Origin of the sequence: Polyangium sp. y55x31 (assembly GCF_029946505.1) — a bacterium.
GTDB lineage: Bacteria > Myxococcota_A > Polyangia > Polyangiales > Polyangiaceae > Polyangium.
This window is the reverse complement of sequence record NZ_JARZHG010000037.1, coordinates 1-114,344: the sequence shown is the minus strand read 5'-3', so window position 1 is coordinate 114,344 and position 114,344 is coordinate 1. Positions and strand designations below refer to the sequence as shown.

The following is a 114,344-nucleotide window of genomic DNA, read 5'->3' as shown; positions in this document are numbered from 1 at the left end:
GAGTGTGCCGAGATCGAGCCCGCGCGTCGTGAGCTTCCCCGTCACGACCTTGTGCTTCTGCCGCGTGATGCGCACGTCCTCGAGCGAGAGCTGCCCGCCCGCGACGAGACCGTCGACGCGGAACGTGCCCGCGGACGCGTCCCTGTCGAACTCGGCCCGATCGAAGGGCGCCGAGCGCGGGTTGCCGCAGCGCGTCCAGCCGATCGTCTTCACCTGCGTGTTCTCGGATCCCATGAGCACGCGGAGCTGCGACGAGGGCAGCGACGAGGGCCCGATCCGGATCGGCGAGATCTGCACGTCGGCCTGCGCTTCGAGCTGGCTCACCGTGCCCGAGATGTTCGCGATGGCCGAGACCGAGCCGTCGAGCGGCTTGCCCATGCGGCCGAGCGCGTCGAGGTGATCGATCGGGATCCCCGTGGCGATCGCCTGCCCCGAGATGCGACCGCCCGGGCGAACCGACACGGTCGCGAGCAGCGAGCCCGAGCCCTTGCGCAGGCTCGCCGCGTGCACGTCGAGGTTCATCCCCGCGGCGCCCGCGTCGCGATCTTCCCAGTCGAGATCGACGTCGACGTCGCCGTCGGAGTACTTCTCGCCGAAGAGCGACACCTCTTCGAGGTGCATCTTCGTCTTCACGCGCAGGCGGCCCGCGCCGCAGCGATCCTCGGGCCCGCCGATCACGAAGTGCACCCGCGCCGTCCCGCTCGCGTTGCCGTCGATCTCGGCGAAGCGCGGATCGTCGTCGAGGTGCACGATCCGGTAGAAGTCGTGGATCCAGAGGTGCGGCGCGCCCTGCGTGTCGATCTCCGCGTCGACCACCACGTTCGGCCCCGCGTCGAAGTCCACGTGCACCTCGGGCGCGCGGATCTTGCTGTCGCCTTTGCGCAGGTGCACGTCGGCGAGGCGTAGATCGAACGGCTCGAAGAACACGCGCGCGCTCTCCACGTCGCCGAACGAGAACGCCGCGAACTCGAAGCCCTTGATCGACACGTCGGCCTCGACCTTCGGCCGCGTGAACGGCCCGCGCGCCGCGGCCGTGATCTCCGCGATCCCCGCGATCGGGATGTTGCGGAGCGGCGAGAGCTCCGAGAGATCGACGTGCGAACCCTTCGCGATCTCGATGTCGAGGAAGCTCTTGAAGAACAGTTTTACGGTGGTGTGGAGCTCCGACTTCGGCGTCTCGATCGCCACGTCGTCGAGCACGATCCCCGTCGGCCGCACCCGGAACGTGCCGCGCAGCGTGCCCTCGGCCACGCCCATCATGTGCCCGCGCGCGGGATCCGTCGTGGGTTTGTCGAAGACCTCGAAGTTCCGCGTCGAGAACTCCATGGGCCCATCGAGCGAGAGCGGGGAGAGCGTACCGCTGAACCGCTCGAAGTGGCCTCGCTCGAGGTTCCACGCCACGTGCGCCTGCGGGTGCACACCGAGATCCCGGAGCAGACCCGGGAACTGGATGTCGCGCAGCTCGATCGGACCCGCGGTGAGCGGCGCGCCCTGCGCGAACGGCTCGATCTTCACGTCCGCGATCGTCGCCGTGCCGTCGGCCCACCCGACCTCGATCTTCGACACGCGCACCACGTCCTCGGCGATCGACAGCTCGCCCTCGAACGTCGTCGCGAAGACCTTGCCGGACAGCCCCGGCCGATCCGCCTCGATGCGCCCAGCCACGCGCGGCAGCGTGGACTTGCCGTCGTGCTCGACCTCCACGTCGAGCTCCACCGCGCCCGTGAGCCACGGCGTGTCCACGAAGCGATGCGCGATCGGGATCGGCAGCCGCGTCCGCACGCGGCCACGAAACGCGGGCATCACGAGCGGCGCGCCTCCCTTCGGGAGCTCCACGCGCAGCGCGCCGAGCGCGAGCTCCAGCGAGCGCCAATCCTCACGCGGCAGCTCGCACCCCGGGCTCGTCCCCTCGTCCGGATCGAGATCCGCCGCGCCGAGCAGCCGCAGCCGCCGGACGAGCAGCCCCTCTCCGTCGACGCGAACCCGCGTGTCGAGCCGGCAGATCACGTCCTCGTCGACCATGTCCTCGTCGGGCCGACCGGGCATGGGGTGCGTCCGGACGATCGTGCTTTTCCCGGCGCGGAGCGCGATCTCGAAGGCTCCGTCGTCCTCCGCGGACACGTCCACGTCGACCTCGTTCGTCACGACGTGCACGCCCTCGACGAGCGCGTCGATGCGCGCGTCCGTCACGGCGAGCGACGAGAACGGAGCCCGCGTCTTCTCGGTCGACGGCTGCGAGGCGGGCAGCTTGTACGTCAGGTTCTTGAGCGCGCCGCCTTCGACGACGGCGCGGATCCGCGGCCCGAGCACCTCGACCTCGCCCACGTCGAGCTCCCCGTCGAGCAGCGAAAACACCCGCGGACGAACGCTGATCCGCTCCACCGAGAGCACGGGCGCGCCGCCGTCGGTCGCGTCGACGACGAGCTCTTCGAGATCGATCGCCATCGGCCAGGCTTGCACGGCGACGCGGTAACGCGCGACGACGCCGAGCTCCCGTTCGATGAGCGTCGCCGTCTCGCGCGCGGCCCACGCGCGCACGGGGCCCGTTCGCACGAGCGCGCCGAGGACGAGTGGGATCGCCCCCACCAGGGCAAACAGCGCGCAGAGCGCGATGGCGAAGGCGCGGCCGACGTCTCTACGCCCGCGTTTTCGCGTGCGTTTGTTCGTCGGGGTGCTGCCGGAAGCCATGACGCCGAGCTTACCTCAGGCCTGTCCCACGTGCCGGGATCACCTTTCGCGAAGCCGTTCGGCGCTTTACGCCGCGCGAGAATCCTGGAAACATCCGGCTGTCTTGCGTGCGAGGTCCGGGTGCGCGTGTGCTCGGCCTCGTGTTGTTCGGAGGGCCGATGCGATCGACGATCCCCGCCACGCTGGTGGCGCTTGGCTGCTTGGCAATTCATGCGTTCGGCTGCGCGGGCGGCACGGACGAAACGACGGGGGGGGGCACCGCCGGGGCGGGCACCGGCGGCACAGGCGGTATGGGAGGCACCGGCGGCCAAGGTGGCGCCGGCGGCGCGACGTGCATGCCGACCGACGAGGTGTGCGACGGCTTGGACAATGACTGCGACCAGGACGTCGACGAGGACTGCCCTTGCGTCGAGGGACAAACGCAGTCCTGCTACTCGGGTGTCGCCGGCACGCAGGGGATTGGCGCTTGCACCGCGGGCCAGCAAAAGTGTGATCTGAATGGCAAGTGGAGCAAGTGCGTCGGCGAAGTCGTGCCGAAGACGCAGGAGAGCTGCAACGGTATCGACGACGACTGCAACGGGTCCGTCGACGACATGGCGCCGACGACCTGCGGCTTCGGCGCCTGCCAGGTCACGGTCGTCACCTGCGAGAACGGCCAGCTCAACCAGTGCACCCCGCTCCCGCCCTCGCTCGAGGTTTGCGACGGCCTCGACAACGACTGCGATCAGATCCCCGACGACTCCTTCCCCGAGAAAGGCAAGGCCTGCACCTCGGACAAGCTCGGCGCCTGCGCCAAGGGCAAATACTCCTGCACGAACGGCGCGCTCGTCTGCGTGCCCGACGTCACGCCCATCCCCGAGACTTGCAACGGCATCGACGACGATTGCGACGGCACGGTGGACGACAGCATTCCGGGCACGGGCGGCGAGTGCGGCACGGGCCTGCTCGGCGTCTGCGCGAACGGCGCGATCTCGTGCAATGGCACCTCCATCGACTGCTTCCCGGTCACCCCGCAATCGCCCGAGAAGTGCAATGGGCTCGACGACGACTGCGACGGCGTGATCGACGAGAACAACCCGGAGGGCGGCACCGCCTGCCAGACGGGTCAATCGGCCGGCTGCTCCGCGGGCACGCGCAAGTGCACGAACGGCGCGATCGTCTGCGAGCCGAACGCGTCGTCGACCCCCGAGCAATGCAACGGAATCGACGACAACTGCAATGGCGTCGTCGACGAGGGCAACCCGGGCGGGGGCGTCGCGTGCGCCTGCGCCGGCACGACGGCCTGTTCGGGCGGCCAGCTCATCTGCACGTCCGCCACGCCGATATACCTCTACGAGGATTTCGCCAACGCCCCGGGCTGGACCCTCGGGCCCGAGTGGGAAATCAATACGGCCATCGGCGGGAGCTGCACGAACTTGAGCGGCACCCACAACGATCCCACGAACGACACCTCGAGCTCGTCCGACAACAAGATCGCGGGCGTCGTCATCGGCGGCTGCTCGACGAGCTCGCAGAGCGCGACGACGCACGGCTATTACTACCTGACGAGCCCGGCCTTCAACACGTCGGAGGCGCCCGGCGTCATCCTCCAGTTCCAGCGCTGGCTGAACAGCGACGTGTCGCCGTACATGAACAACGTCATCGAGGTGTTCAACGGCACGGCGTGGGTCCAGGTCTGGCAGAGCGGCAGCACCGCCTCGACGGCGTCCTCGTGGACGAAGGTCTCCTACGACCTTTCCGCGTACAAGAACGCCAACATGCGTATCCGCTGGGGCTTCAACATCGCCTCCTCGGGGATCTACCCGTATGCCTCGTGGAACATCGACGACGTCGTCGTCGCGTCCACGCTCTGTCCCTGAGATTCGTCTCCCCTGTCGAGCCCGGGCGATTCTCCGCGCCGCCGCGGAGAATCACCGGGGCCCCTCCTCTCGGATTCCCGCTACTTCACGCCATAGGTCGCCACGACGGGCGCGTGGTCCGTCGCCGCGTCCACGTCATTGCCGTGGCGAATGGTCACGGACGCCTGGTCGAGCATCGCGGAGAGCAGCGGATTCGACATTTGGTGATCCACGAGCTCCAGCGCGCCCTGATAATCGTACGTCCACCGAACGTTCGCCGGGACGAAGTCCGGCGCATTCGTGTACAGCCCGTCCCCTTCGCCCATGACGGCGAGATACGGCGGCGAGCCGGGCGTGTCATTGAAATCGCCGAGCACGAGCACCGCCCGCGACGGGTCCTCCTTCACGAGCGCATTCGCGATCGCGCGCGTGCGTTGCGCCTCCGCGAGGCGCTTGTTCGGATTGTCGTCCTCCTTCGCCTTGAAATGCACGCCGAGGAGCACGAGCTTCCGCCCGTTGTAGGTCAGGTGATATTCGGGGCAATCGCGCGAGAATCGATACGTCGGCCCCACCGTCCCGTTCAGCGGGAATTGCTCGTCCTTGTGCGAGACGACCTTGTCGATCGGCAACTTCGACACGATCGCGATGTCGATGCCGCGCGGATCGTTGCCGTCCACGAGCCCGATGCTCGTGTATTTCCCCCCGAGCTCGCTCTGCACGAGGTCCGACAGCGACGCCTCGTTCTCCACCTCCTGGAGCACCACCACGTCCGCGTCGATCGCAGACAGCACCACGCCGATCGCTTTCCGATGGGTCACGTATTGCGCCGTGGTCCTCACCACCTCGTCCACCGCCGCGCTGTCGTTCTTGTCGTTCAGGTAATTGCGCACGTTCCAGTTGGCCACGCGCAGTGGCATCGGGTCTTTCGGCGCCCCTCCGCCGCTCCCGCCCGCTCCGCCGCCTCCACCGCTCCCGCCGCCCCCGCCGGCGTCGCCGCTCGAATTCTCGCGGACGCGGCCATCCTGCCCGCATCCGCCGCTCGAAAGCACGAGCAGCGCGGCGGCGAGCGCGCCGCTCGCCGTGAGCCTCGCCGCGCGGGCGAGGCCTGACCATCCACCAAAAAGAGAGCCCTGGGACCGAGAAGAAGCATGCAACATGCGCTCAGTGTCCCGTCGCCATTCCGGCGGGGCAAGCCCCGCGTCGTTCCGGGCTTCCACGACGCGTCACGCGGGTCGCCGCCACGACACCGGGCCTCGGCGAATGCAAGGCGTCATGGTCGCGTGCATTGCGACGGACAGACCGACGAGACGCCCTGAAGGAAAAACCCCCGCGGATCGGGCAGATCCAGCGGGGGTTTTTCTTTGGCGTTCGAACGAACGAAGCGTCAGCCCACGTCCGTCATGCGCCGGTACCGGATCCGGTGCGGCTCGTTCGCGTCGGCGCCCTTCCGCCGCTTCAGATCCGCCTCGTAATCCTCGTAGTTCCCCTCGAACCACACGACCTTGCTGTCGCCCTCGAAGGCGAGGATGTGCGTCGCGATGCGGTCGAGGAACCAGCGATCGTGGCTGATGATCACCGCGCAGCCGGCGAAATCGAGCAGCGCCTCCTCCAGCGAGCGGAGCGTGTCGACGTCGAGGTCGTTCGTCGGCTCGTCGAGCAGGAGCACGTTGCCCCCGCGGCGGAGCAGTTTGGCCAGGTGCACGCGGTTGCGCTCGCCGCCCGAGAGATCACCGACCTTCTTCTGCTGATCGGCGCCCTGGAAGTTGAACGACGCCACGTACGCGCGCGAGTTCACCTCGCGCTTGCCCACGAGCAGCGTCGGCTCGCCGCCCGAGATCTCCTGCCAGACGCTCTTGTTCGGATCGAGCGCGTCGCGCGACTGATCCACGTACGCGAGCTCCACGCTCTCGCCGATCCGCATCGCGCCCTTGTCGGGCTTCTCGAGGCCCATGATCATCTTGAACAGCGTCGTCTTGCCCGCGCCGTTCGGCCCGATCACGCCGACGATGCCGCCGCGCGGCAGCGAGAACGAGAGATCGTCGATGAGCAGCTTGTCGCCGAACGCCTTCGACAGGTGATCGGCCTCCACGACCACGCTCCCGAGGCGCGCGCCGGCCGGGATGTGGATCTGGCTCGGCGAGTACTCCTTCGCCTTCTGATCCTCGGCGAGCAGCGTCTCGTACGCCGCGAGGCGCGCCTTGCTCTTGGCTTGCCGCGCGCGCGGGTTCATCCGCACCCATTCGAGCTCGCGCTCCAGGGTCTTCTGCCGCGACGACTCCTGCTTCTGCTCGAGCTCGAGGCGCTTCTTCTTCTGCTCGAGCCAGCCCGAGTAGTTGCCCTCGTACGGGTAGCCCATGCCGCGATCGAGCTCGAGGATCCAGCCCGCCACGTTGTCGAGGAAGTACCGATCGTGCGTGACGGCCACGACGGTGCCCGTGTACTCCGCGAGGAACCGCTCGAGCCACGCCACGCTCTCGGCGTCGAGGTGGTTCGTCGGCTCGTCGAGGAGCAAGAGATCCGGCTTTTCGAGGAGCAGTCGGCAGAGCGCCACGCGGCGACGCTCGCCGCCCGAGAGGTTCGCGACCTCGGCGTCCGGGGGCGGCAGGCGCAGCGCGTCCATGGCGCGTTCGAGCACGCGATCGAGCTCCCAGCCGCCCGACGCGTCGATCTTGTCCTGCAGGACCCCGTACTCTTCGAGCAGCTCCTCCATGTTGTCCGGCGACTCGCCGAACAGCACGCCGATCTCCTCGAAGCGCTTCATCAGCTTGCGCGTGTCGGCTACGGCTGCTTCGACGTTTTCGAGCACCGTGCGGCCCGCGTCGAGCTTCGGCTCCTGCTGGAGGAAGCCCACGCGCGTGCCGTCGGCGGGCTTCGCTTCGCCGAGGAACTCCTTGTCGACGCCCGCCATGATCCGGAGCAGCGTGCTCTTGCCTGCGCCGTTGTGCCCGAGGACGCCGATCTTCGCGCCCGGGAAGAACGAGAGCCAAAGGCCCTTCAGCACCTCCTTGTTCGGGGGGTGCACCTTCCGGACGTCCTGCATCGTGAAAATGAACTGATGCGCCACGTTTGTCTTACCGCTCTCGCGAGTTGATGGATGGGTGAAGTGAGGACGGGGGTTCGGGGGCGCAGCTCGGCTCGTCCGAGCGGAGCCCCCGAGCGTCGAACTGGGGGCGGCGAAGGATACTGAAAGCCAACGATTCGTCACGCCCGACGTGCGGGGTCTCCCGAACGTTCAGGCCTTCCCGAGGACCTTCCGGACGAGCGCCAGATCCTTCTTTCCGAGCTCGCCCGTCACGACGAGCACCGAGAGATACAGCGCGCCCGTCACGAGGCCCTCCACGAGCACGGCCGGTTTGCCGAGCCAAGGCAGCCGCATGCCCACGGCCACCGTCACCGCCGCGGCCACGAGCACCCGCACGAGCGAGAGCGGCGCGACGAACGCCCCCGCCTCGCGCCGCAGCGCGGTGGCCGCGACGACGGCCACGAGGCCAAGCGCGATCGACGTCGAGATCGCGGTCCCGAGCAGCATCGGCGGGCCAAACGGGAAGCGCGGCGTCACCACCACGCACCCGAGCGCCACGAGGCAAACCGCGAGCGCGTTGAAGGTCGCGCTCATCCGCTCACGCCCGAGCCCCGTCAGCGCGGCCGAGCTGATCCCGAGGATCGCGAACGACCCCATCCCGAGCGCGAGCACCCGGAGCACCGGCCCGCCGTGCTCCCAGATCGCATTGGATTTGTAGGCAAAACGCAGCACGTGTGGCGCGAGCGCCGCGATCGTCCCCGAGACCGCGCCCGTCACCACGAGCGCGATGCGCACGCCCGCGCGCGTGTACTCGGCGACGAGCGGCTCGCTCTTCTCGGCGCGGGCCTTCGCGAGCATCGGGAAGAGCACGAAGCTCACGGACATGAGGAGCTGGTAGGGCAAAAACGAGAAGAGCTGCACGCCGCGGTAGATCCCGATGAGATCGTCGGACGCGGTCGCGGCGAGCCCGAGCCGGACAGCCTCGCGCCCGACGAAGCGGCTGAGCAGGAGAAGATCGGTCTGGAGCAGGAGGTTCAGCGCGAGCTGGCCGAGCGCGAGCGGGCCGAGGAAGCCGAGGTACTCGCGCGCGCTCGGCCCCGCGGCGCCGCTCTTGCCCACGCCCGAACGCGTGATCGCGATGGGCACGATGAGCGCGGCCGCGGAGACGAACCCCAGCGTCGCGCCGAGCGTCCCGCTCCCGCCGAGACGGAGCAGCGCGAAGGCCCCGACGCCCATGCCGATCGTGCGAAGCAGCCCGTAACCCACGTCGAGCCCGGCCTGATCGAGGAAGCGCCTGCGTCCGTTGAGCGAGCCGACGAGCGGCGCGTAAACGCCGTAGAGCAGCACCACGGCGGCGACGATGCGCAGCGGCGTCGCCACGTGCGGGGCGCCGACCTCGGCGGCGATCGTGCCCGCGGCGAGCGCGAAGCCGAGCGAGAGCACGACCGCGAGCACCACGTGGACGCGCAGCGTGCGCGCGAAGGCCGCGTCCACGTGCTCTTCCGTGGCCGTCGAGACCACGCGGGACACGCCCTGGATCGCGGTCGCGACCACGACGTTGTTCAGCACGCCGACGATCGCCAGCACGCGGGAGATCTGCCCGTAGCCGGCCTGCCCGAGCAGCCGTTCGAGGAGGAGCTGCTGGGCGAAGCCGAAGACGATGAACGAGACCTTCGCGAAGGCGATGGCGAGCCCGCCGCGGCCGGCCGTGCGGGCGGCGCTCGGTGCCGCGGGGACGGGGGCGGGGGCGGCGCCGCTTCCGGCAGGCGCGGAGGCGTTCGTCGCGGGGGCGGGCGCGGCGTCTTGCACGGCCGCTTCTTCGCAGAACGCGCGGGGGAGAGCAACCGCTCGTTACCGGGCCGGAAGGCGATCTTCGCGTGTGCTCGAAAAAAGTTCTTGACGGGCGAAGCTCCGCGGGTATCCTCGCGGTCCGTTTCGACGACGCCATTCCAGCTTAGCTCAGTCGGTAGAGCAGGCGGCTGTTAACCGCCGGGTCGCTGGTTCGAGTCCAGCAGCTGGAGCCAATTCCCCTCTTTGCGAACTCCGCAGCGAGGCGCAGGTCGCAAGTAACGAAGCCCCCACGGCGTATGCCCTGGGGGCTTTGCCTTTTCGCGGGCTGTTTTCCCAGGGCGCGGCTGTGAAGCACGACGTGATCGCCCGGTCGTACGCGGCGACCGGTCTTCCCGTGCGCGTCGGGTTCTTCCGCCACCGCTGCGAACACCTCCAGCGCCGACCGTTGCACGGCTAGCCAGCGCTCCCCGTCGACACGGAAGCGCGGCGTTTTGCGCGACGATCTCCGCGAGGAGCCCCCATGCGGTCGTGCTGTATCGGGCGCCTCGAAGCGCGCCGCCCCGAGGCCGAGGTGATGCTCGTTCGTCGACCCGAACCGGCGACCCGAGCCACGCGCTTGACAAACCGATAAGTCTAGGCTTATGTGTTGTCCATGCAGAGCGCAGCCGCGGCCGAGAACAAGATCTTCCAGGCGCTGGCGGACCCCAGCCGCCGGGCGATCTTCGAGTCGCTCACGCGCGGCGAAGCGGCCGTGAAGGACCTCACGGCGCGCTTCGACATCTCGCAGCCGGCGGTCTCGCAGCACCTCGCCGCTTTGAAAGACGCCGGCCTCGTGAACGGCCGGCGCGAGGGGCGCTGCGTCTACTACCGGGTGGAGCCGCGCGGGCTGAAGCCGCTCGTCGACTGGATCGCGCACTACCGCGCCTTCTGGACGGAGCACGTCGATCGCCTCGAACGACTGCTGGAGAAAATGGACGAATGAATCTCATCGACAAGACCGCCCCGTCGCAAACCGATTCCATTTCATTCGAGTTCGAGTTGAATCATTTGCCGGAGAAGGTGTGGCGCGCGCTCACCGACCCCGTGCTGCTCACCGAGTGGCTCTTGCCCGTCACCGGATTCGCGCCCGCGCCGGGGACCGCGTTCACGTTGAAGACGCAGCCGTACCCCGGGTGGGACGGCACCGTGAATTGCCGGATCCTCGAAATCGAAACGCACAAAAAGCTCAGCTACACGTGGGTCGTCGGCGACATGGAGATCGACACCGTCGTGACCTTCACGCTCACGCCCACGGCGTCGGGCACTCGCCTCTCGCTCGTGCAATCGGGCTTCAAGCCGGCGCAGAAGCAGAACTTCGGCGGCGCGCGTTATGGCTGGAAGATGATGGGCGGCAAGCTCGTCGACCTGCTCGCGAGGCTTCCATGAGCCGGTCGAGACTCGTGGCCTACTGGGTGACGACCTGCTGGGTCGCGCTGGGCATGGTCTCGGGCGGCGTGGCCCACGTCCTCCACGTGCCAGCGAGCGTCGACGGCTTCGTGCGCCTCGGCTACCCGCTGCACTTCGTCACGCTCCTCGGCATCTGGAAGATCCTCGGCGCGCTCGCGCTCTTGGCGCCGAAATTCCCACGCTTGAAGGAGTGGGCCTACGCGGGCATCGTCATCGACCTGACCGGCGCCGCCTTCGCCTGGGCCGTCGTAGGCGCCAGCGATTCCGTCAGCAACGCTGGTCACATCATCGCGCCGCTCGCGGGCCTCGTATTGACGTTGACGTCGTGGGCGCTGCGGCCGGACTCGCGCAAGCTGCCGGGTTCTCTTCACAAACCGTTGGTGTTGGCGACATGAGCGCGAACATTGCCTCCTCGAATCCGCATCCCGCGGACAGCCACGATCTGATCCGCGTCCGGGGTGCCCGCGAAAACAACTTGAAGGACGTGAGCGTCGAGATCCCGAAGCGGCGGCTGACCGTGTTCACCGGCGTCTCGGGATCGGGCAAATCGTCGCTCGTGTTCGGTACCATCGCGGCGGAATCGCAGCGGCTGATCAACGAGACCTACAGCGCGTTCGTCCAGGGATTCATGCCGACGCTCGACCGGCCCGAGGTCGACGTGCTCGACGGGCTGACGACCGCGATCATCGTCGATCAGGAGCGGATGGGCGCCGACCCCCGCTCGACGGTCGGTACGGCGACCGACGTCAATGCCATGCTGCGCATCCTCTTCAGCCGCCTCGGAAAGCCGCACGTCGGCCCGCCGAGCGCGTTCGCCTTCAACGTCCCCTCGGTCCGCGCGAGTGGTGCGATCACGGTCGAGCGCGGCGCCACCAAGGCCGAGAAGGTGACCTTCACCCGCGTCGGCGGCATGTGTCCGCGCTGCGAGGGCCGGGGCTCGGTCAACGACATCGACCTGACTCAGCTCTACGACGACAGCAAGTCGCTGAACGATGGTGCGCTCACGATACCCGGCTACAGCATGGATGGCTGGTACGGCCGCATCTTCCGCGGCTGCGGCTTCTTCGACCCCGACAAACCGATTCGCAAGTTCACCAAGAAAGAGCTGCACGACCTGCTCCACAAGGAGCCGACCAAGATCAAGGTCGACGGGATCAACCTGACGTACGCGGGGCTGATCCCGCAGATCCAGAAGTCGTTCCTCTCGAAGGACGTCGATTCGATGCAGCCGCACATCCGCGCCTTCGTGGAGCGCGCGGTCACGTTCACCACGTGTCCCGAGTGCAATGGCACCCGGCTCAGCGAGGCGGCTCGGTCGTCCAAGATCAAGGGCAAGAACATCGCCGACGTGTGCGCGATGCAGATCAGCGACCTGGCCGCGTGGGTGCGCGATCTGGAGCAGCCGTCCGTCGCGCCGCTCTTGGCGGCGCTGCGGCACACGCTCGATTCGTTCGTGCAGATCGGGCTCGGCTACCTCTCGCTCGACCGGCCGTCAGGCACGCTCTCGGGCGGCGAGGCGCAGCGCACCAAGATGATCCGCCACCTCGGCTCATCCCTCACCGACGTCACCTATGTCTTCGACGAGCCGTCGATCGGGCTGCATCCGCACGACATCCAGCGAATGAACGACCTCTTGTTGCGGCTTCGCGACAAGGGCAACACCGTCCTCGTCGTCGAGCACAAGCCGGAGATGATCGCGATTGCCGACCACGTCGTCGACCTCGGCCCCCGCGCCGGCACGGCGGGCGGCGAGGTGGTCTTCAAAGGCACCGTCGACGGGTTGCGGGCGAGCGGCACGCTCACCGGGCGTCACCTGAGCGACCGGGCTTCCCTCAAGCCGTCGGTGCGCAAGCGGTCCGGTGTGATGAAGGTGCGCGGCGCCAGCGCGCACAACCTGAAGAACGTCGACGTCGACATCCCGCTCGGCGTGCTGGTGGTGGTGACCGGCGTGGCGGGGTCGGGCAAGAGCTCCCTGATCCACGGCTCGGTGAGCGGCCGAGAAGGGGTGGTATCGATCGACCAGAGCGCGATCCACGGCTCGCGGCGGAGCAACCCGGCGACGTACACCGATCTGCTGGAGCCGATCCGCAAGGCGTTCGCGAAGGCCAACGGCGTCAAGCCCGCCCTGTTCAGCGCCAATTCCGAGGGCGCGTGTCCGACCTGCAATGGCGCCGGGGTGATCTACACCGACCTCGGGATGATGGCCGGTGTCAGCACGGTCTGCGAGGACTGCGAGGGCCGGAGGTTCCAGGCGTCGGTGCTCGAGTACCGGCTCGGCGGGCTCCACATCGCCGAGGTGCTCGACCTGTCGGTCGAAGAGGCGGTCCGCTTCTTCGGCAAAGGCGAGGCGCGCACGCCGGCCGCGCACGCGATCCTGCAGCGCATGGCCGACGTGGGGCTCGGCTACCTGCGGCTCGGCCAACCGCTCCCCACGCTGTCGGGTGGTGAGCGACAGCGGCTCAAGCTCGCGACGCACATGGGGGAAGACGGCGGCGTCTACGTGCTCGACGAGCCGACCACCGGATTGCACCTCGCCGACCTCAAGCAATTGCTCGGGCTCCTGGACCGATTGGTCGACGCCGGCAAGTCGGTCATCGTGATCGAGCACCACCAGGCGGTGATGGCGCACGCCGACTGGATCATCGACCTCGGCCCGGGCGCGGGCCACGACGGCGGCCGGATCGTGTTCGAAGGCACCCCGGCCGACCTGGTCGCGGCGCGGTCGACGCTGACCGGCAAACACCTCGCGGCGTACGTCGGCTGACCGGTCGTCACATCGTCCGCTCGTTTCACCTCGACTGCGCGAGCGCCACCGCGTCGGGACCCGCGGGGAAATGGAGCTTCCCCGTCGTGTCGTTCGCGGCGCGCCATACCACCTCGGCCACGTCGGACTCGCGCGTGACGACCGTCGTCTTCCTGAAAGAAGCGAAGATGCGCTCTGCAAAAGGCGCGTACGCCTCGGGGACCAGCCCTTCCATGCGGGCCCCCCCGTTGCTCGCGAAGCTCGTGCTCGGGCCATAGCCGGGCTCGACCAGTTTCACGCGCACATTGAATGCCTCGAGCTCGAACGCGAGCGACGCGGTGAACCCCTCGATGGCCGTCTTGCTTGCCGTGTAAACGGCCACCAGCGGCATCGGCGCCAGCGTCACGCTCGACGTCACGTTCACGATCACGCCCGACTTGCGCGCGCGGAACTGGGGCAACACGGCCTGCGTCATCGCCATTACGCCGAAGGTGTTGGTCTCGAACACGTCACGCACCGTGGCCATCGGCGTGACCTCGAAGGCGCCCAGGAGCCCGATGCCCGCGTTGTTGACGAGCACGTCGATGGGCCCACTCTCCTCCAGCGCAGCCGCGATACGCTCGGGCTTCGTCACATCGAGCGCAATCACGCGCAGCCGGTCCGATCGCGGTAAAACGTCCTCGCGCGGCGTTCGCATGGTGGCGATTACGTTCCACCCCTGTGCGTGGAAGTGACGCGCGGTCTCGAGGCCATAACCGGAAGAGCAACCCGTGATGAGCACCGTTTTCATGTCGGCTCCTTTGCCGCGATGCGCGCGGCGTTCATGGGTGTGAATGTAATGGCATCGAGCCGGACGATCTACCATGGAGAGTCCGAATTACATTTGCTAGAGTCCGGACATGAACGACCCTCTCTCGGAAGTCATCGCGCTGCTTCAGCCGCGCGCCGTGTTTTCGAAGCGCATCAGCGGCGCCGGCCGCTGGGGTGTTCGCTACTCGGACTTTGGCCAGCCGAGCTTCTGTGCCGTGCTCGAGGGCAGCTGCCGCCTCGCGGTGGACGGCCAGCGTGCCCTCACGCTCGAGGCAGGGGACTTCGTACTCCTGCCGGCGACGCCGGGTTTCACCATGTCGGGCTTCGAGCCGGTGACGCCGGAGCGCATCGACCCCAAGGTCACGCCTGCGCCGACGGATGAAGTCCGTCATGGCACGCGTGGGGGACGCCCCGACGTACGGCTCCTCGGCGGGTATTTCGTCTTCGACTCGCCGGACGCGGCTCTCTTCGTGTCGCTGCTGCCGGCGGTTTTGCACGTGCGCGGCGTCGAACGGCTCTCGGTCCTGGTGCGGCTCGTCGGCGAGGAATCGAACGAGCAGAGAGCGGGTCGCGACCTCGTGCTCACGCGGCTCGTGGAGGTGCTGCTCATCGAAGCGTTGCGGTCGACGTCGGGCGACGACGCGCCGCCGGGGCTCCTGCGCGGATTGGCGGATGCGCGGCTCGCGCCGGCGATACGGCAAATGCACGGTCAGCTCGCGCGTTCGTGGACGGTGACTCAGCTCGCGAAGACTGCGGCGCTCTCACGCTCGGCGTTTTTTGATCGTTTTACCCGCACCGTGGGCCTGTCGCCGATGGAATACCTGCTCGCCTGGCGAATGGCCGTCGCGAGGGATCTGCTGCGCCGCCACGATCTCGGAATCGCCGAGGTCGCCGAGCGCGTCGGTTATGGCTCGGCGAGCACCTTCAGCACGGCGTTCAGCAGGCACGTGGGCCAGCCTCCGAGTCGATATGCGCGTGCGGGGGTAGAACTTCGTGTTGATTGAAAGTTCGCTCGCCTCGACCTATCTGGGCGCGTGAGGTGCTCGTCCCGGCCGTGCGGGCCGAATGATACATGCGCCGCGCGTCGTCGCGGCGTCAGACGCGCTGCCGCACGTGGAGCCTGAACCCGCTTCCGCCGACCTCTTCGAGGCCTGGCTTCAGCGTGAGCGCGGGGATCTCGTAATCTCCGCCGTTTTGCTTGCGGTAGGCGATTGGCTCCTCGGTCCACAGGCCATCGAGCCGCTTGCCGAGCTCCTCCCGGATACGTGCGAAGCGCGCTTCATCCATCTTCTTCGCCCTGTAGACGACGAATGACGGCAGCACTTCGAACCCTGGATAGTGCAGGATGCCGCGTGTGATGGGGAAGAGCAGATCCTCCATCGGCCCGTTCACGCCGCGCTCGCCGTAGTGCGAATCCCAGCCACCGGCGGTCACGACGAGCAGGGCGCGTTTGCCCTGGAAGATGCCTTCGCCGAAGCGATCCCCCCAGTGCCGATCGGAATGCTCGCCGACGCCGTACGCGAAGCCGTAAGCGTAGACGCGCTCCACCCATCCCTTCAGGATCGCGGGCATCGAGTACCACCACAGGGGAAACTGGAAGATCACGGCGTCGGCCCAGCGAAGGTCGGCCTGCTGCGCGGCGACATCGGGCGGCTGCGTGCCCGTGGCGTAGGCCTGTTGCGAGTCGGCTTCGAGGTCGAGCGGACCGTCGGGCGCGCGCGCCGGGAAATCGTCCGCGTCGATCGTGGGCTTCCAGCGCATGGCGTAGAGATCGGCGACACGGACGTCGTGCCCGCGCTGCGTGAGCCGGTCGACGGTGAAGGTCTTGAGCGAGCCGTTGAGGGATCGCGGTTCGGGGTGCGCGTAGACGATGAGCACGTTCATGGTTCTGTTCTCCGGCCCTCGTGGAGTCAGGCCGGAGGTGAACATCGACGTTCGGTGTCGATCTCGCAAGTACGCACAAGTTTGGTATGTAGTATCAGAAAGAGAACCAAAGGAACGCACGGCCGCGATCGCGGCCCGACGCGGAGCAGGGAGTCATGGCGACGAGTTCGTTGGCGAGGCAGCGGAGCCAAGGGAAGAGTGGATGCGCCGTGGAATCGGCGCTGGCGGTGATTGGCGGACGCTGGAAGGGCGTCGTCTTGTATTGGCTGTCGAAGGGGACGCTGCGGTTCGGCGAGCTGCGGCGGCTGCTCCCCAATTGCACGCAGCGCATGCTGACGCTTCAACTGCGCGAGCTCGAGCAGGACGGCCTGGTCAAGCGCACGGTGTTCGCCGAAGTCCCGCCGCGCGTCGAGTACGAGCTCACGCCCTTCGGCAAGAGCCTCGAGCCCATCCTCGTCGCCCTGCGCGACTGGGGCGAGCGTTATCACCGCCGCCTGCCCTGACGCGCGCGTCGTGACATCGCGCTTGCGGCGAACCGAGCGGAGTGGCATCCTCCGCCCCGGATGACGATGCGTTTCGCAGTTTTCTTGCTCGGCTGAGCGTGGCCCCAGGCCCGCACGAATCGCTGTGCGCGCTTGCCCGCGTGTGGGCAGGCGTGCGCCACGTCTCGGTCCGTTTGCAGGAGAATCGTCATGCCCCATCACCAGGACGCGCTTTCCGAAGCGCAGATCGATCAATTCGTTCACGAAGGCTACGTCCGTATCGACGACGCCTTCCCGCGCGACCTCGCCGACGCGTGTCGCGCCATCTTGTGGCTCGCAACCGGCTATACGCCCGATGATCCGTCCACCTGGACGAAGCCGGTCGTTCGCATCGGCGAGCTGGCCCATCCGTCCTTTCGAGCGGCGGCGAACACCCCGAAGCTCGTCGCCGCCTTCGATTCGCTGGTCGGCGTCGATCGCTGGCTCCCGCGCGCGAGCCTCGGGACGTTCCCCATCCGCTTCCCATCGCCCGATGATCCAGGGGATTGCGGATGGCACATCGATCCCAGCTTCGGCTGGGAGAACGAGCCGAACTTCCTCGCGTGGCGCGCCAATGTCGCATCCAAAGGCCGCGCGCTCTTGATGCTCTTTCTCTTCTCCGACGTCGGCGAGGACGATGCACCGACGCGCCTTCGCATCGGCTCGCACGTCGAGATCGCGCGCCGCCTCGCGCCGCATGGAGAGCGTGGCCTCACGCTCGGCGAGCTCGCGAGCACGGGTTTTCGCGAATCCGCGCACCTACCCGAGGCGCTCGCCACGGGCCCCGCGGGGACGGTTTACCTCTGCCACCCGTTCCTGGTGCACGCGGGGCAGCCCCATCGCGGCCGCGTTCCACGTTTCCTCGCCCAGCCCCCCTTGTTGCCGCGTGTGCCCTTCGAGCCCACACGCACGGACGGCAATGACTCGGCGGTCGAGCGGGCCATCCGCCTCGCGCTCGCGCCCGCCGGGGAGAAAGAAGCTGAGAATCGTTCAGAGCGGGGGCCTTCGGGCTGAACGAGGCCGCTGCGGGTGATTGGGCCACCGCTTCCTTCGGCGTCGCGGTGGCCCGTCGCCCACGTGAAAATCGGCGCCTGTGGCTCCGATGGGGCCCGCGCTGGGCTTCGCCTAAAGCGCCTCCGCGAGAGGGGCGAGTCGCACGCGCGTGGAGAGCGCGTGGAGGGCGAGCAGATGGAGAATCTCGCTGACCGTCGTGCAACCGTCGGCGACGACCGTGACATCGTATTTCTCGGCCGACTTCGAGAGCGCCGTGTGGGTGACGCAGTTATGGGTCATCATCCCGCAAAGGAGGAGCTCCGTCGCGCCAAGCGAGGCGAGCGTGGCCTCGAGCGTCGTGTTCACGAAGCTGTCTGCATGCGCCTTCACGACGACCGGCGCGCCCGGGGCCGCCGTCGTGATCCGCGTGTGGATCTCGGCGCCCGTGGTCCCGCGGTTGAAAAAGGGGGCAGGGCCCCGCGAAGTATCCGCGAAGTGCTGCACGAGGACGACGGGCACGTCCTTCGCGCGCGCGACGGCGACGGCGCGCTCGATGACCTCCAGCGTCGCCTCGGCATGCCAGAGCGGAAATGCCCCGTCCGAGAAATAGTCGTTCTGCACGTCGATCACGATCAGCACCTTGCCCATGGATTCGCCTCCTGCCGCGGCGGTCTCTCCGCCCGCGCTCCACACCTTACGGTCGCGGGTGCTCTTCGGGCAGTGGCGAAACCGACAATCTACAGGCTACATTTGCCACGTGCAGCCTTCGGCCCCGTCCATCGAAATTGGCATCCTCGAGTACCCCGGCGTGCAGGCCGCCGCGGCGCTCGGGCTGCTCGATCTGCTCGCGTCCGCGTCGCGGCTCGCCGCCGAGAGCGGAGCGCGGGCGAAGAGCCTCTCGCCGCAGCTCGTGCGCGTCGATCCGAAGCGTGGGAGGCCGCCGACGCCGAGCGTGCCTTTCTCCGCGCTGATCCTGCCGCCGAGCCTCGGAGACGCCGCGGCGCTGACCCGGCTCGATCCTCTCGCGTCGTGGCTCGCCGACCGTCACCGTGACGGAACGATCCTCGTGTCGGTGTGCGCCGGCGCCTTCCTCCTGGGCTCGACGGGTCTGCTCGCGGGGCGGCCCGCGACGACGCATTGGGCGCTCGGCCCACGCTTCAGCGAGCTTTTCCCGGACGTACACCTCGACACCTCGCGGCTCGTCATCGAGGACGGCGACATCATCACGGCGGGCGGGGTGATGGCGTGGATCGACGTTGGGCTCATGATCGTGGCGCGCCACCTCGGGCCGTCCGTGGTATCGGCGGTCGCGCGTTTTTGGTTGGTCGATCCCGGCGGCCGCGAACAACGCCATTACGGCAGCTTCACCCCGATGTTCACGCACGGCGACGACGCCGTGCTCCGGTCCCAGCGCTTCCTCCACGCGAGGCGGGATCAGAAGGTCGAGGTCGCCGCAATGGCGAAGGCGGCGCGGCTCACCGAGCGCACGTTCCTCCGCCGCTTCACGCGCGCGACGGGACACACGCCGGTCGAGTATCTCCAGCTATTGCGGGTGGAGCGCGCGAGGGAATGGCTGGAACAGTCCGCGCAGAGCTTCGACGAGATCGCGTGGAAGCTCGGTTATGCGGACGCAGGCGCGTTCCGACGCGTGTTCCAGCGCGCCGTCGGGCTCTCGCCGAGCGAATACCGAAGCCGATTCCGTGTCGCCGTGCCGCCGAGGCGCCGGGCGCGGTGAGGAGATGTCGCGCGGGGCTGTCGAATTTTCTTGCGGTTAGTGAGCGACTAACTAAGTATCTTGGACCGTGCCGCTCTCCGCAGAGTCCGAAGCGACGTTCACCCGCATCCTCGACGAAGCCGAGGCGCTGTTCGCGACGCGCGGTTATCGGCGTACGCGGCTCTCGGAGGTCGCCGCGGCCGTCGGGGTCAGCGAACCGGCGCTCTACCGCTACTTCCGCGGCAAGGACGCGTTGTTCGAGCAGGTGCTGCGGCGCGCCGCCGCCTCGCCTGGTCCTTACGAGCCCCCCCAGAACCTCCCGGTGCCGAACCCCGAGCCCGGCCAGATCGAGTCCTTCCTGCGCGCCTTCTTCGAGGAGAGCCGCCGCGTGGCAGCCCTCGAACGCGCGCTCCTCGGGCCCGCTCCCCGCACCACGGAGGAAGCACGAACGGAGCTCGCGGGCGTCGTCGGCGAGCTGTTCGACCTGGCGACGAGGTATCGGGCGGGGGCGCGCATCATGAACGCGAGCGCGCTCGAATCACCCGAGCTCGGGCGCATCTGGGACGAGAACGTCCGCGGGTATTTGACGCGCGCCGTGGAGCGCTACCTCGGCCAGAGGTCGGACGAGGGAAAACTCGCCTTGCCCACGGATCCCATCGACGCGGCCGTCGTCGTCGCGAGCCTCGTGACGAGCCACGCGGTGCACGCGGTCGAGCTCGGGCTGCCCGGCTCCGTCGAGCATCGGCGCGGGGTCGTCGTCGCGTCCGTCGTCGCCATGCTCGAACCCAGAAAGGTCATCCGATGAAGCTGCCCATCCCCCTGCGCACGCGCCGCTGGGACGACGAGATCGCCCGGCTCGATCCCGAACGCGATTACGAGGCCATCGTCTTCGCGCTCTCGAACCACGTCTTCCCGTTCGAGATCCTCCTCGCGATGGAGATCGCGCAGCTTCGGACCTTCACGATCCCGACCATCAGCAAGCTGCTCCACGCGACCGGGCAGTACGAGCGCGAGGGGCCGAAGCGGCTCGACGACACGAAGGCCATCCTGAGCGAGATCCACCGGCCGGGCCTCGAATCACGCGCGAGCCGCGAGATGGTCGAGCACCTGAACCGCATTCACGGGCTGTACCGGATCTCGAACGACGATTTCCTCTACACGCTGAGCACCTTCGTCTTCGATCCCATCCTCTTCATCGACAGATGGGGCCACCGCGCCATGACGGAGAAGGAAAAGGACGCCTTCTATTTCCTCTACCGCCGGCTCGGCGAGCTCATGCACATCCGCGACATCCCGGGGAGTCGCGCGGCGTTTTTCGCGTGGCGGCAGGACTACGAGCGCCGCGCGCAACGCTACACGAGCGAAAACGAGGCCGTCGCTCGGGGCCTGCTCGTCGCCGTTCAGGGCCTGCTGCCGCCCGCTCTCGCCCCGTACATCGAGCCCGCGGTCGTCCTTCTCACGGCGGACGCCGGGTTCCGCGCCGCTCTTGGTCTTCGCGAGCCCGATCCTGGCCTCGCTCGCGCTCTTCGCGCGTTCCTCGCCGTCTATCGCCGCGCCGCGCGCCACGTCTCGCTCTACGAGCACCGTAAATTCGAGGACAGCGATATCTACCGCTACTACCCGACTTACCCCTCGGGCTACGACCGGCTCCGCCTCGGCCCCACCAAAGTGCTCGAGATTCTCGCAAAAAAGGGGGCCGAGCGAGCCGTCGCCGAAGAGTAGCACCCTCTTGCAGCGCGTGGTCGGCAATCTGGAGGCGTAATGGCGTTTTGCCCGCCGAGCCTCGTCAGAGGCTCTTGCCGTCGAACTCCTTCACCTTGAACGCGCCGAGATCCACGTCGTCGAGCGTGCGCACGTTGATCGCGTACATCTCGGTGCCGTCGGGCATCGAGCCGCGGGCGAACGAGCGCACCCCACAGATCGGGCAGAACAGGTGATGGATGTGTTTCTTGCCGAACTGATAATCCGTGACCACGTCCCCGCCCGAGAGGACCGTGACCGCCGCGGCCGGCACGAAGGCCAGATACGAGCCCGTCTTCATGCAAATGGAGCAATTGCACGACACCACGTCCTGGATGCCGGCCTTCACCTCGTAACGAACCTTGCCGCAGTGACACCCGCCCGTGTACGTCTTCGCCTCGGTCATGTGCTCGACTCTCCTCGTGCGTCGTCCTGACGCCCGGCGCAGTTTGTCCGAGCGCTCGTCCCAGGTCCACGGCAAAGTGCATCGTACGCGGCTCGCCGTCTTCCCGGCATTTCCAGCGGAAACGAGGCGATACCGTTCGCTCACCTACGAGGAGGCGAGCCCGGTCACGCCGCGAGCGGCATCGAAAACGAGAACGCGCTCCCCCGACCGACCTCACTCTCCACCCAGATGCGGCCGTGGTGCTGCTCGACGATCGCCTTGGACAGGTAGAGGCCGAGCCCCAGGCCGAGGTAGGAGCCCGCGCGCACGCTCACGCCGGGGACGCGATAGAACCTATCGAAGACGTGCGGGAGCGATTCTCTCGGGATGCCCGGCCCCCGGTCCCTCACCGTGACGATCGCCTCCGCGCCAGATTCCTCGAGCGAGAGCTCCACGGGCTCCTCCGGCGCAGAGTATTTGTACGCGTTGGCGAGCAGGTTGGCGATCACCTCGCCCGTCCTGTCCTCGTCCGCGAGGATGTGGACGGGCTGTTCAGGCAGGTGGAGCGAGAGCGGGCGCCGCGCCACCAGCGACTGCTCGGCCCCGGCGCTCGTGCAGATGGCGCGTAGATCGCAGTACGTCTCCTTGAGCGCGAGCTTGCCCGCGGCGATCGCCGACACGCTCAGCATCTCGTTCACGAGCCGCGTCATGCGATCGATCGAGCGGGAGAGCCGCTCGAGCCGCTCGGCGAGGCGTGGTTCGAGCGAAAGGAGCTCGCGGTGGACGAGCTGCACGTTGAGCTTCATGCAGGTGAGCGGTGTGCGCAGCTCGTGGGAGGCGATCCCGAGGAACATATCCTTGAGCCTCGACTCGGCCACGGCCGCCGCGTGGAGCTCCGCCGCTCGCCGGCTCTGGATGTCGGCGAGCGCGACGGAGAGCTCGCGCGCGACGCGGAGAACGAAGGCGCCGTAATCGTCGTCGAGGGCGCGCGCCGAGCGGAGGCCCACGACCAGCATGGCCGCGCGGCCCGACGGCGAGCCGCCCGCCACCGGAATGACCGCCGCGCGCTTCGGCGTGCCCGCGAGCGCATTCATCACGCAGAGCCCGAGGCCCGACGTCGAGACGAGCCGCATCTCGTTCTCGCGCGCCACGCACGCCATCTCCCAGGGACACCCGGGCGCGAGCGCGATCTCGCGGAGCGCCTCGGGCACCTCGGCCGCGAGCCCCGCGGAGGCGCGCAGCGTGGCCCTCGTGCCGGCCGGATCGAGTTCGTAGAGGAATGCGAAGAAGACGTCCCGCAGCGTGTAAGAGAGGGCCTTCGGCAGGATCCGGTAGAAATCGTCCTCCGTTTTCGCCGGGCGGAGCGCCTCGGTGAGCAGGCGGAGCGCGCGCTCGCGCCGCGCGGCGAGCACGGCGCCCGTCGTCTCGATGCCGCACATCAGCGCTCCATACACGGAGCCCTGGTCGTCTCGGATGGGGCTGAACGAGATCGACACGTACACTTCCTCGATGTCGTTGCCGCGATCGAGGTGGAGCATGAGATCCTTGCCCGTCACCGGCTGCCCGGCGTGCCAGACCTGGCGCAGCGCCCATTCGAAAAAATCCCAGCTCTCCGGCCACACCTCACGCGCGGGCCGCCCCATCGCAGCGGGGTGCTTGTGGCCGAGGAGCGCGGAGAACGCGTCGTTGTAGACGACCTGCGCGCGGGCCGGATCGGCCCCGAGGAGCACGCAGAGCGGGATGCCGCTCGGGAGCGCCGTTTCGAGGAGCGCCCTCACCCGCGGAGGCCAGCCCGAGAGGGGGCCGAGCGGCGTCTTTCCCCACTCGAGTCGCGATATGAGTGCCCCCGTCGCGCCGGATCTCGCGATGAGATCGGTCGTCACTTCCCCATCCCCCTTGCATTACATGTTCGGGTCGAGGATCACCTTCGCGAACCCGTCCTCGCGGCGGCTGAGCTTGGCATACGCCTCGGGCGCGGCGTCGAGCGGCATCCGGTGGGTCACGACCTGGCTCGGGCGGGCCCGGCCGGAAGTGACGAGATCGCGCAGGCGACTACCATAGCGCATCACCGGAGTCTGGCCCGTTCCAAAGGAGATTCCTTTTTCCCAGAGCTTGCCGAACGAGATCTGGATCTCTCCCTTCTTCGCGTGCGGGTTCTTCCCGCCCGGGTCCTCGGGGACGTAGAGGCCGACGATGCCGATGTGGCCGGTCGGGTTGACCAGCCGGATCAAATCCTCGATGATCCGATTTGGCGCCTCGTGGGACGGATCCGACCAATCGACGGCCTGGAATCCGACGGCCTCGATGCCGGACATCACGCCATCCATCTTGGCCGCGGCGGTCCCCCGGGCTTTTCGGAGCGCGATGATCTGCTCCACCGGATCGCCGCGCATGAAGTCGATGGCCGTCGCGCCCATCGCCTCGGCCCGGGCGAGCCGGTCCGGCACGTAATCGACGACGTAGATCTCGTCCGCTCCGCGCAGCGACGCGGAGTACGCCGAGAGGAGCCCGACGGGCCCGGCGCCGAAGACGGCCACGCTCATCCCCGGCTCCACGGCGGCCAGATCCGCGGCAAACCAGCCTGTCGGGAACACGTCGGCGAGGAGCACGAAGTCTGTCTCGAAGATGTCCCCCGGCTCGCCGGGCAACGAGAGGCAGTTGGTGTCGGCGAAGGGCACCCGGAGGTGCTCGGCCTGCCCTCCACGGAAGGGGCCCATTCCCACGTACCCGTACGCGCCGCCGTGCGCGCTCGGGTTGACGTTGAGGCAAGCCGCCGTGTATCCGCGTTTGCAGTTGAAACACGTCCCGCAGGAGATATTGAAGGGCATCACCACCCGGTCACCCTTCTTCACCCGCTCGACCGCGGAGCCGACCTCCTCCACGACGCCGAGCGGCTCGTGGCCGAGTACGGTTCCCGGCTGCGCGGCGGTGCGGCCTTCGTACATGTGCAGATCACTGCCGCAAATGGCGGCCGAGGTGATCCTCACGATAACGTCGGTCGTCTCCTCGATACGCGCATCGGGGACCTCCTCGACCGCGACCTCGAGCCGACCTTTGTAGACGACCGCCCTCACGACATCCCCCTCCGCGTCAATGTCGGATCGCCGGATCTCGCGTCAAGCCTGGGCCGGCTCCGCGCGTCGGGAGCGGACGCTCACGGCCTTTGTCGCCTGCGCGGAAACATCCCGTACCCTGAGGCCGCACGGCGCTGCGGGAAATGCGCACGTACGGTTTGAACGGGAGTTTTGCACCACCCAGGTGAGGGTGTCTGCGCAAGAAAGAGATAGGATTTACGATGCTCGACACGGTAACCCTGGATCAGCTCCGCGTGTTCATCACCGCGGCGGACGAGGGGAGCTTCTCGGCTGCGGCGCGCAAGCTGCGCCGCGTGCAATCGGCGGTCAGCCAGGCGATCGCGAACCTCGAAGCGCAGCTCGGCGTGGCCCTCTGGGATCGCTCGACGAAGCTGCCCACCTTGACCGCCGAGGGCCGCTCCATGCTCATCGCCGCCCGCCGCGTCGTGGGCGAGGCCGATTCGCTGCGCAAGCTCGCGGCCGGCATGGTCACGGGGCTCGAGGCCTCCGTCTCTCTTTGCGTCGACGCCCTTTTCCCGGTCTGCGCGCTCGTCGATCTCTGCCGCGGCCTCGCGTCTGCCTTTCCCTCCGTGGATCTCCGCGTCGATACGCAACCAACCTCCCTCGTCGCCGAGCGTGTCCTCTCGGGCGCGGCCACGCTCGGCGTCGTGGGCGCGATGGGCATCCCCCCGGGCCTCGAGCGCCAGGTGCTGTCGCCCATTCGCATGATCCCGGTCGTCTCCGTCGAGCACCCGCTCGCGCGGTACGAAGGCCGCATTCCGGTGTCGCGTTTCGCCGATCACGTGCAGGTGGTCCTCGCAGCGCCGGAGCAGGGCGATCATTCCGTACTGTCCTTTCGCACGTTCTGCGTCGCCGATCTCGCCACGAAGCACGCATTCGTGCGGGCCGGGCTCGGCTGGGGCAATCTGCCCGAGCACGTCGTGCAGGCTGACTTACGGGCGAAGCGCCTCGCACGAATCCAACCCGAGCCCTGGGGGGCAGGCGAGCATGTATTGCATCTCTCTGCCATTTACCGACCGGACGCGGCGTTCGGCCCCGTTCATCGCTGGATACTCACGGAGCTCCAGCACCTGTGCCCGCGCGACGCGGGCCTTCCGCATCGGCCGCGCGAAGCAAAAAAACGACGCCGCAACCATCGGCCGAGGTGATAGGTCCCATCATTCGAATGGGGATTGCGGGCGCCTCCGCCAGGCCGATAGATTCCCCGCGCGCCTCGGCCGGGCACATCCCGGCCGACATCGAGCAGAGGAGACCATCATGACGAAAGCGATCGCAGCCCCCGGCCGGACCCTTCTGAACCCGCAGGATCACACCCTCATCCTGATCGATCATCAATCGCAGATGGCGTTCGCGACGAAGTCGATCGACACCACGCTCCTGCGCAACAACGCGGGGCTCGTGGCGCACGCCGCGAAGATCTTCGGGGTCTCCACGATCCTGACCACGGTCGCAGAAAAATCGTTCTCCGGGCCCATGTTCTCCGAAATCAAGCGGGCATTCCCGGACGCCGACGTCATCGATCGGACCTCGATGAATACATGGGAGGATCCGCGCATCGCCGACCGCGTCAACCAGATTGGGAAGGGCCGTATCGTGCTCGGCGGCCTCTGGACCTCCGTGTGCATCGTCGGCCCCGCCCTCTCGGCAATCGATCAGGGCTTCGAGGTGTACGTCATCGCGGACGCCTGCGGCGACATCTCGACCGAGGCGCACGACCGGGCCATGGATCGAATGGTGCAAGCCGGCGCTCGCCCGATGACGTCGCTCCAGTACCTCCTCGAGCTACAGCGCGACTGGGCGCGCACCGCGACGTACGACGCCGTCACAGGCCTCGCCAGGGAGCTCGGCGGCGCGTATGGTCTCGGCATCACGTATGCCAAGACCATGTTCGGCGGCGGCGAAGGCGGCCACTGACCGCGTAGCGCCGGGGTTTCACCCCGGACCCGAGCAGGGGCTGTCCGCCCCTGCACCCGGACCAGCGCAAGCGCTGGACCCGGGGTCGATGAACTGCACGATGCGCAGTTCATCGAACAGGCCGAGTCAAGACCGGCGAGCGACGTTGCCAGCCAAGACGGCTTCAACCGGCATCGCTGTCCCTGGTCTTGCCACGGGCCCGTCGGAAAAACCGCGCATCGCGCGGCTTTTCCGCCTTCGGTCCAGGCCGTGCCTGGTCCGGGGTGAAGGGGGCGGACAGCCCCCTTCTGGGGTGCGGGGCAACGCCCCGCGTATACCTTGAGGAGGTCGACATGGCAGCGGACTTGATTCTCACGAATGGACGATTCACCACGCTCGACGCGGGCGCGGCTGTGCCCGAGGCGGTGGCGATCGAGGGCGGCAAGTTCTCCGCCGTCGGCAGTGCGAAAGAGATCCTTGCGCTCGCGGATGAGCGCACCCGCGTGGTCGACCTCCGGGGCCGCCGCGTCGTTCCTGGGCTGATCGACAGCCACATGCACGTCATTCGCGGCGGGCTCAATTACAACATGGAGCTCCGCTGGGATGGCGTGCGTTCGCTTGCCGATGCGATGCACATGCTCGAGCGGCAGGTCGCGGTGACGCCTGCGCCGCAATGGGTGCGTGTCGTTGGTGGTTTCACCGAGCTTCAATTCGTGGAGAAACGCCTCCCCACGCTCGACGAGCTGAACCGCGTCGCGCCCGACACGCCCGTCTTCATCCTGCACCTCTACGATCGCGCCTTGCTCAACCGGGCGGCGCTCCGCGTCTGCGGGTACACGAAGGATACGCCGAACCCGCCGGGCGGCGAGATCCAGCGTGATTCGAATGGCGAGCCCACGGGCCTCCTCCTCGCGAAGCCCAATGCGCTCATCCTCTATGCCACGCTGGCGAAGGGGCCGAAGTTGCCCCCCGAATACCAGCTCAATTCGACCCGCCATTTCATGCGCGAGATGAACCGGCTCGGCGTCACGGGCGTCATCGACGCGGGCGGCGGATTTCAGAATTATCCGGAGGATTACGAGATCATCCGCAAGCTCGCGGACGACGGCGAGCTCACGTTGCGGATCGCGTACAACCTCTTCACGCAGAACAAGGGCGGCGAGGTCGCTGATTTCCGCAAATGGATCGGCATGGTGAGCCCGGGGCAGGGGGACGACTCGTTCCGGCACAACGGCGCCGGCGAGATGCTCGTCTTCTCCGCGGCCGATTTCGAGGACTTTCGCGAACCGCGGCCCGACCTACCTGCGTCGATGGAGACCGAGCTCGAGGGCGTCGTGCGTGTGCTCGTCGAGGGCCGCTGGCCGTTCCGCCTGCACGCAACCTATGACGAGACGATCTCCCGCGCGCTCGACGTCTTCGAGAAGGTGAACCGCGACATCCCGTTTGGCGGCTTGCACTGGTTCTTCGACCATGCCGAGACGATCTCGGATCGCAACATCGATCGTGTCGCGGCCCTCGGCGGCGGCATTGCGGTGCAGCACCGGATGGTCTACCAGGGCGAATATTTCGTCGAGCGGTATGGCGCGCGCGCGGCCGAACACACGCCGCCCGTGCGAAAGATGCTCGCGGCTGGGTTGCCCGTCGGCGCTGGCACGGATGCCACGCGTGTCGCCTCCTACAACCCGTGGGTCTCGCTCGCGTGGCTCGTCACGGGCAAGACGATCGGTGGTCTGTCGCTTTATCCCGAGGACAACCGATTGGATCGGGAGACGGCGCTCCGGCTCTGGACCGAGCGGAATACCTGGTTCTCCTCGGAGGAGGGCAAGAAAGGGCAAATCAAGGTCGGGCAGCTCGCGGACCTCGCCGTGCTCTCTGCCGATTACTTCGCCGTGCCCGAGGACGAGATCCAGGACATCGAGTCTGTCCTGACGATCCTCGGCGGCAAGATCGTCCACGGCGCCGAAGAGCACGCGTCGCTCGCGCCGCCCTTGCCGCCGGCCATGCCCGATTGGTCGCCCGTGCGCACGTTCGGCGGCTACCAGCGCCGCGTGGCGCCCTCGCAGGGCCGCGGCCAGGCCCTCGGCACCGCCTGTTTCGCCGCGGATCCTTGCGCCGTGCACGGCCACGATCGGGCCCGCGCGCTCCTTTCCCGCATCCCAGCCTCCGATGAAACCGCATTCTGGGGCGTCCTCGGCTGCTCCTGCTGGGCGTTCTAGAAAGAAAAACTGCGTATGGTGGCAGGGACAACCGAGACCGCCGCGCCCGACGCATGGGCGCCGCTGCGCCGCGAGGTCTTTCGATCCTTGTGGCTCGGCGCGCTCGCGTCGAATGTCGGGCTCTGGGTCCAGAATGCGGCGGGGAGCTGGGACATGACGTCGTTCGGGACGGCGCCGGTGTACGTGGCGCTGCTCCAGACGGCTTCGAGCTTGCCGGTCTTTTTGATTGGTTTGCCCGCGGCGGCCTTTGGCGACATCTTCGATCGCCGAAAGCTCCTCGCCTCCTTCGCCACGTGGATGGCGCTGGTTTCGGCCGTGCTCGCCGCGCTCTCCTTTGCTGGGCTCCTCGGTCCGACGAGCCTGCTCGCGCTCACGTTCGCCCTCGGCCTCGGCGCGGCGCTCTCGGCGCCGCTCTGGCAGGCCGTTCTTCCGTCGCTCGTCGACAAGGCCGAGCTCGCGTCGGCCGTCACCTTGAGCGGCGTCGCCGTCAATGTCGCGCGTGCGCTCGGCCCTGCCATCGGCGGCATTGGCCTCGCGCTCGCGGGCAGCGGGCCCGTTTATACGTTCAATGCGATCGCGTTTTTCGTGGTCGTCATCCAGGTCCTCCGCTGGAAACCTCCCGTCACGAAGGCGACCTTGCCGCCCGAGCGTGTCGTGGGCGCCATCGTGGCGGGGCTTCGTTTCGCGCGCCGGGCGCCCGCGCTTCGGGCCGTGCTCGTGCGCGCGGCCGCGTTCATCCTGGCCGGCAGCGCATTGTGGGCGCTCCTCCCCGTCGTCGCGCGGCGCGAGCTCCACATGACCCCGCTCCGCTTCGGCATTTTGCTGGGTTGTATCGGCGCGGGCGCGCTCGCAGGGGCCGCCGTCATGCCCCGCGTGCGGCAAAAGCTCGGCTCCGACAAGCTCGTCGCCTTTGCCACGGTCGTGTATGCCGGCTCGATGGCCATCCTCGCGCACGTCCGGGTCGAGGCGGCGCTTTATGCGTCCATGCTCGCCACGGGCGTCGCGTGGATCAGCATCATGTCGAGCTTCAACGTCGCGGCGAGCTCGGCGGCGCCTGGCTGGGTGCAATCTCGCGCGCTCGGCCTTTATCTCTTGGTCTTCCAGGGCGGCCTCGGGCTCGGCAGCTTCGGGTGGGGCACGCTCGCGGGGCGTATCGGCAGCGCCGCGACGCTCTCGGCGGCCGCGGCCTGCGTGCTCGTCGGTTTGCTCTCGGCGCTCCGATGGAAGCTCGGCGCCGCGCGGAAGGATGACGTCGCGAGCTTCGACGCCTGGCCCGAGCCCGTGATCGAGGTCCCGATCGACATCGACGCCGGCCCTGTGCTCGTCGAGCGGCGTTATGTCGTGCGGCCCGAGCAGCGCGCCGAATTCCTCTCGCTCGCCCCGGACCTCGAATCTCTCCGGCGCCGCGACGGGGCCATCGATTGGGCGCTTTATGAAGACCTCGGCGGCAAGGACGGGCTCGTCGAGACCTTCCTCGTCGCCTCGTGGGCCGAGCACCTCCGCCAGCACCGCCGCGCCGTCGCGGCGGACAAGGCGCTCCTCGATCGCATTCGCGCGCTCTCCGAAGACGCAGGCGTCGTGCACCTCGTCGACGCGCGCTCGGCGGCCGCCGCCCGCGCGCGGGGGCTCGAAATCGCGGATCGTGCGCACAAGGAAGAGCCGTGACGAACCTCGAACACCTCCTCGATCGCTCCCGCAGCGTCCTCTGATGCGACCTCTTCGGACCTCGGCGCTCGTCCTCGCGACGGGCGTGTTTTTCGGGCTCGCAACCACGCCGACCTCCGCGCGCGCGCAGGACGTCCACGGCGGCGAGCGAACGGCGGCGCCGGCGCCCCGCTACCAGTCCTTGCGATACCTCGAGGATTACAGCTACCTCGCGCACGCGCGTGGCGACGACCCCTTCGATGCCCTCAAATACGTGCCGCTCTGGCCCGGCGGCCACCTCTCCCTCGGCGGCCAGCATCGATTGCGGTACGAATATCTCGCGCCCGTCGATCTCGCGCCGGCTTCCGCCGAGCCGCGGGAGAGCGTCCTCTTCGTGCGCAACCTCCTGCACGCCGATCTCGTGTTTCACCCGCAGATCCGGCTCTTCGCGCAGATCGGCTCCTTCGAGGCGCTCGGCGCTCCCGCGCGCGACGAGCCGCCGGGCGCGGACCTCCTCGATACGCCACAGCTCTTCCTGGAGGTTCGCGGCAAGGCATTCGGCGTCGGCATCGTCGCGCGCGTGGGACGGCAAGAGATGTCGCTCGGTTCCACGCGCTGGGTGAGCGCGAGGGACGGGACGAACGTCCGGCAATCGTTCGACCTCGCGCGTATCTCCCTCTCGGGACGCACGTGGAAAAACGACACCTTCTTCGGCGCCGTCCCGATCCTCGAACGCGGCGTCTTCGATGACGCGCCCAATTTCGAGAACCGATTCTGGGGCACCTATTTCACGCTCGCCCTGGCTCCCGGGAAAGCCGCGAGCCTCGACGCGTTTTACCTCGGCCGCGACCGGCCTGACGTCACCTATCGCGAGATCAGCGGCCGCGAGGTCCGCCACACGCTCGGTGTACGCGCGTTCGGTGAATTGGCTTCGGGGTTCGAGTACATCGTGCACGGGCTCTTGCAGGGCGGCACCGTCGGCGACGCGTCGATCCTCGCCTGGGGATTCGCAGGCGGCCTCTGGCAGCGCCTCCCCGGCGCGTTTTCCCCGCTCCGCATCGGCGTCCGATGGGACGCCCTGAGCGGCGATTCGCGCGCCGGCGACGGCGCCGTCTCCACCTTCCACCCGCTCTTCCCGAACCAGACGTTTTTCAGCGCGCTGCCAGCGATTTACCCGACGAACCTTTACGAGGTCCACCCGCTCTTGCAATTCGAGAAGGGCGTCGTGAGCGCCGAGGCCGGCTGCACGTTTTTCTGGCGTCAGGCCGTCGAGGACGCCGTCTACCAGCCGCCCGGGGCTCCGTTCATCCGCGCGACCGACACGCGGGCCCCGTTCACCGCCGCGCAGATGTCCCTCTCGTTCGGCTACCGCGCGGCGCGGCACCTGTCCTTCAATATGGAATACTCGCACGTGTTCGCGGGACCGGCGTACGTCGAGGCGGGCGGCGCGGACGTCGACTTTTTCGGTACGTGGACCACGTTCACCTATTGAAGACGCGAGCAGCGGCCTGCCCTTGACCCCCGCGTCGGTCCCGTGATACAGGCCGCTGGCATGAAGCTCGGATATGTCATTCTTTACGTGCAGGACGTCGAGCGGGCCGTCGCATTTTACGAGCGGGCCTTCGGCCTCGCGCGCCGGTTCGTCCACGAATCGAATCAATATGCAGAGATGGAGACGGGCGCGACCGCGCTCGCGTTCGTGAGTGAATCGCTCGCGGGCTCGCACGGCTTTTCGTTCCGCGCGAGCCGACCGAGCGAGCCCGCGGCCGCGGTCGAGATCGCGCTCACGACGCCCGATGTCCCCGCGGCCTTCGAGGTCGCCGTCGCCGCGGGCGCCGCGGCGGTGAGCGCGCCCAAGACCAAGCCGTGGGGACAAACCGTTGCTTATGTGCGGGATCTCGACGGTTTCCTCGTCGAGCTTTGTACCCCGATGGGGTGACGGGCGGCGCGGCTCAGGCGCCCGCGGGCGCCTGACGAAGCAGGTAGGCATCGTGCGCGGCGAGGAACGCGCGCAGTTTGTCCGGGTAATCCTTCGGCACCGCGTTCTTCACGCTCGGCCGCTCCGCGAGCGCGGCTCTCCAGGCGCGCACGCGGGGCGTCTTCTCGAAGACGCGCGTATCTCGGATCGCGTCGATGACCTCGAAGTACCGGAACGCCGACGCGATGACGGCGTCGATCATGCTGAAGGCGCGCCCGTGGAAATACGGCCCGTCCGAGACCGCGCCTTCGAGGGTCTCCAGCTTCGACGCGATCGCCTTGCGCTTGGCCTCGAACACCTCGGCGTCCTTCGTCGTTTCGAGCGTCCAGATGTCTCCGAGCAGGCCCGAGGCGAGATCGAACCACGCGCGGTCCCGTGCTCGTTCGATTGCGTCCTCCGGGTGCAACTTCGGCCCCGGCTGTGTCTCCTCCAGATACTCGCAGATCGCGAGGCTCTCGAAGAGCACGGCCTCTTTTCCGCTCTCGTCGCGCACGCGGAGCAGGGGCACCCTGCCGAGCGGCGAGATTGCCAGGAACCAGTCGGGTTTTTTCGAGAGATCGATGTCGACCCGCTCGAATGCGACCCCTTTTTCAGCGAGCACGATCGCGGCGCGCTGCACGTAGGGGCAAAGCTCGTGGCTGATCAGGGTGAGGTGGGTCATGGGCGTGCTCTTTCGTCGTGGCCGGTCAACCGTGGGCGAGAGCCTTGGACAACCGCGGCGCGGGCGCAAGCTTTTCCACGAGCCACGTATCGAGCGCGTACTTGCCGCCGCCGAACACCATCACGGGCACGCTCAGCGCGAGCGCGAGCAGGTGATACTCGAAGCCCTCGCCTTGCTGCGCGCCGAACCAGTTCATGAAGAACCCGTGCTGCGCGTGCGACGTCACGATCGCGCCGAGCATGATCGAGGTCATCCCGAACGCGGCGACGCGCGAGAATGCGCCGAACGCGAGCAGGACCGCGCCCGCCGATTCGCCCAGGATGACGAGGAAGGCGAGCGGCGCGGGCAGGTGCATGGTGTTCGTGAAAAACCCCATCGTGCCGGAGAATCCATATCCGCCGAACCAGCCGAAGAGCTTCTGCGCGCCGTGGGGGAACACGACGAGCGCGAGGACGAGGCGCTGCACGAAGAGGGCGAGGTTCTGCTCCTGGGTCTCGAGAAGTCGCTTCATGACGATCTCCTTTGCCCCTCTTGTTTAACTCGCCCGCCTCCGCTCGATTAGGCAGGGCCCGGAGCAAGCACTGTTCTCCTCCGGGCAACAATCCCGCCCCCCGCGAGGAGCCTTCCTGCTATCGTGCCGGGATGTCGTTCGATCTCGAGTCCCTCGCTTCCATGGCCCTCTTCGCGCGTGTCGTGCAGGCGCGCTCCTTCACGGCCGCCGCGGCGCAGTCCGGCATCGCGAAGTCGGCCGTGAGCCGCCGGATCGCGGGCCTCGAACAGCGCCTCGGCGTCGAGCTCTTGCGCCGCTCCACGCGCAAGCTCGCCCTCACGGACGAGGGCCTGCGCTTCTACGAGCATTGCAAGAAGATCCTCGAAGCCGCGAGCGCCGCCGAGGACGCCGTCTCCGCCGCGAGCGAGGTGATCCGCGGCCGCATCCGCATCAGCGCGCCGGTGACGTTCTCGCGGATGTACCTCGTCCAGGCGCTCGCCGCGTTCCTGCGCGAGCACCCCGAGGTCGAGATCGATCTCGTGCTCGACGATCGATTCGTCGACGTCATCGAGGGCGGCTTCGATCTGATCCTGCGCATCGGCCGGCTGAAGGACGCGAGCTTCGTCGCCCGCCGCATCGCCACCGATCGGATCGTCGTCGTCGCCTCGCCTTCGTACCTCGAACGCGCGGGCATTCCGCAGACGCCCGAGGACCTCGTGAACCACAACTGCATGCGTTACACGCTCGTCCCGGCGAGCGGTGAATGGCGGTTCCGCGGCGAGGCCATCCCCGTGCACGGAAACTTCCACGCGAACGACGGTTCGACCCTCGTTCAGGCGGCGATCGCCGGCCTCGGCCTCGCGGTCGTCCCGATGTTCATGGTGGCCTCCGAGGTCGCCGCGGGCCGGCTCGTCCTCGTGCTCGAGGAGCATCGGCGGGGGGAGATCGGCATGCACGCGGTCACGGCCCAGGGCAAAGGGCTGCCCCGGCGCACGCGCGCGCTGCTCGATTTTTTGAGCAAATGGTTCGAGGGCCGGTGCTGGGAGGCCCTCCGCGAGAGGGCCCCCCACACGGTTTGACGGGGATCAGCCGCCGGGGCTGAACATGATGGGATACACGACCGTCACGATGCCGCCTTCCGGCTGCGGGAAGGACAGACCATAGAAGGCGCGGACCACGCACGACACCACGCCGCCGTCCGGCATGTCCGATCCACCATTGCCCACGTTCGACACCGCGCCGTCGCGGCCGATGACGAATCGAACCGCCACGCGGCCCTGCAGGTTCGGGTTGTTCCGCAGGCCATTCTCGTAGCAAAGGCGGAACCGGCCGAAGTTCTGGCGCACGATACGCTGGATGACCTCGGGCGGGAGACGACCGCTCACGCTCGTGGCGCCCATGCGCACCTGCGGCGGCTTCGTGCGGTGCGCACCGGAGAGTCGTCCGTGACCCGAGCCGAAGCCCTGGCCCGTGCCCGTGCCCGCGCCGTGCCCGATCGTGCCGATCGAGCCGAGGCCGATGCCCTCGCCGCGGCCGCCGCCGCCCTCGCCGATACCGGACAAACCGAGGCCGCCCGCGCCGAACGAATCGCCGATGTTGTCGCCCCACATGTTGCCGCGCGCCGACATCGCGTCATTGCCGAGCGAATCGTCGCGGCCCCACGGAGCCGTCGGCGCATTCGGATCGCCGCCGGCGCCCGCGTTGAGCAGGCCGATCATGCCGAACTCGGCCGCGTCGCGCAATGCAGCCTGCCGCGCGATGTGCGGATCGGCGTTGTCCTGCGGGCCCTGCACGCCATAACGGTTGCCCGACGCCTTCGTGGTCGGGTTCCCCATGGAACCCTCTTCGCCCTTCGCCTTCGTGCCGGTGCCGCCTTCCTTGTTGTCGGCGCTGTTCTCCGCCGTCATCTCGGTCGGCTTCTCTTCCTGCTCCTTCTCCGCCGCGGCATTGAGGAACTGCTGGATCATGAACTTCTGATCGTCCGAGACCCCGTCCTCGTCGGTCGAGCCCATCGGCGGCATGAAAAACGCCATCGCGGCGAGCAGACCCACGTGCACGGCCGTCGACAGGCCGTGATAGAGGTAGTTCGTCGTGTCGAGCTGCACGTGGCCCGCGACCACGCGGCCCGCGTTCACCGTCGACACCTGGAAGATCAGCCCGTCCACCTCGATTCGCGCCTTCGAGCCCGGAGGCAGCGTCATCTGGAACGCGCCCGAGAGCTCCGCGCACGGCTGGGTTTTCCCGCTGTCGATCGCCTGCTGCACCGTCATCTTCGGCTGGCCGGCGATTTCGATCGTGCCCTTTGCCCGCGGCAGGAGCACGACCGCGACGCTCCCGCCCTTGTCCGCGAGCACCACGGGCGCGCGCGTCGTGCCGAGTTTTTCCTGCGGGACGAAGTAATCGCACTTGAAGTTCTTCGTCTCCTCCTCGCCCACGTAATACGAGCGCGGCGGCGTCAGGTGCGCGACGTTCAGGATCATTTGATCCCAAAGAACCATGACCTCGACCGACGCGGACGGCGTCTCGACCTCGTCCGACGGGACGTCCGGGCCGCTCTTGACGAGCTGGTACGTGTACGAACCCTCGGGCGCGTCGTGCGGCACTTCATCGTGCGAGGGCGGCTTCGGCTGCGCGAACGGGTTCTGCATGCCAAACGGATCGCCGCCGCCGAACGGGCTCGCCGCGGGCGCCGCGCCGAACGGGTTCGCTCCGCCAAACGCGGCGGGCGCCGCGGGCGCGCCGAACGGGTTCGCCGAGGGGGCTGCGAACGGGTTTGCCCCGGGCTTCGAGGCGCCGATCGCGACGGCCACGGGCTCGGCCTTCTCCAGCAGGATCTTCGTGCCGCCGATCTGGAGCTGATCACCCGCCTTGACCTTCACCTTGTTGACGCGCGCGCCATTGACGAGCGTCCCCGGCTCATTGCCGAGATCGATGAGCGTGATGTCCTCGGGCGACGCGACCTCGATGACCGCGTGCATACGCGAGGCCAATTCGTCGTCCACCCGGAGGTGGCTCTTCGGATCCTTTCCGACCTTGACGATGTCTTGCGTCACCGTCTCTCGACGGACGAGCGCGTCATTCTGGTACAGCGCGAACGTGAGCGCGACCTTCTGCTTGCCTTCCATGGTGAGCCAGCCTTTCCTGCCGTGCCGTCCCGCCGAGGCGGGCAAATGCCCCCGCGAGAGGCTCGGGGGGTTAGCGTTTTCGTGCTCGGAGCCTGTTTTCTGCGTTGAGGGGGGCCGATGAACGGGGCCGAGCCCCACATCCGATCGGCGCTTCCTCCCTGCTCGCCTCGATCGACAGCCGTTCGGACCCAAGGTTCCCGAAGGCGCACGATCGATCGGCAGGGGCGTCCGGAAGGCCGCCCCGCGCGCACGGACGCCCACGCCCGGGCGCGGCCGGGGGGACGAAAAAGGCCAGGGCTCGGGTCGGGGGTCAGCGCGCCGCGAGGATCGGCGCGAGCAGGGGCTCGGTGGCGCGGCGGAGGGCCGCCCGGGCGCGATCGTCGTAGGCCTGGGCGTTGGCGCGTGCGGGTCGTTCGACGTCGAAGTATTCGCCGGTGAGCTGCTCGTCGAGCGAACGCTCGAGGACGACCCGGATCGCGCGGGCGCCGTCCTCCGGCTTGCCCCAGGACTGGCCGAACGTCTCGCGTACCATCTTCGTGTCGAGCATCGCCCCGGGGTGCACCGCGTTGATCACGATATCGGGGTATTTCTGCGCGAGATCGAAGGTCCACAGGATGAGCGCGAGCTTGCTCCGGCGATAAGCGCGGATCCCGTCGTACCCGCGCGTGCTCATGAGGTCCTCGAAATCGAGGGGCTCTTGCCCCGAGGAGGCGACGTTGAGGATGGCCTTCGGCGGACGCTGGCAGAGCGAGAGCCAGAGCTCGGTGAGCGCCACGGGCGCCAGATAGTTCACGGCGAAGCGCTTCTCGTAGCCGTCTTCGGTCTCTTCTCGCGCGTCTTGCTTCTTGCCGGCCCCGACGCCCGCGTTGTTCACGATGACGTCGAGCGCGGGCAGCTCCGCGGCGAGCGCGCGGACCATGGATGCGACCGAGGCGAGCGAGCTCAGATCCGCCACGACGTGGCGCGGACGGGTGCCGGTGACGAGCTCGAATTCCTGTGCCAGCTCGCGCACCTTCTCGGACGATCGCCCGTGGAGAATCACCTCGTGGCCCCGCTCGAGGAGCAGCTTCGCCGTGGCCCGCCCGATACCGTCCGTCGAGCCCGTGACGAGCACCTTCAATCCCCGTGCCGGCATGTCGTCGCTCTCCTCTCTTTTTCCCTTCCCCCGCCGAATGACAATGCGCCCTCGCGCGGGTTCGGGTCAAGCCAGAGGCACGGTTCTCGTAGCTCCATGCATCACCGCTCTCCCCGTTCTCGCGCGCTTCCTTTCTTGCGCCGCCGGCAGCGGCGCGGCTCTTGCCAGAGCGTGCGGGCGAGAGAAATGCGACACCCACAAGCTCGCTCCCTGAGCCTCGCGCTCGGATTCGTGCTCCTCCATCCTGCTCTGCCTGCCGATTTTGCGCCAAGTCCCGTGAGGGCCGAGCCCGCTCGATTGCCCTTGCCCGCACGTCTGGTCCGGCCTCGTATTCGTTCCCCGTTCGATAACGCGGGGCGCATGTGGAGCGTGGCGTCGATGATGGCGCCGCGGCGCGCGCATACGGCCACCACGCTCTCCGACGGCCGCGTCCTCGTCGTCGGGGGCCTCGACGGCGATTCGTACCTCGCCACCACGGAGGTGTACGATCCCGTCGCAGCGCAATTCGTTCCGGCTGGAACCTTATCGGAAGCACGTGCACATCATATTGCGGTCCGCCTCGCCGACGGCCGCGTGCTCGTCGCCGGCGGCGAGCGGGCGCCGGGTGATCCGACGGACAGCGCGGAGGTCTTCGATCCGGCGTCGAATACCTGGACGCGTGTCGGCTCGATGCGGGCGCCGCGGATCGACCATGCCGCGGCCTTGCTCGCGGATGGGCGCGTCCTCGTCGCCGGGGGATACGACGGCGCGCGCACGCTCGCGCTCGTCGACGTGTTCGACCCGGCCACTTCCGTCTTCCGTCCCGCCGCGCCGATGGCCGCGCCGCGCTCCGAGTTCACGGCCACCGCGTTGCCGGACGGAAGTGTCCTCGTCGCGGCGGGGCTGGGCGGAACGGTGCGGCTCGCGACGGCGGAGATCTACGAGGCGAGGCGTGATCGGTGGCGACAAACCGGGCCCCTGCAGGCGCGGCGCGGCGGGCACGTCGCGGTGCTGCTCGACGACGGCGGGGTGCTCGTCGCCGGCGGGATCGTCGGCATTCACGCGGTGGCGACGGCGGAGCGGTGGAGCCCGGTCACGAATTCGTGGACGAGCGCGGCGCCGATGCACGGGACGCGCTTTTGGAACACGGCGCTCGGGCTCCCGGACGGCCGCGTGCTCGTGGCCGGCGGCGAGGACGAAGACGGCCGCACGCTCGCCTCGGTCGAGATCTACGATCCGGCGGCGAACACGTGGCTGCTCGCGCCCGCACTCGACAGCCCGCGCAGCCTGATGGCGGCGGCGCTGCTCGACGATGGATCGGTGCTCTTCACGGGCGGAGGGACGCCGCCGTCGTCGCTTTCGAGTTGCGAGATCCAAAAGCCCAAGCCGGCGCAATGATCGTTCAGGAAAAACCGTCGGCGCGGAGCTCGGCGACGATCCCGTCGAGCTCCGCGCGGGGGTCGCGGCAGGCGCGCTTGCGCTCGATGACGTCGCCGTCCGTGTCTTTGATGCGGATGCGGAGCGCGTTGAATTCGGTCCAGGCCGACCATTCGCGGCCGTCCGCGTGACGCAACGTGACCGCGGGTAGAGGTTCGGCGGGCTCAACAGGTTCGGTGGGCGCCGCTGCTTCGCCGTCGAGATCCTCGGTCCAGGCGGGGCCGCGTTCGGGGCGGGGGAGGACCACGCCGCGCGTGCCGAGCGGAATCGGGGGCCGGGCCGAGACGCACCGCTTTCGCCATTCGAACGGCTCGATCTCGATCCGCGTGTCGGATTTTCCGTTCCACGTCCAAGGAACGCCGAACCGATCGAGCGCGTCGCAGATCTCGCGGCCCACGCCCTCGACCGCGCCGGGCCCGTCCTCGCGCGCTCCATAAGCGAGCATGAGCCCGCCGTTCTCGACGCCGCGCTCGGTGTCCTGCTGGTGGTAAAACACGTATCCCCGCGCGCCGGTCTCGGACATCGCCCCCCAGGCCTCGGAGTGCCCGCAGGAGCTGCAGCAGGTGAAGTTCTGCGCGGAGAAGATCCCGCGCTTCGTGAGGTCCTCGAAGGCCGCGTCGATGCGGTCGTTCGTGCTCACGTCTTTCCACCCGCGCTCCTCGGCCTCGGCCCGGCTCCATAACTTGGCCGCGTAGCCGCGCACCTTCGGGGCGACCGCGTCGTACTTCGGATCGCGGAGCATCGCCTTCACCGAATCGAAGAGATCCTTCTTCGTGGTCCCCGCGCGCACGAGGGTTTTCACGTGATCGAAGATCCAGCCAGCGTCGTCATCCGACATGCGCGGGATCGTAGCCGGATGGCGCGGACTCTGGAAGATCAGGCGAGCGCGGCGAGGACGTGATCGTGAAGCTTGCCATTCGAGGCCACGCAATGGCCCGAGGCGACGCTCGGCCGGCCGTCGAAATCGGTGAACCGCCCGCCCGCTTCCTCGACGAGGACGGCGAGCGCGGCGATGTCCCATATCTTCACGCCCGCCTCGATCCACGTCTCGGCGCGGCCCGTGAGCACGAGCGCGCAGCCGGCGAGATCCCCGTAGCAGCGAGCCTGCGCCGCGGAGACCACGAGGCGCGACACGCGTTCGCCGAGGGGCGGGGCGAGCAGGCAACGGGGCTCGCCGAGGGAGAGCGTCGCGTCCGCGATGTCCGCGATGCCCGAGACGGCGAGGCGCTCGGGCGGCTCCTGTCCGACCCGACGAAACGCGCCGAGGCCGCGGGCCGCCCAGTACGTCTCGCCGAGCGCAGGGAGGGCCATCGCGCCGGCGACGATGACGCCCCGGTGTTCGAGGGCCACGAGCGGCCCCCAGAACGAGCCGCCGCGCGAGAACCCGCGCGTGCCGTCGAGCGGATCGACGATCCAGCGCGCTTCTTCGTCCGCGCCCTCGTGCGCGCCCGTCTCCTCGCCGAGCAGGCCGTGCTCGGGGAAGCGGGCGCGGATGACGGCGAAGATGGCCGCCTCGGCGTCACGATCCGCGGCGGTGACGGGCGTCCGATCGGGCTTCGTCTCGATTCGGACGCCGCGTCGGAAGTGCACGAGGCTCGCCGCGGACGCGGCCTCGACCGCGGCCCGCGCCGTGGCGGCTGCTTGCTGGAGATCGATCTCGCTCATGGGACGAACGGGGCGGGGGAGTCGGCCATCGCGCGGCGCGCGTCAGGCCGCTTGTTGCTCGGCGCGCGCGGAGATGGCGTTGAGGAGCTTCTGCACGCTCGCCTTGGCGTCGCCGAAGAGCATGAGCGTGTTGTCGAGGTAGCAGAGCGGATTGTCGACGCCCGCGTAGCCGGCGGCCATGCCGCGCTTCAGCATGATCACGCGGCCGGCCTTCCACACCTCGAGCACGGGCATGCCGTAGATCGGGCTCTCGGGATCGTCGAGCGCGCTCGGGTTCACGATGTCGTTCGCGCCGATGACGATCACGACGTCGGTCTCCTCGAAGTCCTCGTTGATCTCCTCCATCTCCTTCACGGCCTCGTACGAGACGTTCGCCTCGGCGAGCAGCACGTTCATGTGCCCGGGCAGGCGGCCCGCGACGGGGTGGATCGCGTAACGCGCCTTCGTGCCGCGACGTTCGAGCAGCGTCGTGATCTCCTTGACCGCGTGCTGCGCCTGCGCGACGGCCATGCCGTAGCCGGGCACCACGATGACGTTCTTCGCGCCGAGCAGGAGATCGGCCGCGCCGTCGATGTTCGTCTCGTTCACCTTCTTCGCCGGCTCGCCCTTCTTCGCCGCCGGCACCGCGCCGCCCTGCTCGCCGAAGCCCGCGAAGACCACGTTCCAGATGGAGCGGTTCATCGCCTTGCACATGATGTAGCTCAGGATCGCGCCCGAGCTGCCGACGAGCGCGCCGGTCACGATGAGCAGATCGTTGCCGAGCATGAAGCCCGCCGCGGACGCGGCCCAGCCCGAGTAGCTGTTCAGGAGCGAGACGACGACGGGCATGTCGCCGCCGCCGATCGCGAGCACGAGGTGCGCGCCGAGCACGCCGGCGACGCCGGTGGACACGAGCAGGTACGGCACGCGCACGGCCTCGCCGCCGCGGAACGCCGCGACGGCGAGGAAGATACACGCGAAGACCATCGACGCGTTCAGCGCGTGTCGGGCCGGCAGCACGAGCGGCTTCGATCCGATCGTGCCGCGCAGCTTGAGGAACGCGATGACCGAGCCGGTGAAGGTGATGGCGCCGATGAACACGCCCGCGTGGATCTCCACGTGATGCGCGACCTCGGGCGCCCCGCCGGCGCGCACGCCGTTCATCTCGCTGCCGATGCCCACGAGCGCCGCGGCCGCGCCGACGAAGCTGTGCAGCACCGCCACGAGCTCGGGCATGCTCGTCATGGCCACGCGCGCCGCGAGCACCGCGCCGATCACGGCGCCCACGCCGATCGCCGCGGCGAGCAGGCCGAGATCCGAGGGCCCGGCCGCGAGGGCCTTGTTCTCGGGCGCCACGAGGGCGCCGAGCGTGACGGCGACCGCGAGCAGCATGCCGAGCGTGCCGAGGAGGTTGCCGCGACGAGCCGTCTGCTGCGCGCTGAGCCCGCGGAGGGACAGCACGAACAGGAGGCTCGCGACGAGGTAAGCGACGTTCACGAGGGTGATGCGCATCGGCCTCTCACTTGCGGAACATGCGCAGCATCCGCTGCGTCACGAGGAAACCACCGGCCACGTTGATCGACGCGAGCAAGACCGCGACGGCGCCGAGCAGGGCCGCCACGGGCGCGCCCCCTCCGCCGCCGTTCGCCGCGAGCAGCATGCCGCCGATCAGGATGATGCCGCTGATCGCGTTGGTGACGCTCATCAGCGGCGTGTGGAGCGCGGGCGTGACGTTCCAGACGAGGTGCCAGCCGACGACACACGCGAGCAGGAAGACCGTCAGGTGTTGCACGAGCTCCTGGCTTCCGAACAGGCCGACGGGCGCGAGGAACGCGAGCGCGAGCGCCGTGCCGATCCGTCCGGGCCACGGGCTCTCCGGGACCTCCGGCTTCTGATGCGCGTGCGCGGGCGGCTTGGGCGCGGGCGCGGGCGCGCCGCCCCGGATCTCCGGGCGCGGCGGCGGCCACTTGAGCTCACCGTCGAGCAGGACCAGCATTCCGCGCTGGATCTCGTCGTCGAGCGAGAGCTCCCACGTCTTCTTCTTGCCCATGATCTCGTCGAGCAGGTTGACGATCGTCATGGCGTAGAGCTCGCTCGCCTGGCGGGCCATCCGGCTCGTGAGATCGGTGTGACCCACGATCGTCACGCCGTACCGCTCCACCGTGCGATCACGCTCGGTGAGCGCGCAGTTGCCGCCTTGCTCGGCCGCGAGGTCCACGATCACCGAGCCGCGGTGCATGCCCACGACCGCGCCGGACGTGATGAGCTCGGGCGCCTTTTTCCCGGGGATCAGCGCGGTCGAGATGACGATGTCGCTCGTCCGGCAGTGCTCCGCGATGAGCTGCTGTTCGGCCGCGAGGTACGCCTCGCTCACTTCCTTCGCGTAGCCGCCCTGGCCCTCGCCCGTCTCGCCCTGGAACTCGAACGGGACGAACTCCGCGCCCATGCTCGTGACCTGCTCGCGCACGACGGGGCGCGTGTCGAAGGCCTTCACCATCGCGCCCAAGGCGCGCGCGGCGCCGATCGCCGCGAGCCCCGCGACGCCCGCGCCGATGATGAAGACCTGCGCCGGCTTGATGCGCCCCGCGGCCGTCACCTGCCCGCCGAGCAGGCGCCCGTAGTGCGACGCTGCCTCGATCACGGCCCGGTAGCCGTTCACGTTCGCCATCGCGCTGAGCGCGTCGAGCTTCTGCGCGCGCGTGATGCGCGGGACGGCGTCCATCGCGAGCACCGTCGCCTTGCGTTTGGCGAGCCGCTCGACGAGCTCTTTGTTCTGCGCGGGCCAGAGGAACGAGATGAGCTTTTGCCCCGCGCGAACCTGATCCGCCTCGTGCTCGCCCGTCTCCGGGTGCGCCCCCGGCGGGCGAACCTTCGTGATCACGTCGGCCTCGCGGAACACGTCGGCCGCCTTCGGCACGATACGCGCGCCTGCCTCGGCGTACGCCGCGTCCTCGAACCCCGCGGACGCGCCGGCCCCGCTCTCGAGGATCACCGCGAGGCCCATCTTCACGAGTCGCCCGACGGACGCCGGTGTCGCGGCCACGCGCCGCTCGCGTGGCTCGATCTCCTTCAGGACGCCGATGGAGACTTGCGCCTCGCCTCCGGCCTCTTTCGCCGAACCCCCTGGCTTCTGTGCCCCGCTCGCCGGCTCCGCGGCAAGCACGGCGTTCGCACCCGCCTTCACTTCTTCGACCATTGCGGCGCGCAGTGTACGAGAAATCGTCCGCGCGGGGTAAACTCCGGGGGTGGTTGCCGTCGTTCGTGTCCTCGAAGAGGCTGGTCAGACGCTCGTGCTCCGTGATCTCGGCACGCACCATGAGCTCCTGCTCGGCCAAACTCCCATCCTTTCTAGCCTTGCCCTGGAAACCGAGCGGGCGTTCGGCGCCCTCGCCGGAGCCGCCCGGGACGACCGTTCGCCCGAGGCGATTCTGATCGGCGGCCTCGGGTTCGGCGCGACGCTCGCCGCGGCGCTCGCGGCCGTGGGGCCCGAGACGCGCGTGATCGTCGTGGAAAAACTCCGCGCCGTGGCGGAGATCGTGCGTGGCGAGCTCTCGCACGTGGCCCCGGGCGTGCTCGACGATCCACGTGTCGAGCTCGTGCACGCCGACGTCGCCGAGGAGATCGGCCGTCGTTCGAACCTCGACGCCATCCTGCTCGACGTCGACAACGGCCCGGGCTGGGCGTCGTTCCGGACGAACGCGCGCCTCTACACGCAGGCGGGCTTGCGCCTCGCCGCAGGCGCGTTGCGTCCCGGCGGCGCCTACGCGGTGTGGAGCGGGTATCCGGCCGACGCCTTCCTCGCGGAGCTACGCAAGGCGGGCTTTTCCCCTTCGATCGTACCGCTCTACGAGCGCGGCGTCGTCCGCGCGCGAGCCTACGTCGGCCGGCGCCCGGGCTGCTAGCGCGTGCTGAAGCGAACTTCCACCTGCTTCGCGCCGAGCGCCCTCGCCAGCGCCGAGAGCTGCTTCTCGGCTTGCGTCCGCGCGCGGCGCATCACGTCGGGCGTGCGCGCGGCGGCCTCGATCGCGCGTTGCGCTTGCCTGCGCGCGCTCGCTTCGAGGTGCTCGTTCCGCTTCGCGAGCAGATCCGTCGAGCGCGAGAACACGTACGTCCCGTCCTCGTCGAGCGTCGCGGAGAGCACCTCGGGCTCGGGCAGATCGATCCGCGCGGCACCGGTCTTCGGATCGAACGACACGTCCTGCTCGCGCATCTTGCCGAGATCCACGCCGACGACGGCGCGCCCGACGGCCACGAGGAGCAGCGCATCCTTCGCCTCGACGAGCCCGAAGAATGCGCTTTGCCGGTCCGTCAGGTCGACGACCTTCTCCACGTGCACCTCGGCCGTCTCCAGCCGGGACACCTCGCGGATCGCCGTGAGCAACGACGGCGTCGGCCGCTCCGTGATCACGTGATCCGGCGGGGACAGGAGCTTCGGCGCGATCACGGCGAGCGCGCCGCCGAACGTCGCGGCCACGAGGATCGTGATCCCGAGCCGCCATGCGCCGTGCAGCGACGCGACGAGCCGGGTCAGCGGGGAGGGGCGCTCGGACGGGGGGTCGGGCACGACGCGCAGTGTAGCAGCGAAGGCGCGCGCCTCCATTTCGCAATGCGTCGCGGACCTCGGGGTGTGGTCGCGCCACATTCCATGGGAACCTCACGTAATCGATTGAAATTCGAGCGTTGACAATCCCCGCTTTTCGTTCTTCAATGACGGCCGGCCCGTGGTTTCCCGTGTCCACGCGCCGGCGCTCCTCGGCTTTCTTGTTCGATTACGATCGAATCGTCTCGGGCGACGCCTGCGCGTGTATTTGCGTGGGGGATCGCCTCCTCTTCGAGGGGCGCCTCGCCCCTGGCGGCAACTTCCGCCTGTGGCGCACCGGGAAGGCTCGTCGGCGTGACGCCGGCGAACGAAAAGGAGAGGAATGTCATGCGCACCATGGGAAATTCCGCGGCCCGCCGCCTCGGTCAGGCCGTTCTTTCGCTCGGCATCCTGCTGGGAGGCCGCGAAGCGCTGGCCAATACATTGACGCAGAACAGCTCATGGACGATCGACCGGGCGGGCACGACGGCAAAATATCGCGTCGTTGCATACGGCGACTCCATCTTCGCGGGCTACAATGGAAGCCTGTCGAACGTCGACAAGCGCGCCGCCACCTGGGTCCAGGGTGAATATCTCTCGAATAGCTGGAACAGCGACATCGAGGTCATCAGGCGCACGAAGTCGGGCGCGAAGGCCGACGACATCTACAACAACAAGATCGTCTCCGAGAAGTCGCACATGCAGGCGGCCAATACGCGCGTCGTGACCTTCGAGATGTGCGGCAACGACTTCTTGCAGGCGCGCGACAGCTTCGCCGATCAGTCCGGCACGTGCAACTACGGCGTGCTCGACACGGCGCTCGCGAACTGTACCAAGTACCAGGAGCTCGCGATGCAGTTCATCAACGCGAACGCGAACGCCGCGACGAAGAAGAAGATGATCATGAACCTCTACTATCCGGGCTACGACGCCGACAACGGCATGTCGAGCTGTACGGATGCGTCGACGGGGCAGAAGGTCAACAAGCAAAACGCCATGTTCCCGCGCCTGGCGCGCAGCAATTACCGCGCATGCAAGTTCGCGGCGCAGTACGGCTTCGACTGCGTCGACGCGTTCGCGGAGTACATGGGCGCCGACTACGATTCCAACGGTGATGGGAAAATCGACGCGGACGGGCTCCGCTACATCCCGGGCGAAACCGAGGACGCCTACGTGACGCGTATCACGAGCACGCTGCGCGGCACGATCCGGGACGCGAACAGCCATTTCGAGAGCTCGGGCACGAGCTTCGACTACATCCTCTCGGACAACACGCACCCCTCGTACTCGGGCGGCACCATTTACGTCGGCCTCCTCGGCGGCACGGGCTCGGGCTCGGGCGCGCCGGAGTATTCGGGCGCGCAGATCGTGGGCGGCAAGAACCCGATCTGGAACCGGTACGGTCACGAGCGCGCGGGATGGGCGCACTCGCTCTTCAATCCGCTCGCACCCTGAGCGATCCATGACGAAACGACGCCCTGCCGAGCGCTCGCGTGGTGCCGAAAGGCGGTCCGTCGACCGGGACGGCGTCGTCCATGTCGAGCTCCGGCGGGGCGGTTTTCCCATGGGTCCGGTCGCGATCGGCCTCGTCGCGACGGGGATCCTCGCATTTCTGTCGTGGCAATGGCGAGCGGAGTCGCCCGCGGAGGCGGCCGCGGGGGCGACGGCAAAACCAGGACAAACCACGGAGGCCCGCGCACCGGCACGTCCGAAAGGCGCGCCGACGCTCCGCTTGGCCACGCGATCCGCCCCCGCGGCGGACGTCGCGCCGAAGGAACGCGCGGTCCGCGCCGAGGATTCGGAGCCGGCAGGCGAGGAGGGTCCGGACGAACCTTCCGCTCCCGACGACCCTGCCGGGGCCGCAGACGAAGGCGCCGGTCCTGCCGCGGGCGCGGGGAAAGAGAAGACGGGCATTCACGCATTCCCCGCGCCCGGGACGAAACGTATCAAGCCAGGCCTCGTCGTCCCCGACGATTTCCCTTTGCCGCCCGGATACGTGCGGCATTACCAGGCGACCGACAAGGGCCGGATGCTCGAGCCCATTCTGCTCTACCACCCCGATTACGAGCTCGTCGACGCGAATGGAAAGGTGATCCCGATCCCGCCCGATCGTGTCGTCCCGCCGGACATGGCCCCGGAGGGTTTGCCCCTCGCCACGCTGGAGGTCCCGGCCGACGCCTATGCGGACCGCGACGAACATGGCCCGGCCTCGAATGCCGATCCCGGACAAACCGGCGTCGAGGAAGAAAAAAACGCGGACGAAGAGCCATGAGCGCCCGCCCCCTCCCGAAGCGCCTGCGCCGATTCTGGACCTCGAAGCGCCTCCGGGATCGGCTCCTCGTCCTCGCGCTCGGCGCATTCGCCACGGCCTATCTGCTCGGCATTTGCAGTCGCACGGCGGGCTCGTCGTACCTCGCGTGTCTCGTCGCCTTCGTGCCCTGGCTCCTCACGCTGGAGCGGGCCGAGCGCCGCCGCGACGCGCTCTTCGCCGGCCTCGGGATGAGCATCTTTTTCGTCGCGCTCGTCTTCCCCTGGTTCCCCGAGACCGCCGCCTCGTATGCCGGAACCTCGCCGAGCCTCGTCTGGCCGCTCTTTTTGCTGCTCGCGCCCGTTCTCGAACCGCAGTTCGTGGTGTTTGCCCTCGTGCGCCTCGCCGTGCGGCGTGCGGATAAGCCGTACCCCGCGCTCCGGGCCGCCCTCGCGGCAGCGGCGGCGTACGTCGGCGTCGAGCTGGTTTTTCCCAAGCTTTTTTTCGATACCGTCGGGCTCGGCCTCCACCCGGCCGCGTCGTTGCGCCAGGGCGCCGAGATCGTCGGCGCGCACGGCCTCTCGTTCGTCTTGCTCCTCGTGAACGAGGGGATCGCGCTGTCGATCGTGCGCCTCGCGCGCGCGCCCAAGGCCCGTGGATTCGCGCATCCAGCCGTGCCGGCAGCGCTCGCGCTCCTCGCCGTCCTCGCCGGCGCGGGGTATGGCCGAGCCCGGCGCGCGGCGCTCGCCGAGGCGAATGCAAGGCCCGCGATCTCGGTCGGGGTTGTCCAGGCGAACATCACGAACTACGACAAGCTACGCGCCGAGAAGGGCGCCTTCGAGACCGTCCGCACGATCCTCGACACGCACTTCAAGCTCTCCGACGGGATTCGCCAAGGAAAACCCCTCGACCTCCTCGTCTGGCCCGAGACCGTCTATCCGACGACGTTCGGCGCGCCGAAGAGCGAGGCCGGCGCGGCCTTCGACGAGGAGATCGGCGCCTACGTGGTGAAGACGGGCGTCCCGCTCGTGTTCGGGTCCTACGAGAGCGAAGGGGATGACGAGTACAACACGTCGTTTTTCTTGACGAACGACGCCAATGGCAAGGTGGCGCGCGCTTCCTACCGCAAGCGCATGCTTTTTCCGTTCACCGAGTGGGTCCCGCCGATGCTCGATTCGCCCTCGCTGCGCAGCTTCATGCCCTGGGCGGGGCACTGGAAGCGAGGGCCGGGCCCGGAGGTCGTGCGGGTAGGTTCGTCCGGGCACGAGGAGATCACCGCTCTGCCGCTCATTTGCTACGACGTCCTCTTCCCCGGGTTCGTCGCCGAGGCCGCGGCGAAAGGCGCGGATCTCATCGTCACGCTCTCGAACGACTCGTGGTTCCCCGACGGGCGCGCCCCGAGGCTCCACCTCGTCTCCGCCGCATTCCGCAGCATCGAGACACGTCTGCCCCAGGTACGCGCCACGAATTCCGGCATTTCGGCAATCATCTCCGCCGACGGAGAGATCCTCGCAAGGACGCGATTCGACGAGGAGGAGACGCTCGCCGCAGACGTCCCGCGCGCCGCGCGTTTCGTGACGCCGATGGTCGCGTTCGGGCATCTGCGCGCGCCCGCGCTGTTCGCGCTCGCCGCGCTCCTGCTCGGGCACGCGTGGTGGTTCAGAGCAGGGCGGCGTAATCTTCGAGCGTCTCGACCGGAACGCCGTACCGAGCGGCGACGTCCTCGATCCACGGGCCCCGCCGCAGCGCCTTGAGGAACGCCGCCAGGCGCTCGGCGACGTAAAACGACCCGCCGAGCGGCCCACCGACGCCGACGATGGCGGTGAGCCACGGGATGTGCGCGCCCAGGAACTCGAACTGGAGGTTCCGGAGCAGGAAGTACATCACGACGCCAAGCCCGAGCCCGAGCAGGATGCACGGCACGATGACCAGCTTGTGCAAAACGCTCGCGCGTCGGGCGAGCTCCGACGCGGCTCGGGCTTCGGCCTCCGGCGTGTGAGGCCTCGCCGGCGAGGCCGTGCGGTACGTCGTCTCCAGCGTTCCAGCCATGTGTCCCCCGATTGTATCAGGGGTCTCCGGATCAGGCGAGGAGGTGAGCGAGGACGTACGCCGGAATGAGGACGAAATACGCGACGTCCACGACGATCTCGGCCGCGCGTCGCAGCCCCTTGGCGCGGCGCGGGAGCAGGTACGTCGCGCCGAGCGAGAGCACCTCGACGACGATCCGCACGAGGCCCGCGTAGACGACGAGGGCGCCGAACACGCCCACCCACCGGAGGAGGAATGCGGCGAGGTACGGGCCGAGGCCGAAAAGGTGATATTGCCCGAAGGCGCCGCCATACATGATGTACTGGTGCAGGCGGAAAAGGACGATCGCGAAGGCGAGCGGGACGAGCCCGTATTTCACCACGAAATAAGGCCACCGGCGCCGCCCGAGCGCGCGCCGCGCGTCGGCGAAACGAACAGCCGGGTGATCGAGCGCGGATTTGGCCGCGGGGAGCTTTTCGCCGAGAGCTTCGAGCAAGCCCGCGGGATCACGGAGCACGAGGCGGCGCTGGAACGAGCGATTCGAACCGAGCACGATCCGGAGCCCCGGGCCGGGGATCGGCACGCGCCATGGACGGATGGCCTGGATGGCATCAAAGGGAATCTCGAATCGCTCGCGGCGCAGCGTGAGCGCGAGCCTGTGGGGCCCGACTTCGACGTTTCCTCGATAGTTGTGGCCGAGGAGCACCGCGAGGAGCAGGGGGCCGCCGGAGAACAAGGCGATGCCGAAAGCGACGGCGAGCGGCGGCGCGGTCCTCGTGCCGGTCACGATATCGCGGACGATATGCACGGCGACATAGAGGACGTTGAGGAGGGCGATGAGGCGCAGCGCCACGGAGAGTGCCCGCGTGGCCGGGCCGTAGGCTTGGATGGGGAATGCACCTCGCCCGGGGGGGCTCGTCTCCGCGGGGGATTCGGGCGCGTCGGCCATGCGTGCACGATAGCACGCGATTCAGGCGATATCCTCCAGCTCGCGACCGCGTGTCTCCGGCAATGTGAGGAGGATCAGGGCGACGGCGAGCACCGGGAAGACGACGGTGGAAGACACGGCCTTGCCCCATCCCACGGATTCAGCGGCGTACCCGACGAGGACGGGCGTGACGCATTGCGCGGTGCGGCCGAAGAGGTGGTTCGACCACCCGAAAGCGTCGCTGCGCAGCTCCGTGGGGAAAAGCTCCGCGTTGTACGCGGCGAGCACGGAGCCCGTCGCCGTGATGCCGCCCATCGCGAGCACGAGCGAGATCAGGACGAGGGAAGGGGAGCCGGCGAGATAACAGCCCACGGTGCCGGCCACGACCGAGAGGTAAATGATGACCGAGGCGCCCCGCCGGCCGAGGACGTCGAGCAGCTTCGCGGAGAGGAATGCGAGCGGCATCCCGGCGACGGCCGCGATCGAGATGTAAAGGCCCACGCGCCCGTCCGTGTACCCGCGTTCCCCCATCGCGTGCTCTTTCCAGAACGTGATCGCGTTCGTGGTGCACGCGTACGTGAGCATCCAGATGGCCGCGAGCAGGAGCATCCGGTTTCGGTGGGGCGGGAGGAGGATCTGCGTGAACGGCCGCTTCGCGAGGCTCGTGCCCTCGACCTGCTCGGTGAAGCGGCGCGTCTCGCGCAGGGATCTGCGGGCGACGGCGAGCAAGAAGAGGGGCGCCGTGCCGAGCACGTAAATGCCGCGCCAGCCGAGGGACGACTTCAGCACGACGGGCGTGATCCCCGCGCAGACGATGGCGCCGACGCCGGTCAGCGCATTGAGGACGCCGATGTAGAGGCCACGCCGATCGGCCGGGAACTCCTCGGCGGCGACGACGAGGGAGAGGGCCCACTCGGCGATGAGGAAAAATCGCGCGGCGATCTGCGCGGCGCCGAACGTGAAGGGCCCGCGGGCGAGCGCGGTGAGCGCGGTGCAGAGGGCGTAGCCGAGGATCGTGACGGCGAGGACGCCGCGCCGCCCGGCACGATCGGCGTACCGGACGAGGCCGTAGGAGAGGATCGCGCCGGCGCAGATGGCCCCGACGAGCCAGCCGGCGTCGCTCGGCGAGAGGCCCATTTCGGCGCGGATCGCGGGCAGGAGCTGGGTGAGGGCGAACGTGTCGAACCCCTCGAAGAAGCTCGCCACGCCGAGGAACACGAACAGGCGGCGGTGGTATCGATCGTCGCTCATCCGGACCGCTTTCGTGCGTATCAGGGAAACGGGCCTTTCACAACGGCGGAAAACCGGCCATCATCCGGTCGGCCGCATGGTGGATCTTTCGAATCTCGGGGAGGGGCTCAACCGGCTCGAGACCATGGCGAATGCGGGTCTCGTCCTCGCCACGCTCACGCTGTGGAGCCTCTTCCTCTGGGGGCTCCGTTCGCCCGAGCGCGGGGAGCGATGGTTTCGTGTCGTCGTGTTTTTCCACCTCGCGCCCTTGCCGCTCGGGCTCGCCGACGGGAACCATCGCGAGGCCTTGCTGTTCCTCCGCTTCGCCCTGCTCGGCGGCGTGGCCCTGATCATCGGCCTGCCCCATTACCATTTCGAATCCGGCGAGCGGCTCCGGCCGCGCCTCGTGTTGGCCCTCGGCGTCGCCGCCGTGTTCGCCGGGCTCTGGTTCTGGATCGATAGGTCCTTCCGGTAAAACCTCCGCCCCGCCCGGTTCCATGGGGCCAAACCTGGGGTTCCAGGTGCCAAACCATTTCGAACCTTCGTGGCTTGACGAGGCCGTGGATCTCGGCTAGGTGCGGCGTAAGGGTTCCCTAGGGACAAACATGCGATACCACGCGGACCTCCACGTCCATTCGAGGTACTCTCGCGCCACGAGTTCGGACTGTGACCTGTTTCACCTCGCCTGGTGGGCGCGGCGGAAGGGGATCACGGTCGTCGGTACGGGCGATTTCACGCATCCGGCCTGGATGGCGGAGCTCAAGCGGCAGCTCGTCCCGGCCGAGCCGGGGCTCTTTCGGCTGCAGAGCGATGTCGAGCAGGCCGTTTCGGCGCGGCTCGAAGGGCCTTGCCGGGGGACCGTGCGGTTCATGCTCTCGGTCGAGATCTCGACCATCTACAAGAAAGGCGAGCGCGTTCGGAAGGTGCATCACCTCGTGTACGTGCCCGATTTCGAGGCGGCCGAGCGGTTTGTCGCGTCCCTCGCCCGCGTGGGCAACCTGAACGCGGACGGCCGGCCCATCCTCGGCCTCGATTCGCGGCACCTCCTCGAGATGGTGCTCGCGTCGGGCCCCGGCAGTTACCTCGTGCCGGCGCACATCTGGACGCCCTGGTTCTCCGTGCTCGGCTCGAAGGCCGGGTTCGACGCGGTGGAGGAGTGTTACGGGGACCTCGCCCCGCACGTCTTCGCCCTGGAGACCGGTTTGTCCTCGGATCCGGCGATGAACTGGCGTCTCTCCCGGCTCGACCGCTACCGCCTCGTGTCGAGCTCGGACGCGCACTCGCCGCCGAAGCTCGGGCGCGAGACCACGGTCTTCGACGGTCCGATCGATTACTTCTCGCTCCGCCACGCCCTGGAGACGGGCGAGGGGTTCGTCGGGACGATGGAGTTTTTCCCCGAGGAGGGCAAATACCACCTCGACGGGCACCGGGCGTGCGGCGTGCGCCTCGAACCCTCGGAGACGCTCGCCCGCGGCGAGGTTTGTCCGACCTGCGGGCGCCCCGTCACGGTGGGCGTGCTCAACCGCGTCGAGACGCTCGCCGACCGCGACGAGGGATACAGGCCGGAGAACGCCCCCGATTTTCGCAGCGTCGTGCCGCTGCCGGAGGTCCTCGCCGAGCTCTCGTCCGTGGGGCCGTCGAGCCAGGTCGTCGAGCAGAGCTACCGGGGGCTGCTCTCCCGGCTCGGGCCGGAGCTCTTCATTTTGCAGGAGGCCCCGCTCGAAGACATCACGCGGGCGGGGTCGTCGCTCCTGTCGGAGGGGATCGCGCGGATGCGCGAGGGGCGCGTGATCCGCGAGGCCGGTTATGACGGCCTTTATGGGACGATCCGGCTCTTCACGCCGGACGAGATCAAGCGCCGGCCGGTGGTCGCGCTCCTCTTCGAGGACGAGCCGAGCCCCGCGCCGGCTTCGAAGAAACCGGCACGCGCCGCGGACAAACCCGGCCGCAAGAAAAAAGCCGCGGAGGACGAGCCGGAGGCCTCGCTGTTCGCGCCGCGTGTCGAGCCGACGACGGCGCCGGAGACGCCCCGATCGTTGCTCGACGGCCTCGATGCCGATCAACGCGCGGCGGCCGAGGTCGTGCGGGGGCCGCTCCTCGTCGTCGCGGGTCCGGGCACGGGCAAGACCCGCACGCTCACGCATCGCATTGCGCACCTCGTCCAGGAGCAAGGCGTCCCACCCGAGCGAATCCTGGCGATCACGTTCACGCGCCGCGCCGCCGACGAGATGCGCGAGCGGCTCGTGGTGCTCCTCGGCGAAGCCGGCGAGCGCGTGCCAGCGATGACGTTCCACGCGCTCGGGCTCCTGATCCTGCGTGATCATGGCGACCACGCGGAGATCGGCATTGCGGGGGAGCGCGAGCGGGTCGGCCTCGTCGCCGAGGCGCTCTCCGTCACCGAGCGCAAAGCGACGCAGCTTTGCGCGGCGATCTCGCGGTGGAAGCGGCGCGTGGCGCGGCGCGCCGAGGCATTGCAACGGTTTCCGGAGGAGTATTCGTCGGGCAGCGACCTCGATCGCGCGTGGACCGCGTACGAAGAGGGGCTCGCCGTGCGGAACCTCGTCGATTTCGACGACCTCGTCACGCTCGCGGTCGAGCTCGTCGAATCCCGCCCCGACGTGCTCGCGGCCTTGCGCGAACGTTTCGCGCACGTCTCGGTCGACGAGTTCCAGGACGTGGACGAACGGCAATACCGGCTCCTCTTGCTCCTCGCGGGCGAGGCGCAAAACGTCTGCGCGATCGGCGATCCGGACCAGGCCATTTACGGGTTCCGCGGCTCGGACGTCTCGTTCTTCTTTCGATTCCGGGAAGATTATCCAGCGGCGAGCGTGGTGCGCCTCGGGAAAAACTATCGATCGACACGCACGATCGTGGACGCCGCGCTCGGCGTCATCGCGCCCTCGCCGACGGTCGGCGAGCGCGTGCTCCGCCCGCTCGTCGAGGATCGGAGCCGCATCGTGATCCACGAGGCGCGGACCGAGCGCGCCGAGGCCGAGTGGGTCGTGCACGTGATCGAGCGCCTCGTCGGCGGCACGTCGCTCTTTTCGATGGATACGGGCCGCGTCGGGCCCGCGGAAGGGGAGGGGACTCACGCCTTCGGCGACGTGGCCATTCTGTACCGCACCGACGCGCAGGCCCACGCGCTCGTCGAGGCGCTGCGTCGCTCGGGCATGCCGTTTCAGAGGCGCACGCACGATCGGGTGCTGGAGCGGGCCGCGGCGATGGCAATCGTGCGGGCGTTCGTCGCGACGCACACGCCGGGCGCGCCGCTCGCGCCTTCACTACAGGCGGCGGCGGCGCGCGTGCGGGAGGAGATCGCGGCGCCGCACGAGCCCGAGGACGTGGCCTCGAATCCGCCTGGAGAGGGCGAGGAGGCCCCGTCGTTCCGCGAGGCCGACGTCGACGCGGCGCTCGTGGTGCTGCTCGTGATCGCGGCGCGGTCGGGCGAGGACGCCGAGCGATTCCGCCTGGAGGTTTCGCTCGAGGTGGAGGTGGATACGTGGGATCCGCGGGCGGATCGGATCTCGCTGCTCACGCTGCACGCCTCGAAGGGCCTCGAGTTCCGGGTGGTGCTCGTCGTGGGCTGCGAGGACGGCCTCTTGCCATTGCGATTCAAAGGCCGCGAGGACGAGGCCGACGTGGCCGAGGAGCGAAGGCTCTTTTACGTGGGCATGACGCGCGCGAGAGAGCGCCTGTTCCTTTCGTATACGCGTGAACGCGTGCGTCATGGCAAACCCGTGGCGACGGAGGCCTCGCCGTTCCTGCGCGAGATCGAGGAGCGGCTCCTCACCGAGGAGAGCGCCGAGCTACCGAAGAAGTCCCCGGATCCGCGGAGGAAGCAGCTCACGTTGTTTTGACGTGGGCTTGGGGGTGAACCGTCGGTCGTCATTCATCGGCCGCCCTCCTGGCGAATGGGCGCATGCTCCAGGGCGACGCTGCACGTCGACGCGCCCGAGGGGCCTGCCTCGCCGCATGGATCCTCCCCCGCTGACGCACGCGCTTCCGCTCCCGCTTCTTGGTGGTATCCTCCCCTCCGCCCATGATCCTCGAATGTCGCCACTGCGGTGCGCCGCTCGACGTGAAGCCCGACGCGGCGCTCACGAAGTGTCGCTACTGCGGGACCACCAGCGAACGCCGCCTGCTCCGCACGGTCTCCGCCGAGACCCCCCGTGATTTCCGCCCGCCCCCGCAGTGGATCCCGCCCCCGCAGTTCCCGGCCCCGTCGAACCAGGCGCTCGCGTATCACGAAGAGACCTTGCGCGCGAACACGCGCGCGAACTGGATCGCCCTCCTGGTGGGCGTCTCGCTTGCCAGCTCGCTCGTGCTCGGACTCCTCATCGCGCTCGGCGGCAGCATGGGGTCCTCGAAAAAGGGCGGGGTCGTGGCATCCGTGCTGCCGGGCAAGACGCCCCAGGAGCTCGCGGCCGTTCGAATCGACCAGAGCCGGGAAAACCTCGCGAAGGCGCTTTCCGGAAACCCCATGGGCTCCATGCTCGCCGTGTCCGTCTCGCACCCGCGCTACCAGAGCATCTCGTTCATGTACGACGACAAGGAGCCCGCGTTTCCCCAGAGCTTCACGCTCGTGCAGCGCTCCGGAGCGACGCCGGATCCCAAGGCGATCGAGGCCCTCGGGAGCCGCCTGCACGGTGGGCTCGTGGACGGGAGCTGGAACTGGGCGAGCCTCGTGGCCGTGAACACCGACGCGAAGACGGGCCTCGTCTCCGCCACCGTGCTGGGGGGGCGCGTGGGCGGCACGAGCGCGCAAGCCAAGACGCAGCTCGTCGCCATGTGGAAGCTCGTCCTCCACGCCGTCTTCGGCGCGGGCAGCGGCCCGACCCCCGAGGAAGCCCGCTGGATCGGCGCGCCGCACCCCTTCGCCGCGCTGGAGACGATCGACCTCACGACGACCGTCGACAAGGCCGCCGCGACCTTGACCCAGAAGTTCCCCGGCGCAGCCTTGTTCACGTTCATCGAGCTTGGCGTCACCGTCGCCGTGGATCACCCGCTCCTGCGGGACGCCGAGTTCTCCTACCCCAACGAGAAGGGGGGCACGCTCCGGACCGCCGCGCTGCACGGGACCAAAGCGTTCCCGGAGCGCCGCGAGGCGCTCGTCGCGTGCCTCGAGGGCAAGCTCGGCAAGGCGAAGGTCCAGGATCGCGATTACCTGGCCAAGAAACGCGATTACGAGTTCACCGTGGGCAAGCTCTGGCTCGACATCGGGGAGAAAGACGCTCACGTGCACTGGTTCCCCGGACGGCTCAACGCCCCGGATTGGAAGCGCGTCGTGGGCGCCGTGGGCGCCTGCCGTTGACAGGTGACTCGTCGCCCTCGCCGGGCCTTTTTTCCTGAGCGTCCCCTTGGAAACCATCTTCAAGGTCTTCGAGAACAATCACATCGAGCCGCCGTGGTCGTACGTCTGCGTCTTCGCGCTCGACGCCGCCATGCTCCTCGTGATCGCGTTCTGTGTGCGCGAGATCCGGCGCGCGCGCCGCGCGGCCGTCGAGGCGGACGCCGTGATCAAGCCGAAGGCCCCCCTCTTCGAGGGGGCGCGGTTCGTCGCCGGAACGGTCGAGCTCGCGCAGGGCGAGTCCGACGCGGTGCGGGTGACGATCACGCAGGAGGGCAGCGAGCAGGCCGGCAAGAACAACAACAAGACGCACTCATGGGTGGAGACGGAGCGTGAGACCCGCGCGCGGCCGTTTTATCTGCGTCACGACACGGGCGCCCGCGTCCGGGTCGAGCCGCCCGAGGACGTGCTGCTCGTCGACACGCTCGATCAAAAAGAATGGCTGCATTCGTCGCGGCGAAAGCTGCGCGCCGAGCTTTTGCCGGGCGAACGTGTGATAGTGGAGGGGCGGCTCCACAAGGCGCCGGATCCCGAGGGGATCGGGGAGACCGCCGGATATCGCGAGGCCGCCACGATGGGCTTCACGATGAAGCCCTCGCCGCAAAAAGGCATGCACATCTCCACGGAGAGCCTCTCGCGCCGCCACGAGCTCCGCGCGCGGGCCTTTTACTGGACGTGCGTGTGGGTGGTGTTCCTCGGGTTCGTCATGAACGTCCCGCTCGCCACCTACCGGGCGCGTGTCTTCCTCGGCGAGAGCGTGGTCGCGACGCTCCTCGGCAAACGGACGTACGAGAGGAGCAACGGCAAGGGGAAGACGACCCAGCACCGCGCCGTCGACGTGCGTTACGAATCACCGCCGGGCACGGTCCGTTTTGGCGGGCTCGTCGAGATTGACGAGGACGATTACCTGGAGCTGCCGCCGGGGGCGAAGGGGGAGATCTGGCTCCGGCGCGTCCCGAGCTTCCCGATCGCGACGGCGCTCGGGCAGGGAAGCTCGGTGTTGTTCCAGGCCTGGTGCGTCGCCGCGGTGATCGCCGGCCTCGCGATGTACCGCGCCTACCGCACGCACACCTATCGGCGCTGGTATGAGGGGCGCCTCGTGGAAAAAGGCAAAGGACCGCTGCCCCCGCAGACGAACGAGCGTTTCCTTTCGGACGACCCCAAAGCCCTCGAAGCACGCCGAACGCGGGCTCTTTCGCGCGAGCGCGCCGCGAAGCGCATGGATCCGATCTCGCTCGATTGAAGCTCAGAAGGTGTTCCACAGGCGTCGCGAATGAAAACCCATGCGCCTGTGCATCGACCGCATCGCGGTCGATGCATCAGAGGTCCAGGGCTGGCCCTGGTCCCGGGTCGAGGGGCGGACAGCCCCTCGTCGGGTCCGGGGTGAAACCCCGGCGCTACGCTGTGGAGCACCCTCTCAGGCTTCGGCCTTGGGCCGCAACATCACGAGCAAGACATCCGCGTTGGGGACCTCTTCCGTCGGCACGAGGCGCTTGCCGCCGCTCGCGAGCCGCACCTCGATCCACCGCGACGAGAGTTTTGCCCGACGAACCTCCTGCCGCGCGACCGCGTCCCCCTCGCCGAGGTGGAGGCGCAGCTCGTCGAGCTTGCAGCGCCCGAAAAACGCGCGCCCTTCCTCCTGGATGCGCCGCTCGGCCTGTTCCAGCCGATGCTCGAACGTGCGGGCCGAGAGCTCGCGGCCGAGCGCGTACGGGTCGCGCATGGGCGTGGGGAGCCGGATGCGGTCGCCTGCGCGGTCGTCGATCCAGAGCGCCGAAACTTCGGGCGGGGCGTCGCCGAGCGCCTCCCAGAACAGGCCTCCCACGGACGTGATGTCGTGAAAGCGCACGTCTCTCGTGTCCTTGCCGCGCCCGATGCGCAGCCCCTCCTCGTGCACCTCCACGCGTTGCCCGCGGGCCCGCACGAAGTGGGAGAAGGCCCAGATCCCGAGCGCGCCGAAGACGAGCGCCGCCCCGCCGAAGATGAGCAGGCTCAGGGGCTCGACCGCCTCGTGTTTCGGCATGAAGAACAGCGGCAGGGCCGCGCAATCGAGCGCGACCAGGAGGCAGAAGAGCCCCACGCCGATACGAATGCCCTGCTGGACGATCGAGACGGGGTGCACCGAGACGAGCGCGCCCAGGGGATCAGCGTCACGGTACGGAGTCTGGGCGCGCACGGTGCTCCTATTTCGCGACGTCGAGCCGCTTGCCTTTCGGCCCGTCGATGTCCGCGAAGAAATCGTTCCCCTTGTCGTCGACCACGATGAATGCCGGGAAATCGACGACCTCGATCTTCCAGACCGCCTCCATCCCGAGCTCGGGGTATTCGAGCACCTCGACCTTCTTGATGCAATCCTTCGCGAGCCGCGCCGCCGGACCGCCGATCGAGCCGAGATAAAATCCTCCGTGCTTCTTGCACGCCTCGGTCACCGCGCGCGAGCGGTTGCCCTTGGCCAGCATCACGTACGACCCGCCGCTCGCCTGGAAGAGATCCACGTACGCGTCCATGCGCCCCGCGGTCGTGGGCCCGAACGAGCCCGAGGCATATCCCTCCGGCGTCTTCGCGGGGCCGGCGTAATACACCATGAAATCCTTCATGTACCCGGGCATGCCGTCGCCGCGATCGAGGCGCTCCTTGATCTTCGCGTGCGCGATGTCCCGCGCCACGACCATCGGCCCCGAGAGCGAGAGGCGCGTCTTGATCGGATACCGCGACAGCTCGGCCCGGATCTCGCTCATCGGGCGGTTCAGATCGATCCGCAGGACCTCGCCGGAGAGCTCCGCGTCCGTCGTCTCGGGCAGGTACTTCGCCGGATCCCGCTCGAGCGCCTCGAGGAAGATGCCGTCCTTCGTGATCTTCGCGAGCGCCTGCCGGTCGGCCGAGCACGAGACCGCGATGCCCACCGGGCACGAGGCGCCGTGGCGCGGCAGCCGGATCACGCGGACGTCGTGGCAGAAGTATTTCCCGCCGAACTGCGCGCCGATGCCGGTGTGCTGCGTGATCGCGAGGATCTGCCGCTCGAGCTCGACGTCGCGGAAGCCGCGGCCGAGCTCGTTGCCCTCGGTGGGCAAGGTGTCGAGGTAGCGGGCGGACGCGAGCTTGGCGACCTTGAGCGTCTGCTCCGCGCTCGTGCCGCCCACGACCACGGCGAGGTGGTACGGCGGGCACGCCGCGGTGCCGAGAGCGCGGATCTTCTGCTCGACGAACGCGAGCAGGCTCTCCGGGTTCAGGAGCGCCTTCGTCTCCTGGTAGAGGTAACTCTTGTTCGCCGAGCCCCCGCCTTTGGCCATGAACAGGAACTTGTAGGCGTCACCTTCGGTCGCGAAGATCTCGATCTGCGCCGGCAGGTTCGTCTTCGTGTTGACCTCGCGGTACATGTCGAGCGGCGCGAGCTGCGAGTAGCGCAGGTTCGTCGTGCGGTAGGTGTCGGCGACGCCGCGCGCGATCGCGGCCTCGTCGCTCCCCTCGGTGAGCACGTACTGCCCCTTCTTGCCCATCACGATCGCGGTGCCCGTGTCCTGGCAGGAGGGCAGGACGAACCCGGCGGCGATGTTCGCGTTCCGGAGCAGCTCCAGCGCGACGAAGCGGTCGTTCGCCGAGGCCTCCGGGTCTTCGAGGATCCGCGCGAGCTGCGCGAGGTGACCCGGACGGAGCAGGTGCGCGATGTCGCGCATGGCCTCCCGCGCGAGGAGCGAGAGCCCCTCCGGCTCGACCTTCAAGAACGTCCTGCCTGCCGCCTCGATCGTCGAGACGTGGTCCGTCGTGACGAGGCGGTAGGGCGTCTCGTCCTTGCCGAGGGGGAGCATGTCCTGGAACTGGAAATCGCTCATCGGGCGAAGGTGTACCCGAGGCGGTAGGCGTGTGCCAAGGGCGCGTTCGCAAGGGGCGGACAATTGCAGCGATCGACGGCCTGGTTGCATCATGCACCCACGCTGCAAAGGAACGGGGTACCTCGAAGACATCGCGAAGCTGCCTCGCGCGAGACAACGCGTGATCGATCGCGGTAGCATCGATGCATGCGCGCTTGGATCTCGGCTTGGATCCTGCTCGCGGCCTCGTGTGGAGGCGGCGGTGAATCGGTATCGCTCGGCGGCGGAGGCAACGGCGGGACGATCACCGGAGCGGTGTCGAGCGGCGCGGTCGGAGGCGGAAGCGCGAGCAGCGGAGGCGGCGAAGGCGGAAGCGGCGGCGAAGGCGGAAGCGCAAGCGGAAGCGGCGGCGGAGGCGGAAGCGCAAGCGGCAGCGGCGGCGGAAGCGCAAGCGGCAGCGGCAGCGGCAGCGGCGGCGGAGGCGGAAGCGGCGGCGCCGCCGCGGCATGCGTCGGCAAGAGCGCGATGCCTCCCGGCGACAAGGACATCACGATCACCACGAGCGGCGAAGAGCGGTCTTTCAGGGTGCACGTCCCGCCCGGCTACGACCCCGAGAAGCCCGTGACCCTCGTGCTCGCGTTCCACGGATATACAGAGTCGATCGACGACTTCGCGGTCCGCACGCATTACGGCGAGGCCGTCGACGCGCGCGGCCACATCGTCGTCTTCCCGCGCGGAAAGGCCCCGTTCGGCGTCCCGGCCTGGAACGCGGGGACCTGCTGCGGCACCTCGCAGATCCAGAACACGCCCGACGTCCAGTTCGTGCGCGACATGATCGACCGCATCGCCGAGGACTACTGCGTCGACCCCAAGCGCATCCACGCGACGGGTTTTTCCAATGGCGGCATGCTCTCGCACCGCCTCGCCTGCGAGCTCGCCGATCGCATCGCCTCGATCGGCGCCGTCTCCGGCACCATGGCCATCAGCGAATGCGTGCCCGCGCGGCCCGTGCCCGTCCTCCACATCCACGGCACCGGCGACATCATCGTCCCGTACGCCACTCCCTTGGCGGCGCAGACGGTTCCCGGCACGATCGAAGGTTGGACCACGCGGAATGGGTGCAACGCGGAGGCCCAGACGACCTACGAGCAAGGCAAGGCGCGCTGCGAGCGCCAAACGGGCTGCGACGCGGGCGCCGACGTCGAGCTCTGCACGATCGACGGCGGCGCCCACGAATGGCCGGCTGGCTCGGGAATGGGCGACCTCGCTGCGACGGACTACATACTCGATTTCTTGGAGGCCCACCCCATGCCTTGACCCTTCCGCCCTTGACGCGGGTGGTCTTGGCTGGATAAAGGATCGCGATGCTCCAGGTCCTCGACGCAGACGAAGAGTATCTCGTCGCCACGCGAGGCCACGTGCTCGTGACGGTCTGGGGCAGGCTCAACCTCGACCGCGTGCGGCGCGCCTTCGCCGTGAAGCGCTGGCTCATCGAGGAGTCCGATCACGAGGCGAAGACGTTCGGCTTCGTGGCCGTCATCATGCCGCAGCGTCTCGCCATCCCCGACAGCCTCGAAGCCGAGATGGCCAAGCTCGACGACTTCCTGGCCCCGCACGTCCTCGCGCGCGCCGTCGTCATCGAGGGCGAAGGCATGCGGTCGACCCTCCTCCGCGGCGCGGGCAAGGCGACGAGCCTCCTCAAGCCCCGCGGGTACCCGGAGAAGCAATTCGGCGACATCGGGGACGCGGCGCGGTGGCTCGTGCCGCAGATCGCGACGAAGACGGGTCAGGTGATCACCGCCGAGGATCTCGCCTGGGACATCGCCGAGGCGCGGGCGATGCACCATCACATCGGCTGATTCGCCCCCTCGACCGTGCGGAGCGGGGGGCGAAGGACTACTCGATGTCGAGCGGCACGACCTCGACCGAAGGCGGCCGATCGCCGCCGCGCTTCACGTACACGAGGTGCTGGAGCGGCACCGCGTGCCAGGTCTCGTGATCCCGCGTGAGCGGCTCGGAGGCGACGATGCACGAGCTCGCGTCCTCGTCCGCGGCGAGCATGCGCCATTCGCCTTCGTACAGGCCGTACGATTTTCCGATCGTGTACCAGATGCGGAGCACCCGCTCCTCCGGCGGGTGGAAATCGTCCCCGAGCCCGTCGTAATGCCCGAGCCCGTACGTATAACAGACGGCGACGAGGTCGTTGCCGTCCGAGAGGAAGAGGTTCATCGGGGAAAACGTGCGGATGCCGAGCTCGCGCCGGATCCCGGCCACGATCCGCAGCGCGGAGGTGACGCCGCGGGCGATGTCGAGCGCGCTGAGGTCCGCGGACGGATCGGGGAGCTGCGAGAGCAGGAGCGCGTAGAACCACTCGCTGTCGGTCGTCCCGTGGATCTGGCGCGCGAGCGCGGGCCGGATCTTCGGCAGGAGCGCGAACTTCATCTCCTCGAACCGCGCGAGCTGCCCATTGTGGGCGAGGGCGAGCCGGGCGCCCTCGAACTGGAACGGGTGCAGGTTCTGCTCGTGGATGATGGCGCGCGTGTCGTATGGCACGCCGCGCAGGTGCGCGAGCAGGGCCGTCGCGCGCACCTTCGCCGCGAGCGCGCGCAAATTCCGGTCGTAGATCGCGAGCTGCGTGCTGCGGTAAACGAAGGGCAAATCCGGGCGCTCCGAGCGCGCGTCCCATGCGAGCAGGCCCGAGCCCGCGAGGTTCAGCCGGGTGTAAAACGCGGCCTGATGGGTCTGGTTCACGAACGAGACATCGGGCTTGTAGAGCAGATCCTCGAGCGGGATCGGCTCACCGAGGTAGGCGAGGACGCGGCACATGGGAGACCTGATGTCGCCTGGGACGCGCGCGCTTGCAAGCTCCAACGACGCGGGTTCGCGAGCCGGCCTCGCCGGGAAGTGGTATCGTCTCGACGAAGGGGCGAGGACGCGTGCTGGTGCGACGACGATTCATCGGGGGGGCCGCGGGCGTGCTCACGCTCGCATGCATTCTCACGGGCTCGGCGCCCGCGCGTGCCGGAGATCCTTCCCACGTCGCGCTCTGGCGTATGGAGGTGCACGGCGCGTATCTCCAGGGCGATCAGCGGGTCGGGGCGGGCACGCTCGTGCCGTACAACGGCTGGGGGCTCTGGGCGCGGGTCGGCATCTCGGAGTTTCCCTGGAAATGGCTCGGATACGACGTGCTCGGGCAGATCGGCCTGGTCGGCACGCCGCAGAGCAACTTCGACGTGGTGACCGAGGCCGCCGTCGCGTTCGCGCCCGCGCGCTGGAAGGGGAGCGTGGATGGCTCGATCGTCCTCGGCGCGGGCGGCGGCATCGGATTCGAGCGCCCCGTTTGGCTCGGCCGCGGGGGTACGGGGTATCCGCTCTTGCTCGCGCGTCTCACGCTCAAGCCGAAAAACTCGATTCGATTTTTCACCTCGTTCCGGTTCACGCCCATCACGCCGGACGACGGCTGGGTGCGCTCCTACGATCTCGAGATCACGGGCGGGTACAAATGGTGGTATCTCGGCCTTCGTGGGCGCATCGACGACGTGACACAGGGGGATCCCGAGCGCTTGTACCGTACGTACTGGCTCGGACCGACGGCGGGATTGGTGCTTCGATGAGTCGCGCCGGGACAAACGTTTTTCTCTTGCTCGCTCTCGCGCTCGCCGGCTGTGGCCTCGATCCGGATCGTGTTTCGGAGCTGGTCTCGACGCGGGACATGCTCCTCGGCGTGACGGCGCTCGACGACGGCGTGGCGGCGGCGATCGACGTGCGTGTCGGCAGCCCCATCGGCACGGTGGAGCTCACGGGCGGCGACGCGTTGTTCGTCACGGTGGGCGGGACTCGCCGCCCGATGATCGAGGGGCAAAACAATGGCGCCCCGATCTATTCGGTAGAGCTCGATACGCTGCCGGGTGATTTCCTCCTCGACCTCGAACGGCAGAACGATCGTGACGTGCACGGCGTCGTCGTCGAGGTTCCGCCCCCGTTCACCGTCGCCGCCGAGGGCCTCACGCAGGATCTCCCGCTCTCGCTCGCCTGGGCTCCCGATCCCGAAGGCGGCAAGGTCGTGATTTCGGTGCAAGGCGATTGCATCGACACGCTCACGCGCTCGCTCGACGAGGACACGGGCACGCTCGTGATCACGCAGGCCGAGCTTCGACCACCGCCCGCGGGCCCGCCCCTCGCTCCTTGTGCGCTGGAGGTGTCGGCTTCCCGGACGATCACCACCCGCGACGCGCTTTTCTCGACGAACCCCGGCGGGAACGTCACCACGAGCGCCGAGCAACGCCGGACGATCGCGGTTGTCTGGACGCCCTGAAGTCCCGATCCACGGACGTCCGGCATTCCTTCGCATCCAACGTCAGGCCGAGGCGACCTCCTCCACGAACTTGCGGAGCCACACGTTTGCCGGGTCCGACTCGGCGTGCGCGTGCCAGTAGAGATGAAGCTGCACGGGTGGCAACTTGAACGGCAATGCGCGTCGCGAGAGCGCGTGGACCTTCCCGACCTCGCCCGTCAAGCGTCGTGGCGCGGTCAGCACGTCGTCCGAATGAGCGACCACGCGGAACGCCGAGTCGTAGCTCTGACAGCGCACCACCACGCGCCGCTCGATGCCGCGCTTCAAGAGCGCGTGATCTTCGAGCACGAGCCCCGTCGCTCGGCTCGACACGAGGACGTGAGACGCCGCGACGTACTGCGCGACCGAAAGCTTCCGCCGAAGGGGGTGCCCATCTCGCACGACGAGGCAGAAGTCGTCGTCCAGGACGCGACGATGTCGTACCGGCTCGTGGACCGGCATGTAGACATCAAAGGCGACATCGATCTGTCTGGACGCAAGCTCACGCGCAATGGCTGAGCGTCGGTACGCGACGCTCGCCAGCGTGGCAAGCGGAGCCGCCTTCGCGAGCGCGCTTCGGAGCTGAGGCAGGAGCATCGGCTCGATGGAGTCGGGCATCCCGACGCGAAACATCAGCGTCGTCGTGGAAGGCTCGAACGCTCCCCACCGATGGAGGAGTCCGCGCAACTGAGCCAACTGTTCAACGAGCGCGGGCGCCATGCGCAGGCATGTCGCAGTGGGCACCATCTCGGTCCCTTCCCGCGCGAAGAGCGGATCCTCGAGGTGCTCGCGGAGCCTTCGCAGCGCGTGGCTCACCGCCGAGGGGCTCAGTGCGAGGACTCGCGCCGCCCGTGTCAGGTGGCGTTCCCGGAAGACGGCCTCGAAGACGCGGAGCAGGTTGAGGTCCATCGTGTCGAAGCGATGCACGTGATTCATCGAGGTGCATGAAATCATATCACTTCCTTCATCGGGAAGCTTCAGCGCAAAGTCCTTCCGTGTCGGAGAGAGCGAGAGGACATCGTCGGCGAAGCCTCGGAGCCTGCAAGCGCGCTCGCAAAGCGGGCGTCCGCAGCCGCCCGCGTTCCCGGGTCCCCGTGCTCCCGCCGCCCGGCGCAGGTGCAACACCCGATACTCGACTTCCCCCAAACAGCGGACATCGGCCATGACAGAGACTCTTCAGCAACAGCAAGCGACCTGTGAATGCGGCGCTTGCCAATTCGAGGTTGGCGCAGCGCCGGCAGTACGTTTCTTTTGCCACTGCACGATCTGCCAAGCCTACAACGGCAAGCCGTTTGCCGACGTGACGGTGCATCGCGCCAGGTACGTCGAAGTGAACGACGGAAGCCAGATTGCGTTCAAGAAGTACCGCCTGCCCCCGAACATCGACCGCGGGCTCTGCAGGACGTGCGGCAAGCCCGCGATCGAATTCTTTGGCTTCGGCCCGGCGAAGCTCGCCTTCCTTCCGAGCTTCAGCTTCGAACGCCAGGAGCTCCTCCCGCCGCCTGCGATACACATTTTCTACCATCGGAGGCTGAGCGACGCCGCCGACGATTTGCCCAAGTACACCGGCTATCTACGCAGCCAGATGGCCGTCAGCGGACTGTTCACGCGGCTGTTCCGAGGACGTGGCGGATGAGCAAAACCAAGCGCATTCTCCATGTCGTCAGCAACGTGGACCACTATGACGGCCGGTCGACGCCGACCGGATTGTGGCTCTCGGAGTTGACGCATGCCTATGACGTCTTCGCCGCGCGGGGCTACGAGCAGCGCTTGGTGAGCCCGAAGGGAGGGCGGATACCTCTCGAGCCCCGTTCGCTCGCGTGGCCGTTTCTCGGCGCGTCTGCCAAAGCGCGCTTGGCAGATCCAACGTGGTGTGAGGAAGTACTCGCCGGCGTTGCGACGAAGGTGCCCTACAACGCCGAGGCGGAGATGCGCGCGCGTGGCGCGCGGTACGAGAAGAATATCGTCCCGTTCCTATCGAAGGTCGTTGTCGACGGGAAATTGGTGACTGGCCAGAACCCTCAATCAGCGAAGGCGACCGCGAGGAGCGTCGTGTCTCTCCTCTCTTCATGATCGCACACGACAATCGCATTCGGTCTTGAACCGCTCGCGAGGAAAATCCACATGCTGACCAAGTTCAAGAAAGAAGTTCTTGCCTCCATCGCACTCGCGCTTGGTGCTGCGACGTTTGCCAGTGGCTGCGTCATTAGCCATGTTGAACGGGTGGGGCCAGAGTGGGACGTTCATGCTGACGAGAAAGCGCTTGCCGTAGACTCATCACCCCAAGGTAGCGATGACCTCGCGCTACTGAGCGACGAGTTCGAGGACGCTTCGACGCTTCAGCAGTGGGCAAAGCTGAGCGACGTGGAGGGGTGGCCAAATGAGATCAAGAAGCTGGACGTCAACACGGCGGATCCAGGAAATCTCACCTTGGAACCCTATGCGAGCTTCTGGTTCGGCGACTTTCACGCGCCGTTCCTCTTCAAGAAGGTGACGGGGGATTTCATCGTCACGACGCGCGTGCTGGTGACGGGGGCGACCGCAGACGTACCAGCGCGGGGGTATTCGCTTGCTGGTCTGCTCGCTCGCGCACCACACGATGAAGGGCGCAAGAATTGGAAGGAAGGCACGGAGAACTGGATCTTCATCACGGCCGGGAGCGGCGACGGTGACGGCGTTCCTCAGTTCGAGACGAAGAATACGAAAGACAGCTCGAGTCGGCTCGAGCTCAGCCCGCGAACCATCGGCTGGGTGGAGCTTCGCATTGCGCGCGCCGGCACGCGCATCACGCTTCTTCGTCGTGCGGAGAAGGAAGACTGGCGCGTCATGCGCCGGGAAGAGCGTCCCGATCTGCCGCGAACGCTTCAGGTGGGGCTCATCGCGTACACGGACTACGACTCGCTGAAGTGGGACCTGATCTTCAATCGTGTCGACCGTTATCACAACCGCGTCATCACCGACGGAGTGCCGGACCTCATCAGCCGCTTCGACTACGTTCGCTTTCAGAGGCCACCGGTATCCAAGCGGTGATCGGCCGCCTCGTACGGATCGATCTTCTCAACGCCCGCCGACACACGCCGGGAGTCTCGATGATCCTGTGGAACACCCTCTGAGGATCGCTCACGGGATGCAGGCGTCGAAAAGCACGCTCACGTCGGCGCTATGGCCATTGAGAACGGCGAGGTCCGGCTTGCCATCGTCGTTCATGTCCGCGACCGCGAGAGCGATGGGCGCGATGCCTGCGCCGTACGTGAGGGGAGGGGCGAAGCCGCCGCTTCCATCGTTGACGAGCACGCCGACGCCTTCGTCGTCGGTATAGATCAGCTCGGGCATGCCGTCGCCATTCAGGTCCCCTGCCGCGAGCGAGATTGCCATCGCGCCCGCCGCGTATCCGGTGGCGGGGGAGAAGGAGCCGTTTCCCTCATTGAAGAGCACGCTCGCGCTGGCCAAGCTGTAGTTCAACGCCGCGAGGTCGAGCTTCCCGTCGCCATTCAGATCCGCGAGGACCACCGAAATCGGGTCCCCTCCCGCGGCATAGTGGACAGGGGAGTGGAACGTGCCGTCGCCCCGGTTGAAAAACACGCTCACGTCGCCGCTCGCATTCGCGACCGCGAGGTCGGGTTTGCCGTCGCCGCTCACGTCCGCCGCCGCGACCGAGACCGGGACCATACCTGTGTCGTGGTCGACGGCAGCGGCGAAAGCGCCGTTCCCCTGGTTGACGAGCACGCTCACCTTCTTGCTGAACTGGCTGGCGACGACGAGATCGCGCTTGCCGTCACCGTCGAGGTCCGCGGCGACGATCGACCTCACCCCTTCGCCCACTGCGTGGTTGATCGGGGGCACAAGGGCGCCATTCCCGTCGTTCAGCAGCACGTCGACGCCGCCTGTGCCGTAGCTCCCGACAGCGAGATCGGGCGCGCCGTCGTCGTTCAGGTCCGCCGCGACGATGGTGTGGGGCTCTCCGATCGTGGCGTAATCGACGGGATCGGCGTAACTCCCGTCGGCCTGATGAAAAAGGACGCCGACGCCACTGCCGGTGGCGCGCGCGACGGCGAGATCGGGCAGGGCATCGCCGTTCAGGTCCGCCACCGCAATCGCGGATGGTAAGTCGCCCACGGGGTACTGCCGGCCGAACACACCGCTTCCCTGATTGAGCCGCACGCTCACGCTGTCGCTCAGGGCGCTCGCGACGGCGAGATCGGGTTTGCCGTCGCCGTCGAGGTCCCCGACCGCGACCGCTTCCGGGACCTTGCCCGTGCCGTAGCGGACGGGTGCGGCGAAGGTGCCGCTGCCCTGGTTCATGAACACGCTCGCGCTGGAGTCTCCGCTCGCAGCGGCGAGATCGAGCTTGCCGTTGCCGTCGAGGTCCACCGCTGCCACGTCGTAAACAGGATGGAGCGTAGGGTACACGGTCGGCGGGGCGAAGGTGCCATTGCCTTCGTTCCTGAGCACGCTCAGGTGGCTGCTCCAGCCGTCGGTGTCGGCGGTGCCAATGGCGAGATCGGGCCGGCCGTCGCCGTCGAGGTCCGCGGCGATGACTGACGCAGCCCCGTAGCCCGCGTATTGCTCGACCGCCGCGCCGAAGGAGCCGCCGCCCTGATTGCGGAGCACACTCACGTTGCCGCCCGCGAGGACGTAGCGCGACGCGACGGCGAGATCGGGTTTGCCGTCGCTGTCGAGGTCTGCGACCGCGACCGAGCTCGGGTGCCCCATCACGGTGTATGCCATCATGGGTGCGAAGGCGCCGCCGCCCAGATTGAAGAGCACGCCCACGCTGCTGCTGCCGCTGTTCGAGACGGCGAGATCGGGCATGCCGTCGCCGTCGAGGTCTGCCACGGCGACCCCGCTCGGACCCAGGCCCGCGGCGTGCGTGAGCGGCGGGGCGAAGGCGCCGCCCCCGAGGTTTTCGAGCACGCTCACAGTGTTGCCGTCACGGTTTGTCACGGCGAGGTCGGGCTTGCCGTCGCCGTTCAGATCGGCCGCGACGACCGCGGAGGGGCTCGGTCCGCTCGGGAGGTCGACGGGGGGGGCGAATTTGCCGTTCCCGAGGTTCTCGAGCACGCTCACGGTATCGTCGCCCGTGTTCGCGACGATGAGGTCCGATAGCCCGTCGCCATCGAGATCTGCCATCGCAATGGACGATGGCTGGTCGCCCACCGGGATGTAGGGGATGCCTGGGAGCCCGATCGTCCCGGCGCACGGGGGACCGACGCAGGCGCCGGCGACGCACGTCTTGCCCATGTCGCAGATGATCGGGCTGCCCCCCACGCACATACCCGCCTGGCAGGTGCTGCCGACGATACAGCCGCTGGCGGCGACGCATGCGGCGCCGTCGGCCTTCGGCTGGTGCACGGGGCCGCTCATATCGCAGACGTCATCGGTGCACGCGTCATGATCGTCGACGGGGATGCATGGCGCGCCGCCACTGCCGCCGCTGCCGCCGCTGCCACCGGCGCCGCTGCTGCTGCTGCTTCCACTGGCGGACGCGTTCGTGCTGGTGGAGGACGACGTGGGAGGCTCCGCGTCGACCTCGGAGCACGCGTACGCGCCGGCGCACACCCAGACCAACGCCATCCGAACGGCAGAGGCTCTCCTCACGATCTCCCTCCGAAGCAAGCGTCCGGGGAGCCTATCAGAACGCCGCGTGGAGTGACCGAACTATCTGCTGGAGCTCGTCTGCCCCGATATCCGGCAAGGCGTCGTGATGAACATCGGGGCCATTGGAGCTGCGGCATCGGCTGAATATCCCGCCGTGCTCGCCGAACGATCCGCGGTGCTGGCTGCCGATGCCACGCCGAACACCACAGCCGGCCCTCGACCCGGAAGCGCTGGAAGAGGCCATTGCGTTTTGCTGCCTCGCGCGACGTGCGTCCACGTCGCCATGTGCTGGTCACGCGTGTGACCTGTGTGCGCACGATGGCTGGTCATTGCGGGAACCAGGTTTTGCGCACATTTATTTTCGAAATGGAACCTTGCAATGCTGCCCGAAGCAGAATAAAGTGGCTGTTCACGCGGGTGGCTCCGGTTCCCGAAGGGGTCTCGTCGAGTCTGCGTCACAGCCCACCTTGGTGAGCCACTCGCGCGTTGACCCAACCACGGCGTGACGCTGCAATATAAATTCGAGAGGCGCGGTTCGTACGCGTCGCCTACGGACGTGCGCGCGTGCAGCGCACCTCGACGTCAATTCCATGTCGCCTATCGTATTTTCGACCGGCGACGGTGCACCATTTCCATACCCCGGAAGGAACCGACATGACGCAAAAGCTTCGTTATTCCCTCGCGCTCGTGATTGCTTCGCTCGGCCTCGCGGCTTGCGCCATCGGCGCGGACGAGGGCAGGGAGGACGTGGGAGCCGCTCCGGTCGCCCTCTCGGCTGAGGGCCGGTACATCATCAAGTTCAAGGATTACGGGCGGCGCGGCGCGTCGATCACGGCCGCGGGCGGCAAGGTCGCGCGGGAGCTACCCGAGCAGGCCGCGAGCGCCGTGTACCTGCCCGACGCGGCCGTCGAGGCCATGGCGAACAACCCGAACGTCGAATACGTCGAGGTCGATCCGCGCCGCGAGCTCTACGGCCAGACGACGCCGTACGGCATTTCGATGGTGCAGGCGACCGACCCCGCGTTCTCGAACGCGAGCGGCAGTACGAAGGTCTGCATCATCGACTCGGGCTTTCATGCAGGCCACGCCGATCTCCAGGGCCTGCCCGTCACGGGCCAGAGCGGCACCTCGTGGAACTCGGATAGCTGCGGCCACGGCACGCACGTCGCCGGCACGATCGCCGCAGTGAACAACTCCCTCGGCGTCGTGGGCGTCGCGCCGGACAACGTCTCGCTCCACATCGTGAAGGTCTTCGACGGCGCCGATTGCGCCTGGTCGTACTCCTCGGATCTCGTGGCCGCGCTGAACGAATGCCGGAGCGCGGGCGTGAAGGTCGTGAGCATGAGCCTCGGCGGTGCCCTGTCGAGCAACACGGAAAAGACCGCGTTCGACAACGCCTACGCCGCGGGCGTGCTCAGCATTGCAGCCGCGGGCAACGGCGGCAACAACAAGACCTCGTATCCAGCAGGGTATGCGTCCGTCATGTCCGTCGCGGCAGTCGATTCGGCGAAGGCGAAGGCGGACTTCTCGCAATACAACGCCGACGTCGAGATCGCGGCGCCGGGCGTGCAGGTTCTCTCGACCGTGCCGTGGACGACACCAACGCTCACGGTCGGCTCGAGCCAATATGCGGGTTCAATCATCGACGGCGCGGCGGCAAAGAGCGTCTCGGGCGCACTCGTCAACGGCGGCTTGTGCGACTCGGTGGGCTCGTGGGCGGGCAAGATCGTGCTGTGCCAGCGCGGCACGAACAGCTTCGCAGAGAAGGTCGCCAACGCGCAAAGCGGCGGCGCCGCAGGCGCGGTCATTTACAACAACGTCTCCGGCGGCTTCGCGGGCACGCTCAACGGCACGAGCGCGATCCCGGCCATCAGCGCGAGCCTCGAAGACGGCCAGGCCCTCGTCGCGAGCTCGCTCGGCGCGAGCGCGACGCTGAACACAATCCAGACGATCCCGGGCACGGGTTACGAGGCATGGGACGGCACCTCGATGGCGACGCCGCACGTCTCGGCCGTGGCGGCCCTCATCTGGAGCCAGAAGCCAACGGCGACGAACGCCGATGTCCGCAATGCACTCACCTCGACGGCGGAGGACCTCGGCACGGCCGGCCGCGACGTGAACTTCGGCTATGGCCTCGTGCGCGCGAAGAACGCGCTCGACGCCCTGCTCAGCAGCGGCGGCGGAGGCGGGCCCACCTGCGGCGCCTCCGGCGCGACCTGCGCGGCCGGCTCGGATTGCTGCTCGGGCACCTGCGGCGTCAAGGGCAAGAAGATCTGCAAGTGAGCCTTGGGAGCCCGTGCCCCTGAGCATGGATTTCATCTTGGGGGCGCTGCGCTGGGGCTTTGCCCCAGGCCCCACCGGGGCTATCCGCCCCTGGACCCGGACCAGCGCAAGCGCTGGACTCGGGGTCGATGAACTGCGCGATGCGCGGTTCATCGAACGGGCCAGGTCAAGACCAGCGACGACCCTGCCAACCAAGGCGGCAACGGTGCCCCCATCGCCAGCTTGAAACGTACCTCCACGGTCTTGCCACCGGCCTGCTGGAAAAACTGCGCATCGCGCAGTTTTTCCACCTGAGGTCCAGCGCTTGCGCTGGTCCGGGTCGAGGGGCGGACAGCCCCCGCGGGGTCCGGGGCAGCGCCCCGGCTCCACGCTCGCAGATCAGGTCCCGGCGACCTGCATGCCGTCGAAGACGAGCGTGGGCACGCGGCTGCTCGAATAAACGAACGGATCGTTGCCGACGGCGATGAGGCGCTTCCACACGTCGACGTGGCGACCGGCGATGTTCATCTCGGCGATCGGCTCGGCGATCTTTCCGCCGCGGATCACGAAGCCCTGGACGCCGAGCGAGAAATCGCCGGTCGCGTCGTTCGAGTTTCCGCCGAGGAATGACGTGACGAGCAGGCCGTCCTTCACGTCGACCGCGAGTGCGGCTTGTGGCTTCGGGCCGAGCTTCCAGGCGAGGTTCGTCGAGGCGCCCGTGGTCGGGGCCATGCTGAGCTTCTTGCCGTAATACGTGTCGATGTAATGGTTCTTGAGGACGCCCTTCTCGAACATCGGCAATCGTCGCGCGGCCAGGCCCTCGTTATCGAACGGCCGCGTGCTGAGGCCCTTCGGCAGGAGCGGATCGTCCGCGAAATCCAGCTTGTCGCTGCCGAACGGTTTGCCCACGAACCCTTCGAAGAACGAGCGCTTCTGCTGCAGCGCGGCCCCGGTCAGCGGGCGGAGCAAGTAGCTCACGAAGCGGCCCGCGGCGCGGTTGTCGATGATCACCGGCATCACGGCCGAGGGGGCCTTTTTGGAGCCTCGCCGCGCGAGCGCCCGCTCCGTCGCGCGTCGTCCCACGGACGCCGCGTCGGGCAGGTCCGCGTAGATCCGCACCCAGGCGTATTCGCCCTCCTCGGGCCGACGACCGTCGTCGTCCTTGATGCTCACGTCGGCCGAGATCGAGAACTCCGTGCCCGCGAAGCTCCCTTCGAGCCCATTCGAATGCACCTGCGTCGTCTCGTTCCACGAATGGTAACCGTTCGTGGTGACGCTCAGGATCGCCTCGCTCCCCTTGACGGAGCGCGCCGCCTCTTCCATGCCCTGCGCCGTGCGGCGCAGATCGAGCGCGGTGATGCTCTCGATTCGCGGATCGGCGATGGAAAGGCCCTCCGGCGCCGCCTTCGCGTACAGCGCGGGATCCGGCAGGGTCCGGTGCGGATCCTTCGCGAGCGTGCGCGTGAGGCCGATGGCGTTGTCCAGGAACGACGCGAGGCCCTCGGGGCGCAGATCACTCGTCGAGCAGACCGAGTACCTCCCGTCGACGAAGAGCCGGACGTCGAGCCCGCGGCTCGTCGCTTCCGTGATCTTCTCCAGCTTGCCGTCGCGCCACGTGACGTCGACGTCCCGCTTCACCTTCGCGACGGCCGCGACCTCTGCCGCGCCTTTCTGTTTGGCGAGAGAAACGACCTTCCTGGCGATCTCCAGCATGGCTTCGTTCGTCATGACGCTCCCTCAGCCCTTCGCGCTCGCCTTGTCGCCCTGCCCGCCCACCGTGATCGACGAGACGCGCACCGTGGGAATGCCCTGCGAGACGGGCACCATTTGCACGTCTTTGCCGCAGGTCCAGCCGCCCTCGTCGATGACGAGGTCCTTGCCCACCATGTCGATGCGCTCGAGCACCTTGGGGCCGTTGCCGATGATGTTCACGTCCTTGATCGGCCGCGTCAGCTTGCCGTCCTCGATGAGGAAGCCGTTCTTCACGTAAAACGTGAAATCGCCGGCGCCGATCTGGACCTGGCCGTTGGAGAAACTCTGGCAGTAGATGCCGCGCTTGACCGAGGCCACGATCTCGTCGTGCTCGTGCGGCCCGGGCAGCATGTACGTCGCCCGCATGCGCGGCATCGGCGGGTGCTGGTAGCTCTGCCGCCGGCCGTTGCCCGTGGGCTTCAGGCCGTAGTGCTTCGCCGAGATGGAGTCGTGCATGTACGTCGCGAGGATGCCCCGATCGACGAGCGTCGTCGTGCCCGCGGGGTTGCCCTCGTCGTCGACGTTGATCGCCCCGCGCGCGTGGGGCTGCGCCGCGTCGTCGACGATGTTCACGAAGGGTTTGGCGATGGGCTTGCCGATCTTGTCCGCGTAGATCGAGACGCCCTTGCGATTGAAATCGGCCTCCATGCCGTGGCCGATCGCCTCGTGGAGGAGGATGCCCGACGAGCCGGCCGCGAGCACCACGGGCATCTCCCCGGCCGGCGCCGGGACCGCGTCGAAGAGCACGGTCGTCCGCGCGACCGCCTCGCGCACCACGCGACCCACGGTCTCGGCCGAATAAAAATCCATCCCCCGCCGGCCCGCCACGTTGTAGCCGTTCGTCTCCTTGCGGCCGTTTTGCTCGGCGACGCACGAGACGTAGAGCGTGGTCATCGGCTGGAAATCCTCGACGAGCCGCCCCTGGCTGTCGGCGATGAGGATCGCGCCCGCCTCGTCCATGAAGCCGACGCTCACCTTCTTGATGCGGCCATCCGCCTTGAAGATCGCCGCGTTCACGCCGTCGAGGATCGGGAGCTTCTGCTCGGGCTTGATGCCGTCCCAGGGCACGTCGAGCGCGTAACGCTGCGGCAGCGCCGCACCGACCGCGAACGCCGTGGGCCCGGGCCGCGCCGGCCCGTCCGCGACCGCCGCCGCCGTCTGCGCCGCGCGCTTGATCGCCTCGCGCGTGAGCTCCTCCGTGTACGCGTAGCCCGTCTGATCGCCGCGCACCACGCGCACGCCCACGCCGAGCTCCACGCGTGTGTAGGCGCGGTTCACCTCACCGTCTTCGAGCTGCAATCCATTGGTGACGCGGTGCTGGAAGAAGAGGTCGGCGTGATCGGCGCCGCGCGAGAGCGCCTCCGCGAGCGCGTCCCGGATCATCCCCTCGTCGACGCCGAACCGGCTGAAATACGAGACCTTCGGCGCGTTGGCCGAGGGCACGACCGCGGCCGTGGTGGGCTTTTCGAGCGCCTGCCCCGCGCAGCCGAGCAAGAACCCGCTCGCCGAGGCCGCCGCGATGCTCGACGCTCCCATCTCGATGAATTGCCTCCGGTTCAGGCGAAGATCGTGGCCCATCGTTTTGAGCTCCAGGTGAAAGTACGGTCACGACGATACACCCACGTCCACACGCGAGCACGCGGATTCAACAGGCGAGCCGCGTTTCGACGCCTCCGTCCGGGTGGTTCGTCCGGGAACTTCGATCCATAACGTCATGCCGCAGCGCGGCACGGCCTGCCGCTTGCAACCAATGCCGTGCCGTGGTCTACAGCGTCGTACCATCCAACGGGTAGACGCTCCGGGACGACGCGTGTGAACGCCGAACGCGGATTCATCCTGACTCCGACCTACCGGATCCACGACGATCGGACCGAGGTGCACCTGTACGCCGTCCTCGCGAGCGGCGAACCCGCGCTCCTCGTGCACGACCAGCATCGGCCGTACATGTTCGTTCGCGTGGAGGACGCAGCCGTAGCGCGTCGCGTCGCGGGCGAGCGCCTGTCGGAAACGCCCTTCGTCTCGTTTGCCGGAGATCCCGTCTTGCGCGTCGAGGCCCCGAACCCCGAGCGCCTCGCCGCGCTGCGGGCGTCCCTCGTCGCGAGCGGCGTGATCCCGCTCGAAGCGGATGTGCGTTTCGTGCAGCGTTTCCTCGTCGATCACGGCATCCGCGGCGCCTTCTCGGTCGAGGGCCCGTTCGAACGTCGCCGCGGCGTTGGCCGCGTCTACAGAAACCCGCGCATCGAGCCGGCCTCGTTTGTCCCGCGCCTCTCGGTGCTCTCGTTCGACATCGAGACGAGCCTCGACGGCGCCCGCCTCTTCTCCATCGCCGCCGCGGGCCAGGGTGGCGAGCGTGTTTTCCTGATGCAAGGCGGCGCCACGACAACCCTGCCCTCCTACGTCGAACATTTCCCCGACGAACGTTCCCTCCTCGCTGCTTTCTTCGAGCACGTACGAACGGCCGATCCCGACGTGCTCACCGGCTGGAGCTTGCCCGATTTCGATCTCCCGCAGCTCGTCGCGTTCGCGCGTCGCGCGCGCCTGCCGTGTTCGCTCGGCCGCGCCTCGGGCAACCCCACGATCCGCCGCGATCCTGGCTTCACCCGCGAGGCGCGCGCGTTCGTCCCCGGCCGCGTCGTGCTCGACGGGCTCGCGCTCGTGCGTGGCGCGTTCGTGCGGCTCGACGACTATCGCCTGGAGACCGCGGCGCGCACGATCCTCGGCCGCGGAAAACTGTTTGGCCCCGACGCACGCGGCGAAGCCATCGAGTCCGCCTTCCGCGACGACCCGGCCGCGCTCGCCGCGTACAACCTCGAAGACGCCCGGCTGGTGCTCGAGATCGTGCAGAAGCTCGGCCTCGTCGAGCTCGCCGTCGAGCGCAGCTTGCTCACGGGCATGCCGCCGGATCGTGTCGGCTCGCAGATCGCCGCCGTGGATTCGCTTTACCTCGGTGAGGTCCGGAGCCGCGGCCGCGTCGCGCCTTCGGTCGTCCGCGACGATGATCTCGAAGGGACTGCCCTCGCGGGCGGCCTCGTCCTCGATGGAATACCCGGGTTTTTTCGGAACGTCCTCGTCTACGATTTCAAATCGCTTTACCCGAGCATCATCCGCACCTTCAACATCGATCCGCTCACCTTCGCGGGCGAGGGCAAACCGAGCGATTCGAGCGTCATCCACGTCCCCGGCGGCGCGACGTTCCGGCGGGACGAGCGGGGCATCCTGCCCGATCTCGTGGCGCGGCTCGGAAACGAGCGGCAAGAGGCGAGGAAGAGCGGCGACGAGCGGCGCGCGCAGGCCATCAAGATCCTCATGAACTCGCTCTACGGCGTGCTCGGCTCCCCCGCGTCGCGCCTCTTTTCGCCGCCCGTCGCGAGCGCGATCCCGCTCGCGGGGCAATGGGTCATCCGCGTCGCGGCCCGCGCCGCCGCCTCGCTCCCCGGCCATCGTGTGCTCTACGGCGACACCGACTCGCTCTTCGTCGACGTGGGCGAGCCCGATCCCGAAAAAGCCGCGGCGTACGCGCACGTGCTCCGCGAGCACATCGCCGGCGAGGTTGATCGCGCGATCTCTCTCTCGTTCTCCGTCGAGAGCCACCTCGATCTCGCATTCGCCAAGATGTACGCGCGGTTTTTCCTGCCCGAAATGCGCGGACGCGCCGAGGGCAGCAAGAAGCGGTACGCGGGGCTCGTCCATCGACCGAGCGGCGACGGCGAGGTCGAGATCGTCGGCCTCGAAGCGGTCCGGCGCGATACGAGCGCCATCGCGCGCAGGTTCCAGCGCGAGCTTCTGGATCGTGTCTTTCACGATCGCCCCGTCGAGCCGTTCATCCTCGCGTTCGTCGAGGATCTCCGGGCGGGCCGCTTCGACGCCGAGCTCGTCTACCGCAAGGCGTTACGCAAGCCGCTCGAAGCCTACACGAAGACCACGCCGCCGCACGTGAAGGCGGCGCGCAGGCTCGGCGGGGACGCGGGCCGTGTCGTCTCGTACGTGGTCACGAAAAACGGCCCCGAGCCCACGAGCGCGCGTTCGTCCCCATTGGACCACGAGCATTATGTCGAGCACCAGATCAAGCCGATCGCCGACGCGGTGCTCCGTCTCTCGGGCGGGCGCGATTTCGACGACGTCACGGGCGCGCGGCGCCAGCTCTCGCTCTTCTGAAGTGCCCGGGTGACATGCCCACGCGCGGGGAGTATCGTGCCGCGCCATGCAATACACCCGACTCGGCCGCACGGCCCTCAAGGTCAGCCGACTTTGCCTCGGCACGATGAACTTCGGCCCCCAGACGAGCGAGGAAGACTCGTTCCGCATCATGGACCGCGCCCTCGATCTCGGGATCAACTTCTTCGATACGGCCAACGTGTACGGCTGGAAGAAGGGCGAGGGCTGGACGGAGCAGATCATCGGCCGCTGGTTCGCCCAGGGAGGCGGGCGCCGCGAGAAGACCGTGATCGCGACGAAGGTCTACGGCGGCATGGGCGACTGGCCGAATACCTCGCGCCTCTCGGCGCTGCACATCCGGCAGGCGTGCGAGGAATCGCTCCGGCGGCTCCAGACCGATCACATCGATCTCTACCAGATGCACCACGTCGATCGCGACGCGCCGTGGGACGAGATCTGGCAAGCGATGGAGGTCCTCGTCCAGCAGGGCAAGGTGATCTACGTGGGCTCCTCGAACTTCGCGGGCTGGCACATCGCGCAGGCGAACGAGGCCGCGAAATCGCGCCATTTCCTGGGGCTCGTCTCGGAGCAGAGCCTGTACAACCTGATCGACCGCACGATCGAGCTCGAGGTGATCCCCGCCTGCGAGCACTACGGGCTCGGCGTCATCCCGTGGAGCCCGCTCAAGGGCGGCATCCTCGGCGGCGCCCTCAAGAAAGAAAAAGAAGGGCGGCTCGCCACCGATTTCGCGCAAAAGAACCTGCTCAAATACCGCGAAAAACTCGAGCGGTTCGAGGCGCTCGCGGAAGGCCTCGGCCAGCCCGCCGCCGACGTCGGGCTCGCGTGGCTCCTCGCGCAGCCCGCCGTGACCGCGCCGATCATTGGTCCACGTACGATCGAGCAGCTCGACGGCACGGTGCGCGCGCTCGACATCAAGCTCGACCCGGCGACCCTGAAGAAGCTCGACGAGATCTTCCCCGGCCCCGGCGGCGCCGCGCCCGAAGCGTACGCGTGGTGAAGGACGGCCAGGCGGCGCCGGGATCGAGTACGCTCGGCCCGTGACGTTTCGCCGGGCCGCCCTGTCCTTCCTGCTGTTCGTCCTCGCGCTCGTTTCCTGGGCGCCGCGCGCCCTCGCGCATCCGTACATGCTCCCCGGCGGGCGCGAGAAGGACGTGCTCGCGCTCTTCGCTCCCTTCACCCTTGGCAAGGACGTCGCCGAGGGATTCGCGCTCTGGAACGTCTCCATCGAGCAGCAACGGATCCTCGTCAGCCTGCGTGAGCCGAAGGGGCGCGAGGCCCGCGTCACCCTGGTCCACCCCGAAGACGAGGCCGCGCGCCCCGAGGCCCCGCGCTCGTCGAGCTTCGTGGCCGTGCGTGATCCCTCGGGGGATCCCGCGGCCGAAAAGGCCGTCGCCACGCTCTTCGAAGCCCTCACCCGAAATGATCACGGCGGCCTCTGGATCGAGCCGCAGCCGAAGGCGACTCCACGTTCGTCCGGCGTGGCCCCGATCCAGGCGCGCGTCGCAGCCTACGCCGCGGGGCAATGGGGGGATCTCGATGGCATCGTCGCGCTCTTCGGGTTCGTCGCGCTCGCCACCGTCCTCGCCGTCCGGCTCACGCGGGACGAGCCTGCGTGGATGCGAGGCGCCCTCGCCGCGATCGTCCTCGCCGGCGCGGCCACGCGGCTCTGGCTCGCGCCCGTCTCGTTCCTCGGCGCCTGGCCCTGGACGCGCCTCTGGCCGAACGTGCGCGCCGTCGCCGACGGGCCCGTGCTCGAAGCGCTCGCCGCGCGCGCCGGCGGCCCGTTTTACCTGACCGACGTCATCACGTGGACGAACTTCGGGTACGCCGCCGCGATGCCGCTCGTGCTCTTCGGCCACGCGACCTACCTCCTGCGTGATCCACGCGCCGGCCTCTTCGCCGCGTTCGCCGTCGCATTCTTGCCGCAACACATCCGTTTCTCGCGCTGCGAGGATGCATTCGTCCCCTCGCTCGTGATCACCTCGCTCTCGTTCGCGCTCATCCACGCGTGGCTCCGCGACCCGTCGCGCGTCTTCCGCATCGTCGCGATCGCCTGCCTGCCGGCCGCTCTTTACACGGGGTACCTGCTCCGGCCGCTGAACATCCTGTTCATCGTCATCTACATGGCCGCCGTCGTCTCGCTCCACCCGGAGACGGCGCCTCCCGTGCGGCGCGTGCTCGGCCTGCTCGTCGTCGGCGGAATGGGCGCGCTCGTGTTTCCGGTGTTCTTCTCGACGAACGAGGCGGCCGTGCAAACGGCTCTCTTTCGGCCGAGCTGGCTGCTCGATGCGGGGCGCGCGGTCCTCGTGCCGAAGCTCTTCGTGCTCACCGATCCCGCCGTGACGCCGCCGGTGCTCGTGGTGCTCGCCTTCGCCGGTGCGATCATCGGGTATCGCGCGGGCGAACGCAGGCTCGTCGTGTTCCTCCTCGGCTGGCTCGCGATCTTCACGATCACGCACGCCTTCGTCATGGAGGAGACGATGCGCGCGCGGCATCACATGCACCTCGTCGTCCCCTTCCTCCTCCTCGGCGCGAGCGCCGTGCCTTGGCTCTGGGAGCGAAAGCGCGCGGGTGTCTTCGTCGCCTGCGGGGCGCTCCTCGCGGCGCCCTTGCTGTATCGCGGGTGGATCGAGGACGTCGGCTTCACCGAGATGCGGGAGCACGCGTTCGTGCAAAAGGCCCGCGATCTCGTGCCCGAAGGCTGCACGGTGATCGAGTACGCCGGCGCGGACGCGCAAGCGAAGGAGCTGCGGTTCGCTCGCATCGGCGAGCGTGTGGGCGGGCGTGATCGCGGAAAGGATCGTTATCGCGTCGTCCCCACGTTCGCCCCGGGGGTCCGCCCCGAAGTGAAGATCGAAAAGCCGCTCGAAGAGCTGCTCCGCGACCCGCCCGCGTGCCTTTACCTCTACGAGGGCCTGCCGTGCTGGTCCCAGAAAAACGCCGACGAGGCGTATGCGTCGACGTGCAGCGAGCTGCGGCAAACGCTCGACGCGGAGGTCGTGATGCAGTCGGAGGTGCCGCTCGTGATCTACGACCGGCAAAACATGCCGCCGGGTCGCCGCGATGGGCCGAACGTCACGTTCTGGTTGTCGCGGGCGCGGGGAGGGGCGAGATAGATCGGGGGAGGGGAGCGAGAATCAGGCGGCGGCCTTCTTGGGCTCGGTGACGAGGACCGGGGTTGCCGGGGCCGGGAAGCCGAGCTTGCCGATCTCGTCGTGGATCATCTGGATCGCCGCGGAGTACACGGCCCCGTAATGGCTGTTGTGGCAGCAGGGCTGCACGGCGATCACGGGGCCGGTGAGCGTGATGCTCTGCAGCTCGACGACCGGCGCCGGCGTCTTCGCGACGTGCGGGATGGCCGCGATCTTCTCCTTCAGCACCGCGATGGCCTTGTGCACGTCGGCCTGGTTCGAGAGCTGCACGCTGAGATCCACGCGGCGGTAGGGGTTCTCGGAGAAGTTCCTGATGGTGTCGTTGAAGATCTTGCCGTTGCCCACGAAGACCCGGACGTTGGCGGGCGTGTCGATCGTCGTGACGAAGAGGCCAATCGAGTGCACCGTGCCCTCGACGCCGCCCGCGAGGACGTCATCGCCGACCTTGAAGGGGCGGAGCACGATCATGAAGACGCCCGCCGCGAGGTTCGCGAGCAGGCCCGACCACGCCACGCCGATCGCCACGCCTGCCGCCGCGAGCAGGCCCGCGAACGTCGTCGTCTCGATGCCGAAGATGCTGAGCACCGAGAGGAGGAGCAGGATGTTGAGCAGGACGCCCGCCACCGAGCTCAGGTACTTGCTGACCGTGGCGTCGATCTCACGCGCCTGGAGGTTGCGATCGAGAATGCCGCGCACCGCGCGGATCACGAGGCGGCCGATGATCCAGAGGACGATCGCCCCGAGGATCTTCAATCCCACGTTCATGCCGAGCTGAACGGCCACGTCGATGTACTTTTGAATCGTTTCGTTCATGTTGGTTTTCCCCGCCAGCAATCCCTGTGCCGGGAACGTATCCGGGACGATCCGCCATTACAAGGGCTCGATCGGGATGCGTGAGGGGTCTCGATCCGAGGCGGCGAGGCATCACTCCGCGGCTGGAGGTGAGGACACGCGTCCTCAGCGTGCCTCGGGGGAGGCTGCCGAGTCGTTGGAGCTTGCGCCAAGGGGTTGGAATCTGCTCTGCTTGGGGCCCATGGATGGGGATCGGGATCTCGCGGGCCGGCTCGCCAAGAACGTCAAGCAGCTCCGGGAGGCGCGGGGGCTCACGCAACAGCAGATGGCCAAGCTCGGCGGGGTGCCGCGCGCGACGTGGGCGCACCTCGAGTCCGGCGAGGCGAACCCGACGCTCGCGGTCCTGAACCGCGCCGCGTCCGCGCTCCAGGTGTCGATCGAGGAGCTCTTGAGCGCACCACGCAGCGCCGCGCGTCACTACGCCCGCGAGACCTTGCCCGTGCGCACGCCGGGGCAAGCCGTCGTGCGAAAGCTCCTGCCGGACGCCATTCCCGGGATGGAGATCGATCGTATCGAGATCGCCCCGTCCGGCCGGATGACCGGCGTCCCGCACACGCCCGGCACGCGCGAATACCTCACGGTCGAGGCGGGCGAGATCCAGCTCTGGGTCGCGGGCGAGCGGTTCGAGGTGGCCGAGGGCGACGTCGTGGTGTTCCGCGGCGATCAGCGGCACTCGTACCACAACCCGGGCCGCGTCCCGGCGGTCGGGTATTCGGTCGTGGTGCTGGCCCGGGGGGATTGACGCTCGGTTTTCCCGCCAAACGTATCTAGTGACAGGGATCCCCCGCGACGCGTCCGCCGCCGTCGACCGGCAAACCCATCACGGGCCGGCCTTTGAGCGCGGCCACGACGAACTCCATGCGCCGGTTTTGCTTGCGCCCCTCCTCGGTGCGGTTGTCGCCGATGGGCTTGGTCTCGCCGAATCCCACGGCGATGAGCCGCCTGCAATCGACGCCGCGCGAAACGAGCGCCCGTGCGAGGGAGAGCGCGCGGCGGCCCGAGAGCTCGAGGTTCATGGCCGAGCTCCCGAGGCTGTCGGAATGGCCCTCGATGCGGAGGAGCGTGAGGTCGGGTTTGGCCTGAAGGAACGCGGTGATGAAATCGAGGGCCGGCCCGCTCGTGGCCTTGAGGCTGTCCTTGCCCGTGTCGAACTCGATGGGCTCTTTCACGACGAGCCGGCCGCCTTCGAGTGTGAACGATCCGGGGCTCGTGGGCCCGGCGAGCCATGGCGAGGGCGCAGGGTTTTCCGCGGGATTGCTCGGCGCGGGCTCCGGCGTGGGCTCGGGCTCGGGCTCCGGCGCGGGCGGATCCTCGGCCGCGGCGAGGGCAGAAGGCGCAGGCGGCGCCTTCGGGGTGTCCGTGAGGATCACGGGCGGAGGCTCGGGGGGCGGGTTCGTCGCGCCGCACCCGGATCCGAGCGCGGCGAGGACGAGGGGCAGGGCGAGGAAAGGGGAGCGCACGGCTCGAACGATGCGCTTGGGAGGGCGGGCCGGGAAAGGAAAATCGTCAGCGGGTGAGGTTCACCTCGTAGGTGCCGTAATCACTCGTCGCCGTTCCTGTGATTTTCGTCGTCCCCGGCTTGCGCTCGATCTTCATCGGATCGGCCATCGTGGGCTGGAGCTCGCCGTTGATCGTGAGGTTCAGCGTGACGCTGCCTTCGAGCGCGCCCGACATGGTGAATGCGCCGACGAGCGTGCCCGTGATCGTGCCGTTGGGAATGCCGGCGAGCTTCAGATCGAGGACCGGACCCGTGCCCGAGGTGTTGTACGTGACCTCGCCGTCGTCGGAGTAATCCTTCAAGACCTCGTTCAGGGTCATCGTCTTGTTGTCCGACGCACCCTGATCCACCTTGCCGCTGATGGTGATGGTGCCCGTCCTGTCACCATTGGCCATCTGCGGATCGATGTTCGCGCTCGACGCGGCATTGAAGCCCTGGAAGCCGAGCTGCATGGCCTTGTCGATCGATTTGTCGAGGCTCTCGTAGGCGCGGCGCGCGTCCTCCTCGGAAGCCACGTCGTCGCCGCAGGCGGCGAGCCCGAGGACGAGGGCGAAAAGCGGCAAGAACATTCGTCGGTTCATGTCGTCACCTCCAGGCGCAGAATACACGCCCTCGCCTCGAAAACGGCATGATTTTCTCGATTTCGACCGACAAGATCATTTACCAGGATCTCTTACCGTCCTCACCGTATCGATGAATGCACGGAGCGCCGGCGCCATTTGCCGCTGTCGCGGATAACACAGAAACATCCCTGGAAACGGCGCCGACCACCGTTCGAGCAGCGGCACGAGGCGCCCCGCGGCGATGTCGTCGCGCACCGTGTCCTCGACCGGAAAGCCGATGCCGATGCCCTTGCGAGCGGCGCGCAGCGCCATTTCCTTGTCGTTGACGATCAGCGGGCCGTCGACCGTCACCGAAAACCACGCGCCGTCCTCGCAGAACTCCCACGCATAAGGCGCGGTATGTCCCGGCCAACGCCAGCGGATGCAACGGTGATGAACGAGGTCGCGCGGATGCTCGGGCCGGCCGTACCGAGCGAGATAAGAGGGCGCGGCGACCGCGATCTGGCGCAACTCCGGGCCAAGCCGCACCGCGATGAGGTCACGCTCGATCACCTCGCCGATGCGGAGCGCGGCGTCATACCCGCCAGCGACCAGGTCGACCACCGCGTCGTCGAGGGTGATGTCGAGCACCACGTCGGGGTAAGCCTCGCCGAACCCAGCCAGGATCGGGTCGAGATACTTCGCGACCGCCGAGCGGAAGGAATGAACACGAACGGTGCCGGCGACGCGCTCGCGTGTGCGGCGCACCTGGCCGATCGCCTCGCCGAGCTCTTGCACAGCCGGCCGGACGCGCTGGAACAAGGTCGCGCCGGCCTCGGTGAGCGCAACCGATCGCGTGGTGCGATTCACGAGGCGCACCCCGACCCGCTCCTCGAACCCGCGCAAAAGCTGGCTCAAGGCCGAGGGCGTGACGCCGAGCGCCTCGGCCGCACGGCTGAAGGAGAGCTGCTCGCCCACCGCGACGAACGCGCGGAGCTGGTTGAAGTCGCTGCCCGAGAGCAGGGGATCCATGGCTCCTCTCGAAGCATTTTTCAGCCGAGCTAACAAGTGCTGTGAGAAACGCCGGCATTCTGTACCGAGCCAGCGGGGGTTACGTCTCGGGGCAACCCAAGGAGACAGAAATGAAGACATGGTTCATCACGGGGATCTCGCGCGGTCTCGGCCGATCTCTCGCGCAGGCGGCGGTGGCCGAGGGCGACCGCGTGTACGGGACGGTGCGGTCCGGCACGCCCGACATCGCAGCGGGGCCAGGCACGCTCGAAGTGTTGACCCTCGACGTCGCCGATCCCGGCGCGATCGAGGCGACAGTCGCAGCAGCCTTCGATCACGCCGGGCAGATCGACGTGATCGTCAACAACGCAGGCTACGGCCTTCTCGGCGCGATCGAGCAGGCAACGGACGCCGAGCTCGTGCGGCTGTTCGAGGTCGACGTGTTCGCGCCCTTCCGCATCATCCGCGCCGCACTGCCACGCCTGCGTGCCCAGAAAGCCGGCCACATCGTCAACATCACCTCGATCGCCGGCCGCGCCCCCGGCGCCGGTTCGGGACTTTATGCCGCGGCAAAATACGCACTCGAAGGGCTGTCCGCATCACTTTCGCAAGAGGTCGCACCGCTCGGCATCAAGGTGACGGCGGTGGCCCCAGGCGCATTCCGGACCGATTTCCTGTCATCCCATTCCATCCAGCGCAGCGCCGCCGCAGACCCCGCCTACGCCAGCACCGTGGGGCGCACAGGCGCCGCGCTCGACGCGATGGCCGGGCGCCAGATCGGCGATCCCGACCGGGCAGCACAAGCAATCCTCGCCGCAGTGCGGGCCGAGAACCCGCCGCTGCATCTCCTGCTCGGCACGGACGCGCTCACACGAGCGCGGGCGAAGCTCGACGCCGTGATCGACGAAATCAATCGGTGGGAAGCCGTCACCCGCTCGACCGATTACACAGCCTCGCAGGAGCGCTGAAGGAAGCGTCGCGCCGGGGCGCTGCCCCGGACCCCGCGGGGGCTGTCCGCCCCTCGACCCGGACCAGGCACGGCCTGGACCGAGGGCGGAAAAACTGCGCTTCGCGCAGTTTTTCCGACGGGCCGGTGGCAAGACCTTGGAGGTGCGTTTCGAGCTGAACCGTCAGCGCTGCTGTCTTGGCGGGCAGGATCGTCGCCGGTCTTGACCTGGCCTGTTCGATGAACTGCGCGTCGCGCAGTTCATCGACCCCGGGTCCAGCGCTTGCGCTGGTCCGGGTCCAGGGGTGGACAACCCCTGGTCGGGGTCCGGGGTGAAACCCCGGCGCTACGGCCTTCCAAGGCACCCCCCGTTCGTGCTACGCGCCTCCGCATGACGAACCTCGTGGAGTTCGGGACGCCTGCTGCGATGCCGCCGTCGGAGCGGCGCCTGCTCCTCGTGTTTGATGGCGGCAACGCGCCGGGGTACGCGTCGGTTGCTGTTGCGCTCACGGAGGAGGCTTCGCGGCGCGGGTACGAGGTTTGGGCTGCGACCGAGGGCTTCCGCTCGCTCACGGCCGACGCGACGAGTGAGCCTCGCTTCGAGCGGCTCATCGTGAGCCGTCGGGAGCGTTATGCCCTGCTCGCCAAGGGCATCCCTGCGCGCAGCATGGGGCGCCGCGTCCTCGACGCCGGCAGTGACTTCCGCAGCGAGCGTTACCTCGGCTTCCATGACGAGCGAAACCGCCGCGCGGCTGCGGAGACGCTACGAACGCAGGGGTTTTCGCACCTCGTCGGCGTCGGCGGCAATGGCACGTTCGAGGGCTTGCGCGCGCTGCTCGGCGAGATGAGCCCGCGCCTGCCGACGGGGTTCATGAACGTCTCGATCGACAACGACCTCGCTGGGGATCGCGCGATTGGCTTTCTTTCGGGCGTCGAGGCGGGCGCGACGATTGCGCGTGGGCTCTACGAGGACGCCTACACGCACAAGCGGATCTACCTGCTCGAGATGATGGGCAACCGCAGCGGCCGGCATGCGCTGCACTGTGGTGTGGCGGCGCGCGCGCACCTCATCGTGCTGCCGTTTTTTCAGTTCCCGGACGCTGTCCTGCGCGAGACCGCGGCGGCGCTCTCGCGGGCCGACTACGCGCTCGTCGTGGTGGCCGAGGGGTACGAGCGCGAGCGGCGGGCGCGGGAGATGCCGGGCGCGTCGGCGAGCGAGTTCTTGCGTCGGCAGCTCGAGGCGGCGGGGCTCGTCGATTCGGCGCAGAAGCGCGTGATCGCCGAGCCGTTCAGCCGGTATTTGCGCGGCGTGCGGCCTGCGTTCCTGGAGATCTCGGCGGCGTACGTCAAGGCGTCGCTGCTCTTCGATGCGTTCGAGGAGGGCGGGACGGAGGTCATGCCGTTCGTGCTCGCGTCGAACGACGTCGGCGTGCGCCCGTTCCACCTCGTCGCGCGGGAGGACCGCGTGGAGCGAGCGTTCTTGCCGCTGCTCGCGCGGCTCCAGATCCCCGGCTTCTCCACGTGGATCCGGGACAATTTCACGAGCGAGAAGACCAGTCTCTGAGCCGAGGTTCGTCGTGGCAACGAAATGCATCGTCCTCGATTTCGACGGCACGTTCACCGACGTCGAGCGTGAAGCCGCCCCGTTCGCGGAGACGTTCCGCGAAGCCGTCTTCGATCTGCTCGGCCGGCAAGAGGTCGCCCTCTGGGAAGAGCGCGCCGCCGAGATCGCACGAAATCCCGGTCGTTACGGCTGGCTCCACGACGGGCGTATCGTCGCGCCCGCCGGCGCCGATCCGTACATCCGCTCGACCAGCATCGCGCAGCTCCTCTTCGAGAAGCACGGCGTCCTGCGCGGGGAAGCGACCCGCACGGCCGTGTTGCAGGCGCTTTATCACCTCGCCTACGAGCACACGCTGACCGCGTTCCGGCCGCGCGCGAAGGAGGTCCTGGAAGCGCTCGCGGCGTCGGGGCTCCCGACGTTCGTCGTGACGAATGCGCGCACGGACGCGGCGCTGAAGAAGCTCCGGACGCTGGGGCCCGAGGGGCTCTCGCGGATCGAGGTGCACGGCGACGCGCGCAAGTACGTGGTGGCCGAGCCCGAGACCGAGGACGCGCGTTTCTCCCGCGTACCCGCGGAGATCCGCCTGCCGGGCCTGGAACGCTCGGTGTATCCGCGGCGCGGCCGTTACTGGGAGAGGCTCGCGCACATCCTGCAAAAGACGGGCGTCGCGCCCGAGGAGGTGCTCGTCTGCGGGGACATCTACGAGCTCGACCTCGCGCTTCCGATCGCGCTCGGGATGCAGGTGCACATGGTCACGGGCCCACGCGCACCCGCGGCGCACGAGGTCGCGCTGCTCGAATCGCTCGGCGCGCGTGCGAGCCACGGCGACGATCTCGGGCAGATTCTCGCGCGGGCTGGGCTCGCTGGTTGACTTCAGCCGCCGGCGCTTCCGTCCGGCGGGAGCGCGTCGACCTCGCGCTTGCGGCTCGGAAACATCCGCCGCGTCGCGATGGGCGTGAGCTTCGGGATTGATGGATCGCGCTCATGGGCGCGGTTGACGACCTTCATCACGCGCTCCATCAGCGAGAGACAGATGCCGTCTTGCAGGTCGAGATCGGCTTGCGTCACGAGGCCCTTGGTTCGTGCGCCGGAGGCGAGCGCGCCGGTGGATTTCACCTTCGCGGAGGCCTCCTCGAATGCGATGATTTGCGTGGCGTCGAGCCCGCCGTCCTCGAGCTGCTTCGCCGCCTTCGACAGGGGGTTCTGGCGGATGTCTTTCGCGACCTTCGCGAGTGCTGTGAGGGATTGGGCGAGCGAGTTGAAATCGGTGACGCGGCCGGTTGCTTTCGTGATGCGCTCTTCGAGGCCCGGTTCGAGGTGGGCCACGCCTTCGAGTGCGGTGACGAGGCGCTCGCGCTCGTCCATTCCCTCCTTGTAGGCCTGGTCGGCGACGGCGATGGCGGCGGCGCGGCTGGCCTCGCGATCGTCGGCGTTGGCGTCGAATTGGGCCACCATGTCTGCGAGTTTTTTTCCGGAATGGACGAAGACCTTGAGGAGCGGCTCGGAGAGCCCGAGGAGATGGCGCTTCTGCGCGGTGGAGGCCTTGGGCCAGAACTCGCCGAGGATGCCGCCGAAGCGCACGAGGTCGGTGAGGATCTTTTCGCTGCGGATTTGCGAGCCTCGCTCCATCAGATCGGCATTCGGAATCTCGACGGCATAACGCTCTGCTTCTTCCTGGGTAGGCGCGGGCACCATCGCAAGGACAGCAGGCCAGGTGTAGGTGGGGGTAGATGTAGTCATGCTTGCCACGGTATCCGCCAGCGAGCACGGTGAGAAGGGGAAAAGTCGCGAGGAAGGAGCTGGGGTGGGAGGTGTGGGTGTAGTGTCGATGACCGGGGACGCGTTCGCGGTGGTGGTCGACGTGTTTGCGGTGGTGATCGACGCGTTTGCGGTGGTGGGGGACGGGATCGCGGTCGAGAGCGCCGTTGCATGCGCAGGGGTCAGGATGTTTGCGCGGCCGGGGGCATGGCTGCGATTGACGGGCGTGGATGGGGTGGGGGGCGTGGTAGGCTGGTCTCGGGAAGGATGTTACAGCACGCACGTGCTGCACGAGGACGCATTTACCAATGAAAAGCCCTTTCAAGACGCCCACCTGGATCCTGCCCGGCATGGCCATGTGGCGGTTTGCGCCGGTCCACGATCGGAGGGAGATTCTCTTCACGAATACGGCCCGTGATACTGTATGGTCCTACACCGTCGGGAACCCGCCGCTGTCCACCGTTCTTTGGGAAAAGGCCTACCTCGTCGAGTTATCGTCCAATCAAGACGCTCGTATTCCTGCTTTGTGGATCAACTCGGGTAACGCAGGCGCGAAGCTCTTCGTGCATGCCCTGGCGCTCGACAACAAGAAAAAGCGTCGCGTCGTCGGGACCACGATTTATGGGGTCTCCCCGCGCGTGATCGATTGGCAAGCCTCGGACGAGCGTCGTCATTGTATCGTCCAGATGGACCCCGAGGAGAACGTGGCGTTCAAGATGCACACGCGTGATGCCGCAGGGTATCACGACATCCCGTCGCGCCCCGCGCCGATGACGACGGATGGTACCTCGCTGGGTGATTTCCTGACGACGAGCATGACACCGACGCCGGCCTCCGTCCTCGGGGCGAGGGCCGAGGGCAGCACCCTCGTGGTTCGCTCCGGCGTCGTGCAGCGGGATGGCCGCGTGATGCCCTCCAAGAAGTTCGCGCTCAAATGGGTGCCGGAGCCGCTGCGCATGGTCGACACGTACTATGGCACCACCTTCGCCGCGGTGGGCACTTCGACGATCGCGCTGTACACGGATATCGATCCGAGCACGACCATGTCGCCCGTGAAGACGAAGACCTACACGCTCCCGGGGGTCGGCGGCATTTCGAAGTTTTCCTCCCTCGACGGGTTTCGAGGAGAACAACCGTTCCTCGTCGCGAGCCCCGAGGAGGGCGTGATACGAAAGGCGACGATGACCGAGCTGTCGGTGCTCGCGGGGAGCGTCGGTGAATTCGGTCTGGTCGATGGACCTTTGTCGAGCAGCCGGTTCGTCGGGCCGGTGGCCATCGCAGCCAGCCACGAGGCGCTCGTGGCGTATGTCCTCGACGCGCGAAAAACGACGGATTCCGATGTCTACGAAGCGGTGCTGCGCGAGATCGATTTTAGTGGAAAGACCGTGCGAACAGTGTTCGGCAGTTTCGACGATCCGAAGAGCACCATCAAGATCCATGACCCGCGCCGCGGACAGGTCCGTATGGTCGTGTGCGCGAGGCGGGTGTTCATCCTCGACAGGAATCCGCAGGGGAGCGTCATCCATGCCCTGGACCTCGACCATGAAACCAGAGATACAAGCTTTGCGTCCGCGTTCGCCGCGAAGAACATCAACGACTTCACGATCGTCAACGATTTCGTCTACGTGACCACGGGCGGCGGCGCCGAAGGGCCGGCGAAGGGGCTCGTGGCGGGCTCCGCGCAGACGGTCCAGACGCCTCTTCGCAGGCGGCCTCATGGCTTCGATTTCCGAGACGGCCTGGTGACCTTGAGCTACGATGACCAGGAGCTTTATGTTTATTGTCCACGGCAAGATGGCACCTATCCTGCCAAGCCGGGACGATTCGGGTTGGCGCATCGATCGGTGGTGATCGTCGACGCCGCGCTGGGTCGTTTTGCTTATCGAGACGAGGAGGGAGTCATCCGGCTCTTCACGATCGATCTCGACTCCCTGCGAGGCGAGCCCGACACCGAAGAGGTCTCGATGGGCGAGCGTTCGGACGTGAAGACCCTCGATTTCGAGGAGCCTACGGGCGACAGCACGACGATCTTGAGCGTTCACAAGGGGAACATCTACGCATACAGCCGCGTCACGCGGGTGCTCCGCGTGATCGAAGAGCCCTTCTCATCGAGCCCGATCGTGCACCAGGTGCCGAACGTCAACGTGGAAGGCCCGAATGTCGAGGTGCAAATGGCGTACAGCGATTGGAGCGGGACCGGCGCTGGGGATGTCTTTTTATCGAGGGGCAACGGCGTCGTTTTTCTGGAAAGGATGCCGACCTCCTGAAGGTTCGTTCCCGAGTGGCGTCCGACGCGCGCGCGTGACTGTCCAGGCTCCGGTCGTCACAAGAGTGTGCTAGCCTGGCGTGTGCCCGAGGATCGCCGCGCCCCCCGCCCCCGCACCGCGCTTCTTCTTCTCGCCCTCCTCCTCTCCACCGCCGCCTGCGATCGCGTCGGCTATCGCGCCCTCGAACCACGCCCGAACGCCGGCCTCTCCACGCGTGGCGCCGGCATCTCGGCCCGTATCGAGCGTATCCATGTCGGGTACTGGCAAACCAGCGCGAACATGCGGGTCGACGTGCACGTCGTCAACGAGGGGAAAACGCCGATCCACATCGAGCCCGAGCGCATCGAGGTCGCCTTGCTCGGAACCGACGGCAAAGCGCCCCTGAAGCGCCCCGACCCGGAGAGCATCGTCTCCGGAGACCCGGTCGGCGACGTGGTGGTTGCCGGCGCCAAGGCCGGGAGCGCCGTCGGCGGCGCCGGGAGTCCGGGCGGTCCGGGCGGCTCGGGCAGCGTCGCCGGCGGGGCCGTCGGCGCCACGGTCGGCCTCGCCGCGGCGGCCGTCGTGCTCTTCCCATTGGCTATTTATGCGATCGTGGACGCCGCCGTCCAGAAGGGCGAGAAGGACCTCGATCCCGGCGAAGGCGGCACCTATCGCCTCACGCTCCCGCGCGCGCCGATCGAATCCGGCGCCCCGTACGTCCTCCGCCTCCATCCCGCCGTCCATGCCCCCGCCGACGCGATCGAGCCTTTGCCCCTCGTGAATCCGGGCAAGCCGCATCTCGGGTATGGCCCTCCGGCCGATTCCACCTGGGTCTTCGTCGCTCGTATCGGCGGCGGCGTCATTCATCGGGAGCCCGTCGCCGCGGGCCTCGGCGGGTTCGAGATTTTCACGGGGCCCCAGTTCGGTCGATTCTCCTTTGGCCTCAGCGCCATGATCGGGGCGGGCTCGATCGGCGGGGAGGTGCGTTATCGCTTCGATCCGACGAAGGCGCTCGCGATCGTACCGTTTGCCGGGTACGGGTGGTATCCCATCGCGGGGATTGTCGGCCTGAACGCGGGGCACGGGGGCCGCGTCGGCGCCGAGCTTCAGGTTGCGCTGGGCGAGGTCACGCGCTTCGGCTGGGCCCGGAGCGGCGGGCGTATGGGCATCTTCGCCAACGCCGGGCCCGTCTACGTGCGTGTCCTCGATTCGGTGGGCTTCGCCGCGCAAGGCGGCCTTACCTTCGGTTTTTTCTAGCACCCTCCCAATCGGAATCGTCCCGGACATCTGGTACCATCGTCATGCCAGATTGCTTCGGAGGTTCCTTCATGACGCGTGACAGGCTCTGGTTTCTTTTTCTCGCGGCGGCCGTCTCGTCCGCGGGCGCGATCGCCGCTTGCAGCGGCGGCGGCGATACGAGCGGCGGCGCGGCGGGCAGCGGTGCTTCGGGCCCGGACGCCGGTTCGTCGTCCGGGGGCGGCGGCTCGGGTGGCTCGGGCGGCGACGGCGGTTTCATCAATTTCGACGGCGGAGAACAATCGCTCGTCATCGAGCCCCAGGACCCGATCCTCGACGTGACCGGCGTCCCCGGCTCGCTCCCCTTCAACGCGAAGCTCACCGACGGCTCGAATCCCGGCGCCGTCGATTGGTTCCTCGACGACGTCACTGTGGGAACCATTGGCGCCGATGGGGTTTTCGCTTCCGGCGGCTTCGTGGCGGGCAAGGCCAAGGTCACCGCGAAGAGCGGGCAGCTCGAGGCGAGTACGACCATCACGGTGCGCGTGAAGATTGCCGACAATGCCGGCAATCTCTCGCCGGACGATCAGACGAAGCTCGACACCGGCGGCAATGCCGATCCGGGCTTCCGGTGGCTTTACCCATACGACAAGACCGTCTTTCCCCGCGGCCTTTCGGCCCCCACGCTCCAGCTCGCCGGCAATGCGGACGCCGTGCTCGTGAAGATCAACGTGGGGGATTTTGAATACAAGGGCTACTTCGGCGCGTCGGCCCCCGCGCGGGTGGACCTGCCCCAGGCCGTGTGGAAGGGCGTCACGCAGAGCGCCGGCCCGGGTGACATGGTCTCCGTCACGGCCACGAAGCTCGCCGGTGGTGTCGCGACGGGGCCCGTCACGCAATCGTGGCGGATCGCGCAGGGCAGCCTGAGCGGCATCGTCTATTACAATACCTACGTTTCGAAGCTCGCGAACGGCGGTGCGGTCATGCGCATCAAGCCGGGCTCGAATGCGGAGGTCCTCCTCGGCGGATGCAATGTCTGCCACTCCGTCAGCGCGAACGGGAACGTGCTCGCGGCGGGCGTCAACTGGACCGTCGACAATCCGCTCGACAGCGCGACGTACGACCTCACGCAGGACGGCACGGCCTCGCAGCGCTACCTCGATAACGACGGCCGCAAGTTCTCGTTCGGCGGCCTCACGCCCGACGGCACGTACATGATCACGAACGGCATTCCGGCGGGCGGCTCGCCGGTCCGTGGTTTGGCCGGGGATTACCCCTCGCGGCTGCTCGACACGAAGACGGGCGCCGACGTGGGGGCCTCCTCCTTCACGAGCGCCGTCAAATACGCGCTCACGCCGACGTTCTCCCCCGACGGCAAGCACGTCGCGTTCTCCTGGTACGACGCCACGCCGGGACGAACCCTGGCCATGATGGACGTCGATCTTTCGCAATCGCCGCCCTCGTTCTCGGCCATCAACGAGCTGCTCACGGTGCCCTCGGGCATCGTCGGCTGGCCGAGCTTCACGCCCGACGGCGCTGCGGTGCTTTACCACGCGGGGGATCGCTTCGACACCGCGGGGTATGGCGCCACGCCTTCGTATGGCGAGGTCTTCCTGGTCGAGACGGCGACGAAGGCGGTGAACAAGCTCGCCGCGCTGAATGGCTACGACGAAAATGGGCAGCTCTATCTGCCGTTCGGCGACGCCGAGGAGGCGCGCCTGAACTACGAGCCGACGATCCTGCCCGTCCCTGTCGGCGGGTATTACTGGGTCTTCTTCACGAGCCGCCGCGTCTATGGCAACACGATCGGCCCAGGCGGCACGGTGCCGGACGGCGAAAACAAGTGGGGCAAGTTCGTGAACGGCGCCGAGACGCCGAGCCCGCGCAAGAAGCTCTGGGTCGCTGCGATCGACATCGATTACCAGGGCAAACCCGATCCGAGCCATCCCGCGTTCTACTTGCCCGGCCAGGAGCTCGAAGCGGGCAACATGCGCGCGTTCGCCGCGCTCGAACCCTGCAAGGACCTCAACCAGCCCTGCGAGTCCGCCGCCTCGTGCTGCAACGGCAACGTCTGCCGCCCGGCCGACGTCGACGGCGACGGCACGAAGGAGCTCGTCTGCGTGCCGCCGCCCGCGAACGAATGCGCGCAGGAGGGCGAGACCTGCGAGACCGCGGGCAACTGCTGCGCGCCCGGATCTTTGTGCATCAACAATCGGTGCGCGAGCCCCACGCCGAAGTGAGGCCCGCGCACCTGCCCCTCTAGATCAGCCCCGGAACCAGCGCGGCTCCCGGTGCACAGGGACGCCGCCCGACAAACCCATCTGCATGCCGGGCTGGAAGAACAGATAAGGGAACACGAGCTCCGGGCGGCTCACCTCTTCGAGCCTGTTCCGGAGCTCCGTCGGGATCTCGAATTCGAGCGCCGAAAGGTTGTCTTCGAGCTGCGTCACCTTCGTCGCGCCGAGGATCGTCGACGTCACGCCCGGCCGCTTCGTCACCCAGTTCAGCGCGACCTGCGCGGGGCTCTTGCCGAGCTCGTCCGCGACCGAGAGGAGCACGTCGACGATACGGAAGTTTCGCTCCGTGAAACGTTGAAACAGCGGGTTCGAGCTGTTCTTCACGGTCGCGAGCCGGCCCTCGCCCTCGGCGCCGCCGCCATCGTTTCGCTTGTACTTGCCCGTGAGCATGCCGCTCGACAGCGGGCTCCACGGACAGACGCCCATGCCGAGCTCGAGCGCCACGGGGATGTGCTCGCGCTCGATGTTTCGTTCGATGAGCGAGTATTCGAGCTGCAGCGCCGCGAGCTGCTCGAAGCCGCGCAGCTCGGCGATCGTCTGCATCCGCGCCGCGTACCACGCGGGCGTGTCCGAGAGGCCGATGTACCGAACCTTGCCCGAGCGCACGAGCGCGTCGAAGGTGCGGAGGACCTCTTCGATCGGCGTCATCGTGTCCCAGGCGTGGAGCCAGTAGAGATCGATGTAATCCGTCTGCAGGCGGCGGAGCGAGCCTTCGAGCGCGCGCAGGATGTTCTTGCGGCCATTGCCGCCCGCGTTCGGATCGCCGGGGAAGGCGTTGAAGGTGAACTTCGTCGCGACGACGAGGCGATCACGGTTGCCCGCCTCCTTCATGAACTGCCCGAGCAGCTCTTCGCTGTGGCCGTTCGTGTAGAGATCGGCCGTGTCGATGAAATTGCCGCCGGCTTCGAGGTAGCGGCGGAAGACGGCGTGAGAGGTCTCGTGATCGGCGCCCCAGCCCCACTGGTTGCCGAAGGTCATGGTGCCGAGGCAGAACGGCGAAACTCGCAGCCCGCTCCGGCCGAGGAGCGAGTAATCGGCGAGGCTCTTGATCGTGGACGTCATGCAGTCGGATCCTTTCGTGTGCCCGCACGCTCTCGCTTTCGTGGCCGCCCGTCAAGCCGCGCGCGGGGTCGCGCCCCTGCCCAGCATATTTCACGGGCAGCCGTGAGCGGTCACGGGTTCTCTGGAGGCTCGTCCGCTTCAGCGGATGATCCGTCGTCGGAAACCGACACGTCTCCACTGGCACGCGGGATGCTCGGGGGTTTTGCATGTCGTCCCCGAGAAGACGCCTGGTGTCGTATTGCGCTTTCGCCCTGGGAGCCGCGCTCGGGTCCGGGAGCGCCGCCGCGGCGGAGCCGAAACCTCCGGTGGAGATCACCGGTTCCCCCGGCAATGGGGTGACGGTGAAGGTCGGCGACGTGTTTTCGTTCAATGCCCGGAGCCGGATCCAGCTCCGCTACCAGATCAACGTGCCTCCTCGGGATGATCAGGGCGAGCGGGATTTCCAGCAGATCGTCAACATCGGGACGGCTCGCCTCTGGTTCTCCGGCCACGTGTATCGGCCGGAGCTGACGTACATGATCCAGCTCGCCATTGCGGGCCGCGATTTCCGTGACGGCGCCACGTCGCCGATCTTCGACGCCTACATCGACTGGAAGATCCACCGCGATTTCAACATCCGAGCTGGGCAGTTCTTCGTTCCGTTCGATCGCCTGCGCACGGTGCGCGAGTTCGCGCTGCAGATGGCCGACAGGCCGGTGCCCGTCGGCGAGCTGACGCTCGATCGCGATGCGGGCATCACGTTTTATTCGGAGAATTTCCTCGGAAAAGAATCCCCCGTCGCGTGGCGTCTCAGCGCGTTCGGTGGAGGCGGGACGAACCTCACCACGTCGAGGGAACCCGGCGCGCTGCTCGTGGGAAGGCTCGAGCTTCGTCCGCTCGGCAAGATCGACGATGACTCCGAGGGGGATCTCGACCGGAGAAAGAAGCCGGGCCTGGCGTTCGGCGGCGCGTTCGCGGCGAACTTCAACACGAACCGATTGCGCAGCACGACGGGCGCGACGTTTCTCGGAGGCACGACGGATTACCTTCACGCCGCCGCCGATCTCGTGTTCAAGTGGCGCGGATTCGCGCTGCAGGGCGAGTATCTGTGGAAACGAGCGGACGTCGATCGGATCGAATCCACGGACGAGGACGGCAACCCGCGCACCGAGTACACGCGCTCGGGCCAGGGCACGGTGTTTCAGGCCTCGTACGTGTTCGATCCGCCGATCGAGGTCGTGGCGAGGTTCTCGAGATTGTACGCGTTCGGAGGGACGGATCCGAAGCTCGTCTCCGAGGTGGAGAGCCGCGGGCAGGAGATCGGCGTCGGGCTCAACTATTACTTCAACAAACACAAGATGAAGCTGCAAGCCGACTGGATCGCCCGGATGCCGCACGATTTCGACTTCGAGAAGGCGAACCACGTGGCCCACCTCCAGCTCGACGCGACGTTCTGAGGATGCGGCTCCTAGCGCTGCATCGAGGTTTGTCCGGACGTAGGCTCGCGGAAACGCGACCACTCGATGCCGAGCTTGCGCATGCGCGCGCGCAGCGTGTGCGGGTTGATGCCGAGCAGGCGCGCCGCGCCGAACGGTCCTTCGATGCGGCCGCCGCGCGCGGCGAGGGCACGGCGAATGTGCGCGGCCGTCGCCTCGTCGAGGGTGACGATTTCATCGGCGTCGCGAACGGGCGTCGAGGGAGGCGGCGTATCCGCGGCGGGCGGGCGCGAGGGCGGTTTCACGGTCGGGCCCCCGAGCGCGGCCGCGACTTCGAGGCGCTTGCCATTGCCGAGGATCGCCCCGCGCTCGATCACGGCCGCGAGCTCGCGCACGTTGCCTGGCCACGTGTATCGACGGAGAAGCTCGATGTCCGCCGGTGTCGGCGTGAGCCCGGGTCCGCCGAGGCGTTTGCCCGCGCGATCGGCGAAATGCGCCGCGAGCGCCGGGAGGTCTTCCATGCGATCGCGCAGCGCGGGCAATCGAATGGGGAAGACGCTCAGGCGATACCAGAGATCCTCCCGGAACGTCCCTTCGGCCACCATGCTTTCGAGGTGCCGATGCGTGGCCGCGACGATCCGCACGTCCACATCGATTGTCTCGTGGCCGCCGACCCGCTCGATCGTGCTCTCCTGCAGCACGCGCAGGAGGCGCACCTGCGCCGCGCGCGGCAGCTCGCCGACCTCGTCCAGAAAAAGCGTGCCGCCGTCCGCGCGCTCGAACCAGCCTTTGCGTGTGCCCACCGCGCCGGTGAACGCCCCGCGCTCGTGGCCGAAGAGCTCCGAGTCGATGAGCTCGGAGGGAATGGCGCCGCAATTGACGCGCACCACGGGCCCATGCGCGCGCCGCGAGCGCGCGTGGATGGCCCGCGCGATGACCTCTTTCCCGGAGCCGGTCTCGCCCAGCACGAGCACCGGCGCGTCCGTGGGCGCCACCTGAAGGACGCGATCCATCACCGGTTTGAGCCCGGCGGATTCTCCGATCACGAACTCGCTCATGTCCATGGTTTCCTCGGATGTCGGCTCGGAAAAACGCGGGAAGTTCAGATCTCGTAATCGGGCACGAAGACGCGCACCCTGCGCGGGGAGACGTGGACGATGTCGCCCGATTTCAGACCGAGCTCGGCGAAACGCTCGGGCGTGAGCTCGACGTTGATCAATTGATTCGAGTCGAGCGCGCGGAGCTCCACCTTGGTCCGCGATCCCGTCGGATTCACGTGCAGGACCTTCGCCGCGAGGCTGCCTGCCTCCGTGGGAGTCGGCTCGACTTCGAGCTCGTGCGGCCGCACGTACACGGCGGCGTCGCGCCCCTCGGGGTGTTGATAATCGGGGTAAGCCACCGAGAGGCCCGAGACGACGGCGCGGCCGCGCTCGACGCGTCCGTGGAACACATTGACGTTGCCGAGGAAGTCCATGACGAACGCATTCGCGGGGCGCTCGAACACCTCGGCCGGCGTGCCGACCTGCTCGATGCGGCCTTCGTTCATGATCACCACGTGATCGGCGACCTCGAAGGCCTCTTCCTGGTCGTGCGTGACGAAGACGCTCGTGACCTGGATCTCCTCGTGGAGCTTGCGCAGCCATTGCCGGAGCTCCGTTCGCACCTTCGCGTCGAGCGCGCCGAACGGCTCGTCGAGCAAAAGGACGTTCGGCCGCGCCGCGAGCGCGCGGGCGAGCGCGACGCGTTGCCTTTGCCCGCCGGAGAGCTGCGCCGGATAGCGTGATCCCAGGCCTTCGAGGCGAATCAACTTGAGGAGCTCGTCGACGCGGGTTTGTCGCTCCTGCTTCGACACCCCGCGCACGCGCAGGCCGTATCCGATGTTCTCGGCGATCGTCATGTGCCGGAACAGGGCATAATGCTGGAAGACGAAGCCCACTTTTCGATCTCGGGCCTCGTAGTCGGTGATGTTCTCGTCGTGGTGCAGGACCGTGCCGCGGTCGGCGACCTCGAGTCCCGCGATGATCCGCAAAAGCGTGGTTTTTCCCGAGCCGGACGGGCCGAGAAGGGCGAGGAGCGAGCCGCTCGGGACGTCGAGGCTCACTTCGTCGAGGGCCCGGAAGCTGCCGAAGTTCTTGGATACGCCCTGGATGCGGATGCTCATGGATGCGCTCCCGTGCGGCGGCCCTGTTCGGATTGCGGGATGCGATCTTCGAGCTTGCGCTTGACGACGAGCGTCAAGATCGCGAGCAGCGTCAGCACGGACGCGACCGCGAACGAACCCGGCATGTTGTATTCCTGGAACAGCTTTTCGATCCGGAGCGGCATGGTATCCGTCTCGCCGGCAATGTGCCCGGAGACCACGTACACCGCGCCGAACTCGCCCATCGCGCGGGCGTTGCACAGAATGATGCCGTACACGAGCCCCCATTTCACGTTCGGCACCGTGACGTGCCAGAACATCTGCCAGCCATTCGCCCCGAGGCTCAGCGCCGCGAGCTCCTCGTCCGCGCCGATCGCGTTCATCACGGGGATGAGCTCGCGCGCCACGAAAGGAAAGGTCACGAATGCGGTGGCCAGGACGAGCCCCGGCGTGGCGAAGATGATCTTGAGGCTTTTGTTCGCAGGCCAAACCTCGAAGGCCTGCTGCCCGAGGACGAGGAGCACGAAGACCGTGGCGAAAACGAACGCCAGGCCGAGGGGAGGTGTTTTCCAGAGGCCACGTCGCGCGCGCGGGTGGCTCGGCCGAAAGACGAAATAAGCGACGGCGAGGAGGAGGACGAGGAGGGCCGCGACGAGGTACGGCATGATCGCATACCCGTCGCGGCGCAGGAAGGCCCCGAAATATCCTTGCAGGCCGAAGATCAATACGAACATCAGGCCGGCGACGACGGGGGAGACCGAAAACGGCAGGTCGATCAGGGCCGTCAGCAAGGTGCGTCCCGGGAAGGAAAATCGCGCGATCGCCCAGGCCGCCGCGACGCCAAAGACCACGTTCGCCGTCACCGCGATGGGGACGACGGTGAGCGTCAGGCCAATCGCGTGACGCGTGTCCGGATCGTCGACGAGGTTTTTCCAGTAAACAGCGGCGCCCTCGGCCAGCGCCCCCGCGAATACGTTCGCCACGGGAAGGACGATGAGGACCCCAACGACGGCGACCGCGAGCCCGGTGAGGCTCCACCGCAGCCACGCGGGATCCTGCTGCGCCCGCCGGATCTTCGTCGCCGCGCTCTTCGCGCGCGGCGCGTCTCGGACCTCCGCCGTCTCAACGGTCATGGCGCCGGCTCCAGCTCTCCAGGAAGTTGATCACGAGCAGCATCGAGAACGAAATGACGAGCAGCACGACCGCAATGGCCGTCGCCTCGCCATACGCGAACTCCTCCAGGCGCGCGACGATCAAGATCGGAGCAATCTCCGTCTTGAAAGGCATGTTCCCCGAGATGAAGACGACCGAGCCGTACTCGCCGATGGAGCGAGCGAACGCCAGGGCAAACCCCGTGATCAATGCCGGAAACAGCGTCGGAAGAATCACGAACGCGAACGTTTGCCAGCGCGTCGCCCCCAGCGAGGACGAGGCTTCTTCGGCCTCCGGATCGATGTCTGCGAGGACGGGCTGCACGGTCCGCACCACGAAAGGCAATCCGACGAAGACCAGGACGAGCACGATCCCGAGCCGCGTATACGCCCCGCGGATCCCGAGGGGGACGAGAAATCGGCCGAGCCAGCCATTTTCCACGTACAGGCTCGCATACACGAGGCCACCCACCGCGGTCGGCAGCGCCAGCGGCAGGTCGACGAGCGCGTCGATGATACGTTTGCCCGGGAACGTGTAACGCGTGAGCACCCAGGCGATGAGCCCGCCGAGAAGGACGTTCACGAGCGCGGCGACGAACGAGGTCCCGAAGGTCAGGAGATAGGCGGCGCGCGCGCGCTCGGTCCATACCGCGCCCCAGAAATCGTGCAGCGAGAGCGACCCGGCCTTGACGAAGACGGCCGTGATCGGCAGGAGCACGAGCAGGCCCAGGTAAAAGACCGTATACCCCAGGGTCAGGGAGAAACCCGGGAGCACTTTGCGGTTCACGCTCGCCATCCGCGGCTACTTCTTCGGGCTGTAGATGGTATCGAAGACGCCGCCTTCGCCGATGAACTGCTTGTGCGCGTCGGGGAAGTCCCGGGCGATCTCGGTGATGGCGAAGAGCCGGATCTCCGGGAAGACATCGGCGTGTTTCTTCAGGATGGCCTCGTTCGTCGGCCGGTAGAAATGCTTCGCGGCGATCTCCTGGCCTTCGTCGGTGTACGCGAATTTGAGATAGGCCTCCGCGACCTGACGGGTGTTCTTGCGGTCGACGTTGCCGTCGACGATGGCCACGTGGGGCTCGGCGCGGATGCTGATGGGCGGATACACGAGCTCGAGCTCGCCCTTGGCTTCACGCACTTCGAGGTGGGCTTCGTTTTCCCACGCCAGGTGGACGTCGCCGAGCTTCTTCTGGACGAACGTGGTGGTCGCGCCGCGCGCGCCCGAATCGAGGACGGGGACCTGTTTGTAGAGTTGCGTCACGTACTTGATCGCGTCGTCGCGCGAGCCGCCGCGCAAGACCACCGAGCCCCACGCGCTGAAGAAGGAGAGGTAGCCGTTGCCCGAGGTTTTCGGGTTCGGCGTGATCACCTCGACGCCCGGCTTGACGAGGTCCGGCCAATCCTTGATTGCCTTCGGATTGCCCTTGCGCACCACGAAGACGACCGTGGACGTGTACGGCAAGGAGCGCGAAGGGAACGCGTCGACCCAGTTCGGCTGAAGGAGACCCTTTTTGCTGATCGCGTCGGTATCGAGGAAGGAGGCGAGCGTGACGACGTCCGCTTCGAGCCCGTCGATGACGGCGCGCGCCTGCGTGCTGGATCCGCCGTGGGATTGCTTGATGGTGACCTTCGTGCCCGATTCTTTCTCGTAGGCGGCGACGAACTTCTCGTTCAAGTCCCGCCAGAGCTCCCGGGTCGGGTCGTACGAGACGTTCAGGAGCTCGACCTCCTTGGCCGCGCCCCCGGATCCGGATCCTGACTTGCCGCAGGCCAAGAGCCCGAGCGCGCCCACGATCAAGGCGGTGATCGCCGCGCGTCGGCCCGCCCTCCCACCAGTCGGATTGTACGCCACGATGACGAGCATATGTCCGCTATAACGGATGTGTCCAGTAAAATTTGCTTGATGTCCGTCATGGCGGATGATATTGTGTGGTGTGGGACACTGTGTGAGTGGCGCCATCGATTGACGTGTGCTCGTGACCCGGGTATTCGGGGGGAATGCCGACGCGAAACGAAAAACTCGCCGCCTCGCTGGTCGTCCTCCTGGTGCTCGCTGGTTGCGGCGGCGGAGACGGAGGCGGAAGCGGTGGCGTAGGCGGAAGCGGAGGCGCAGGCGGCAGCGGAGGCGTAGGCGGCAGTGGCGGCAGTGGCGGCGCAGGCGGCAGCGGAGGCAGTGGCGGCGCAGGCGGCAGCGGAGGCAGTGGTGGCGCAGGCGGCAGCTCCGTGAGCCCCGAGCCGCCGGCGGAGCTCATTCATTACGTGACGGGCAACGACGCGGACGCCGACGTGACCCCCGCGGGGCCGGGCCTCATCCTGATGGGCGGCTCGACGGACGTGGATGCCGCCTTCACCTGGTGGAAACCACGCATCGCGGGCGGAGACATCGTCGTGATCCGCACCTCCGGCGCCGATGGATACAACGAGTATCTGCAAGATCTCTCCGCCTCGGATTCGGTCGAGACGATGCTCGTCACGAGCAAGGCGCTCGCGAACAGCGACTACGTGAAATGGCGTGTCGAGCACGCGGAAGGCGTCTTCCTGGCCGGCGGAGATCAGGCCGATTACGTGAACTTCTGGCGGGGCACGGCCCTCGCCTCCGCGATCGCCTCGGTCTGGCAGCGCGGAGGTGTCATCGGCGGCACGAGCGCGGGCTGCGCGGTGCTCGGCGAGTTCGTCTTCGCGGCCTTCGAGGGCTCCGTGTACTCGGACGAGGCCCTGCTCGATCCCTACAACGTCTACATGACGATCGAGCGTGACTTTTTCGCCTTCCCGCCGCTCGCCGGATTCATCACGGACACCCATTTCGTCCCCCGCGATCGCATGGGCCGCCTCGTCGGCTTCCTCGGGCGGATCCTCACGGACGGATGGGCCCCGAATGCGAAAGGAATCGGCGTCGACGAAGAGACCGCGGTCGTGATCGACGCCACGGGCAAGGGAGAAGTGATCGGGGCGGGGAAAGCGTATCTCGTGGTGGCCAATGAGAAACCCGCCACCTGCGAGGCCGGAAAGCCGCTCGTGTATTCGGGTTTGTCGTACCACCGGCTCGCGGCCGGCGACACGCTGGAATTTCCGTCGGGCACGACGAGCGTGCCCGCCGAGCCCCTCAGCGCCGCGAACGGCGTGACGAGCCCGGCGAACCCGTATTGATTCGGATCAGGGCAGCGCCTTGAACTGGTTGATCATCTTCGTCCAGACGGCGGGCGTGACACCGACCTCGAGGTGGCCGTAAGGCACGCCTTCCTGCTTCGACTTCGCCGTCTTGTTCGCGCTGGTCCAGCCCTGCGTGAGCTGATCCCGCGCCGCGACGCTGACGTCGAAGAGCACGCCGTCGCCCTTGGGATCACAGGTCGGGCAGGCCATGCCGTCGATCTCGAAGACCTGCCCGCTCGCGCCGCCCGAGGTGCCGTGCAGCACGTAGAGGTAATCGAGGCTGGTGCTGAGGCCGCGCGCCTTCAGCCGGTCGATGAGGTTGCCGCCCATCTCCATGACGGCCTTGATGCCGATGCCGTCCATCAGCTTGTACTGCGCATAGCCGAGCGAATACGACTCCGCCGTGAGGCTGTCGTAATAGAGGTGCTTGGCGCGGCAAGCGGTCGCGGGGTCGTACGCGGTGGCGCGGCAGGTCGTGTGCCCGGCGTCATCCATGATCCAGCCGGCGCCGCCGAAGACGTTCGCCGGGTTGTAGTTCGTCTTGATGGCGATCCAGTCGCGCCACTTCGTCTCGTCCGTGTCGAGCGTGGACCAGTCGTAGCTGATCGGGTCGTCCTGCCGGTTCGGCAGCGGGTAATACGGGCGCAGATCGTAGGCGACCTGCATCTGGCCGAGGTAGGCCGAGACGAGCTTGCCCTTGTCGTCGACCGAGCCCCACATGGCCAGGTTGTACTTGTCGAACGAGTAGCCCGTGGCCGAGGCGCCTTGCTCGGTGTTCAGCGTCTTCAGCGACTTCGGCGCGAGGGGCAGGCCGGTCGCGTCGAGGCCCGTGATGTTCGACGTGTAGATGCGGCGCCAGTAATCGAGCCACGTGCCGCCGCGGTTCTCGCAGACCGAGTAGGCATACGGGTTCGGGAAGATGTCGTTCGGCGAGTCCGCATAGCCCCACGTCACGCATTGCACGGCGGACATGTAGCTCCACGTGACGGGCCCCTGGCCGAGCGGCGCGTTCTCCGCCGTGCTGTAGATGAGCAGCGGGTTGAACGGGTGGCGGAAGTTCAGGTCGATGCCGAGGTGCGGGCCGGAGAGCGCGACGTAGGTGCGCACGTCCTTGCGGAAGTTCGGTACTCCCTTCGATTGGAGCGCCGCGAGCTGCTCGAAATACTTCGGGCCCCAGTCGGTCCAGAGCGCGGGGCTCGACATGTAGAGGTCCGCCGCGACGACGCCCTTGCTCCAGGCGACGAGGTTGACCTTCGGCTGGCCCGTGAGCGAGCGGATGCGCGAGAGCGCGTTCGCGATGTGAATGGCCTGGTTGAAGTTGTCGCCGTGGAAGTTGCCGAACGTCGTGGCGTATGTGCAGAACCCTTCCGCCTCGAGGGCCTGCACGAAGCCCGTCGCCTGCGTCATGCCGGGGTAGAGCTTGCCCGTGCCGTCGTTGCCGCTCGGCCGGAGCCAGACGTTCGCGTTTTGCATCGCGCCGTGCACGAGCAGCACCGGGGATTTCGTCTTGTCACACTGATCGAGCGCGGTTTTCGGTCCGTAATGCAGGAGCACGAAGCGCGCTTCGGGGCGCGTGGGCCCCTTGTCCGGACAAGCGGTGGCCGAGGTCGAGCCGACGGTGCCGGCGCAGGTGTTCTTGTAAAAGAGGTTGAACCCGTCGACGAGCTGCTGGTTCAAGGCGCCGAAGTAGGTGCGCAGCGGATAGGTGGAGTCCTCGAACGTGTCCTGCCACCGCCCCTTCGCCGTGCGCAGGTTGTAGCCCTCGGTGCGGAACTTCTGCCGACCTTGGAGGAGCTCGATCTTGCCCCAGGACCAGCTCGGGGGCGTGATGGATCCGACGACCCCGTAGCTCTGCGAGAACGTCGTGGTCGCGGGGGGATCGAAATAGGCCTCGTAATCGGAGATGAACGTGATCGCGGAGGAGACGTCGGCGGTTTCTTCGTCGTCCAGCGCGACATCGTCGACGGGCGACACCACGCAGCCCATGGCGGAGAGAGCCGCGAAGAGGGCCGTGAGCGCAAGGGAACGACGGGGAAGCGAAGATTGCAGCATGGAAACCTCCTGGGCAGCGCCCGCCAGGGAACCCGGGTTGTGCGACCGCAGCAAGTGCGGGCCGTCCATGCCTATCGGTGATGCGAGGGGTTTTCAAGCATCGTTCGAACCGGAAGGTCCGTTTGATGCTGCGCCTGCGAAAAGTGTCGGGAGGGAAGGAATTGCCGCACTGCAAAACAACGCCCAGCGTGCGTGCTGCGATGCAGCATGGAGCGGCGCGTCGTCAGGCGCGGATCTTCTTCGCCATTTCGGCGACGCGCTTGCCGAGGTACTTCGCGTGGGCGATGTCGTGCTCGGTGGGCGCGCCGTTCGCCGTGACGGAGGGGCCGTAAGGGTTGCCGCCGGACGCGAACACGAGCGGATCGGTGTAGCCCGGCGTCACGATGACGCCGCCCCAGTGGTAGAACGTGTTGTAAAGCGCGAGCAACGTCGACTCCTGCCCGCCGTTCACGTTCTGCGCCGAGGTGAAGCCCGCATACACCTTGTTCGCGAGTTTGCCCTGGAACCAGAGCCCGCCCGACGTGTCGATGAACGCCTTCAACTGCGCCGCCACGTTGCCGAAGCGCGTGGGCGTGCCGATGACGACGGCGTCGGCCCAGTCGAGGTCCTCGAGCGAGGCCTTGGGCTCATCCTTCGTCTTGTCGACGAACGCGCGCCACGCGGGGTTTCGGTCGATGGCCGCGTCCGGCGCGGTCTCGGCGACGAGGCGGAGGCGCACCTCGGCACCCGCCGCGCTCGCGCCCTCGCCCACGGCATTCGCCATGGCGTGGTTGGTCCCCGTCGACGAATAATAGATGATCGCTACGTTGGGCATGGTGGCTATCTACTCTGTCCAGTCGGATGGTCGGGGGTTCGGGGGCGTAGCTCGGCTTGTCCGAGCGTAGCCCCCGAGCATAGAAGCGCGCGTACGGTATCACGCGAGGTCGAAGAGGAGCACCTCTCCTTTTCCGTGACCGGTGAAGACGAGCTCTTTCTCCGAGCTCACGGTCGCGCCGTCGCCCGCGTGGAGCACGGTTTCGCCGAGCTTCACTTCACCCTTCGCGACGTGCACGTAGGCGTGCCTGCCGTCTGCGAGCACGTGGCGCGCCTCTTCGCCGTCGGAGAGGAGCGCGGCATACACGCTCGCGTCCTGGTGAATCGTGACGCTGCCGTCGCGACCGTCGCGGGAGGCGATGAGGCGAAGCCGGCCCTGTTTGTCCGCGTCCGAGAAGTTCTTCTGCTCGTAACCCGGCGTGATCCCGCGCGCCTCCGGCACGATCCAGATCTGCAGGAAATGGACGCGGTCCTTGCGCGAGCCGTTGAACTCGCTGTGCGTGACGCCCGTGCCCGCGGTCATGCGCTGCACGTCGCCCGGCCGGATGACCGAGCCGTTGCCCATCGAGTCCCTGTGCTCGAGCGCGCCGTCGAGCACGTACGAGAGGATCTCCATGTCGCGGTGCGGATGCGTGCCGAAGCCCTGGGCCGGCGAGACGCGATCCTCGTTGATGACCCGGAGCGACCGGAAGCCCATGTGGGCCGGATCGTAATAGTTGGCGAACGAGAACGTGTGGTACGAGTCGAGCCAGCCGTGGTTTCCGTGTCCGCGGTCTTCCGAGCGTCGCAGCGTGATCATCGTGGTCTCCTTCGGTCCCCGGCTTCGTGCGGGGCGCTGTCCGTTCGCCCATCGAGCGTTGCACGACCCGGGCCAAGCCTCGGCAGAGGCTTTTTCGGCCGGAAACGCGAGGTCGGCTCCCCCGTGGCTCTCAAAATGATAGACTCGGGGCTCTCAAGATGAAAACCACGGGCATGCGGGCCGCCGATCTGCGGCTCTCGGATCTGTTCTCGTTCAGCCCGAAGGGCGGCGTCATGCGCTTCGCGGGCGAGCGCGTGCTCCTCTTCGACGCCGTGGCGCTCGGGCTCTTGCGCAAGCAGCTCATCGAGAGCTTCGGCTACCACGCGGCGCGCGCGGTGCTGACGCGCTTCGGCTACGGCCACGGCTGGCGGACGGCGGAGGCGCTGCGCGAGGAGATCCCCTGGGCGGACGAGCGTGAATGGCGCATCGCGGGCGGGCGGCTGCACCGGCTCTGGGGGCTCGTGACGTTCGAACCGGTCGAGCCCGCGGGGCGCCGCGGGCCCGAGCCGTTCGCCGACGCGATATGGCACGACTCGTACGAGGCCGAGCAACATCTCTTGCACCTCGGGCAGGCGACGGAGCCGGTGTGCTGGACGCTCGCGGGATTCGCGAGCGGATACCTGAGCCGCGTCAATGGTCGGCCCATCTTCGCCCTGGAGGAGTCGTGCCGCGGGAAAGGCGACGCCGTTTGCCGGATGATCGGGCGGAGCCGCGAGGAATGGGGCGAGGCGATCGAGCCGCACCTCGCGTTTTACGAGACAGACTGCCTCGACGCGTCGCTCCGGCACGTGCAGCGAGCGTTGCGGCGGGCCGAGACGAGGCTGCTCCGCGCCGAGCGGCTGCTCGCGGCCGGCGACGACGAGCCCGAGGTGCCGGGGCTCGTGGCGCGGAGCGAGGCCATGCGGGGCGTGGTCGCGATGGCCCGGCGGGTCGCGCGGACGAACGCGACGGTGCTCTTGCTCGGCGAGAGCGGGGTGGGCAAGGAGCGGATCGCGCGGCTCGTGCACGACGCGTCGCCGCGGGTGGGCGGGCCGATGGTGGCGATCAACTGCGCGGCGGTGCCGGAGAGCCTGCTCGAGAGCGAGCTCTTCGGGCACGCGAAAGGCGCGTTCAGCGGGGCCGTGACGGAGCGTGCCGGGCTCTTCGAGGCGGCGCGGGGCGGGACGTTGTTCCTCGACGAGGTGGGCGAGATCCCGCTCGCCATGCAGGCGAAATTGCTGCGGGTGCTCGAGGAGCGCGAGGTGCGGCGGGTGGGCGAGAATCGGACGCGTCCGATCGACGTGCGGATCGTGGCAGCGACGCACCGGGACCTCGCGGCCGCCGTGGCGCAGGGGCGTTTCCGGCAGGATCTCTATTTTCGGCTGCGGGTCGTGGAGATCGCGATCCCGCCGCTCCGGGAGAGGCCGGACGACATCCTGCCGATCGCGCGGCGGCAGCTCTCGGAGGCGGCGGCGCGGGAAGGGGAGGCGCCGAAGGAGATCGGCAAAGCGGCGTGCCGCGCGCTTTACGAGCACGCCTGGCCGGGCAACGTGCGCGAGCTCGTCAATGCGATGGAGCGGGCGCGGATCCTGTCGGAGGGGCCGACGATCGAAGTGGTCGATCTGCCGCCCGAGATCGGGGGCACGGCGGCGGCCATCCCGAGCGGAAAAGGTTTTTCGCCGCGGCCGCTCGCCGAGGTCGAGCGGGAGCACATCCTCGCGACGCTCGCGGCCGAAGGAGGCAATCGCAAGGAGGCCGCGGCGAAGCTCGGGATCGGCGTGGCGACCCTGTATCGAAAGCTGAAAGAGTACGCCGAAGGCTAGCCGTCACTGGCAAGCGCCGCCGACGAGCTCCGCGCCGATGCATCGTCCACTCGCGCAATCGGCGTTCGCGTAACAATCGACGCCCGGCCCGCCGAGCGCGCAGACGTTCGCCACGCACGCGCCGCCGAGGCAATCGGTGTCCTGCAGGCACGCCTTGCCTTGCCGGCACGGATGGCAGGCGTCGCCGCCGCAATCGATATCGGTCTCGTCGCCGTTTTTGATGCAATCGCCGCAGCTCGGGCCCGCTTCGCCCTCCTCGCCGCACGTGACGCGCCCGTCCGCCGGCGCGCAGAGCTGCCGGGCCGAGCAGAAATGGCTCACGCAATCCGACTCGACCCCGCACGCGGCGCCGTCCTGGCACGCCGGGCACGAGGCGCCGCCGCAATCGACGTCGGCCTCGTCTCCGTCCTGCACGCCATTGCTACACGGCTCGGCGCCGCCTTCGCCGCCTTCACCGCCCCCGCCGGTGTCATCCTCTTCCTTCGCCCCGGCGCCGTTGTTGCCGCTGCTGTCCGCGTTCGCCGGATCCTTCCAGGCCTCGATGCCGAGGAGGTCGGCGCAGCCGGTCACGGACAGAAGCAAACCCAATCCCGCTGCTGTGAGAAAAATGGAACGCATGTTCAGTAGTCTACCGAGCGGAGGCAACACGCCGCAAGGTGACTCGCAGCGGTCGGATCAAAAATTTCCGATGAGAAGCGCCCCGCCCCCGGTGTGATCGGCCCAGGGCGCCACTTCGTAGTGGAAACCCGTCCGCGACGCGGGTTTGGGTACCTCGGCGCGCTCGGGGAGCAAGGCGAGCACGAGCGCCGTCACCGCGCCCGCCGCGCCAATCCCGAAGGCGACGTTCGCTACCGTGGCCGACCGGAGCGCGTCCTCGCGGAGCTCGCGCCCGCGCTCGCAGGAGGCCGCCGTCGTGCAGGACGCCTCGATCGAGACCGACGCGGCGTTCCGGCTCCCGGCCGAGAGCGCGAAGGCACCCGCGACGGCGAGGCCCGTGAATCCCACCCCGCCGGCCACGATCGCGCCCACCTTGCGCGGACCGAGGCCCTTGGAGGTCGAAAGGTTGGAGGTCCCAGGATCCAGCCGTGCCGGATCTTTCTTTGGAGGGTCGACGGGCGCGGGGCGGTTCCCGTCGGGGATCTCGACCTCGGCGACCTTGCGCGGCTGCGCCGTCACCGTGGCCCGGAACTCGGGCCGGCCGGAGAGGCGCGCGACGATCTCGTACGTGCCCGGATCGATGGGCAACGCGACCCCGAGCTCGTCCGGCGAGAGACGGACGCCGTTGCGGAAGACGGTGATCCCCTCGGCGCCCTTCGGCAGCCGAACGAGCAAGCGCGGCAGCTCCGGTTCGAGCGCGCTCGCGCGCTGCCGGGCGAACGCGCCGCGCTCGTCGTTCACGGCCTCCGCGCGCCGCGCCGTCTCGCCGTACTCGCGCCACGCGGTCGCGGTGCGGCCCTCCTGCTCGTGGCAAGCCGCGAGCAGGCCGAGCGTGCCGATGGCCGGATCGAGCGCGTCGCTCTGCGCGAGCTTCGTGCAAGCCTCGACGAACGCGCCTTGCTCGAGCAGGCGCTTGCCGTCCTGGAAGAGGGTTTCCGCAAGCGTCGCGGCGGCGGTCGGATCCGCGGGCGACGTGAGCGGGGGTTCGTCGTCCGCGCGGGCCGCGGCGGGCACGAGGGCGAGGAGCGACGCGGCGACGAGGACGAGCCTATTTGCGCTTGCCACCGAAAATCCCCACGGTTTGCTTGATGGTTTGTGTTTGCTTCGAGGTCTTCGTCGTCGCGGGCGGAGCCTTCGAGGTCTTCGCCGTGCTCGTCGTCGCCGCGGGCGACGCCGCGGAGGCGAGCGGCGCCGTGGCTGCTGCCGGCGACGGCGCGGGCGGCGTCGTCGGCTCGGGCGCGCGCGCCGCGGGCGTGGCCTCGGGCGGGGTCGTCGTGGCCTCGGGCGAGGCTGCATGTTGCGTGAGCACGAAGAGCGAGACGACGAGCGCGGTGGCGACGAGGCCGGAGGCCACGAACAGCGCCGCGCGTTTTTTCCGGCCGCGGACGTCGTTGCCGACATCGACGGAGCTCGTGAGGCCCGCATGCGTGTGGGCGAGTGCGCGCGGGAGCGTGACCGCATCGTCCGTGGGCACGCGCGAGGGGCGCGGCGGCGCGGCGGTCTCGACGCTCGCCAGGCCCGCGAGCATGTGGACGATCCGCGTGGCCCGCGCGCTCGCCTCGGGGCCGCCGAAGGGCGCGATCGCCTCGGCGAACGCGCCGAGGTCCGGGAACCGCTCGTGCGGCCGCTTCGCCAGGGCGCGCAGGATCGCCTCTTCGAGCCGCGCGGGCACCTCGGGGCGTTTTTCGCGCACGCGCGGCGGCGGCTGCGTGGCGATGACGACGATGAGCTGCGTGACGCTCTCGGCCTCGTAGGGCGGGGCGCCCGCGAGCATCTCGTACAGAATCATCCCGAGCGCGTGCTGATCGCTGCGCGCGTCGACGTTCTTCGTCGACTGGATCTGCTCGGGGGACATGTACTGCGGGGTCCCGAAGACCGCGTCGGTCCCGGTGATCGAGGCGCTCTGTCCGGGCGCTTCTTTCGAGAGGCCGAAGTCGAGCACCTTGAGCACGCGCGGGCGGAGCGGGCGCTCGGCGAGAAACAGGTTTGCCGGCTTGAGATCCCGGTGCACGAGGCCCTGCGCGTGCGCGGCCGCGATGCCCTCGCAGGCCTCGAGCGCGAGGTCGACCGCCTCGGCGACGGGGAGTTTTTCGCGGCGCCTGAGCTCGGCTTCGAGGTCGTGCCCGTAAAGCCGCTCCATCACGAGGTACGGCACGCCCGTCTCGGTCTGTCCGACATCGCTCACGCGCGCGATGTGCTCGGACGGCAAGGTCGCGGCGATGCGCGCTTCGCGGAGGAAGCGCGTCACGACGTCCGCGGAGAGCACGAGCGACGGGTTCAGGAGCTTGATGGCGACGGTCTGGCCGAGCGCAAGGTGGGTGGCTTCGAGGACCACACCCATCCCGCCGCTGCCGAGCTCTTGCTCGACGCGGTACTTGCCCAGCAAGATGGTCCCGGGCAGCGGCGCCTCCATCATACCCATCGCGGACGCTATCACGGCTCGTGTCCGGCTGAAACACGGTCGTTTCGTGTATGCGCCGGGACGGAAGCGTCGGAAATTCGTCACCCGCGCGTGGATGTCCGCGGACGAACCGTTGCATTTTGCGACGCACGGGGAGTCGTCGTCGACGGAGGATCGAAGGGGCGGACGAAAAGGAGGTGTCTCCGATTTCCGACGTCGGTTGGTTCGTGGACAAAGGGCCGAATCCGTGTTTCATGGTTTGACATGCCGAGTCGAGCGTATCGCACCACGATGGGCCTCCTGGTTTCCTCCGCCTGGCTCAGCCTCGCGGCATTTCACGCGGTTTCGTGCGCGGAAGGGGGAGAGGTCGGCGTGACGGGCACGGCCGGCGCGAGCGGATCGCCCAGCGGGAGCGGCGGCGGAGGCGGCGACGCGGGCAGCGGCGGGATCGGGGGCGACGGCGGTTCCGCGGGCATGGGCGGCGCAGGGGGGACCGGCGGCGCGGGTGGCGGCGCGGGCATGGGCGGAGCCGGTGGCGAAAGTGGAGCCGGCGGGGGAGGCGGAGCCGGCGGCGTGGGCGGCACAGGGGGCGCGGGCGGCGCTGGCGGCGCGGGAGGCGCTGGCGGCGCTGGAGG

General features: G+C 68.0%; 95 protein-coding genes and 1 tRNA gene (1 of these 96 running past the window's edge). 50 read left to right on the top strand and 46 right to left on the bottom strand.

Features of this window, described 5'->3' with window-relative positions; translation table 11 throughout:
- Positions 1-2,688: the 5' portion of a translocation/assembly module TamB domain-containing protein gene (locus QHF84_RS40295; RefSeq protein ID WP_281318891.1), read on the bottom strand. Its footprint begins 1,737 nt before the window's first position; only the first 2,688 of its 4,425 coding nucleotides appear in the window; the start codon lies at positions 2,686-2,688; its stop codon lies off the left edge, out of view.
- A 158-nt stretch (positions 2,689-2,846) separates the two neighbouring features.
- Between QHF84_RS40295 and QHF84_RS40290 the strand changes: the two genes are divergently transcribed.
- The gene (locus QHF84_RS40290; protein WP_281318890.1) at positions 2,847-4,547 is read left to right on the top strand and encodes a MopE-related protein; all 1,701 of its coding nucleotides are present in this window, start codon (positions 2,847-2,849) and stop codon (positions 4,545-4,547) included.
- Positions 4,548-4,627: 80 nt separating this feature from the next.
- Here the strand turns inward: QHF84_RS40290 and QHF84_RS40285 are convergent, their stop codons facing one another.
- From QHF84_RS40285 to QHF84_RS40275, 3 genes are all read right to left on the bottom strand, one after another.
- On the bottom strand, positions 4,628-5,683 hold the full coding sequence (locus QHF84_RS40285) for an endonuclease/exonuclease/phosphatase family protein (RefSeq protein WP_281318889.1): 1,056 nt from the start codon (positions 5,681-5,683) through the stop codon (positions 4,628-4,630).
- A gap of 227 nt (positions 5,684-5,910) precedes the next feature.
- Positions 5,911-7,590 carry an energy-dependent translational throttle protein EttA gene (gene ettA, locus QHF84_RS40280; protein WP_281318888.1) on the bottom strand — a complete coding sequence of 560 codons (1,680 nt, stop codon included), beginning with the start codon at positions 7,588-7,590 and terminating at the stop codon, positions 5,911-5,913.
- Between the two features lie 168 nt (positions 7,591-7,758).
- Positions 7,759-9,357, bottom strand: coding sequence for a lipopolysaccharide biosynthesis protein (locus QHF84_RS40275; RefSeq protein WP_281318887.1), 1,599 nt, complete (start codon positions 9,355-9,357; stop codon positions 7,759-7,761).
- A gap of 139 nt (positions 9,358-9,496) precedes the next feature.
- On the opposite strand from QHF84_RS40275, the gene QHF84_RS40270 reads away from it, so the two are divergent.
- From QHF84_RS40270 to QHF84_RS40250, 5 genes are all read left to right on the top strand, one after another.
- A tRNA-Asn gene (locus tag QHF84_RS40270) sits at positions 9,497-9,572 on the top strand.
- Between the two features lie 419 nt (positions 9,573-9,991).
- The gene (locus QHF84_RS40265; RefSeq protein ID WP_281318886.1) at positions 9,992-10,321 is read left to right on the top strand and encodes a metalloregulator ArsR/SmtB family transcription factor; all 330 of its coding nucleotides are present in this window, start codon (positions 9,992-9,994) and stop codon (positions 10,319-10,321) included.
- Complete coding sequence (locus tag QHF84_RS40260; RefSeq protein WP_281318885.1) at positions 10,318-10,764, top strand: SRPBCC domain-containing protein; 447 nt, start codon at positions 10,318-10,320, stop codon at positions 10,762-10,764. The genes QHF84_RS40265 and QHF84_RS40260 overlap by 4 nt, the downstream gene beginning before the upstream one ends.
- The gene (locus tag QHF84_RS40255; protein ID WP_281318884.1) at positions 10,761-11,180 is read left to right on the top strand and encodes a DoxX family protein; all 420 of its coding nucleotides are present in this window, start codon (positions 10,761-10,763) and stop codon (positions 11,178-11,180) included. The genes QHF84_RS40260 and QHF84_RS40255 overlap by 4 nt, the downstream gene beginning before the upstream one ends.
- The gene (locus QHF84_RS40250; RefSeq protein ID WP_281318883.1) at positions 11,177-13,549 is read left to right on the top strand and encodes an excinuclease ABC subunit UvrA; all 2,373 of its coding nucleotides are present in this window, start codon (positions 11,177-11,179) and stop codon (positions 13,547-13,549) included. Before QHF84_RS40255 ends, QHF84_RS40250 begins: the two co-directional genes overlap by 4 nt.
- 25 nt (positions 13,550-13,574) lie before the next feature.
- Here QHF84_RS40250 and QHF84_RS40245 read toward each other — a convergent pair whose 3' ends face one another.
- Positions 13,575-14,318: an SDR family oxidoreductase gene (locus tag QHF84_RS40245; protein ID WP_281318882.1), complete on the bottom strand. Its 744-nt coding sequence runs from the start codon at positions 14,316-14,318 to the stop codon at positions 13,575-13,577.
- A gap of 109 nt (positions 14,319-14,427) precedes the next feature.
- Between QHF84_RS40245 and QHF84_RS40240 the strand changes: the two genes are divergently transcribed.
- A complete protein-coding gene (locus tag QHF84_RS40240) occupies positions 14,428-15,342 on the top strand; it encodes an AraC family transcriptional regulator (RefSeq protein ID WP_281318881.1) in 915 nt (304 codons plus the stop codon).
- A 91-nt stretch (positions 15,343-15,433) separates the two neighbouring features.
- Here QHF84_RS40240 and QHF84_RS40235 read toward each other — a convergent pair whose 3' ends face one another.
- Positions 15,434-16,222 carry an NAD(P)H-dependent oxidoreductase gene (locus QHF84_RS40235; RefSeq protein ID WP_281318880.1) on the bottom strand — a complete coding sequence of 263 codons (789 nt, stop codon included), beginning with the start codon at positions 16,220-16,222 and terminating at the stop codon, positions 15,434-15,436.
- 155 nt (positions 16,223-16,377) lie between these two features.
- On the opposite strand from QHF84_RS40235, the gene QHF84_RS40230 reads away from it, so the two are divergent.
- Both QHF84_RS40230 and QHF84_RS40225 read left to right on the top strand, forming a co-directional pair.
- Positions 16,378-16,725 carry a helix-turn-helix domain-containing protein gene (locus QHF84_RS40230; RefSeq protein ID WP_348652918.1) on the top strand — a complete coding sequence of 116 codons (348 nt, stop codon included), beginning with the start codon at positions 16,378-16,380 and terminating at the stop codon, positions 16,723-16,725.
- A gap of 189 nt (positions 16,726-16,914) precedes the next feature.
- Complete coding sequence (locus tag QHF84_RS40225) at positions 16,915-17,757, top strand: phytanoyl-CoA dioxygenase (protein WP_281318878.1); 843 nt, start codon at positions 16,915-16,917, stop codon at positions 17,755-17,757.
- A gap of 111 nt (positions 17,758-17,868) precedes the next feature.
- Here QHF84_RS40225 and QHF84_RS40220 read toward each other — a convergent pair whose 3' ends face one another.
- Positions 17,869-18,384, bottom strand: coding sequence for a cysteine hydrolase family protein (locus tag QHF84_RS40220; RefSeq protein ID WP_281318877.1), 516 nt, complete (start codon positions 18,382-18,384; stop codon positions 17,869-17,871).
- A 109-nt stretch (positions 18,385-18,493) separates the two neighbouring features.
- Between QHF84_RS40220 and QHF84_RS40215 the strand changes: the two genes are divergently transcribed.
- The 3 genes from QHF84_RS40215 (at position 18,494) to QHF84_RS40205 (ending at position 21,172) form a co-directional block, all read left to right on the top strand.
- Positions 18,494-19,471, top strand: a complete 978-nt coding sequence (locus QHF84_RS40215) for a helix-turn-helix domain-containing protein (protein WP_281318876.1) — start codon at positions 18,494-18,496, stop codon at positions 19,469-19,471.
- A 67-nt stretch (positions 19,472-19,538) separates the two neighbouring features.
- Entirely contained in the window at positions 19,539-20,255 is a 717-nt protein-coding gene (locus tag QHF84_RS40210) for a TetR/AcrR family transcriptional regulator (protein ID WP_281318875.1), read from the top strand.
- Entirely contained in the window at positions 20,252-21,172 is a 921-nt protein-coding gene (locus QHF84_RS40205) for an oxygenase MpaB family protein (protein WP_281318874.1), read from the top strand. Before QHF84_RS40210 ends, QHF84_RS40205 begins: the two co-directional genes overlap by 4 nt.
- A gap of 64 nt (positions 21,173-21,236) precedes the next feature.
- Here QHF84_RS40205 and QHF84_RS40200 read toward each other — a convergent pair whose 3' ends face one another.
- From QHF84_RS40200 to QHF84_RS40190, 3 genes are all read right to left on the bottom strand, one after another.
- Positions 21,237-21,596 carry a GFA family protein gene (locus tag QHF84_RS40200; protein WP_281318873.1) on the bottom strand — a complete coding sequence of 120 codons (360 nt, stop codon included), beginning with the start codon at positions 21,594-21,596 and terminating at the stop codon, positions 21,237-21,239.
- Positions 21,597-21,760: 164 nt separating this feature from the next.
- On the bottom strand, positions 21,761-23,458 hold the full coding sequence (locus QHF84_RS40195; protein WP_281318872.1) for an ATP-binding protein: 1,698 nt from the start codon (positions 23,456-23,458) through the stop codon (positions 21,761-21,763).
- Between the two features lie 18 nt (positions 23,459-23,476).
- Positions 23,477-24,649 carry a glutathione-independent formaldehyde dehydrogenase gene (locus tag QHF84_RS40190; protein ID WP_281318871.1) on the bottom strand — a complete coding sequence of 391 codons (1,173 nt, stop codon included), beginning with the start codon at positions 24,647-24,649 and terminating at the stop codon, positions 23,477-23,479.
- Positions 24,650-24,870: 221 nt separating this feature from the next.
- Here QHF84_RS40190 and QHF84_RS40185 point away from each other — a divergent pair, with 221 nt between their 5' ends.
- The 6 genes from QHF84_RS40185 to QHF84_RS40160 all read left to right on the top strand — a co-directional run bounded on the left by QHF84_RS40185 (position 24,871) and on the right by QHF84_RS40160 (position 32,362).
- Complete coding sequence (locus tag QHF84_RS40185) at positions 24,871-25,818, top strand: LysR family transcriptional regulator (protein WP_281318870.1); 948 nt, start codon at positions 24,871-24,873, stop codon at positions 25,816-25,818.
- 109 nt (positions 25,819-25,927) lie between these two features.
- Positions 25,928-26,584 (top strand): hydrolase, encoded by a 657-nt coding sequence (locus tag QHF84_RS40180; RefSeq protein ID WP_281318869.1) that lies wholly within the window; start codon positions 25,928-25,930, stop codon positions 26,582-26,584.
- 332 nt (positions 26,585-26,916) lie between these two features.
- Positions 26,917-28,779 carry an amidohydrolase gene (locus QHF84_RS40175; protein WP_281318868.1) on the top strand — a complete coding sequence of 621 codons (1,863 nt, stop codon included), beginning with the start codon at positions 26,917-26,919 and terminating at the stop codon, positions 28,777-28,779.
- 15 nt (positions 28,780-28,794) lie between these two features.
- Positions 28,795-30,444 (top strand): MFS transporter, encoded by a 1,650-nt coding sequence (locus QHF84_RS40170; protein ID WP_281318867.1) that lies wholly within the window; start codon positions 28,795-28,797, stop codon positions 30,442-30,444.
- A 43-nt stretch (positions 30,445-30,487) separates the two neighbouring features.
- Entirely contained in the window at positions 30,488-31,915 is a 1,428-nt protein-coding gene (locus QHF84_RS40165; protein ID WP_281318866.1) for an alginate export family protein, read from the top strand.
- Positions 31,916-31,975: 60 nt separating this feature from the next.
- Positions 31,976-32,362 carry a VOC family protein gene (locus QHF84_RS40160; protein ID WP_281318865.1) on the top strand — a complete coding sequence of 129 codons (387 nt, stop codon included), beginning with the start codon at positions 31,976-31,978 and terminating at the stop codon, positions 32,360-32,362.
- A 13-nt stretch (positions 32,363-32,375) separates the two neighbouring features.
- On the opposite strand, the gene QHF84_RS40155 is transcribed toward QHF84_RS40160, so the two are convergent.
- Complete coding sequence (locus tag QHF84_RS40155) at positions 32,376-33,062, bottom strand: glutathione S-transferase family protein (RefSeq protein ID WP_281318864.1); 687 nt, start codon at positions 33,060-33,062, stop codon at positions 32,376-32,378.
- A 25-nt stretch (positions 33,063-33,087) separates the two neighbouring features.
- Entirely contained in the window at positions 33,088-33,573 is a 486-nt protein-coding gene (locus QHF84_RS40150) for a DoxX family protein (RefSeq protein ID WP_281318863.1), read from the bottom strand.
- 131 nt (positions 33,574-33,704) lie between these two features.
- Here QHF84_RS40150 and QHF84_RS40145 point away from each other — a divergent pair, with 131 nt between their 5' ends.
- Positions 33,705-34,631 carry a LysR family transcriptional regulator gene (locus QHF84_RS40145; protein WP_281318862.1) on the top strand — a complete coding sequence of 309 codons (927 nt, stop codon included), beginning with the start codon at positions 33,705-33,707 and terminating at the stop codon, positions 34,629-34,631.
- A gap of 6 nt (positions 34,632-34,637) precedes the next feature.
- Here QHF84_RS40145 and QHF84_RS40140 read toward each other — a convergent pair whose 3' ends face one another.
- On the bottom strand, positions 34,638-36,677 hold the full coding sequence (locus QHF84_RS40140; RefSeq protein ID WP_281318861.1) for an AgmX/PglI C-terminal domain-containing protein: 2,040 nt from the start codon (positions 36,675-36,677) through the stop codon (positions 34,638-34,640).
- A 310-nt stretch (positions 36,678-36,987) separates the two neighbouring features.
- Complete coding sequence (locus QHF84_RS40135) at positions 36,988-37,812, bottom strand: SDR family NAD(P)-dependent oxidoreductase (protein ID WP_281318860.1); 825 nt, start codon at positions 37,810-37,812, stop codon at positions 36,988-36,990.
- Between the two features lie 360 nt (positions 37,813-38,172).
- On the opposite strand from QHF84_RS40135, the gene QHF84_RS40130 reads away from it, so the two are divergent.
- Positions 38,173-39,189 (top strand): kelch repeat-containing protein, encoded by a 1,017-nt coding sequence (locus QHF84_RS40130; RefSeq protein ID WP_281318859.1) that lies wholly within the window; start codon positions 38,173-38,175, stop codon positions 39,187-39,189.
- Between the two features lie 4 nt (positions 39,190-39,193).
- Here the strand turns inward: QHF84_RS40130 and QHF84_RS40125 are convergent, their stop codons facing one another.
- From QHF84_RS40125 to QHF84_RS40110, 4 genes are read right to left on the bottom strand one after another with little or no spacing between them, the layout of a single operon-like run.
- Positions 39,194-40,066 (bottom strand): hypothetical protein, encoded by an 873-nt coding sequence (locus QHF84_RS40125; protein ID WP_281318858.1) that lies wholly within the window; start codon positions 40,064-40,066, stop codon positions 39,194-39,196.
- A gap of 38 nt (positions 40,067-40,104) precedes the next feature.
- The gene (locus QHF84_RS40120) at positions 40,105-40,893 is read right to left on the bottom strand and encodes an inositol monophosphatase family protein (protein WP_281318857.1); all 789 of its coding nucleotides are present in this window, start codon (positions 40,891-40,893) and stop codon (positions 40,105-40,107) included.
- 42 nt (positions 40,894-40,935) lie between these two features.
- Positions 40,936-42,384 carry an NAD(P)(+) transhydrogenase (Re/Si-specific) subunit beta gene (locus QHF84_RS40115; protein ID WP_281318856.1) on the bottom strand — a complete coding sequence of 483 codons (1,449 nt, stop codon included), beginning with the start codon at positions 42,382-42,384 and terminating at the stop codon, positions 40,936-40,938.
- A gap of 7 nt (positions 42,385-42,391) precedes the next feature.
- A complete protein-coding gene (locus QHF84_RS40110) occupies positions 42,392-44,068 on the bottom strand; it encodes a Re/Si-specific NAD(P)(+) transhydrogenase subunit alpha (RefSeq protein WP_281318855.1) in 1,677 nt (558 codons plus the stop codon).
- 49 nt (positions 44,069-44,117) lie between these two features.
- On the opposite strand from QHF84_RS40110, the gene QHF84_RS40105 reads away from it, so the two are divergent.
- Positions 44,118-44,774 (top strand): hypothetical protein, encoded by a 657-nt coding sequence (locus tag QHF84_RS40105; RefSeq protein ID WP_281318854.1) that lies wholly within the window; start codon positions 44,118-44,120, stop codon positions 44,772-44,774.
- Here the strand turns inward: QHF84_RS40105 and QHF84_RS40100 are convergent.
- Positions 44,771-45,436, bottom strand: a complete 666-nt coding sequence (locus QHF84_RS40100; RefSeq protein WP_281318853.1) for a DUF4230 domain-containing protein — start codon at positions 45,434-45,436, stop codon at positions 44,771-44,773. The two genes, QHF84_RS40105 and QHF84_RS40100, sit on opposite strands and share 4 nt — an antisense overlap.
- A gap of 372 nt (positions 45,437-45,808) precedes the next feature.
- On the opposite strand from QHF84_RS40100, the gene QHF84_RS40095 reads away from it, so the two are divergent.
- Genes QHF84_RS40095 through lnt form a run of 3 tightly spaced genes read left to right on the top strand, consistent with a single transcriptional unit; the run spans position 45,809 to position 49,453 of the window.
- Entirely contained in the window at positions 45,809-46,906 is a 1,098-nt protein-coding gene (locus QHF84_RS40095; RefSeq protein ID WP_348652920.1) for an SGNH/GDSL hydrolase family protein, read from the top strand.
- 7 nt (positions 46,907-46,913) lie between these two features.
- On the top strand, positions 46,914-47,723 hold the full coding sequence (locus QHF84_RS40090; RefSeq protein WP_281318851.1) for a hypothetical protein: 810 nt from the start codon (positions 46,914-46,916) through the stop codon (positions 47,721-47,723).
- Positions 47,720-49,453, top strand: a complete 1,734-nt coding sequence (gene lnt, locus QHF84_RS40085; RefSeq protein ID WP_281318850.1) for an apolipoprotein N-acyltransferase — start codon at positions 47,720-47,722, stop codon at positions 49,451-49,453. Before QHF84_RS40090 ends, lnt begins: the two co-directional genes overlap by 4 nt.
- Here lnt and QHF84_RS40080 read toward each other — a convergent pair.
- From QHF84_RS40080 to QHF84_RS40070, 3 genes are read right to left on the bottom strand one after another with little or no spacing between them, the layout of a single operon-like run.
- Positions 49,359-49,748, bottom strand: coding sequence for a hypothetical protein (locus QHF84_RS40080; RefSeq protein ID WP_281318849.1), 390 nt, complete (start codon positions 49,746-49,748; stop codon positions 49,359-49,361). The two genes, lnt and QHF84_RS40080, sit on opposite strands and share 95 nt — an antisense overlap.
- A 31-nt stretch (positions 49,749-49,779) precedes the next feature.
- The gene (locus QHF84_RS40075; protein ID WP_281318848.1) at positions 49,780-50,676 is read right to left on the bottom strand and encodes a hypothetical protein; all 897 of its coding nucleotides are present in this window, start codon (positions 50,674-50,676) and stop codon (positions 49,780-49,782) included.
- A gap of 21 nt (positions 50,677-50,697) precedes the next feature.
- Positions 50,698-51,906, bottom strand: coding sequence for an MFS transporter (locus QHF84_RS40070; RefSeq protein WP_281318847.1), 1,209 nt, complete (start codon positions 51,904-51,906; stop codon positions 50,698-50,700).
- Positions 51,907-51,982: 76 nt separating this feature from the next.
- Here QHF84_RS40070 and QHF84_RS40065 point away from each other — a divergent pair, with 76 nt between their 5' ends.
- From QHF84_RS40065 to QHF84_RS40050, 4 genes are all read left to right on the top strand, one after another.
- Positions 51,983-52,360, top strand: coding sequence for a hypothetical protein (locus QHF84_RS40065; RefSeq protein WP_281318846.1), 378 nt, complete (start codon positions 51,983-51,985; stop codon positions 52,358-52,360).
- Positions 52,361-52,490: 130 nt separating this feature from the next.
- On the top strand, positions 52,491-55,742 hold the full coding sequence (locus tag QHF84_RS40060) for a UvrD-helicase domain-containing protein (protein ID WP_281318845.1): 3,252 nt from the start codon (positions 52,491-52,493) through the stop codon (positions 55,740-55,742).
- A gap of 182 nt (positions 55,743-55,924) precedes the next feature.
- A complete protein-coding gene (locus QHF84_RS40055; RefSeq protein WP_281318844.1) occupies positions 55,925-57,196 on the top strand; it encodes a hypothetical protein in 1,272 nt (423 codons plus the stop codon).
- A 46-nt stretch (positions 57,197-57,242) separates the two neighbouring features.
- Positions 57,243-58,475, top strand: a complete 1,233-nt coding sequence (locus tag QHF84_RS40050; protein WP_281318843.1) for a hypothetical protein — start codon at positions 57,243-57,245, stop codon at positions 58,473-58,475.
- Positions 58,476-58,649: 174 nt separating this feature from the next.
- Here the strand turns inward: QHF84_RS40050 and QHF84_RS40045 are convergent, their stop codons facing one another.
- Positions 58,650-59,408 (bottom strand): hypothetical protein, encoded by a 759-nt coding sequence (locus QHF84_RS40045; protein WP_281318842.1) that lies wholly within the window; start codon positions 59,406-59,408, stop codon positions 58,650-58,652.
- Between the two features lie 7 nt (positions 59,409-59,415).
- Positions 59,416-61,062: a fumarate hydratase gene (locus QHF84_RS40040; protein ID WP_281318841.1), complete on the bottom strand. Its 1,647-nt coding sequence runs from the start codon at positions 61,060-61,062 to the stop codon at positions 59,416-59,418.
- A 186-nt stretch (positions 61,063-61,248) separates the two neighbouring features.
- Between QHF84_RS40040 and QHF84_RS40035 the strand changes: the two genes are divergently transcribed.
- Positions 61,249-62,358, top strand: a complete 1,110-nt coding sequence (locus QHF84_RS40035; protein ID WP_281318840.1) for a PHB depolymerase family esterase — start codon at positions 61,249-61,251, stop codon at positions 62,356-62,358.
- A gap of 47 nt (positions 62,359-62,405) precedes the next feature.
- Complete coding sequence (locus QHF84_RS40030; RefSeq protein ID WP_281318839.1) at positions 62,406-62,900, top strand: hypothetical protein; 495 nt, start codon at positions 62,406-62,408, stop codon at positions 62,898-62,900.
- A 37-nt stretch (positions 62,901-62,937) separates the two neighbouring features.
- Here QHF84_RS40030 and QHF84_RS40025 read toward each other — a convergent pair whose 3' ends face one another.
- On the bottom strand, positions 62,938-63,867 hold the full coding sequence (locus tag QHF84_RS40025; RefSeq protein WP_281318838.1) for a class II glutamine amidotransferase: 930 nt from the start codon (positions 63,865-63,867) through the stop codon (positions 62,938-62,940).
- Positions 63,868-63,983: 116 nt separating this feature from the next.
- Here QHF84_RS40025 and QHF84_RS40020 point away from each other — a divergent pair, with 116 nt between their 5' ends.
- Together QHF84_RS40020 and QHF84_RS40015 are read left to right on the top strand one after the other, a co-directional pair.
- The gene (locus tag QHF84_RS40020; protein ID WP_281318837.1) at positions 63,984-64,655 is read left to right on the top strand and encodes a hypothetical protein; all 672 of its coding nucleotides are present in this window, start codon (positions 63,984-63,986) and stop codon (positions 64,653-64,655) included.
- Positions 64,656-64,681: 26 nt separating this feature from the next.
- Positions 64,682-65,356: a hypothetical protein gene (locus QHF84_RS40015; protein WP_281318836.1), complete on the top strand. Its 675-nt coding sequence runs from the start codon at positions 64,682-64,684 to the stop codon at positions 65,354-65,356.
- Positions 65,357-65,398: 42 nt separating this feature from the next.
- On the opposite strand, the gene QHF84_RS40010 is transcribed toward QHF84_RS40015, so the two are convergent.
- Positions 65,399-66,310: a LysR family transcriptional regulator gene (locus QHF84_RS40010; RefSeq protein ID WP_281318835.1), complete on the bottom strand. Its 912-nt coding sequence runs from the start codon at positions 66,308-66,310 to the stop codon at positions 65,399-65,401.
- A gap of 226 nt (positions 66,311-66,536) precedes the next feature.
- Here QHF84_RS40010 and QHF84_RS40005 point away from each other — a divergent pair, with 226 nt between their 5' ends.
- From QHF84_RS40005 to QHF84_RS39995, 3 genes are read left to right on the top strand one after another with little or no spacing between them, the layout of a single operon-like run.
- On the top strand, positions 66,537-67,010 hold the full coding sequence (locus QHF84_RS40005) for a GFA family protein (RefSeq protein ID WP_281318834.1): 474 nt from the start codon (positions 66,537-66,539) through the stop codon (positions 67,008-67,010).
- Positions 67,007-67,447, top strand: a complete 441-nt coding sequence (locus tag QHF84_RS40000; protein ID WP_281318833.1) for a hypothetical protein — start codon at positions 67,007-67,009, stop codon at positions 67,445-67,447. Before QHF84_RS40005 ends, QHF84_RS40000 begins: the two co-directional genes overlap by 4 nt.
- A 51-nt stretch (positions 67,448-67,498) precedes the next feature.
- On the top strand, positions 67,499-68,404 hold the full coding sequence (locus QHF84_RS39995; protein WP_281318832.1) for a hypothetical protein: 906 nt from the start codon (positions 67,499-67,501) through the stop codon (positions 68,402-68,404).
- Positions 68,405-68,494: 90 nt separating this feature from the next.
- On the opposite strand, the gene QHF84_RS39990 is transcribed toward QHF84_RS39995, so the two are convergent.
- Positions 68,495-70,948 carry a VCBS repeat-containing protein gene (locus QHF84_RS39990; RefSeq protein ID WP_281318831.1) on the bottom strand — a complete coding sequence of 818 codons (2,454 nt, stop codon included), beginning with the start codon at positions 70,946-70,948 and terminating at the stop codon, positions 68,495-68,497.
- Between the two features lie 678 nt (positions 70,949-71,626).
- Here QHF84_RS39990 and QHF84_RS39985 point away from each other — a divergent pair.
- The gene (locus QHF84_RS39985) at positions 71,627-73,255 is read left to right on the top strand and encodes a S8 family serine peptidase (protein WP_281318830.1); all 1,629 of its coding nucleotides are present in this window, start codon (positions 71,627-71,629) and stop codon (positions 73,253-73,255) included.
- A gap of 378 nt (positions 73,256-73,633) precedes the next feature.
- Here QHF84_RS39985 and QHF84_RS39980 read toward each other — a convergent pair whose 3' ends face one another.
- Both QHF84_RS39980 and QHF84_RS39975 read right to left on the bottom strand, forming a co-directional pair.
- Positions 73,634-74,962: a TldD/PmbA family protein gene (locus tag QHF84_RS39980; protein WP_281318829.1), complete on the bottom strand. Its 1,329-nt coding sequence runs from the start codon at positions 74,960-74,962 to the stop codon at positions 73,634-73,636.
- 9 nt (positions 74,963-74,971) lie between these two features.
- Entirely contained in the window at positions 74,972-76,564 is a 1,593-nt protein-coding gene (locus QHF84_RS39975; RefSeq protein ID WP_281318828.1) for a TldD/PmbA family protein, read from the bottom strand.
- Between the two features lie 234 nt (positions 76,565-76,798).
- Here QHF84_RS39975 and QHF84_RS39970 point away from each other — a divergent pair, with 234 nt between their 5' ends.
- The 3 genes from QHF84_RS39970 to QHF84_RS39960 are packed head-to-tail and all read left to right on the top strand — an operon-like array spanning position 76,799 to position 82,278.
- Complete coding sequence (locus QHF84_RS39970; protein ID WP_281318827.1) at positions 76,799-79,141, top strand: DNA polymerase II; 2,343 nt, start codon at positions 76,799-76,801, stop codon at positions 79,139-79,141.
- Between the two features lie 46 nt (positions 79,142-79,187).
- Positions 79,188-80,159, top strand: a complete 972-nt coding sequence (locus tag QHF84_RS39965) for an aldo/keto reductase (protein WP_281318826.1) — start codon at positions 79,188-79,190, stop codon at positions 80,157-80,159.
- Between the two features lie 40 nt (positions 80,160-80,199).
- The gene (locus QHF84_RS39960) at positions 80,200-82,278 is read left to right on the top strand and encodes a hypothetical protein (protein WP_281318825.1); all 2,079 of its coding nucleotides are present in this window, start codon (positions 80,200-80,202) and stop codon (positions 82,276-82,278) included.
- Between the two features lie 21 nt (positions 82,279-82,299).
- On the opposite strand, the gene QHF84_RS39955 is transcribed toward QHF84_RS39960, so the two are convergent.
- Complete coding sequence (locus tag QHF84_RS39955) at positions 82,300-83,127, bottom strand: mechanosensitive ion channel family protein (protein WP_281318824.1); 828 nt, start codon at positions 83,125-83,127, stop codon at positions 82,300-82,302.
- Positions 83,128-83,347: 220 nt separating this feature from the next.
- Here QHF84_RS39955 and QHF84_RS39950 point away from each other — a divergent pair, with 220 nt between their 5' ends.
- Positions 83,348-83,908 (top strand): XRE family transcriptional regulator, encoded by a 561-nt coding sequence (locus tag QHF84_RS39950; protein WP_281318823.1) that lies wholly within the window; start codon positions 83,348-83,350, stop codon positions 83,906-83,908.
- Between the two features lie 25 nt (positions 83,909-83,933).
- Here the strand turns inward: QHF84_RS39950 and QHF84_RS39945 are convergent, their stop codons facing one another.
- The 3 genes from QHF84_RS39945 to QHF84_RS39935 all read right to left on the bottom strand — a co-directional run bounded on the left by QHF84_RS39945 (position 83,934) and on the right by QHF84_RS39935 (position 86,358).
- The gene (locus QHF84_RS39945; protein ID WP_281318822.1) at positions 83,934-84,626 is read right to left on the bottom strand and encodes an OmpA family protein; all 693 of its coding nucleotides are present in this window, start codon (positions 84,624-84,626) and stop codon (positions 83,934-83,936) included.
- 46 nt (positions 84,627-84,672) lie between these two features.
- Positions 84,673-85,245 carry a hypothetical protein gene (locus QHF84_RS39940; protein ID WP_281318821.1) on the bottom strand — a complete coding sequence of 191 codons (573 nt, stop codon included), beginning with the start codon at positions 85,243-85,245 and terminating at the stop codon, positions 84,673-84,675.
- Positions 85,246-85,320: 75 nt separating this feature from the next.
- A complete protein-coding gene (locus QHF84_RS39935) occupies positions 85,321-86,358 on the bottom strand; it encodes a LysR family transcriptional regulator (RefSeq protein WP_281318820.1) in 1,038 nt (345 codons plus the stop codon).
- Between QHF84_RS39935 and QHF84_RS39930 the strand changes: the two genes are divergently transcribed.
- The 3 genes from QHF84_RS39930 (at position 86,349) to QHF84_RS39920 (ending at position 89,598) form a co-directional block, all read left to right on the top strand.
- Positions 86,349-87,185, top strand: coding sequence for an oxidoreductase (locus QHF84_RS39930; RefSeq protein WP_281318819.1), 837 nt, complete (start codon positions 86,349-86,351; stop codon positions 87,183-87,185). The genes QHF84_RS39935 and QHF84_RS39930 overlap by 10 nt on opposite strands.
- Before the next feature lie 369 nt (positions 87,186-87,554).
- Positions 87,555-88,727: a 6-phosphofructokinase gene (locus QHF84_RS39925; RefSeq protein ID WP_281318818.1), complete on the top strand. Its 1,173-nt coding sequence runs from the start codon at positions 87,555-87,557 to the stop codon at positions 88,725-88,727.
- A gap of 13 nt (positions 88,728-88,740) precedes the next feature.
- Complete coding sequence (locus QHF84_RS39920; protein WP_281318817.1) at positions 88,741-89,598, top strand: HAD family hydrolase; 858 nt, start codon at positions 88,741-88,743, stop codon at positions 89,596-89,598.
- A 2-nt stretch (positions 89,599-89,600) separates the two neighbouring features.
- On the opposite strand, the gene QHF84_RS39915 is transcribed toward QHF84_RS39920, so the two are convergent.
- The gene (locus QHF84_RS39915; protein WP_281318816.1) at positions 89,601-90,467 is read right to left on the bottom strand and encodes a hypothetical protein; all 867 of its coding nucleotides are present in this window, start codon (positions 90,465-90,467) and stop codon (positions 89,601-89,603) included.
- Positions 90,468-90,793: 326 nt separating this feature from the next.
- Between QHF84_RS39915 and QHF84_RS39910 the strand changes: the two genes are divergently transcribed.
- From QHF84_RS39910 to QHF84_RS39900, 3 genes are all read left to right on the top strand, one after another.
- Complete coding sequence (locus tag QHF84_RS39910; protein WP_281318815.1) at positions 90,794-92,752, top strand: hypothetical protein; 1,959 nt, start codon at positions 90,794-90,796, stop codon at positions 92,750-92,752.
- Between the two features lie 81 nt (positions 92,753-92,833).
- Positions 92,834-93,988 (top strand): hypothetical protein, encoded by a 1,155-nt coding sequence (locus QHF84_RS39905; RefSeq protein WP_281318814.1) that lies wholly within the window; start codon positions 92,834-92,836, stop codon positions 93,986-93,988.
- Between the two features lie 71 nt (positions 93,989-94,059).
- Positions 94,060-96,207 carry a hypothetical protein gene (locus tag QHF84_RS39900; RefSeq protein ID WP_281318813.1) on the top strand — a complete coding sequence of 716 codons (2,148 nt, stop codon included), beginning with the start codon at positions 94,060-94,062 and terminating at the stop codon, positions 96,205-96,207.
- A gap of 24 nt (positions 96,208-96,231) precedes the next feature.
- On the opposite strand, the gene QHF84_RS39895 is transcribed toward QHF84_RS39900, so the two are convergent.
- Positions 96,232-97,326, bottom strand: a complete 1,095-nt coding sequence (locus tag QHF84_RS39895) for an aldo/keto reductase (protein WP_281318812.1) — start codon at positions 97,324-97,326, stop codon at positions 96,232-96,234.
- 230 nt (positions 97,327-97,556) lie between these two features.
- Here QHF84_RS39895 and QHF84_RS39890 point away from each other — a divergent pair, with 230 nt between their 5' ends.
- Complete coding sequence (locus QHF84_RS39890; RefSeq protein ID WP_281318811.1) at positions 97,557-98,762, top strand: porin; 1,206 nt, start codon at positions 97,557-97,559, stop codon at positions 98,760-98,762.
- An 11-nt stretch (positions 98,763-98,773) separates the two neighbouring features.
- Here QHF84_RS39890 and QHF84_RS39885 read toward each other — a convergent pair whose 3' ends face one another.
- Genes QHF84_RS39885 through QHF84_RS39865 form a run of 5 tightly spaced genes read right to left on the bottom strand, consistent with a single transcriptional unit; the run spans position 98,774 to position 103,899 of the window.
- Positions 98,774-99,799, bottom strand: a complete 1,026-nt coding sequence (locus QHF84_RS39885; protein ID WP_281318810.1) for a sigma-54 dependent transcriptional regulator — start codon at positions 99,797-99,799, stop codon at positions 98,774-98,776.
- 44 nt (positions 99,800-99,843) lie between these two features.
- On the bottom strand, positions 99,844-100,902 hold the full coding sequence (locus tag QHF84_RS39880) for a sulfate/molybdate ABC transporter ATP-binding protein (protein WP_281318809.1): 1,059 nt from the start codon (positions 100,900-100,902) through the stop codon (positions 99,844-99,846).
- The gene (locus QHF84_RS39875) at positions 100,899-102,014 is read right to left on the bottom strand and encodes an ABC transporter permease subunit (RefSeq protein ID WP_281318808.1); all 1,116 of its coding nucleotides are present in this window, start codon (positions 102,012-102,014) and stop codon (positions 100,899-100,901) included. The genes QHF84_RS39880 and QHF84_RS39875 overlap by 4 nt, the downstream gene beginning before the upstream one ends.
- The gene (gene cysT / locus QHF84_RS39870) at positions 102,004-102,828 is read right to left on the bottom strand and encodes a sulfate ABC transporter permease subunit CysT (RefSeq protein WP_348652917.1); all 825 of its coding nucleotides are present in this window, start codon (positions 102,826-102,828) and stop codon (positions 102,004-102,006) included. The genes QHF84_RS39875 and cysT overlap by 11 nt, the downstream gene beginning before the upstream one ends.
- Positions 102,829-102,834: 6 nt before the next feature.
- Positions 102,835-103,899, bottom strand: coding sequence for a sulfate ABC transporter substrate-binding protein (locus tag QHF84_RS39865; protein WP_281318806.1), 1,065 nt, complete (start codon positions 103,897-103,899; stop codon positions 102,835-102,837).
- 134 nt (positions 103,900-104,033) lie between these two features.
- On the opposite strand from QHF84_RS39865, the gene QHF84_RS39860 reads away from it, so the two are divergent.
- Entirely contained in the window at positions 104,034-105,182 is a 1,149-nt protein-coding gene (locus QHF84_RS39860) for a cyanophycinase (protein WP_281318805.1), read from the top strand.
- A 6-nt stretch (positions 105,183-105,188) separates the two neighbouring features.
- On the opposite strand, the gene QHF84_RS39855 is transcribed toward QHF84_RS39860, so the two are convergent.
- The 3 genes from QHF84_RS39855 to QHF84_RS39845 form a co-directional block, all read right to left on the bottom strand.
- Positions 105,189-107,237, bottom strand: a complete 2,049-nt coding sequence (locus tag QHF84_RS39855) for a hypothetical protein (protein WP_281318804.1) — start codon at positions 107,235-107,237, stop codon at positions 105,189-105,191.
- Between the two features lie 223 nt (positions 107,238-107,460).
- Entirely contained in the window at positions 107,461-108,051 is a 591-nt protein-coding gene (gene wrbA, locus QHF84_RS39850) for an NAD(P)H:quinone oxidoreductase (protein WP_281318803.1), read from the bottom strand.
- A gap of 99 nt (positions 108,052-108,150) precedes the next feature.
- Positions 108,151-108,849 carry a pirin family protein gene (locus tag QHF84_RS39845; RefSeq protein ID WP_281318802.1) on the bottom strand — a complete coding sequence of 233 codons (699 nt, stop codon included), beginning with the start codon at positions 108,847-108,849 and terminating at the stop codon, positions 108,151-108,153.
- Positions 108,850-109,022: 173 nt separating this feature from the next.
- Between QHF84_RS39845 and QHF84_RS39840 the strand changes: the two genes are divergently transcribed.
- Entirely contained in the window at positions 109,023-110,651 is a 1,629-nt protein-coding gene (locus QHF84_RS39840; protein WP_348652919.1) for a sigma-54-dependent Fis family transcriptional regulator, read from the top strand.
- Between the two features lie 3 nt (positions 110,652-110,654).
- Here QHF84_RS39840 and QHF84_RS39835 read toward each other — a convergent pair whose 3' ends face one another.
- The 3 genes from QHF84_RS39835 to QHF84_RS39825 are packed head-to-tail and all read right to left on the bottom strand — an operon-like array spanning position 110,655 to position 113,730.
- Positions 110,655-111,269: a hypothetical protein gene (locus tag QHF84_RS39835; protein ID WP_281318800.1), complete on the bottom strand. Its 615-nt coding sequence runs from the start codon at positions 111,267-111,269 to the stop codon at positions 110,655-110,657.
- Positions 111,270-111,326: 57 nt separating this feature from the next.
- Entirely contained in the window at positions 111,327-112,373 is a 1,047-nt protein-coding gene (locus tag QHF84_RS39830) for a hypothetical protein (RefSeq protein WP_281318799.1), read from the bottom strand.
- Entirely contained in the window at positions 112,357-113,730 is a 1,374-nt protein-coding gene (locus tag QHF84_RS39825; protein ID WP_281318798.1) for a serine/threonine-protein kinase, read from the bottom strand. Before QHF84_RS39825 ends, QHF84_RS39830 begins: the two co-directional genes overlap by 17 nt.
- A 243-nt stretch (positions 113,731-113,973) precedes the next feature.
- Here QHF84_RS39825 and QHF84_RS39820 point away from each other — a divergent pair.
- On the top strand, positions 113,974-114,344 hold a 371-nt coding region (locus tag QHF84_RS39820; protein WP_281318797.1), incomplete at its 3' end, for a hypothetical protein.

What these genes read in the sequence shown, in the direction of transcription:
- QHF84_RS40290 (WP_281318890.1), top strand. Translation starts at nt 2,847, where the DNA reads ATGCGATCGACGATCCCCGCCACGCTGGTGGCGCTTGGCTGCTTGGCA.
- QHF84_RS40285 (WP_281318889.1), bottom strand. Translation starts at nt 5,683, where the DNA reads ATGTTGCATGCTTCTTCTCGGTCCCAGGGCTCTCTTTTTGGTGGATGG.
- QHF84_RS40265 (WP_281318886.1), top strand. Translation starts at nt 9,992, where the DNA reads ATGCAGAGCGCAGCCGCGGCCGAGAACAAGATCTTCCAGGCGCTGGCG.
- QHF84_RS40260 (WP_281318885.1), top strand. Translation starts at nt 10,318, where the DNA reads ATGAATCTCATCGACAAGACCGCCCCGTCGCAAACCGATTCCATTTCA.
- QHF84_RS40255 (WP_281318884.1), top strand. Translation starts at nt 10,761, where the DNA reads ATGAGCCGGTCGAGACTCGTGGCCTACTGGGTGACGACCTGCTGGGTC.
- QHF84_RS40250 (WP_281318883.1), top strand. Translation starts at nt 11,177, where the DNA reads ATGAGCGCGAACATTGCCTCCTCGAATCCGCATCCCGCGGACAGCCAC.
- QHF84_RS40245 (WP_281318882.1), bottom strand. Translation starts at nt 14,318, where the DNA reads ATGAAAACGGTGCTCATCACGGGTTGCTCTTCCGGTTATGGCCTCGAG.
- QHF84_RS40240 (WP_281318881.1), top strand. Translation starts at nt 14,428, where the DNA reads ATGAACGACCCTCTCTCGGAAGTCATCGCGCTGCTTCAGCCGCGCGCC.
- QHF84_RS40235 (WP_281318880.1), bottom strand. Translation starts at nt 16,222, where the DNA reads ATGAACGTGCTCATCGTCTACGCGCACCCCGAACCGCGATCCCTCAAC.
- QHF84_RS40230 (WP_348652918.1), top strand. Translation starts at nt 16,378, where the DNA reads ATGGCGACGAGTTCGTTGGCGAGGCAGCGGAGCCAAGGGAAGAGTGGA.
- QHF84_RS40225 (WP_281318878.1), top strand. Translation starts at nt 16,915, where the DNA reads ATGCCCCATCACCAGGACGCGCTTTCCGAAGCGCAGATCGATCAATTC.
- QHF84_RS40220 (WP_281318877.1), bottom strand. Translation starts at nt 18,384, where the DNA reads ATGGGCAAGGTGCTGATCGTGATCGACGTGCAGAACGACTATTTCTCG.
- QHF84_RS40205 (WP_281318874.1), top strand. Translation starts at nt 20,252, where the DNA reads ATGAAGCTGCCCATCCCCCTGCGCACGCGCCGCTGGGACGACGAGATC.
- QHF84_RS40200 (WP_281318873.1), bottom strand. Translation starts at nt 21,596, where the DNA reads ATGACCGAGGCGAAGACGTACACGGGCGGGTGTCACTGCGGCAAGGTT.
- QHF84_RS40185 (WP_281318870.1), top strand. Translation starts at nt 24,871, where the DNA reads ATGCTCGACACGGTAACCCTGGATCAGCTCCGCGTGTTCATCACCGCG.
- QHF84_RS40180 (WP_281318869.1), top strand. Translation starts at nt 25,928, where the DNA reads ATGACGAAAGCGATCGCAGCCCCCGGCCGGACCCTTCTGAACCCGCAG.
- QHF84_RS40175 (WP_281318868.1), top strand. Translation starts at nt 26,917, where the DNA reads ATGGCAGCGGACTTGATTCTCACGAATGGACGATTCACCACGCTCGAC.
- QHF84_RS40170 (WP_281318867.1), top strand. Translation starts at nt 28,795, where the DNA reads ATGGTGGCAGGGACAACCGAGACCGCCGCGCCCGACGCATGGGCGCCG.
- QHF84_RS40165 (WP_281318866.1), top strand. Translation starts at nt 30,488, where the DNA reads ATGCGACCTCTTCGGACCTCGGCGCTCGTCCTCGCGACGGGCGTGTTT.
- QHF84_RS40160 (WP_281318865.1), top strand. Translation starts at nt 31,976, where the DNA reads ATGAAGCTCGGATATGTCATTCTTTACGTGCAGGACGTCGAGCGGGCC.
- QHF84_RS40155 (WP_281318864.1), bottom strand. Translation starts at nt 33,062, where the DNA reads ATGACCCACCTCACCCTGATCAGCCACGAGCTTTGCCCCTACGTGCAG.
- QHF84_RS40150 (WP_281318863.1), bottom strand. Translation starts at nt 33,573, where the DNA reads ATGAAGCGACTTCTCGAGACCCAGGAGCAGAACCTCGCCCTCTTCGTG.
- QHF84_RS40145 (WP_281318862.1), top strand. Translation starts at nt 33,705, where the DNA reads ATGTCGTTCGATCTCGAGTCCCTCGCTTCCATGGCCCTCTTCGCGCGT.
- QHF84_RS40140 (WP_281318861.1), bottom strand. Translation starts at nt 36,677, where the DNA reads ATGGAAGGCAAGCAGAAGGTCGCGCTCACGTTCGCGCTGTACCAGAAT.
- QHF84_RS40135 (WP_281318860.1), bottom strand. Translation starts at nt 37,812, where the DNA reads ATGCCGGCACGGGGATTGAAGGTGCTCGTCACGGGCTCGACGGACGGT.
- QHF84_RS40130 (WP_281318859.1), top strand. Translation starts at nt 38,173, where the DNA reads ATGTGGAGCGTGGCGTCGATGATGGCGCCGCGGCGCGCGCATACGGCC.
- QHF84_RS40125 (WP_281318858.1), bottom strand. Translation starts at nt 40,066, where the DNA reads ATGTCGGATGACGACGCTGGCTGGATCTTCGATCACGTGAAAACCCTC.
- QHF84_RS40120 (WP_281318857.1), bottom strand. Translation starts at nt 40,893, where the DNA reads ATGAGCGAGATCGATCTCCAGCAAGCAGCCGCCACGGCGCGGGCCGCG.
- QHF84_RS40115 (WP_281318856.1), bottom strand. Translation starts at nt 42,384, where the DNA reads ATGCGCATCACCCTCGTGAACGTCGCTTACCTCGTCGCGAGCCTCCTG.
- QHF84_RS40110 (WP_281318855.1), bottom strand. Translation starts at nt 44,068, where the DNA reads ATGGTCGAAGAAGTGAAGGCGGGTGCGAACGCCGTGCTTGCCGCGGAG.
- QHF84_RS40095 (WP_348652920.1), top strand. Translation starts at nt 45,809, where the DNA reads ATGGGAAATTCCGCGGCCCGCCGCCTCGGTCAGGCCGTTCTTTCGCTC.
- QHF84_RS40090 (WP_281318851.1), top strand. Translation starts at nt 46,914, where the DNA reads ATGACGAAACGACGCCCTGCCGAGCGCTCGCGTGGTGCCGAAAGGCGG.
- lnt (WP_281318850.1), top strand. Translation starts at nt 47,720, where the DNA reads ATGAGCGCCCGCCCCCTCCCGAAGCGCCTGCGCCGATTCTGGACCTCG.
- QHF84_RS40080 (WP_281318849.1), bottom strand. Translation starts at nt 49,748, where the DNA reads ATGGCTGGAACGCTGGAGACGACGTACCGCACGGCCTCGCCGGCGAGG.
- QHF84_RS40075 (WP_281318848.1), bottom strand. Translation starts at nt 50,676, where the DNA reads ATGGCCGACGCGCCCGAATCCCCCGCGGAGACGAGCCCCCCCGGGCGA.
- QHF84_RS40070 (WP_281318847.1), bottom strand. Translation starts at nt 51,906, where the DNA reads ATGAGCGACGATCGATACCACCGCCGCCTGTTCGTGTTCCTCGGCGTG.
- QHF84_RS40065 (WP_281318846.1), top strand. Translation starts at nt 51,983, where the DNA reads ATGGTGGATCTTTCGAATCTCGGGGAGGGGCTCAACCGGCTCGAGACC.
- QHF84_RS40060 (WP_281318845.1), top strand. Translation starts at nt 52,491, where the DNA reads ATGCGATACCACGCGGACCTCCACGTCCATTCGAGGTACTCTCGCGCC.
- QHF84_RS40055 (WP_281318844.1), top strand. Translation starts at nt 55,925, where the DNA reads ATGATCCTCGAATGTCGCCACTGCGGTGCGCCGCTCGACGTGAAGCCC.
- QHF84_RS40040 (WP_281318841.1), bottom strand. Translation starts at nt 61,062, where the DNA reads ATGAGCGATTTCCAGTTCCAGGACATGCTCCCCCTCGGCAAGGACGAG.
- QHF84_RS40035 (WP_281318840.1), top strand. Translation starts at nt 61,249, where the DNA reads ATGCGCGCTTGGATCTCGGCTTGGATCCTGCTCGCGGCCTCGTGTGGA.
- QHF84_RS40030 (WP_281318839.1), top strand. Translation starts at nt 62,406, where the DNA reads ATGCTCCAGGTCCTCGACGCAGACGAAGAGTATCTCGTCGCCACGCGA.
- QHF84_RS40025 (WP_281318838.1), bottom strand. Translation starts at nt 63,867, where the DNA reads ATGTGCCGCGTCCTCGCCTACCTCGGTGAGCCGATCCCGCTCGAGGAT.
- QHF84_RS40010 (WP_281318835.1), bottom strand. Translation starts at nt 66,310, where the DNA reads ATGAATCACGTGCATCGCTTCGACACGATGGACCTCAACCTGCTCCGC.
- QHF84_RS40005 (WP_281318834.1), top strand. Translation starts at nt 66,537, where the DNA reads ATGACAGAGACTCTTCAGCAACAGCAAGCGACCTGTGAATGCGGCGCT.
- QHF84_RS40000 (WP_281318833.1), top strand. Translation starts at nt 67,007, where the DNA reads ATGAGCAAAACCAAGCGCATTCTCCATGTCGTCAGCAACGTGGACCAC.
- QHF84_RS39995 (WP_281318832.1), top strand. Translation starts at nt 67,499, where the DNA reads ATGCTGACCAAGTTCAAGAAAGAAGTTCTTGCCTCCATCGCACTCGCG.
- QHF84_RS39990 (WP_281318831.1), bottom strand. Translation starts at nt 70,948, where the DNA reads ATGGCGTTGGTCTGGGTGTGCGCCGGCGCGTACGCGTGCTCCGAGGTC.
- QHF84_RS39985 (WP_281318830.1), top strand. Translation starts at nt 71,627, where the DNA reads ATGACGCAAAAGCTTCGTTATTCCCTCGCGCTCGTGATTGCTTCGCTC.
- QHF84_RS39980 (WP_281318829.1), bottom strand. Translation starts at nt 74,962, where the DNA reads ATGACGAACGAAGCCATGCTGGAGATCGCCAGGAAGGTCGTTTCTCTC.
- QHF84_RS39975 (WP_281318828.1), bottom strand. Translation starts at nt 76,564, where the DNA reads ATGGGCCACGATCTTCGCCTGAACCGGAGGCAATTCATCGAGATGGGA.
- QHF84_RS39965 (WP_281318826.1), top strand. Translation starts at nt 79,188, where the DNA reads ATGCAATACACCCGACTCGGCCGCACGGCCCTCAAGGTCAGCCGACTT.
- QHF84_RS39955 (WP_281318824.1), bottom strand. Translation starts at nt 83,127, where the DNA reads ATGAACGAAACGATTCAAAAGTACATCGACGTGGCCGTTCAGCTCGGC.
- QHF84_RS39950 (WP_281318823.1), top strand. Translation starts at nt 83,348, where the DNA reads ATGGATGGGGATCGGGATCTCGCGGGCCGGCTCGCCAAGAACGTCAAG.
- QHF84_RS39940 (WP_281318821.1), bottom strand. Translation starts at nt 85,245, where the DNA reads ATGAACCGACGAATGTTCTTGCCGCTTTTCGCCCTCGTCCTCGGGCTC.
- QHF84_RS39930 (WP_281318819.1), top strand. Translation starts at nt 86,349, where the DNA reads ATGAAGACATGGTTCATCACGGGGATCTCGCGCGGTCTCGGCCGATCT.
- QHF84_RS39935 (WP_281318820.1), bottom strand. Translation starts at nt 86,358, where the DNA reads ATGTCTTCATTTCTGTCTCCTTGGGTTGCCCCGAGACGTAACCCCCGC.
- QHF84_RS39925 (WP_281318818.1), top strand. Translation starts at nt 87,555, where the DNA reads ATGACGAACCTCGTGGAGTTCGGGACGCCTGCTGCGATGCCGCCGTCG.
- QHF84_RS39915 (WP_281318816.1), bottom strand. Translation starts at nt 90,467, where the DNA reads ATGACTACATCTACCCCCACCTACACCTGGCCTGCTGTCCTTGCGATG.
- QHF84_RS39910 (WP_281318815.1), top strand. Translation starts at nt 90,794, where the DNA reads ATGAAAAGCCCTTTCAAGACGCCCACCTGGATCCTGCCCGGCATGGCC.
- QHF84_RS39900 (WP_281318813.1), top strand. Translation starts at nt 94,060, where the DNA reads ATGACGCGTGACAGGCTCTGGTTTCTTTTTCTCGCGGCGGCCGTCTCG.
- QHF84_RS39895 (WP_281318812.1), bottom strand. Translation starts at nt 97,326, where the DNA reads ATGACGTCCACGATCAAGAGCCTCGCCGATTACTCGCTCCTCGGCCGG.
- QHF84_RS39885 (WP_281318810.1), bottom strand. Translation starts at nt 99,799, where the DNA reads ATGAGCGAGTTCGTGATCGGAGAATCCGCCGGGCTCAAACCGGTGATG.
- QHF84_RS39880 (WP_281318809.1), bottom strand. Translation starts at nt 100,902, where the DNA reads ATGAGCATCCGCATCCAGGGCGTATCCAAGAACTTCGGCAGCTTCCGG.
- QHF84_RS39875 (WP_281318808.1), bottom strand. Translation starts at nt 102,014, where the DNA reads ATGACCGTTGAGACGGCGGAGGTCCGAGACGCGCCGCGCGCGAAGAGC.
- cysT (WP_348652917.1), bottom strand. Translation starts at nt 102,828, where the DNA reads ATGGCGAGCGTGAACCGCAAAGTGCTCCCGGGTTTCTCCCTGACCCTG.
- QHF84_RS39865 (WP_281318806.1), bottom strand. Translation starts at nt 103,899, where the DNA reads ATGCTCGTCATCGTGGCGTACAATCCGACTGGTGGGAGGGCGGGCCGA.
- QHF84_RS39860 (WP_281318805.1), top strand. Translation starts at nt 104,034, where the DNA reads ATGCCGACGCGAAACGAAAAACTCGCCGCCTCGCTGGTCGTCCTCCTG.
- QHF84_RS39855 (WP_281318804.1), bottom strand. Translation starts at nt 107,237, where the DNA reads ATGCTGCAATCTTCGCTTCCCCGTCGTTCCCTTGCGCTCACGGCCCTC.
- wrbA (WP_281318803.1), bottom strand. Translation starts at nt 108,051, where the DNA reads ATGCCCAACGTAGCGATCATCTATTATTCGTCGACGGGGACCAACCAC.
- QHF84_RS39845 (WP_281318802.1), bottom strand. Translation starts at nt 108,849, where the DNA reads ATGATCACGCTGCGACGCTCGGAAGACCGCGGACACGGAAACCACGGC.
- QHF84_RS39840 (WP_348652919.1), top strand. Translation starts at nt 109,023, where the DNA reads ATGCGGGCCGCCGATCTGCGGCTCTCGGATCTGTTCTCGTTCAGCCCG.
- QHF84_RS39835 (WP_281318800.1), bottom strand. Translation starts at nt 111,269, where the DNA reads ATGCGTTCCATTTTTCTCACAGCAGCGGGATTGGGTTTGCTTCTGTCC.
- QHF84_RS39825 (WP_281318798.1), bottom strand. Translation starts at nt 113,730, where the DNA reads ATGGGTATGATGGAGGCGCCGCTGCCCGGGACCATCTTGCTGGGCAAG.